The organism is Sphingobacteriales bacterium (assembly GCA_016706405.1).
Taxonomy (GTDB): Bacteria; Bacteroidota; Bacteroidia; order Chitinophagales; family UBA2359; genus BJ6.
On sequence record JADJJT010000001.1, the window covers coordinates 634,388 to 742,500 of the forward strand.

The 108,113-nt window shown below is 40.7% G+C and carries 76 protein-coding genes, 1 other RNA gene and 2 pseudogenes (1 of these 79 cut by a window edge); 51 read left to right on the top strand and 28 right to left on the bottom strand.

Features of this window, described 5'->3' with window-relative positions; all coding sequences use genetic code 11:
* Positions 1 to 155: 155 nt before the first annotated feature.
* Positions 156 to 1,313 carry a right-handed parallel beta-helix repeat-containing protein gene (locus tag IPI59_02545; protein MBK7526443.1) on the bottom strand — a complete coding sequence of 386 codons (1,158 nt, stop codon included), beginning with the start codon at positions 1,311 to 1,313 and terminating at the stop codon, positions 156 to 158.
* A gap of 433 nt (positions 1,314 to 1,746) precedes the next feature.
* Between IPI59_02545 and IPI59_02550 the strand changes: the two genes are divergently transcribed.
* The 7 genes from IPI59_02550 to IPI59_02580 all read left to right on the top strand — a co-directional run bounded on the left by IPI59_02550 (position 1,747) and on the right by IPI59_02580 (position 11,927).
* The gene (locus IPI59_02550; GenBank protein ID MBK7526444.1) at positions 1,747 to 2,244 is read left to right on the top strand and encodes a DUF1648 domain-containing protein; all 498 of its coding nucleotides are present in this window, start codon (positions 1,747 to 1,749) and stop codon (positions 2,242 to 2,244) included.
* 259 nt (positions 2,245 to 2,503) lie between these two features.
* The gene (locus IPI59_02555; GenBank protein ID MBK7526445.1) at positions 2,504 to 3,748 is read left to right on the top strand and encodes an autotransporter outer membrane beta-barrel domain-containing protein; all 1,245 of its coding nucleotides are present in this window, start codon (positions 2,504 to 2,506) and stop codon (positions 3,746 to 3,748) included.
* Between the two features lie 34 nt (positions 3,749 to 3,782).
* A complete protein-coding gene (locus IPI59_02560; GenBank protein MBK7526446.1) occupies positions 3,783 to 4,832 on the top strand; it encodes an imelysin in 1,050 nt (349 codons plus the stop codon).
* A gap of 4 nt (positions 4,833 to 4,836) precedes the next feature.
* On the top strand, positions 4,837 to 6,207 hold the full coding sequence (locus IPI59_02565) for a thiol oxidoreductase (protein ID MBK7526447.1): 1,371 nt from the start codon (positions 4,837 to 4,839) through the stop codon (positions 6,205 to 6,207).
* A gap of 119 nt (positions 6,208 to 6,326) precedes the next feature.
* The gene (locus IPI59_02570) at positions 6,327 to 7,058 is read left to right on the top strand and encodes an alpha/beta fold hydrolase (GenBank protein MBK7526448.1); all 732 of its coding nucleotides are present in this window, start codon (positions 6,327 to 6,329) and stop codon (positions 7,056 to 7,058) included.
* A 388-nt stretch (positions 7,059 to 7,446) separates the two neighbouring features.
* Positions 7,447 to 8,901, top strand: coding sequence for an aminotransferase class I/II-fold pyridoxal phosphate-dependent enzyme (locus IPI59_02575; protein MBK7526449.1), 1,455 nt, complete (start codon positions 7,447 to 7,449; stop codon positions 8,899 to 8,901).
* Positions 8,902 to 8,993: 92 nt separating this feature from the next.
* Positions 8,994 to 11,927, top strand: a complete 2,934-nt coding sequence (locus tag IPI59_02580; protein MBK7526450.1) for an immune inhibitor A — start codon at positions 8,994 to 8,996, stop codon at positions 11,925 to 11,927.
* Positions 11,928 to 12,161: 234 nt separating this feature from the next.
* On the opposite strand, the gene IPI59_02585 is transcribed toward IPI59_02580, so the two are convergent.
* A complete protein-coding gene (locus IPI59_02585; protein MBK7526451.1) occupies positions 12,162 to 12,725 on the bottom strand; it encodes a hypothetical protein in 564 nt (187 codons plus the stop codon).
* A gap of 356 nt (positions 12,726 to 13,081) precedes the next feature.
* Here IPI59_02585 and IPI59_02590 point away from each other — a divergent pair, with 356 nt between their 5' ends.
* From IPI59_02590 to IPI59_02665, 16 genes are all read left to right on the top strand, one after another.
* Positions 13,082 to 14,437, top strand: coding sequence for a polysaccharide deacetylase family protein (locus IPI59_02590; GenBank protein ID MBK7526452.1), 1,356 nt, complete (start codon positions 13,082 to 13,084; stop codon positions 14,435 to 14,437).
* 156 nt (positions 14,438 to 14,593) lie between these two features.
* Positions 14,594 to 16,897: a hypothetical protein gene (locus IPI59_02595; protein ID MBK7526453.1), complete on the top strand. Its 2,304-nt coding sequence runs from the start codon at positions 14,594 to 14,596 to the stop codon at positions 16,895 to 16,897.
* A gap of 107 nt (positions 16,898 to 17,004) precedes the next feature.
* A complete protein-coding gene (secG, locus tag IPI59_02600; protein ID MBK7526454.1) occupies positions 17,005 to 17,295 on the top strand; it encodes a preprotein translocase subunit SecG in 291 nt (96 codons plus the stop codon).
* A gap of 443 nt (positions 17,296 to 17,738) precedes the next feature.
* Complete coding sequence (locus IPI59_02605; protein ID MBK7526455.1) at positions 17,739 to 19,244, top strand: hypothetical protein; 1,506 nt, start codon at positions 17,739 to 17,741, stop codon at positions 19,242 to 19,244.
* Between the two features lie 126 nt (positions 19,245 to 19,370).
* Positions 19,371 to 20,543, top strand: coding sequence for a tRNA 2-thiouridine(34) synthase MnmA (gene mnmA / locus IPI59_02610; GenBank protein MBK7526456.1), 1,173 nt, complete (start codon positions 19,371 to 19,373; stop codon positions 20,541 to 20,543).
* Positions 20,544 to 20,647: 104 nt separating this feature from the next.
* A complete protein-coding gene (locus IPI59_02615) occupies positions 20,648 to 21,388 on the top strand; it encodes a hypothetical protein (protein ID MBK7526457.1) in 741 nt (246 codons plus the stop codon).
* 34 nt (positions 21,389 to 21,422) lie between these two features.
* Positions 21,423 to 21,866 (top strand): dUTP diphosphatase, encoded by a 444-nt coding sequence (dut, locus tag IPI59_02620; GenBank protein ID MBK7526458.1) that lies wholly within the window; start codon positions 21,423 to 21,425, stop codon positions 21,864 to 21,866.
* Positions 21,867 to 22,361: 495 nt separating this feature from the next.
* Positions 22,362 to 23,282, top strand: a complete 921-nt coding sequence (locus tag IPI59_02625) for a restriction endonuclease (protein MBK7526459.1) — start codon at positions 22,362 to 22,364, stop codon at positions 23,280 to 23,282.
* 272 nt (positions 23,283 to 23,554) lie between these two features.
* Positions 23,555 to 26,308, top strand: coding sequence for a glycoside hydrolase (locus IPI59_02630; GenBank protein ID MBK7526460.1), 2,754 nt, complete (start codon positions 23,555 to 23,557; stop codon positions 26,306 to 26,308).
* An 82-nt stretch (positions 26,309 to 26,390) separates the two neighbouring features.
* Positions 26,391 to 27,005, top strand: a complete 615-nt coding sequence (locus tag IPI59_02635) for a murein L,D-transpeptidase catalytic domain family protein (GenBank protein MBK7526461.1) — start codon at positions 26,391 to 26,393, stop codon at positions 27,003 to 27,005.
* Positions 27,006 to 27,282: 277 nt separating this feature from the next.
* Positions 27,283 to 27,711: a hypothetical protein gene (locus tag IPI59_02640; GenBank protein MBK7526462.1), complete on the top strand. Its 429-nt coding sequence runs from the start codon at positions 27,283 to 27,285 to the stop codon at positions 27,709 to 27,711.
* 153 nt (positions 27,712 to 27,864) lie between these two features.
* Complete coding sequence (locus IPI59_02645; protein ID MBK7526463.1) at positions 27,865 to 29,556, top strand: amino acid permease; 1,692 nt, start codon at positions 27,865 to 27,867, stop codon at positions 29,554 to 29,556.
* A gap of 261 nt (positions 29,557 to 29,817) precedes the next feature.
* Positions 29,818 to 30,147, top strand: coding sequence for a GNAT family N-acetyltransferase (locus tag IPI59_02650; GenBank protein ID MBK7526464.1), 330 nt, complete (start codon positions 29,818 to 29,820; stop codon positions 30,145 to 30,147).
* A gap of 137 nt (positions 30,148 to 30,284) precedes the next feature.
* Positions 30,285 to 30,662: a hypothetical protein gene (locus IPI59_02655; GenBank protein ID MBK7526465.1), complete on the top strand. Its 378-nt coding sequence runs from the start codon at positions 30,285 to 30,287 to the stop codon at positions 30,660 to 30,662.
* Positions 30,557 to 30,949 (top strand): transposase, encoded by a 393-nt coding sequence (locus IPI59_02660; GenBank protein ID MBK7526466.1) that lies wholly within the window; start codon positions 30,557 to 30,559, stop codon positions 30,947 to 30,949. Before IPI59_02655 ends, IPI59_02660 begins: the two co-directional genes overlap by 106 nt.
* A gap of 27 nt (positions 30,950 to 30,976) precedes the next feature.
* Entirely contained in the window at positions 30,977 to 31,189 is a 213-nt protein-coding gene (locus IPI59_02665) for a hypothetical protein (GenBank protein ID MBK7526467.1), read from the top strand.
* 80 nt (positions 31,190 to 31,269) lie between these two features.
* Here IPI59_02665 and IPI59_02670 read toward each other — a convergent pair whose 3' ends face one another.
* The 4 genes from IPI59_02670 to IPI59_02685 all read right to left on the bottom strand — a co-directional run bounded on the left by IPI59_02670 (position 31,270) and on the right by IPI59_02685 (position 37,021).
* Positions 31,270 to 32,445, bottom strand: coding sequence for a hypothetical protein (locus IPI59_02670; protein MBK7526468.1), 1,176 nt, complete (start codon positions 32,443 to 32,445; stop codon positions 31,270 to 31,272).
* A gap of 279 nt (positions 32,446 to 32,724) precedes the next feature.
* Positions 32,725 to 35,316 carry an adenosylcobalamin-dependent ribonucleoside-diphosphate reductase gene (locus tag IPI59_02675; GenBank protein ID MBK7526469.1) on the bottom strand — a complete coding sequence of 864 codons (2,592 nt, stop codon included), beginning with the start codon at positions 35,314 to 35,316 and terminating at the stop codon, positions 32,725 to 32,727.
* 602 nt (positions 35,317 to 35,918) lie between these two features.
* On the bottom strand, positions 35,919 to 36,848 hold the full coding sequence (locus IPI59_02680) for an ISAs1 family transposase (protein MBK7526470.1): 930 nt from the start codon (positions 36,846 to 36,848) through the stop codon (positions 35,919 to 35,921).
* A gap of 8 nt (positions 36,849 to 36,856) precedes the next feature.
* Positions 36,857 to 37,021 carry a transposase family protein gene (locus IPI59_02685; GenBank protein ID MBK7526471.1) on the bottom strand — a complete coding sequence of 55 codons (165 nt, stop codon included), beginning with the start codon at positions 37,019 to 37,021 and terminating at the stop codon, positions 36,857 to 36,859.
* A gap of 95 nt (positions 37,022 to 37,116) precedes the next feature.
* Here IPI59_02685 and IPI59_02690 point away from each other — a divergent pair, with 95 nt between their 5' ends.
* The 6 genes from IPI59_02690 to IPI59_02715 all read left to right on the top strand — a co-directional run bounded on the left by IPI59_02690 (position 37,117) and on the right by IPI59_02715 (position 41,245).
* Complete coding sequence (locus tag IPI59_02690) at positions 37,117 to 37,998, top strand: PD-(D/E)XK nuclease family transposase (protein MBK7526472.1); 882 nt, start codon at positions 37,117 to 37,119, stop codon at positions 37,996 to 37,998.
* Between the two features lie 302 nt (positions 37,999 to 38,300).
* Positions 38,301 to 38,633, top strand: a complete 333-nt coding sequence (locus IPI59_02695; protein MBK7526473.1) for a winged helix-turn-helix transcriptional regulator — start codon at positions 38,301 to 38,303, stop codon at positions 38,631 to 38,633.
* Between the two features lie 16 nt (positions 38,634 to 38,649).
* Positions 38,650 to 39,489 (top strand): arsenite methyltransferase, encoded by an 840-nt coding sequence (locus tag IPI59_02700; protein ID MBK7526474.1) that lies wholly within the window; start codon positions 38,650 to 38,652, stop codon positions 39,487 to 39,489.
* Positions 39,490 to 39,812: 323 nt separating this feature from the next.
* Positions 39,813 to 39,953 carry a hypothetical protein gene (locus tag IPI59_02705; GenBank protein ID MBK7526475.1) on the top strand — a complete coding sequence of 47 codons (141 nt, stop codon included), beginning with the start codon at positions 39,813 to 39,815 and terminating at the stop codon, positions 39,951 to 39,953.
* A gap of 3 nt (positions 39,954 to 39,956) precedes the next feature.
* Positions 39,957 to 40,736 (top strand): hypothetical protein, encoded by a 780-nt coding sequence (locus IPI59_02710; protein MBK7526476.1) that lies wholly within the window; start codon positions 39,957 to 39,959, stop codon positions 40,734 to 40,736.
* 80 nt (positions 40,737 to 40,816) lie between these two features.
* Entirely contained in the window at positions 40,817 to 41,245 is a 429-nt protein-coding gene (locus IPI59_02715) for a hypothetical protein (protein MBK7526477.1), read from the top strand.
* A gap of 458 nt (positions 41,246 to 41,703) precedes the next feature.
* Here the strand turns inward: IPI59_02715 and IPI59_02720 are convergent, their stop codons facing one another.
* Positions 41,704 to 42,603: a MerR family transcriptional regulator gene (locus tag IPI59_02720; GenBank protein ID MBK7526478.1), complete on the bottom strand. Its 900-nt coding sequence runs from the start codon at positions 42,601 to 42,603 to the stop codon at positions 41,704 to 41,706.
* Between the two features lie 265 nt (positions 42,604 to 42,868).
* Here IPI59_02720 and IPI59_02725 point away from each other — a divergent pair, with 265 nt between their 5' ends.
* Positions 42,869 to 46,387 (top strand): lamin tail domain-containing protein, encoded by a 3,519-nt coding sequence (locus tag IPI59_02725; protein ID MBK7526479.1) that lies wholly within the window; start codon positions 42,869 to 42,871, stop codon positions 46,385 to 46,387.
* Between the two features lie 12 nt (positions 46,388 to 46,399).
* On the opposite strand, the gene IPI59_02730 is transcribed toward IPI59_02725, so the two are convergent.
* Positions 46,400 to 47,242 carry an FkbM family methyltransferase gene (locus IPI59_02730; protein MBK7526480.1) on the bottom strand — a complete coding sequence of 281 codons (843 nt, stop codon included), beginning with the start codon at positions 47,240 to 47,242 and terminating at the stop codon, positions 46,400 to 46,402.
* Positions 47,243 to 47,375: 133 nt separating this feature from the next.
* Here IPI59_02730 and IPI59_02735 point away from each other — a divergent pair, with 133 nt between their 5' ends.
* Positions 47,376 to 48,056: a hypothetical protein gene (locus IPI59_02735; GenBank protein MBK7526481.1), complete on the top strand. Its 681-nt coding sequence runs from the start codon at positions 47,376 to 47,378 to the stop codon at positions 48,054 to 48,056.
* 167 nt (positions 48,057 to 48,223) lie between these two features.
* On the opposite strand, the gene IPI59_02740 is transcribed toward IPI59_02735, so the two are convergent.
* From IPI59_02740 to IPI59_02755, 4 genes and pseudogenes are all read right to left on the bottom strand, one after another.
* The gene (locus IPI59_02740; protein MBK7526482.1) at positions 48,224 to 49,030 is read right to left on the bottom strand and encodes a hypothetical protein; all 807 of its coding nucleotides are present in this window, start codon (positions 49,028 to 49,030) and stop codon (positions 48,224 to 48,226) included.
* Positions 49,031 to 49,249: 219 nt separating this feature from the next.
* Positions 49,250 to 49,744 (bottom strand): biotin/lipoyl-binding protein, encoded by a 495-nt coding sequence (locus IPI59_02745; GenBank protein MBK7526483.1) that lies wholly within the window; start codon positions 49,742 to 49,744, stop codon positions 49,250 to 49,252.
* Positions 49,745 to 50,071: 327 nt separating this feature from the next.
* Positions 50,072 to 50,998, bottom strand: a complete 927-nt coding sequence (locus IPI59_02750; protein MBK7526484.1) for a hypothetical protein — start codon at positions 50,996 to 50,998, stop codon at positions 50,072 to 50,074.
* Between the two features lie 201 nt (positions 50,999 to 51,199).
* A pseudogene (locus IPI59_02755) lies at positions 51,200 to 51,965 on the bottom strand (IS5 family transposase).
* Positions 51,966 to 52,321: 356 nt separating this feature from the next.
* Between IPI59_02755 and IPI59_02760 the strand changes: the two are divergent.
* From IPI59_02760 to IPI59_02770, 3 genes are all read left to right on the top strand, one after another.
* Positions 52,322 to 53,707, top strand: a complete 1,386-nt coding sequence (locus IPI59_02760; protein MBK7526485.1) for a tyrosine phenol-lyase — start codon at positions 52,322 to 52,324, stop codon at positions 53,705 to 53,707.
* Between the two features lie 291 nt (positions 53,708 to 53,998).
* Positions 53,999 to 54,544 carry a hypothetical protein gene (locus IPI59_02765; protein ID MBK7526486.1) on the top strand — a complete coding sequence of 182 codons (546 nt, stop codon included), beginning with the start codon at positions 53,999 to 54,001 and terminating at the stop codon, positions 54,542 to 54,544.
* A 269-nt stretch (positions 54,545 to 54,813) separates the two neighbouring features.
* On the top strand, positions 54,814 to 54,975 hold the full coding sequence (locus tag IPI59_02770; protein MBK7526487.1) for a hypothetical protein: 162 nt from the start codon (positions 54,814 to 54,816) through the stop codon (positions 54,973 to 54,975).
* A gap of 3 nt (positions 54,976 to 54,978) precedes the next feature.
* On the opposite strand, the pseudogene IPI59_02775 reads toward IPI59_02770, so the two are convergent.
* Positions 54,979 to 55,744: pseudogene (locus tag IPI59_02775) on the bottom strand (IS5 family transposase).
* A gap of 149 nt (positions 55,745 to 55,893) precedes the next feature.
* On the opposite strand from IPI59_02775, the gene IPI59_02780 reads away from it, so the two are divergent.
* The 10 genes from IPI59_02780 to IPI59_02825 all read left to right on the top strand — a co-directional run bounded on the left by IPI59_02780 (position 55,894) and on the right by IPI59_02825 (position 79,205).
* Positions 55,894 to 56,274, top strand: coding sequence for an N-acetyltransferase (locus tag IPI59_02780; protein ID MBK7526488.1), 381 nt, complete (start codon positions 55,894 to 55,896; stop codon positions 56,272 to 56,274).
* Between the two features lie 699 nt (positions 56,275 to 56,973).
* Entirely contained in the window at positions 56,974 to 70,485 is a 13,512-nt protein-coding gene (locus IPI59_02785; GenBank protein ID MBK7526489.1) for a choice-of-anchor L domain-containing protein, read from the top strand.
* 354 nt (positions 70,486 to 70,839) lie between these two features.
* Positions 70,840 to 71,538, top strand: a complete 699-nt coding sequence (locus tag IPI59_02790) for an META domain-containing protein (GenBank protein MBK7526490.1) — start codon at positions 70,840 to 70,842, stop codon at positions 71,536 to 71,538.
* A gap of 344 nt (positions 71,539 to 71,882) precedes the next feature.
* Positions 71,883 to 72,194 carry a hypothetical protein gene (locus IPI59_02795; protein ID MBK7526491.1) on the top strand — a complete coding sequence of 104 codons (312 nt, stop codon included), beginning with the start codon at positions 71,883 to 71,885 and terminating at the stop codon, positions 72,192 to 72,194.
* A 17-nt stretch (positions 72,195 to 72,211) separates the two neighbouring features.
* Complete coding sequence (locus IPI59_02800; GenBank protein MBK7526492.1) at positions 72,212 to 74,173, top strand: hypothetical protein; 1,962 nt, start codon at positions 72,212 to 72,214, stop codon at positions 74,171 to 74,173.
* Between the two features lie 523 nt (positions 74,174 to 74,696).
* Positions 74,697 to 76,790 carry a choice-of-anchor L domain-containing protein gene (locus IPI59_02805; protein MBK7526493.1) on the top strand — a complete coding sequence of 698 codons (2,094 nt, stop codon included), beginning with the start codon at positions 74,697 to 74,699 and terminating at the stop codon, positions 76,788 to 76,790.
* A gap of 104 nt (positions 76,791 to 76,894) precedes the next feature.
* A complete protein-coding gene (locus IPI59_02810; GenBank protein ID MBK7526494.1) occupies positions 76,895 to 77,410 on the top strand; it encodes a hypothetical protein in 516 nt (171 codons plus the stop codon).
* 48 nt (positions 77,411 to 77,458) lie between these two features.
* The gene (locus tag IPI59_02815; protein MBK7526495.1) at positions 77,459 to 77,809 is read left to right on the top strand and encodes a DUF4180 domain-containing protein; all 351 of its coding nucleotides are present in this window, start codon (positions 77,459 to 77,461) and stop codon (positions 77,807 to 77,809) included.
* Between the two features lie 126 nt (positions 77,810 to 77,935).
* The gene (locus IPI59_02820) at positions 77,936 to 78,685 is read left to right on the top strand and encodes a L,D-transpeptidase family protein (protein MBK7526496.1); all 750 of its coding nucleotides are present in this window, start codon (positions 77,936 to 77,938) and stop codon (positions 78,683 to 78,685) included.
* Complete coding sequence (locus IPI59_02825) at positions 78,663 to 79,205, top strand: hypothetical protein (GenBank protein ID MBK7526497.1); 543 nt, start codon at positions 78,663 to 78,665, stop codon at positions 79,203 to 79,205. Before IPI59_02820 ends, IPI59_02825 begins: the two co-directional genes overlap by 23 nt.
* A 61-nt stretch (positions 79,206 to 79,266) precedes the next feature.
* Here IPI59_02825 and IPI59_02830 read toward each other — a convergent pair whose 3' ends face one another.
* Positions 79,267 to 79,629 carry a hypothetical protein gene (locus tag IPI59_02830; protein ID MBK7526498.1) on the bottom strand — a complete coding sequence of 121 codons (363 nt, stop codon included), beginning with the start codon at positions 79,627 to 79,629 and terminating at the stop codon, positions 79,267 to 79,269.
* Positions 79,630 to 80,010: 381 nt separating this feature from the next.
* Here IPI59_02830 and IPI59_02835 point away from each other — a divergent pair, with 381 nt between their 5' ends.
* The 3 genes from IPI59_02835 to IPI59_02845 are packed head-to-tail and all read left to right on the top strand — an operon-like array spanning position 80,011 to position 83,177.
* Complete coding sequence (locus IPI59_02835; GenBank protein ID MBK7526499.1) at positions 80,011 to 81,099, top strand: glycosyltransferase family 4 protein; 1,089 nt, start codon at positions 80,011 to 80,013, stop codon at positions 81,097 to 81,099.
* A 54-nt stretch (positions 81,100 to 81,153) separates the two neighbouring features.
* Positions 81,154 to 82,083, top strand: coding sequence for a glycerophosphodiester phosphodiesterase (locus tag IPI59_02840; protein ID MBK7526500.1), 930 nt, complete (start codon positions 81,154 to 81,156; stop codon positions 82,081 to 82,083).
* Positions 82,084 to 82,103: 20 nt separating this feature from the next.
* Entirely contained in the window at positions 82,104 to 83,177 is a 1,074-nt protein-coding gene (locus IPI59_02845) for a glycosyltransferase family 9 protein (protein MBK7526501.1), read from the top strand.
* Position 83,178: 1 nt separating this feature from the next.
* Here the strand turns inward: IPI59_02845 and IPI59_02850 are convergent, their stop codons facing one another.
* From IPI59_02850 to IPI59_02860, 3 genes are all read right to left on the bottom strand, one after another.
* Complete coding sequence (locus IPI59_02850; GenBank protein MBK7526502.1) at positions 83,179 to 84,324, bottom strand: methionine aminotransferase; 1,146 nt, start codon at positions 84,322 to 84,324, stop codon at positions 83,179 to 83,181.
* Between the two features lie 82 nt (positions 84,325 to 84,406).
* The gene (locus tag IPI59_02855) at positions 84,407 to 86,425 is read right to left on the bottom strand and encodes a S8 family serine peptidase (GenBank protein ID MBK7526503.1); all 2,019 of its coding nucleotides are present in this window, start codon (positions 86,423 to 86,425) and stop codon (positions 84,407 to 84,409) included.
* A gap of 99 nt (positions 86,426 to 86,524) precedes the next feature.
* Complete coding sequence (locus IPI59_02860) at positions 86,525 to 87,163, bottom strand: MgtC/SapB family protein (GenBank protein ID MBK7526504.1); 639 nt, start codon at positions 87,161 to 87,163, stop codon at positions 86,525 to 86,527.
* Positions 87,164 to 87,523: 360 nt separating this feature from the next.
* On the opposite strand from IPI59_02860, the gene IPI59_02865 reads away from it, so the two are divergent.
* Entirely contained in the window at positions 87,524 to 89,344 is a 1,821-nt protein-coding gene (locus IPI59_02865) for a tetratricopeptide repeat protein (protein ID MBK7526505.1), read from the top strand.
* 143 nt (positions 89,345 to 89,487) lie between these two features.
* On the opposite strand, the gene rho is transcribed toward IPI59_02865, so the two are convergent.
* The 11 genes from rho to IPI59_02920 form a co-directional block, all read right to left on the bottom strand.
* Positions 89,488 to 91,533: a transcription termination factor Rho gene (gene rho, locus IPI59_02870; GenBank protein MBK7526506.1), complete on the bottom strand. Its 2,046-nt coding sequence runs from the start codon at positions 91,531 to 91,533 to the stop codon at positions 89,488 to 89,490.
* A gap of 946 nt (positions 91,534 to 92,479) precedes the next feature.
* Positions 92,480 to 92,886, bottom strand: an RNA gene (gene rnpB, locus IPI59_02875) — RNase P RNA component class A.
* A 375-nt stretch (positions 92,887 to 93,261) separates the two neighbouring features.
* Entirely contained in the window at positions 93,262 to 94,326 is a 1,065-nt protein-coding gene (locus IPI59_02880; protein ID MBK7526507.1) for a hypothetical protein, read from the bottom strand.
* 87 nt (positions 94,327 to 94,413) lie between these two features.
* Positions 94,414 to 95,184, bottom strand: a complete 771-nt coding sequence (locus IPI59_02885; protein MBK7526508.1) for a T9SS type A sorting domain-containing protein — start codon at positions 95,182 to 95,184, stop codon at positions 94,414 to 94,416.
* 244 nt (positions 95,185 to 95,428) lie between these two features.
* Positions 95,429 to 96,448 (bottom strand): NAD(P)-dependent oxidoreductase, encoded by a 1,020-nt coding sequence (locus tag IPI59_02890; GenBank protein ID MBK7526509.1) that lies wholly within the window; start codon positions 96,446 to 96,448, stop codon positions 95,429 to 95,431.
* Positions 96,449 to 97,637: 1,189 nt separating this feature from the next.
* A complete protein-coding gene (locus tag IPI59_02895) occupies positions 97,638 to 99,323 on the bottom strand; it encodes an amino acid permease (protein ID MBK7526510.1) in 1,686 nt (561 codons plus the stop codon).
* 193 nt (positions 99,324 to 99,516) lie between these two features.
* The gene (hflX, locus tag IPI59_02900) at positions 99,517 to 100,722 is read right to left on the bottom strand and encodes a GTPase HflX (GenBank protein MBK7526511.1); all 1,206 of its coding nucleotides are present in this window, start codon (positions 100,720 to 100,722) and stop codon (positions 99,517 to 99,519) included.
* A gap of 95 nt (positions 100,723 to 100,817) precedes the next feature.
* The gene (locus IPI59_02905; GenBank protein ID MBK7526512.1) at positions 100,818 to 101,342 is read right to left on the bottom strand and encodes a molybdopterin-binding protein; all 525 of its coding nucleotides are present in this window, start codon (positions 101,340 to 101,342) and stop codon (positions 100,818 to 100,820) included.
* An 88-nt stretch (positions 101,343 to 101,430) separates the two neighbouring features.
* Positions 101,431 to 102,810 (bottom strand): FAD-dependent monooxygenase, encoded by a 1,380-nt coding sequence (locus tag IPI59_02910; GenBank protein ID MBK7526513.1) that lies wholly within the window; start codon positions 102,808 to 102,810, stop codon positions 101,431 to 101,433.
* The gene (locus IPI59_02915) at positions 102,797 to 103,339 is read right to left on the bottom strand and encodes a 3-hydroxyanthranilate 3,4-dioxygenase (protein MBK7526514.1); all 543 of its coding nucleotides are present in this window, start codon (positions 103,337 to 103,339) and stop codon (positions 102,797 to 102,799) included. The genes IPI59_02910 and IPI59_02915 overlap by 14 nt, the downstream gene beginning before the upstream one ends.
* 361 nt (positions 103,340 to 103,700) lie before the next feature.
* Complete coding sequence (locus tag IPI59_02920; protein ID MBK7526515.1) at positions 103,701 to 104,828, bottom strand: sensor histidine kinase; 1,128 nt, start codon at positions 104,826 to 104,828, stop codon at positions 103,701 to 103,703.
* Positions 104,829 to 105,084: 256 nt separating this feature from the next.
* On the opposite strand from IPI59_02920, the gene IPI59_02925 reads away from it, so the two are divergent.
* From IPI59_02925 to IPI59_02935, 3 genes are all read left to right on the top strand, one after another.
* On the top strand, positions 105,085 to 106,335 hold the full coding sequence (locus tag IPI59_02925) for a PP2C family protein-serine/threonine phosphatase (GenBank protein ID MBK7526516.1): 1,251 nt from the start codon (positions 105,085 to 105,087) through the stop codon (positions 106,333 to 106,335).
* A gap of 632 nt (positions 106,336 to 106,967) precedes the next feature.
* Entirely contained in the window at positions 106,968 to 108,038 is a 1,071-nt protein-coding gene (locus IPI59_02930; GenBank protein ID MBK7526517.1) for a T9SS type A sorting domain-containing protein, read from the top strand.
* 61 nt (positions 108,039 to 108,099) lie between these two features.
* Positions 108,100 to 108,113: the 5' end (the start) of a T9SS type A sorting domain-containing protein gene (locus IPI59_02935; protein MBK7526518.1), read on the top strand. It continues 1,489 nt past the right edge of the window; the window shows 14 of its 1,503 coding nt (coding positions 1-14); the start codon lies at positions 108,100 to 108,102; its stop codon lies off the right edge, out of view.

A 108,113-nucleotide genomic window follows, 5' to 3' on the forward strand; every position in this document is an offset into this window, starting at 1 on the left:
CCTGACAAGTTGCTCCCCAGCAGAGCTTGTTTCCGTTTTTACAGACATGCAAAGAAATAAAATATTCAAGAATAATGTAAAAAAGTGAATAAAAAAACAGCATTAAAAATGTCCACTTGAACCAAGCGTCTAAAAAATAGCCTAATTTTTGTCCATTACTCCGTAAAAAAGAAATTTTTAGCGGTATCAACCTGATGAAGGGTGCCACTTATATTGTTAAAAATAGCTGTTGTTTGGCTGTTTACGTTGGCTGGAGGGGCATCTGTTCTTGGAAAAATAACTACATTGTTTTTAATTTCGTGGTCGTTTCTGTCAAAGGTATATAATGAAAACATGCTTCCGCCTTTTTCATAATCAATGTCTCTTAAACGTCCGGCGGTGTTGTTGTAGGCTTTAAATCTTCCGGAATGAACGGTTCCGGGGCCGTATGTATTCGTACTTGTTGTATCAAACATTTGAAATTCCATAAAACCATACTTTCTTGAGTTCCAAACAAAATTATTATATACCAGCAACTCTCCTACATCCTGGGCATCGGCGCGGTCAATGGAATAAGCCCTTCCCCGAATAAAATCGCCCTGATAATTTATACACCTGTTGTTGAATATTCTTCCTTCGCCTGACATAACAATAACGCCGTTATGAACAGTTCCGGCCAAATTGATATTGGTAAAGGTGTTATTGAATATATCAATGTCTCGGCCTAAACTTATCTCAATTGCGGTGCCCTGCGTACCCGTTGTGCTGTCTATAACACAGTTTTTAACTACCGAATTATAGGCGTTGGGTAATGCAATAGAATTATAATTACAGTTGTCAACTGCAATGCCATCAATAATTATACTATCTCTTCTGGTTGCCTCTGTTCCGTCATAATCGGGCAGACCCTTAAATATCATCTGCACATCCTGAATATTTCTGAACCGGAGGTTTTTTATTACATTTCCGTCACATTCTCCTTCAACATGCAAACCTCTATATTCGCCGTTGCGGAAAGTTATATTTTCAATATACAAATCTACATTATTATACAATAAACTGTACCCCAAACCTCCATTATAGTCTATAATCACATCGTCCGAGCCAATAATATATATTCTGCTGCTGTGATTTTTAATTAATAAATAGTCATAAATTCCGGGATTAAGAAAAATTGTGTCGTTAGTTGACAACCCATAGGTAAAAAACCCATCATCAACAACTAAACTACCAGAACCGTCTCCAACCCAAACACTTTTTGCTTTAGCAATATGGGTAACAAGTATTAATAAAATAGCAATTTGTAAGCTTTTGTAAAAAAATTCCCCCTTCATAATTAGCTGTTTAATTTAAGTTCAAGGCACAAAGCTACGGTTTTTTGCCCCTGCTCGTTTTAAAAATCGCGGTTTAGCACGCTTGGATATTAAAGTAAAACTTGCTAATTTTGTAGGAATAGTGAAAAATATTTGCCTTCGGGTACAAACTTGAAAATTAATGCCCCCTAAGCCCACCTAAACCATTTGCTATAAAGCTGTTTAAAAATTAGTTTATTGAACTAATTAGGAACTATGTGCCATTGAAGTAATTGCGAAACTAAGCCATCTATAAATATATTTTACCTTTTGTAGCCTGTTTTTACCTAAATAGTTTCTTAGTATAAAGTGTTTAAAATTGTCATGCCTTTTAAAGCTTAAACAAATTCTATGTGTCTATGTGGTTAATTATGTGGTTTAACTCTTAAACAACTTCTTTATAAAATTGAACAAGATGAGCGAACAACCGAAAATAAAATTAAAACTTACCACCACCGACAAGGCATTTGAAGTTTTAGGCTGGCTTTTTATTTTGGCAATTTGGGTTTTGACCCTTACAAACTATACAAACCTGCCCGACACTATTCCGACACATTTCAACGGGGCAGGGCAGGCAGACGGGTTTGGGCATAAAGCCATGATATTAATATTGCCCGTAATTGCTACTATTCTCTATGTTGGACTGACAGCACTAAACAAATTTCCGCACGCTTTTAACTATCCGACCACCATAACCAACGACAACGCACTAAAACAATACACTTACGCGACCCAATTGGTTAGGTATTTAAAACTTATGGTTGTTCTTGTTTTTGGTGGAATTGCCTTGCAAACAATCCGCTATGTAAACGGGCATACAAATGGGCTTGGAGTTTGGTTTTTGCCCTTAGCCTTAGCACTAATTTTTATACCCATATTATTTTTTGTTATAAAATCATATCAAACAAAATAGCGAGGCCAAAAAAGTACTGGCGCTAAGGTTTGTACTATACAGAAAAAACGAGATTACATGGCGGGCAGATTTGTATCAATGCAAAGCGATTTGCCCTATTTGGCATTTTTTTATTTCCGGATACTGCTGCTTACCTAAAAAATTGTTTAAAAATGGCCACTAAAACAACTAATTTATAATTAGTCTAAATAAAGTTTTATATTTGCGGCCAGAAAATCAATATGCTGCAATGATTAAAAAAGGTCTTATATTGTTATTTTTGTGTCCACTTGGTCTCTTAGCCCAAACAGACTCATTGCCCGGCAATAGCAATACTTTTTTAGAAAAACTATCTCGTTTTTCCTTGTCGGGGTATGGCGCAATGAATTACTACAATTACAACTGGCAAACCGACAGCGTAAAACGCAACGCCATAGACAACGAACGCTTTGTGCTGGAAATTGGCTATCGGTGGAACAACAAAATAAAACTTAACACAGAAATTGAATTTGAACACGGCGGCACAGGCGTAGAAGTTGAATTTGACCGCTTTGAAGAGTTTGGCGAATTTGAATACGAAGTGAGCAAAGGTGGCGAAGTATTAGTGGAACAAATGAACCTTGAGTTTGAACTGCGCCCAGCATTACAACTAAAAATAGGCCGGATAAAAGTACCCTTTGCCCTAATGTACAAACGCGACGAGCCTACCGACTACCTAACGGCAACGGCCTCGGAAATGGAAATGCAAATTTTACCCGAAAACTGGACCGAAAATGGCCTATTGCTAAAAGGAGGCTTTAAACAACAAAATAAATGGCAATACCATATAGCCCTTGTAAATGGATTAGACAATAGTGCATTTAGTTCGGCAAACTGGATTAAGCGCGGCAATCAAATGCGTTTTGAAATGGTAAATGCCCAAAATTTTGCCCTTTCCGGACGCTTGGATTACCGCCCAAACAACAATTTTTTAATTGGCATTTCGGGTTATGGCAGCCGAACCACCTCCGACAATCGCCCTAAACCCGATTTAAAAGTTAACACACCCATTGGCTTGGGCGAACTGCATATTCAATACACCAAAAAGCCCTTGGCAATTAATGGCATGGTGTTTTATGGTGCCATGGGCAACTCCGAAGCCCTGTCTAATAATAATCGAAATCTTTCGAACAATTTGAATGTAAAACGAACACCAGTAGCGGCAGCAGCTATTGGCGGCTTTGCCGAACTGGGTTTGACACTTATAGGTAAAGAGGGTTTGTGGGCTAAAAACTTTAAACAAAACTGCTTAATTTATGGGCGCTTTGACTACTACGACACCCAATTTACCACCGAAGGCTTAATTTTTAATAATCCACGTTGGGAAAGGCAGTCGTGGACATTTGGAACAGTCTATAAAATTATTGACGATGTTCAATTAAAAGCCCAATACACCATCCGGAAAGTAGGCGCACCCGCCCCTACCAGCATAAACGGCGGCAGGCTTGAACGAACATTTGTTGCAGGTTTTGCTTTTGAATTTTAAACTAAATAATATATATATAAATCACTTTAAAAAAATGAAAAAAAATTACCTTTTTGCCGTCTTCCTGTCAATCGTCTTCATTTCAAGTTGCAAAAAAGAGGATGTTGATACCAAAGAAGATTACAAAAATATACTTGAAAACCTGGGCAACGATATTATTTTAGACACGTATGCCGCCTTAGATGCTAAAACCATAGCATTGGTAACAACTTTAGCTGCTTTAGAAACAACACCATCGGAAGCTAACTTAGAAACCGCCCGCCAGGCATGGCGAGACGCTCGCGTTCCATGGGAACAGTCGGAAGGCTTTCTTTTTGGCCCTGTTGACCAGCAAGGAATTGACCCCGCCATAGATAGCTGGCCAGTTAACCAACCCGATTTAGATGCGGTTTTAGCCAGCGCAAGCCCTTTGACAAAAGCTTATATTGACGGATTAGACGGCACCCTAAAAGGGTTTCATACGATTGAATATTTGATTTTTGGCCTTGACAGTAAAAAGCAAATAAGCGATTTTACGCCGCGCCAATTTGAATATTTAAAGGCTTGTGCCCAAAGTTTGGCTGGTTCAACCGAACAACTTTATTATGCATGGAAACCCGACCAAAACAACTTTATTAGTAATGTAATCAATGCAGGGGAAACAAATAGCATTTACCCATCGCAAAAGGCAGCCTTAGAAGAGATTGTAAATGGCATGGTAACTATTGCCGACGAGGTGGCAAATGGCAAAATAAACGACCCCTTAAGCGAGCAAAACGCAAGTTTAGAGGAAAGTCGCTTTAGTAATAATTCTAAACAAGACTTTGCAGACAATATCCGGAGTATTAAAAACATCTATATTGGCATTTATAAAAATACAACCGGATTAGGAATTTCTAATATTATTGCCGCAAAAAATACTACCTTAGATGCGCAAGTTAAACAACAAATAGACGATGCTATTAAAGCCATTGAAGACATAGAAGGGACATTTACCTCGGCCATTTTTAACGCTATACCAAGTGTAGAAAATGCACAGCAAAAAGTGCGAAACTTACAACAAACACTTCAAAGCGAAGTTTTACCAACTATTTCAAATTTATAACAAAATGAAACAGTTTATTTTTATTTTATTGTTAATTTCAAGCGCCTTCAGTGGGTGCAAACCCGATGAAGATGTTTTAATAGAAGATGAAGATATTAATCTTGGCGGCCAAACAAGTATTTCGGGCTCCTATATACAAGCCTTCGAACAACCAGCAGCCAATTTGAGTACAGCTGAATTAGACCTTCACCGAAAGTCCGATAAAATTTTTGAATCTAGATTTGTAACAGCACCTAATTTAATTAACGGTGGTGTGGGACCTGTTTTTAACCAAAATGCTTGCGCAAACTGCCACACCGCAAATGGCCGCTCTCCCTTCCCTACCGACCCCAACGAGTTGCGCGGCTTATTATTTCGGTTAAGCATTGATGGCGTAGATGCGCATGGCGGGCCGCTTGCCGCACCAAATTATGGTGGACAACTACAAACAAAAGCCATTTATGGAACCCCCCCCGAGGCGCAAATAACCTGGCACGAAGAGCAGGAAATAAAAACATTTATTGACGGTGAACAAATAACCCTGTCTAAACCCGTTTTTTCTATTATCAATCCCTATGTGCCCATTCCCGGTGGTATGTTAATGTCGCCGCGGTTAGCACCGCCCGTAATAGGTTTAGGGCTGGTAGAGGCAATTAGTGAAAGTGATATTTTAGCTTTAGCCGACCCGAATGATGCAGATGGCAACGGCATATCGGGCAAGGCAAATTATGTTTGGGATGAAAAAAATCAAATTAAAACAATAGGAAGGTTTGGATGGAAGGCAGGGCAACCTAATTTATTACAACAAACAGCCGCCGCCGCAAATCAGGATATGGGTGTTACAAGCCCATATTATCCGGAAGAAAACTGTTCCGGACAAATTCAGGCCGACACCCTCTCTGATGACCCCGAAATTGATGCCAACACCTTAAAAATGGCGGCTTTTTATCCGCAATCATTAGGTGTGCCGCAAAGACGCAATACAACAGACCCCACCATAATTAACGGTAAGAACCTATTTATGCAGCTAAAATGCGACAACTGCCACCACCCCAAATATATTACAGGGCAACATCCGGAATATGCTTTTTTGAGCAATCAAAAAATTTATCCTTATTCCGATTTTTTATTGCACGATATGGGCGATGCCTTAGCCGATAACCGACCCGATTTTGAAGCTAACGGTAAAGAATGGCGGACACCACCACTTTGGGGGCTTGGGCTTACCAAAACCGTAGGGGGGCCAAATGCAAACTTTTTGCACGACGGACGCGCAAAAAACCTACAAGAAGCCATTATGTGGCATGGCGGAGAAGCAGAAAACAGCAAAGAAAGTTTTAGAAAACTGAACAAAGCCGAAAGAGAATCGGTTATTAATTTTTTAGAAAGTTTGTAATTTGCAGCAAGTTAGTGGGTACTGTTTTTTACGTTTTGCCTTATATAACAGCAAGCCGCGCGCGAATAATCTTAACAATATATATATAAAAATTATCACGCATAAACACATAAACAAACATGAACAACAACTCAAAGCCAAGGCATTATGTTTTTATTCCGGGCTCATTCCACGCCTCGTGGTGCTGGTATAAAATGCAACCCTTGTTAAATGAAAACGGCAACACCTCTGAAGCCATTGACTTGCCCGCACACGGACAAGACACAACGCCAATTAATAGTGTAACGCTTGATAGCTACGTTGATGCCGTTTGCAACGTGTTGGCTAAATACAACAAACCTGTTGTGCTTATTGGACATAGCAGGGCAGGTATTGTAATTTCGGCGGTAGCCGAGCGCATGCCCGACAAAATTGACCAATTAGTTTATCTCTGCGCTTTTCTTATCCCTAATGGCGAGCCGATGGTTGCAACAGCACTATCCGACTCGGCCTCGTTATTGGTGTCAAATTTAATTTTTAACGAGCCAGAGGGCTGGCATATTCCGAAAAATGAAATATATAAAGACGCATTTTATAACGACTGCTCAGCCGAAGATGTTTACTTGGCAGGCTCATTGCTTACCAAAGAGCCAAATGCGCCCGTTGGCACGCCGTTGAGCCTGTCGGACAGCAAATTTGGAAAAGTGAAAAAAGTTTATATCCACACAACGCTTGATAACACGATAACCTACCAGCTGCAAAAGAAAATGGTAGAACGCACTCGGGTTAACCAAACCTTTGAAATTAATGCAGGGCATTCGCCATTTTTTTCGCAACCTAAACAACTTGCAGCTATTTTGTTGAGCCTGTAATGAGCAAAAATTGCCAAAAAATTTGTATCTTGCAGCCATAACTAAAAATAATTTTTTCCGGATGTTTTAGCTGCTAATTAAGGCGGGTAAAAACTGAAAACTTGTCAATTTAATTTATCAGTGGTCAAATATTTTGCAAAAACCATACAATATTTTAACTAATTTTATTTTTGAGTATGAATAAGCAGAACATCATATCTTGGTTTAAACGGCTTGGGGTAGCCGGATTTTTATTTTTTCTGGTCAAAGGGTTAATATGGCTTGCTATTTTTTATGGCGCGGTAGAGTGGTTTAGGTAAAAAAACACTCGCACTTAATTAGCAAGTTGAGCGTGCCGTTTTTTGCCCACTCAAATTGCTTTAAACCAGTTTTTTACTTGTTAAGTATGATGAGCAACGAAGCAATAACGCTTAAATTAAACGAATTAAGTAAACTTAGCCGGCAACTTGACCCACCAGAGCCCGAGCGAGTAGAATTGATAAACAGTGTTGTAAACTACGCCAACCAGTTTATTGAAGGGCTTGGTACTGTTACGGCCTTCCGGAATAAAGATGCCAATTCGCTCGAAATAACCAACGAAAAACATCCCTTAAGCGAGCTGCTTAGTTTATACCAAAAACAAGTTGCCGAAACAGGTATTAATGCCGCATCGGGCAAACATTTGGGCTATATTCCGGGCGGTGGCGTGTTTAGTGCTGCCCTTGCCGATTTTATTGCCGCCGTTACCAACCCGTTTGCAAGCGTATATTTTGCCTCTCCGGGCGCAGCTACCCTCGAAAATGAGGTAGTCAACTGGTTAAAATCTGTTTTTTCGTTCCCTAAAAATGCCGTTGGCTGTTTGTCGTCAGGGGGCTCTATATCTACCCTTATTGCGTTTACCGCCGCCCGCGACAGGCATAAAATTAAAAATGAACGCATACCAAAAAGCGTTGTGTATTTAAGCGAGCAAGTTCATCACTCAACACAAAAAGCACTGCGCATAATAGGTTTAGAAGATATAATAATAAGATGTTTACCCTTAGATGACAGGCATCGGATAAAGGCCGATTTGTTAGAAACCCAAATAGAGAAAGATATTTTAGCCGGATTGTACCCGTTTTTAGTAGTGGCTACCGCCGGAACTACCGATACCGGCGCCGTTGACCCTTTGGAGGCAATAGCCGCAATAGCCCAAAAGTATAAAATATGGTTTCATGTGGATGCCGCCTATGGTGGTTTTTTTATTATGACCGCCACCAAAAAAGCCATTTTTAAAGGCATTGAAAAAGCCAACTCGCTAATTGTTGACCCGCACAAGGGTTTGTTTTTGCCCTACGGCGTAGGGGCCGTGTTGGTAAAAGACAGCGATGCGGTTTTACACTCAAACTACTATACGGCAAACTATATGCAAGATGTTGCCCATGATGAAGAAATGCTTAAAAGCCCGGCTAATCTTTCTCCGGAATTAACCAAACATTTCAGAGGGCTTAGGGTGTGGCTGCCGCTGCAATTACATGGCATTGAACCTTTTATAGCCTGCCTCGAGGAAAAACTATTGTTGGTAAAATATTTTAGAAACAAACTTAAAGCACTTGGTTTTTGCTTAGGTCCCGAGCCAGATTTGTCTGCAAGCTATTTTTGGTATCCTTTTGAAACAGAGGCCGATAAAAAAAACAAATTGCTAATGGACGAAATACATGCCGATGGTGCGGTGTTTTTAAGTTCTTCGATTATCAATAACCGCTTTGTTATTAGAATTGCTATATTGGCGTTTAGAACAAAAAAAGAAATTGTGGATGAAACGATAGAAATGATTAAACGTTGTTTAATAAAAGTTCATAAATTTGAGCAGAATTTATGTTGAGTGGCTGCTCAGGTACGCTCTATATTTAAAAAACCAATTTACTGTTTGCTTGCCTGTGTTTTTAACAGGAGCATCAAACTAATACTTGTTTTATGAAATTTATATGTTTTTGGTTTATTGCCCTTGCACTCATACTGCTAAACTCAAACTATGGCGCTACATTAAAAGCCCAAACAGTGGCTGCCCAAGCCCAAACAGTTGTAAAAGCACAGCCCCAGCAAAATAGTGCAAATGCCACTGCTATACCCTTACCCATACATAACCACAGCAATACTGTAGGCATATACAGCAAAGTGCTAATATACGTGCCCAACCAAACCGAAGACCTAAGCCGTTTAGCCCAGCTTGGTATAGACCTTATATGTGGCGCCGAGTACGATAAACAAAACAAAACAATAACGCTTGATATATCTGAACATGAATTATTGTTGGTTAAAGCATCCGGATTAAATTACAAAATTATAATTCCGGATTTATTAGACCACTACCACAAGCAACAAACGGCACCGCCAAACTCGGGCAATAATCAAAATTATAAAACACTCGAACCAACTGCCAGCGGTTGCAATGCGCCCCAATATTCAACGCCCGCCAATTTTGTTTATGGCTCAATGGGCGGCTTTTACACCTTAGATGAAATGTACGAGCAATTAGACGATATGAAAGCGCTTTACCCCAACCTTATTACCACTAAAGCAGCACTAAGCAAAACCAGCAACGAGGGGCGCACCCTTTACTTTGTAAAAATTAGCGACAACCCCGGCACTAACGAAACCGAGCCCGAAGTGCTATATACTGCCGTACACCATGCCCGCGAGCCTTTGTCGGCCACACAATTAATATTTTATATGTGGTACCTCCTCGAAAATTACAGTACCAATACAGACGTTAAAAACTTGGTTGATAATACCGAACTGTTTTTTGTGCCCTGCCTTAACCCCGATGGCTACCATTACAACTATAATAACAACCCGGGCGGCGGCGGCATGTGGCGCAAAAACCGACGCGACAACGGCGGTGGTACTTTTGGTGTTGATTTAAACCGAAACTATGGCTATCAATGGGGCTACGATAACAGTGGCTCATCGGGCAACCCCATTTCAGATACTTACCGCGGCACATCGGCCTTCTCAGAGCCCGAAACGCAAGCCATACGCGACCTGTGTAACAACAACGAGTTTAGAGTGGCGCTAAACCACCACACCTACGGAAATTATTTTATTTACCCGTATGGCTACGCCGCCAACGCCATTAGCCCCGATTATGATGCCCACCGCCGCCAATCAGAGCAAGTGGCATGGTTTAACCGCTTTAAGTTTGGAACCGGTAAAGAAACTGTAAACTATTATACCAACGGCGACAGCGACGACTGGATGTACGGCGAACAAACCACTAAACCCGTTATTTTTGCTTATACCCCCGAAACTGGCACATCGGCAATGGGCGGATTTTGGCCAACCCAAAACGATATTGTACCGCTTTGTAAAACCGATGTGCGCCTAAACAATATGGCGGCATTAATGGCCGGTAATTACGGCGTCTTGCACGACCTATCGAAGTTTGAAATTGCCAATAATTCCGGATTTTTTGAAATGCGCCTCGAAAGGCTTGGCCTTGAAAATAACCTGCCATTTACAGTTACCCTAACACCTCTATCAAACAATATTGAAATAATAAACAACCCTACCCAAACGGCCACACTTAATTTGTTAGAAACCAAACTGTTCAGTTTCCCGTTTTCATTAAAACCCACTACCCAGCCCGGCGAGCGGGTTCGCTACCGCGTACAACTACACAACGGCCTTTATAACTTGGTTGACGATACGACCACTTTAATTTATAAACCTACGGTTGTGTTTAAAGACACCGGCTCAATTGGCAGCTACCTTAACTGGACGGGCGGATGGTTTGTAACCGACGAAGCGGCTTATACCGGAACCTGGTGTATGACCGATAGCCCCGACCAAAACTATGCAAACAGTGCCAATAGTAATGCCATTTTTAGCACCACATTTGACCTTACTAATGCCGACCACGCTGCCTTAACCTTTTATGCCAAATGGAATTTAGAAGCATTTTATGACTATGTTCAAATTCAAATTAGTACCGACGGAGGCACTACCTATACCCCACTTTGTGGACGCTACACCAAACCCGGCAGCAAAAACCAGCAACAAGGCCAAGCCCTTTACGATGCTGACCAAAATTTTTGGGTTAAAGAGCAAATTAATTTAGATGACTACGCGGGGCTTAGTAATTTAAAAATAAGATTTAAATTGGTAAGCGATGCAAACGATGTGGCCGACGGATTTTATTTTGATGATATTTCTATTTTAGCTTATCCTAAAGAGTCGGTATTGGTTGGCACAACGGTATTGCTTGAGGGGCCGTACAATAATATTTCGAAGCAATTAGGCAATACTTTGCGCACTAAGGGCTTAACGCCACTAACGCAGCCATTTAATATAAGCCCATTTAATTATGCAGGCACCGAAGGGGTAAATAATATAAGCAATATTCCAGCCGATGTGTGTGACTGGGTATTAGTTGAACTGCGCGATGCTGACGATGCGTATAATGTAGTTGCGCAACAAGCCGGATGGCTGCTAAAAACGGGCAAGGTTCGCGGGTTAAATCATCCGGATGGGCTTTTGTTTAACAATATCAATTATGGTGAATCGTATTATATTGTAGTAAGATCGCGCAACCACTTACCTGTTATATCGGCACAACCTGTTAGCACCACCAACCCAACGCCCTACGATTTTACTAATAACGTAAATAAAGCCATGGGCGTAAACCAACTTAAAAATATGGGCGATGGCAAATATGCCATGTTTGCCGGCGACATAAATGCCGACGGGGTAATTACCGTAACTGATTTTAATATATACGTTTTGCAGGCTTCGTTTATTAACCAATATGCACGCGCCGACTGTAACTACGACAGCAACGTAACAGTTGCCGACTTTAACCTATACAAGCCCAATAGCAGTAAAATAGCCGCTGGGCCGGTTATGTATTAATTAATCAATTTAAAATGGCATTTTGCCTGTTTGCCTTGCTGTGTTTTGGTTTTTTGCAAGTTTGTTAGGCATATAAAAAAGCCAAACAATATTATTAAGAGAGCAAATTAAGTAAGGGAAACAAACTTAACCAGGCAGATCGTTTTGTATTGTTTGGCTTTGATTTTGTTTAAATCTAACCAAGTATCCATCCGGAGAGGAGAGGTATTGTTTTTTCTGTAATTTAGGGCAAACTTATTTTTTGGGTATTTCCTGAACTTTATATATCGCATCAAAAAGCGCTTTATATTTTTCGCCACGCGCCATGCCGTCAATACCCGCTTGTACATGCTCGGTAGTAAAAGTTGCTTCGTTGAAAGTGTCGCCATTTGAATTTACGTATTTTAGTTGGCGCGTCAGGTAATAAGTGCGGATGCGTTTAACACTTAGGTCGTACATATCGCGGGTGGCATCTTGGTTATAACTGCATTTAATTAGGTTGCCGGCATCGTCAAACAAAAAGTCTGTGTAAATTACCCTCGAAGCATAATTAATGCTCGAAATAATTTTTTTAAGTACTACCCGGCCATTGTCTATTGCATAATAAAAATAAATATCTTCGCTGTATATACCTCCGGCAATTGGAGACTTGGTGCGGTTAATTTGCAAATTATTGGTAAGCAAACGGTTTTCAGATATAGCCAAGTTTAAATCGTCGCTAAATTTATCAACCGAGGCGTAATCAAAACCTTGAGCAAAAGAGGTGTTAATGGCCGTTAAAAATAAAATAAATACAAAAAAAAGTTTTTTTGAAAACATGATTAAATATAATTTTTATGGGTATGAAAGTACAAAATTAAGTTTTTTTTTTAAACGAAGTAATAGCAAAACTTGTTATGCCATTGACTTTTTTTGCTTGTAAAAGTTTATTTGTCTATTTAAAAATGTAGGTAGCAGGGCAATTAAATACATTTAAAAATTTTATTCAAACAATTGGTTTGAATAAAATAATTTAGATACATAGTTTTGTTGCAATGTTTTGTTTATATTTGTTGTTTCGTGCGTGTATTTATTAATTGAAACCTGTATTTAAGTTACAAACGGTACAACCAACCAAAGTAAAACAATATTCGTATTAAAAAAAACAATAAGTTTAGTTAGTTTAATTAATTTAAATGTTACTTGTATATACACCAAAAATTACCAATCGTGTTAAGTATGTATTTAAACACATTTTAACGCATTTTTTGGGCATAGAAATTACCCTAACTACCGACCAAAACGCCTTTGCTGCCAGCACCCTACCTAAACTAAACTACAGCAATAAACCCATTGCCGACGAGTTGTTTTTTTATGCCGCACCTTTGCTTTTTGAACGCGGTATTAAACCTCAAACCTTTAAAATTGAACGATACCGCGATACTGTTATTTTTTATATCGCCAAAAACAGCTCTGATTTACCATTTGACCTGTTTGCCGCCACGTTTTATTTAATTACACGTTACGAAGAGTACTTGCCACATAAAACCGACCAGCATGGCCGATACCCTGCCGAAGAAAGTCTTGCTTACCACGAGCAATTTTTACACCAACCCGTTATTGACATTTGGGCGCATTGGCTTTGGGCAATTTTGCTGCGTTATTATCCACAACTACCTGTAACCAAGCGCGGATACCGCTTTATACCAACTTACGATATTGACCTTGCCTATGCCTATGCTAACAAGGGCCTATTGCGCTCAATTGGCGGCTATCTGCAAGATGCCCGCCTGCTAAATTACCAAGCTATACTTGAGCGCACCAAAGTATTGCTAAGGCTAAAAACCGACCCATTTGATACTTTTAACTGGCAGTTCGAACTTCAAAAAAAATATCGGTTTAAGCCAGTTTATTTTATTTTGCTTTGCGAGTATGCGCAGTTCGATAAAAATATTTCGTTCGAGAACCTGCAATTTCAAGAACTGATTTGCCGGATTGCCGACTTTAGCGAGGTAGGCATACATCCCTCTTATAACTCAAACAAAGATGTACGAATTTTGCAAGCCGAAACAACTAATTTAGAATTTGTTTTGCGCAAAGAAATTAAACGAAGCCGGCAACATTACATTAAACTACACTTGCCAAATACCTACCAAAATTTAATTGAACTGGCCATAAATAAAGATTATACAATGGGTTATCCACAAAAACCGGGCTTTAGGGCCAGTACTTGTAGCTCGTTCTTTTTTTACGACCTAACCCTTGAAATGGAAACAAAACTGAAAATTTTTCCGTTTACCGTTATGGATGTAACCCTGCAACAATACCAACAACTAAAACCCGACCAAGCATTTGCCGCAGTTTTGCCATTAATAGAACAAGTGAAAGCTGTAAATGGTATTTTTAGTACCATTTGGCATAACCACACCCTAAGCAACCGAAACGAATGGCAAGGCTGGCGCGATGTTTACGAAGCCATTGTAAAAGAAGCCACACCCGAAAACAAAGTTAAAACCATTGATATGCCAATACAACTCTTAAACCTGACTTGAAAAACAACCTTAAAGCAAAGCAAACCCTACTTCATTACAAAAATAACATTCCGTATCATCCGGATAAAAAAAATAAACAAAAATCATACACAAGCAATGCCAATTTCTACCTAATTTGGCAGGCTAAAAGATACATTAAATTTTGCCCAAGTACTCATGGATAAACAACAACTGTTGGAGACGATTACCAACTTGAATCAAGTTGATAAAATATCACTTGAAGAATTACAGCATTTAGCAAGCTCGTACCCGTATTTTCAAACCGCACATCTACTGCTTGCCTACAAAACACAAAAAATAATGCACGCCGAACACAGCAGCGTGTTAAGCCGTGCCGCCACAGTAGTACAAAACCGCGAAATACTTTTTAGGCTCTTGCACCCCACTTTGCTTAATTCTAATACTATTTCTGACCTTGAGAATAAACCATTCGAACCACCGATCTTAGACGAACATGAAGATGCAACTATTGCCATCTCGCCGGTTATTATACCCACTACCCCAAATTTTATTCCGGATGAAGAATTGCCTTTAACCGCTTTACATCTTCACGCTTCGGCAAGCACTGAACAAACCGCCGAACAACTCGAACAGGAAATAGAGGTTTTAGTACAAAAATTTGGCGCTAATCCGCCCGCAACCATTACTTTAAATGATGACGAACCCGAAGTTAAGAGCAATGATTTAATGGTGCAAACAGAAAACAATAATCAAAGCAGCAACACTACAGAACCAACACCAATTATTCCCGAATTAAATAATGACTCGAGTTTGGAATTTATCAATACTATAAACGATGATGATGTTGACGAAAACTTAAATATCGCTGATATTGCTAAACAGGCACTCACCGAATTGCAAGCAGTGTTATCAAATAATATTAATCATCGGAATATTGAGGAGGTTAGCACCGACACAGAAGAAGCGGAAGAAAATACCGATTTCGTAGCTCTCCACACCGAAGCCATTTCAAAAGAAGCTTTGGCCGAGTTGCAGGTCGAATTATCAAACAATAAAACCGAAGAAGAAGAAGAACAAGTTCAGTTGGCAAACGAAGTTAATCCTCCGGATATTGAGGAAGAAAATACCGATTCCGTAGCCCTCCACACCGAAGCCATTTCAAAAGAAGCTTTGGCCGAGTTGCAGGTCGAATTATCAAACAATAAAACCGAAGAAGAAGAAGAAGAACAAGTTCAGTTGGCAAACGAAGTTAATCCTCCGGATATTGAGGAAGAGAACACCGATTCCGTAGCCCTCCACACCGAAGCCATTTCAAAAGAAGCTTTGGCCGAGTTGCAGGTCGAATTATCAAACAATCCAACCGAAGAAGAAGAAGAACAAGTTCAGTCGGCAAACGAAGTTAATCCTCCGGATATTGAGGAAGAGAACACCGATTCCGTAGCCCTCCACACCGAAGCCATTTCAAAAGAAGCTTTGGCCGAGTTGCAGGTCGAATTATCAAACAATCAAACCGAAGAAGAAGAAGAACAAGTTCAGTCGGCAAACGAAGTTAATCCTCCGGATATTGAGGAAGAGAACACCGATTCCGTAGCCCTCCACACCGAAGCCATTTCAAAAGAGGCTTTGGCCGAGTTGCAGGTCGAATTATCAAACAATCAAACCGAAGAAGAAGAACAAGTTCAGTCGGCAAACGAAGTTAATCCTCCGGATATTGAAGAGGAAAACACCGATTCCGTAGCCCTCCACACCGAAGCCATTTCAAAAGAAGCTTTGGCCGAGTTGCAGGTCGAATTATCAAATAATCAAACCGAAGAAGAAGAAGAAGAAGAACAAGTTCAGTTGGCAAACGAAGTTAATCCTCCGGATATTGAAGAGGAAAACACCGATTCCGTAGCCCTCCACACCGAAGCCATTTCAAAAGAAGCTTTGGCCGAGTTGCAGGTCGAATTATCAAATAATCAAACCGAAGAAGAAGAAGAAGAAGAACAAGTTCAGTTGGCAAACGAAGTTAATCCTCCGGATATTGAGGAAGAGAACACCGATTCCGTAGCCCTCCATACCGAAGCCATTTCAAAAGAAGCTTTGGCCGAGTTGCAGGCATATTTGCTTAATACAACCGAAAACGAATCGGCGAATTTACCTGTTGAGCCGGTTCCTAATAATGAGGCCATTGAGGCAGCGGCGCAAAAAAGTTTAGAAGAAGACCCAGACTTGTTATTAGCATTACAACAAAAAATTGCAAATTACAAACAAGTTTTGCATATGCAGGCAAACCCAGTTAAAACTGATGAGCCTAATTCTATAGAAAACGAAGAAAATATGGAAGAAGCGGATTTGTCGCCCACAGGAATTGTTACCGAAAGGCTGGCAAAAGTTTATGCCCGGCAAGGCTATTACGATGAGGCAATCAAAATTTATAAACAATTAATTTTGAAATTTCCAGAAAAAAGACGTTACTTTGCAGTCCGAATTGAAGAATTACGCAATAAATTGGTATAGTTTTAGCAGATAACTGCTAAAACATGCTTAATTTTGCTATTTAATTAGCTAATTTGCTTGATAATTTATTTTTTTTATGTGCTATTAGATAAAATTTAATTTATAATATGTATATTTTTATTACCTTAATTATTGTCGTTATTGCCGTACTGATTATGCTTATTATTTTGGTGCAAAACCCCAAAGGTGGCGGCTTAGGTGCTGGGTTTACAGGTGGGGCATCGCAAGTTATGGGCGGCGTTAAACAAACCACCGACTTTTTAGAAAAAGCCACTTGGACGCTTGCCATTGCATTATTTGTGTTGAGTATTTTTAGTAACGCTTTTTTGCCAAGCGAACGCCCCATAAATAACCAGGGCACCGAAACCAAAATTGAAAACCTTCTTGACGAAGAATAAAGTCAATAAAAAAAGAAAGCAATTAATTACAAACAACTGATAATAGAACTTGCAATCTAACCAAGCCAATTGTTTGTTAATTTTCGACAACCCCTGCGTGGATTACCCAATATTTATGGGTAGCTTCACAGGGGTTTTTTATTTTGTTTTTTAATAATTGCTTGCAGTGGAATACAATTTGTTTTAATATTTTAGCGTTCATAAAACATGGTCTCAGTTATACACGTTTATATAAAACAAAATAAAAAATATATTTATTATTGTGTAATGGCGCTTAATAATAGTTGTTTTCTTAAACGAAGTTAATGTTTAAACATCTAACCTAAAATCTGTGTTTTATATAAAATCAATCCCAAAAATAAAAACATCAAGTATTGAGGTTCTTTTTAAGATAAAACTAAGGAATTGCTATTGCTATAGTATTCTATTTTGTTAATTTAATTATGAAGAAAAATACCACTACCGCGTCCTATTGTAATATTGCCTTGTTGCTACGCTGCCTCTTTATTGCCGGATGGTTTGCTGGCATTACCGGTTTTGCGCAAAAATTTGAAGATTTTAGAGCATTTACCGAAGGCCAACAAGATGTTACCTGTGTGCAATACACCTTAGACGGTAAACGTTTTGCTAGCGGCAACGCAATTGGCACTGTATTAGTGCGCGATGCCGAAAAAGGCAATATTTTAAACCTTTTGCGCGGCTTAACAGGCCGGGTAAATGCCGTTGCATTCGACCCCAACAGCCGCTACGTTTCAGGAAGCGACAGTTTTGGCAACACTATTGTTTGGGATTTAGCCAGTAGCAAAGAGTTGTTTAATGCCAGCAAATTGCCCGAGTTGGCAGAACTGAAAAATGCCAGTTTTGCTTTTTTCGACAACTCCGGAAAAAAACTTTTTTTTGGCGGCAATTCTAAAAAACTATATGTGGTAAATTTTATTCAAAACCCCAATTCCGTTAAAATTGTACAGCAATTTAAACATCCTATACAAACAGCAGCAGCAAGTAGCAAAGGCGAGCATATTGCCTTAGCTACCGACACTAGCATTGCAGTTTTTAATACTAATACCGAACAATTAATAAAAAATATACAGGGGTGCAGTCGCCATATTCACGACATTAAATTTCCTCCCGGCGATACCCTCATATCTACAACCTGCTCGGCAGAATCAAACAGTTTTCATATATGGAGCGTTAAAACAGGGCAAAAAACACGCAAACTGTTTAACTTACAGCCCGGACACCGTGCCGACAAAATTGAATACTCGCGCGATGGCAAGTATGCACTAGTTCTAAGCCACTCGGCGCAAACAGTATTATACGACATCGCACGCGACACCATTATTCAAATATTAACCGGACACCGCGAAGAAGTACTAAATGCAAACTTCTCGCCCGATAGCAAAGCTATTTTAAGCGCCGGGGCCGATGACCAAATTAAAATGTACAAATGGAAACAAATATTTGAAAACGACAACCTCCCCGATGCCTCAACCACACGTTACGTTCCGGAAATAGACACCTTAAAACTTCTTTACGACGCCCGGGGCGTTCCCACAAAAATAGGTAAGCGAATTTTAACCGGATCACAAAAAGCAACAGTCGAAGGCAACAAAGTTACCATTATGGTTTGGGACTCGGAATATGAAGACAACGACACAATTTCGTTGTATTTTAATGGCAAATGGGTATTAAAAAAATACGCACTGCGTACCGATAAAAAAGTATTGCACCTCGAAATGAGTGCCGACAAGGAAAATAAACTAATTATGTATGCCCATAATTTGGGCAAACGCCCACCCAATACCGCCGCAATTAGCGTTTTTGATGGAAAAAAAGAACGTTTAATAAATTTAAGTTCTAATATGCAACTGTCTGATAGTATTCAGTTTGTTCGCAGCCATTCCGGAAATAAAAACGCAAATCTTCCACCCATCGAAGACGGCAGGTAAAAAAACAACTCCTCCGGATTGTTGAATAAAATTCCGGATGATATAATTCAAGACCTTCCTGCCAAATAAAATTGCCTTAAATTTTGTACCTTTGTTGGCCAATACGTAATTAAGCAGCACAAAAATATGAGTAAAAATGGCAGAGTATTAGTGGCCATGAGCGGAGGCATTGATAGTACTGTAACAGCGGCAATGTTGCACCAGCAAGGCTATGAAGTAGTAGGTATTACCATGAAAACCTGGGACTATGCAACTGCGGGCGGCTCAAAAAAAGAAACCGGATGTTGTAGCTTAGACTCAATTAACGATGCCCGCCAGGTAGCGGTCGATATGGGATTTCATCATTTTATTATTGATATTCGGGAGGAGTTTGGCGACTGGGTTATTGACAATTTTGTACAAGAATATCTTGCCGGACGCACCCCCAACCCTTGTATTTTGTGCAATACACACATAAAATGGGCTGCTTTACTGCGCCGTGCCAACTCGTTAAACTGCGAGTTTATTGCCACCGGCCACTATGCCCAACTGCGCAAACACACCAACGGCCGCTTTGTTGTTTCGCGCGGCTTAGATACCCACAAAGACCAAAGCTATGTGTTATGGGGGCTGCCGCAAGAAAGCCTTGCCCGAACCATGTTTCCGGTGGGCAATTACCACAAAAGCCAAATACGCCAAATGGCCCGCGATTGGGGCTACGAAAACTTAGCACAAAAAGCCGAAAGCTACGAAATTTGCTTCATTCCCGATAACGACTACCGCGGGTTTTTAAAACGCCGCGTCAACGGACTAACCGAGCAGGTGGCCGGGGGCAATTTTGTAAACCGACAAGGCAAAATTTTAGGCCAACACCAAGGCTACCCCTTTTATACCATTGGCCAACGCAAAGGCTTAGGTTTAGCTTTTGGCACACCCATGTATGTTGCCCAAATAATTCCGCACACAAATACCGTTGTTTTAGGCGAATGGAATGAAATGCAACGCAACGGAATGACTGTTTATAACGTCAATATGATGAAATACCAGTCTTTGCCAAACGATGGCATGCATTTAAATGGCCAAATACGCGCACATCATCAAGCAGCACCGTGCTGGGTAAATCAATTTTATACCGAGAACGCCACCTTGAACGAAAACGAAAATAACCAACAACAAAAACAACCAGAACAGCTCCACTTAAATTGCCTTTTCGATGTGCAGGTCGATGCCATCACGCCCGGCCAAAGCGCCGTTTTTTATGAAGACAACGATGTAGTATGCGGCGGACATATTCAAAATAGTTTTGACGTTAGCGAATAGCCATAACAATTGCTTTAAAAATGCCAATAAATATTCAACATAATTTAATATCAATTATTTATACACCAACCCAATATTCTTTTTAAATAAAAAATAACTAATACATGCGGAGCATTTTAAATATCGCCGCTTTAATGATAATCATCGGCGTATTACTATTTATATCGGCCTGTAAAGATGAATTTTTAAATACCAACATAGATTTTGGTTTTGAATACTTTCCTTTAACATCCGGATTTTGGGCTGAGTACCGTGTGGACTCTACTATTTACAGCAGTTTTCTTCCGGATGGAAAAGCAAATCGCACCAGCTATTTACGTGAAGAAGTTGCCGACACATTTACTGATAATACCGGACGCTTGGCCTATACTATTAAACGCTTTAGCCGTACCAACGACACATTGCCTTGGCAAAATTTAACCCCAGTAGTATGGTACGCTGTGCGCGATAGCAATCAAGCCGAACGGATGGAAGGGGAGTTGCGCTTTATTAAACTCATTTTTCCAATCACCGAAAATACTACTTGGAATGGGAATGCCTATTTAGATGTAGAAAACGACAACCTAACCAGCTATAAAAACTGGAAATATACCTGTAAAAATATAAATACACCTAAAACAATAGGCGGCAATTCTTTCGCACAAACCACCACCATCCTCGAAACAGACCAAGAAAACTTAATAGATAAAGTATATAGTTTGGCCGTTTATGCCAAAAATATAGGTAAAGTTTATCGCGAACAATGGGTATTAAACACCGAAACTATTGATGCAACCACCACATGGCCCGACCGTGCAAAAACAGGTTTTATTGTAAAGGAAACCATTTTAAATTACAAAAAATAATAGCTAACTTATAATAAATACACTCGCTTTGAATATGTCAACTTTGTTATCAGTTCCTATTATTAACAACAGCAACAACCCTTTACCCAACTATGCCACCCATGGTGCGGCAGGCATGGACATAAGAGCATTTTTAGCCGAGCCGATGATTTTGCCTCCGTTAGAGCGAGGCTTAGTGCCCACAGGCTTACACGTAGCCCTGCCACAAGGCTACGAAATGCAATTGCGTATGCGCAGCGGATGGGCACTAAAGGGCTTAATTATGCCAAATGCACCCGCCACTATCGATGCCGATTACAGGGGCGAAATTAGAATATTAGTAGCCAATATATCAAATGAAACGCTTACAATACAACCCGGTGAGCGTATGGCACAAATGGTTATAGCCAAACACGAAACGGTTGTTTGGCAGCCTACCACTCAACTCAGCGAAACGACACGCGGTGAGGGTGGCTTTGGCAGTACTGGTAAAGAGTAAAAAAAAGAAAATGCCGCTTTTTCTTTTTTTGTACGACTTTAAACTTAAAACACATCGCTTTAAATATTGCTGTTAGGGCGATGCGTTTTTAAACGAATACTGTAATTTTCCGGATGCATTTATTCCGGATTGATTATTTCGGCGTTATCGCTATCTTACCAAAGTAATATTGCCTTTGTATTCAAGCAGCCGCTGGTGTACGACTGATAATAGCAGACCATAATTCGCTTCGATTATTCAATATTTTGACTCATGATATATTCAAAACAAGATTAAAATCCTGTTTTTGAATTTTTCGCGTTTTTAGGGCTCATTTTAAGGCTAAATGTACCCCCTTTTTGCCTTAAAGATTTAGGAAGCAAAAAAACAAGCCCCCAAATCGCCTCAATTTGAAATTTATAACTTAAATTTGTCAAAAATTAACAGTTTTAAGGCAGGCTGGGGTTTGTAAGACGACACCGAAACAAAAAATCAAACAAAGTTTAAAGTGAAAATATGATACCAGACTACCAATCATTAATGCTTCCAATACTCAAACTTGTTGCGGACGGACAAGAACATAAATACAGGGACTTGATTGAAAGTTTGGCTGTTGAATTTCAAGTATCAGACAATGAAAGAAAAGAACTCTTGGCAAGTGGCAACCAAGCAATTTTTGACAACAGAGTTGGCTGGGCTAAAACATATCTCAAAAAGGCAGGACTACTTGACTCACCAAAACGAGCGACTTTTATAATTACCGACCTTGGCAGGCAGACTTTAGCGAAAAATCCTGACCGAGTTGACGCAAAATATTTAAGACAATTTCCTGCATTTTTAGAGTTTCAAAACGCTTCGAGAAACAACAACGAGACAGAAGAAGATGAAACAACCTTAATTGAAAACAATGAACAGACACCTGAAGAGAGTTTGGACAAGGCCTATCAACGAATAAGAAAATCATTGGCTTCTGAATTACTTAACAAAGTTGTTGATCTCTCACCTGCTTTTTTCGAGCGACTTGTAGTTGAACTTTTAGTAAAAATGGGTTATGGTGGTTCAATTAAGGACGCAGGAAAAGCAATGGGCAAAAGCGGTGATGAAGGAATTGACGGAACAATAAAAGAAGATAAACTCGGACTTGACATTATCTATATCCAAGCTAAACGCTGGAAACCAGGAAATGTAGTTGGACGACCAGAACTTCAAAAATTTGTTGGCGCACTTGCCGGACAAGGGGCTAAAAAGGGAATTTTCATCACGACATCAAACTTTACTAAGGAAGCATTGGAATACACACCGAGAAATGAAACAAAAATTGTTCTCATAGACGGTGAACAGTTGGCTCAACTAATGATTGACTACAATCTTGGATGTGCGACACAACAGACTTATGAACTTAAAAAAATTGACAGCGACTATTTTGGAGAAGAATAAAACATAGGGAAACACAGAAAACCGACCAGCTAACATCGCCCCCGCCTAACCCAAACTCCTTTTGATTGGTTTTTTTGGGGGGCTAAACTGCCCGCCGCGGCTACATTTGCCGCGTTTTAAACGAGTTTAATTTGAATTTTTAAGGTCTTGTGCTTAACCAATTTATGCTTATCTTTGGCGATAGACTCAGATTATAAACCAAAACACTAAGTTTTTAACTTACACAGTTATTGAAATACTGCCGAAATTTTTTACCCCCTAAGCTTACTTCTATGCGCGTTTATTTTTTTTTATTTTGCCTGTTATCTACGGACTACTTTGCCCAACTCGCTGCGCAACAAAAACATATTTATATAGCCAACGACGATCATACCGATTATTTGTGGAGTGCTGATGTGGCAACCTACGAACAAGCATTTTTAGATGTGCTTGACTATTATCTTGACCTCAACGATGCCACCGCAGGCAATGCAGCCCCTTACCAAAACAGATATAATTGTGATGCCGCTTTTTGGCTCTATACTTACAAAAAGAACAAAACGCCTGCCGATTTTCAACGCTTGATAGACCAAATACAATCGGGGCATATCGGGGTGCCGCTTAATATGATGGTGTCCACCTATGGCGGGCAATCGGCAGAATCCATTATCAGAGGGATGTATTGGCAGGGGAAAATAGAACGCGAATATAATATAGACCTCAACATCGCTATTTCTATGGAAAACCAAACCCAACCGCTTGGGCTAAGTTCTTTGTGGGCAGGCTCGGGGGCCAATTATTCGTGGAAAGGCGTTTGCGGATGCTCTTCGCCCGTAAACTATTCTGAACTCCAAAACCGAACCCACGAAATTTATTGGTATAAAGGTCCCGATAGTACGGGCGTATTGATGAAATGGTATTCTATTCTTTATAATCAAAGTCTTGGTGGTTATGCCGAAGCCTGGTTTCCAAATTCCGCTACTGACTATTGCGCCCTTAAATGCAATACCGCCGAATATCCATATTGGGTGGCTGGGGGTTTTGGACGAGGCTGGGATAACCTCACCACCTACGACAATACTTTTCCAACGGTGGCGCAAAATAACAGCAATGCTACGCAACAGGTGTACGTATCAAACGAAGTTGATTTTTTTGAGCATTTCAATAGCTTGTATGGCAACAATCTTCCAACTGAATGCCTTACCTACGGTAACGATTGGGATACCGATTGCGCCTCTTTGGCAGAAGTAACTGCAAATGTAAAGCGATTGGTTGAAAAACTTAGAACTGCCGAGGTAATGGCAACTTTGGTAGCCACGCAAGACCCATCTGCCTATCCGGATATTGATGAAATGCGCGAAAAATGTTGGGTAGCTTTGGGGCAATACTGGGAGCACAATTTTGGCATGGGCGGCTGCTGTGCAGATGACGAGCGGGCAAACTGGCAAAGAGGTTTGGCTAATGATGTATCTGATTATGTAAACCAACTATACGCTCAATCTTTATCATCGCTTGGTTCGCGAATTCAAAAAACGGGAACTAATTTGCGCTTTTTTGTGCTAAACCCTCTGAACTGGACTCGAACCGATATGGCCGATTTTGATTACTCGGGCAGTGCCAATATTAAAGTTGTAGAGGTGCAATCCGGACAAGAAATCCCTTTTCAGTTAGTAACAGTTAATGGAGTTAATAAACTTCGCATTTTAGCCGAAAATATTCCTTCCGTTGGCTATAAAACATACGAAATTCAAACAGGTACGGGTACGAGTTTCCCAAATGCCGTTACCACAACGGGCAATATCATGGAAAACGATTTTTACCGGATAACTGTTACTAATTCCGGAGTTATTACCTCATTACAAGACAAACTAAACAGCAATACCGAATATTGTTTGCCCACAAACAGTAAATATATCAACGATTTGGGTTCGGGCAACAGCAATACCGGAACGCTTACCCTAATAAACAATGGAGCAGTATCGGCAACTTTTCAGTGCAGTTCGTCAAACCCACTACAACATACAACACTGATAACTTTATATAAAGGCATTAATAGAATTGATTTACAGAACACTATCAATGCAAATTTTGGAGACGACATCCGCACTTACTCTTTTTCGTTTAACCTGTCTAACCCAACCACCTACCACGAAGAATTAGGTGCTATTTTGAAAGTAAAAAACGTTTCATCCGGAGGACATTATGCCACAAATGCTAAAAGGCACACCTGGCAAACGCTCAACCATTTTGCCGATATTGGCATTTCCGGACGCGGGATAACCCTATCTAATGCCGACGCAGGATTTATGAAAATTGGCAGCAGCACAACTGACTTTTTAGACGAGAACTCTTCTCAAATAAACGTACTTGCAGGAGGACGGATGGCCGGCTCGGGTCCGGGTATTTATAATCAACATGGCGATACTCAGTTTTTAAATCGCTTTGCCCTGCACGTCCACAACAACGATTTTAATCAGGCTGCCGCCATGAAATGGGCTTTGGAACATCAAAATCCGTTTATATCCGGAGAAGTGGGCGAAGGAACATCTTATCCGGAGGCTATATTTTCCTACCTGTCTGTTTCTGACCCTAATATTGTTTTATGGACGCTAAAACCATCGGAAGAAGGCGTGGAAGATGGCGGCATTATTGCGCGTTTATGGAACTTGTCAACTTCGCCTTCGGTGTGTACAGTAGATTTTACCCGCTTTGCAAACAGCGCTATGCAAACTACGCATATTGAAACAGATTTGTCGCCTGCCGAAGTTGTCAATGGCAATTTATTTGCCAATATTGGGCAACAACAAATGCAAACCTACCGTATTTATCCCGGATGTACCGAAACCCTACAGATTGAAGGAGAGGCTGTAGTTTGCGCAGGTAGCGATATTTATACTTATGCCATTTCGCCCTTACCATATACAACATACAATTGGCAGGTAAGCAGCGGAGGAGAGATAATACAGGGGCAGGAAACAAATTCTATAACCGTTAAATGGAACGCTGGCTCTTTGGGCACCGTAACCGTAGAGACAATAACGCCTTAAATTACTTTCGTTTGAAATTTATGCTGTATATTTGTTAAAAGTTAATAGTTTTTATCCGGATTATCGTTACAACTAATTTTCAATGAACCCAAATTATATTAGGGCTGTACTTTTTCTGTTTATAATTTTAATAAGCTGCCATGAAAAGGTCAAAGAAACACCGAAGGCCGATATTAAAAAAACAAAACATAAGGCCGAAATGGCACTTAACTATTGTAAATCGGCAGGATTAAACACCGACATATGTGTTTTAATTGATATGAGCGTACACTCTGGGCTTAAACGGTTTTTTGTTTGGGACTTTAAAAAAAATGCAATCGCATTGAGTTGTTTAGTAAGTCATGGCTGTGGAGACAATCCATGGGGAAGAGACTTCTCAAAGGAAAGTCCAAAATTTAGCAATGATAATGGAAGCCATCTTTCCTCTTTGGGTAAATACAAAATTGGAGAAAGGGGGTATAGCAATTGGGGAATAAATGCAAAATACCTTTTACATGGTTTAGAAAAAACCAATAAAGCGGCTTTGCAACGCGAAATTGTATTTCATTCATGGGAGGTTATTTCGGATATTGAAACGTATCCAAACGGAACACCAGAAGGATGGGGCTGCCCCGCTATTTCTAACAACCATTTTAGACAAGTTGATTCATTTTTAAAGTCAAGTACTAAACCTGTTTTAATGTGGATTTACCTGTAAGGAAAAGGCTTAGATGCCGAAATAGATAAAAGGAAAACTATTCATCCGGATTTTATTAACCCTCCAAAAAAAATAAGTTCCTAAATTGCCCTATTTGAAACTGATCTTGTATATTTGTCGAAAATTAACAAGTTATTAACTGGGTTGCCGTTTACCTTCTGGGTTTAGATAAATTTTGACCCTCCCCTAATTGTACATACCTTTGTAGTAGCAAACATTGTACAAGGTAAAGGCCGGCCGTTGCTAATCAGTAGAAAACAATCAAAAATTATAAAATATGACCGAAGTAGTTTACGATAAAAAATTATGGTTTAGAGTTGACCATTGCGAAAGCCTTCACTTCATTGTAGGAAATGCGCATACTTTTCGTGGTAGAATCCGGGGTTGGTGTCCTAAAAAACAGCGCACTTTTCTTTTATCAAAATCAGAAATTTCGCAATGTTCAACTGAAGCCGAATACTGGATAAAGGGGTTCTTACGCGGGAATGAGCCAAATCCACCGGATGGCGGAAAGGAAGGAACTGGCGCTTTTGGCACAGAAAAATTTAATAAATGGCTAAAAAAATATAAAGAATGGGAAAGCGCAACTGACTTGTTTCAGGAAACTAGCTATTGGAGTATTTATAAAAGAGTATGCTCCAAATGCAAAAGAAAAATGATGCCGTCAGAAATAGAAGAAATATGTATTGATTGTAGAAACAAATAATGTAATAACTGTTAAAAAGTAAAAAATCATTGCCAACACAACGATATTTATAACAGAAATTCCCATAATGTACTAGAAGCACAGTATTTAATTTTTAAAAATGTTGTGATATTCTAAAAGTATTTTTAAGTTTGCGCCTTAATATATAATTTTATGGGATTATTCGCAAAGAAAAACTTAGCTCAATTAATAGCCGAAGCTAGTGAATCTGAAAAAGGCCTCAAAAAAACCCTCTCGGCAGGTGCCTTAATTTCTTTAGGCATCGGAGCCATTATCGGTGCCGGATTGTTTTCTATTACCGGCATGGCTGCTGCTAATTATGCCGGCCCCGGAATTATGCTTTCCTTTATTATTGCAGCAATTGGCTGTGGCTTTGCCGGCTTGTGTTATGCCGAGTTCGCCTCCATGATTCCAGTTGCGGGTAGTGCCTATACTTATTCGTATGCCACCATGGGCGAATTTATCGCATGGATTATTGGCTGGGATTTGGTGTTGGAATATGCTGTGGGTGCCGCCACCGTTGCCTCGAGCTGGAGCGGCTACCTGTCTAAACTTTTAACGAGTTATGGCTTGTCGTTCCCACATGAACTAATGATGACACCTTTTGATTCGGCAACACTTGCAGACGGCTCGGTTGTTCATGGACTCGTAAATCTTCCGGCAGTATTTATCGTTACAGTGATGTCTTTGGTTTTGATTAAAGGCACTTCAGAATCGGCTTTTGTAAATACAATAATAGTAATTTTAAAAATAACCATTGTACTTATTTTTATTATAATGGGTTTTAAATTTGTGAACCCCGATAACCTTCAACCATTAATTCCGGAAAACAAAGGCTCTTTTGGCGAGTTTGGTATATCCGGAATTATACGTGCGGCGGCGGTTGTTTTCTTTGCCTATATTGGCTTTGATGCCGTTTCAACAGCAGCGCAAGAAGCCAAAGATCCAAAAAAGGCAATGCCCATTGGAATTATGGGTTCGTTGCTTATTTGTACCGTCCTGTATATTGCCTTTGCGTACGTAATGGTAGGGGTGGCACATTACACCAAATTTGGAGGAGAAGGCGGCGGAAGCCACTTAGCACCTGTTGCAATAGCTATCGAACAAATGGGCTACCCCGATGCTTCTGGAAAAATAGTTCCGGCTTACCCATGGTTAAATACTTCTATTATTATTGCCATTCTTTTAGGTTATGCCTCTGTTATTTTGGTGATGTTATTGGGGCAAAGTCGGGTGTTTTATTCTATGAGTAAAGATGGATTATTGCCAAAAATATTTTCTGCCGTTCATCCCAAATTTAGAACTCCGTCAAAATCGAACCTGTTTTTTATGGTTTTTGTGAGCCTTTTTGCCGCTTTTGTTCCCGGAAGAGTTGTAGGAGAGATGACCAGTATCGGCACTTTGTTTGCATTTATTTTAGTATGTATTGGTGTGTTGGTATTAAGAAGAACCCAACCGAATGCCCCAAGAGCATTTAAAACTCCGTTGGTGCCTTATGTTCCGATTTTAGGCGTATTGGTTTGTTTCGGTATGATGGCTTTCCTTCCTTTCGACACCTGGATTCGATTAATCGTTTGGATGATTATTGGCATGGATGTTTATTTGGCCTTTGGCATTAAACATAGCGTTTTAAATAAAAAAAGCAATAAAAATAAAAGTGCTTGGACTGTATCTATAACAGGTTTGGTGTTAACAGTGGCCTTGATAGGCATTGCCATTGCACACCATTTTAATTCAGATGGCAAAGATACCGGACTTTATTATTTTTCAATGCTATTTGCTGGTTTGCACTTGATTTACTATATGCTTAAATTAAGAAATTTGAAAATAACCGGAGCCAATTAAATGCAGAGAGAAATAGGCAATACAAAAACAACTTGTATTTTTAAATACATATAAATTTCTGCCCTTTTTACAACGCTACCGAACCGCCATGCTACTTGACTAATTTGAATTTGTACCGACAAAATGAATTTAAAACCCATAACAATTAACGAAGATAAATCAAATAAACTTTATACCTCGGCAGTTTGTCAACAAGTTCTAAGCATATATGATGATTTTTACTCCAAAATTGGTTTCAATATTCCTTGAATCGGTTACTTTGTGCTTAAAGAAAACCAAATTCTTGGCTCTTGTAGTTTCGTAGGGCCTCCACAAAATGGAAAAGTTGAAATTGCATATTGGACTTTTAAAGAATTTGAAAGGCAAGGCGTTGCCTCATTTGCCTGTAAAAAACTTGTCTCAATTGCTAAGCAAACAGACCCAAATTTAGAAATAACGGCTAAAACAGCACTAGAACATAACGCTTCTACAAAAATTTTGGCCAATAATAATTTTGTGTTTACTCAAATTGTACAAGACGAAGAAATTGGGGATGCTTGGCTTTGGATACATGAAAATCCGGATGAGCAAATACGACCGTTCCCGCGCTAAAATTTTAGTTAGAAAACGTGAATTCGGAGCTAAGCTATAAAAAATAGGGGGATTAGTATAGTTGATAGGAATAAAAACAGGAGCATAGTTATCTTTGTAGTGTCCAAAACTGCAAACAAATACTACCCCCTGTTTTTATGAAGTCCAAAGATACAAAATTTGATGTGTCCATGTTATTTGAATTATTTTTTTTTGTAGATAATGCCTGTTTGCTGATGCAACAATGGGTTGCTCAGCATTGGCTTAGCGAAGGTAAAACAATGCCACGGCCTCGTAGTGTGCCCAAAATTTCGGAAAGTGAGATACTTACGATTCTGATTTTCTACCACTATTCGGGCTATAAATGTTTTGAATATTACTATAAAGCATTGGTTTTGAATGACTTAAAGACCTATTTTCCTACTGCCCCATCCTACAACTATTTTATAGAGTTAATAGAACGGGTTGCTCTTCCTATGGCGATTTTAGCCAAATTAACCTGCCAGCAAGCAGAAAAACAGGAATTTATTACATAGATGCCAAAGCGCTACCTGTTTGTGACATGCTGCGAGCCAAGCAACATAAAGTTTTTGCTCAAACCGCCTCGAAAGGAAAATCTTCTATGGGGTGGTTTTTCGGCTTTAAGCTCCACCTGATAGTCAATCACAAAGGACAAATCGTGGACTTTGCTTTGACTACAGGACAGGTGGCAGACAATAGTAAAGACCTCTTAAACAAGCTATTAGAGAAAATATCAGGCACATTGTTTGGCGATATAGGCTATTTGACTACCTTATGGAACAACTTTTTGAAAAAGGACTAAAAATAATTACCCAAGGTCAAAAAGAATATGAAAAACAGACTAATGTCTTTAGAAGAAAGGCTCTTATTGAAAAAAAGACCTATGATTGAAGCCATTAATGATATTTTGACCTCGGCTTTTGACTTAGAACATACCAGACACAGAAAACCACAGAATGCTTTTGTCCATATAGTCGCTAGCTTGGTAGCCTATCAGTTTTACCCCAATAAACCTCAAGTAGATCTTGCTAAAATTTACTAAGTAAATCTCCGAACTCACGTTTAGAAAATGAAAGTTTTGCGCGCAGAAATCCCTCTAAAATAGCGTGTAAATGTTAGGAGCTAAAATGAATATTTAATCCGGATTAAGGCGTTGTTCATTTCGCTTCTGAAATGTTTGTTTTTTAACCACAAGCTTTGAAGGAACAACGCGGCTTCCCAACGGTCATTAATTGAATAAGTTACATCAGGGAATAAATACATGGCGTTCATTTCAAAAAAATAGAGAGCTGAAAATCCTCCGGATAGCACCGGGTTTGAAATGCTTTTTAGTTGCAAAAACGCAGCATGCCGCGACAAGCTCAATTGCTTGGCAGAGAGCGTAATATTGTCAAATAAAATATTTCCAATTGCAGGAAGCGGCGCGTCTGCCCCTTTATTAAAGAAAAGGTATGACGTATTCATATAAACCTTGCCGTCAATGGTGTAATCAAATTCTACCGCAGCATTGAATACGGCAGCAGAGTCGTTTAGCTTATTCTGGGGATGAAAATAAGTACCTTCGCCCTTAAAGCCAATATTGCCAATATTACCTGCCCAACCCAATCCGGCGGCTATATCTTTTTGGTACCAACTGGCTAAAAACTGGAAATCGTAATTAAATTTATTCGTTTTAAACATAAAGGCATATACATCATCATCTTTATAATTTCCTACTTTGGCGGCCAGTTCAATAGAGGACATGTCTCCGATATTGTATTTTATTAAAGCAGCATCCGCTCCGGGTCTTTCTTCATAATCAAAATCCACATAAGAATAAGTGTTAAAAATATCATTGGGATTCCAGACGAGGTTGATGCCCCAGTTTATTCGCTGCCTACCGAGAATGAGTTCGAGTTTGTCGTTCGAATATTTAGCCCATAACCGTTCAACAGCGGTAACCATTTTTGCCGGCCGGGTATTAAAGGGTAAAAAAGTGGCATCAACTAATCCACTGTCTTTGTCTAAAACATTGGCAGGGTAATTGCCTAATTTTACAGATTCACCGTAAATTATACGGCTGCGCACATCCAAAGCCACTGTAAACCGCCTGTTTGGTTGCCATCTTGAATTGAGGCGGTTGTGCAGCAAGCTCCACTGTACTGATTCGTTGTTGGGAAGAAAAGTAATTCCATTTAAACTCTTTAGATAGCCGTTAAGTGTATAGGTTTTTATTTTTTCAGGAGCAATAGTATCTGGCTGGGCATAAGCACAAACAAAATAAAACAGCGCCATGATAAATAATACTGTACGTTTCATTTACTTACATTATGATTTGGGTAAGACCGAAGGTGGGGTGTTTTAACAAGCATGTTGATTTGAAAAACTACTGCCCGGCACTCCGATGGGTATAAAAATTTTAGGTAAGTTCTTCGTCATCACTGCCTTTGAAGATACTCTTTGATGGGGCAACTCTTTACACTGAAAGCCACTTGCTGCCGTAACCTCCTTGTTTTTTTTGAGGTAACAACCACTCGCCTTCCTTCCATTACAATTTGCAGCAGCGCAAGGCTTAAATTTTTTGTTGCGCTATCTAATCTATCCGCATTTGCTGTGGCCGCAACTTTTGCATTTCAAACATCCCTCTTCATAAATCAAACCGTCTGCGTCTTTACAACTTGGGCATGATTTATCGGTTGCTTTGGTTCCGTCCGGAATAAATTGTTTTAAAGTTCTGAGCACTCCATTTTTCCAAGTATTCATGTGATCTGAATAAAGATTGAGATCTTCAATTAATTCTATCACACTCAACATTGGCATTCCGTGGCGCAATACACCCGAAATCAATTTTGCATAGTTCCAATATTCTTGATTGAATGACCGGGATAAGCCTTCTATTGTTACCCGGTAACCGTCTTTGTCCATGTATTGAAAATCATAACGAGATGCGCCCGAATCTTCGCGGTTTTTAATTACCCAACCGTCTTTTACGTAAGCAGGCAAATAAAAGGAGTCTTCGGCTTTTCCGGTAAAAATTTCGTAAGGGCGGCCGTTCAGCATACCTACCACTCCAATCCATTTTTCGTTTTCGTTATTAAAGCGAACTACTTTGGCCATAAGGCGTTCTGGGCGCACTGGGGCTTTGGTTTCTACAATTTCGTCTGAACCACCCTGCTTTGTTTTTTTAGTGTCAACCAAAACACCCGAGCGGCTTCCGTCGCGGTAAACGGTAATTCCTTTTAATCCTTTTTTCCAAGCTTCAAGATAAATATCGCCTACTTCGCGCAGGGTAACGTCAGAGGGCAAATTGATGGTGCTGCTTATGCTGTGTGTTACATATTTTTGTACAACTGCCTGAATTTCGATGCGCTTGATCCAGTCAATTTCGTTAGCAGTAGAGCCGTAATATGGGCTTGCTTCTTCGTTTTTTTCGTTGTTAATTTTCATCCAGTCTTTAAGTTTTGGATGATATACGGTAAATTCTTCCCACTTATCTCCCATGTCGTCAACAAAACTAATTTTTGTGTTGGGCGAGTTTGGGTTTACCTTTCTGCGGCGGGTATAACTTAGTAAAAACACCGGCTCAATGCCCGATGAGGTGCGCGCAAGCATGCTTAACGTACCGGTTGGGGCAACGGTAGAAATACTGATGTTTCGGCGGCCATGGCGCATCATGCGTTGATATAGCTCCGGAAATTCTTTTTCCATCATTTGTACAAATTCAGATTGGGCTTCAATATCCGGATCAAAGTCGGCAAATTTTCCGCGTTCAATAGCCATATCAACCGAACTGTCAAACTCGGCCTCTAATTTTTTAGCCATAATTTTGTCAATGGTTTCTATGGCGGTGTCAGAATCGTATTTCAAGCCAAGGGCTGCCAGTGTATCTCCAAGTGCGGTAAAACCGAGGCCGGTGCGGCGTCCGCGTTTACCATAGTCATAAAGCAGTTGCCAGGTTTGTCGTTCCACTTCTTTTATAAAATCCGGCTCCGGATCTGCATCAATTTTATTCATAATCCGTTCGATGGATTCCAGTTCCAAATCCACTAAATCATCTTGCAGGCGTTGCGCTTCGTAGGTATAACAATAGAACTTATCAAAATTAAATTTTGCCTGTTTAGAGAATGGGGCTTCAACAAATGAATACAAGTTGATGGCAATCAAACGGCAACTGTCGCCGCCTTGCATAGCAATTTCAGAGCAAGGATTGGTAGATGTATTTTTAAATTCAGGATACAACGAAGAGGTGCTGTAATAGTGTTGCCTATCCCAAAAAATCAATCCCGGTTCGGCGGTATTGTGTGCACAAGCAATAATGGTGCTCCATAATTTACGGGCACGAATGGTTTTGGTAATTTTAGGTTCGGCGCTGTCAATAGGCCAGCGGTGTGTGTAATCGGTATCTTCAGAGACAGCTTTCATAAATTCGTCGCTAAGGCGTACCGAAATATTGGCACCGGTTACTTTTTTAAGATCTTGTTTGATGGTGATGAAATTTTCTATATCCGGATGTGCAATATCCATGGTAAGCATCAAGGCACCACGGCGCCCGTTTTGGGCAACTTCGCGGGTTGTGTTGCTAAAGCGTTCCATAAAACTAACTGCGCCACTGGTGGTGCCGGCGGCGTTGCTCACCATCATTCCGGCAGGTCGAAGAGTACTCAAATCAACGCCAACGCCACAGCGTCTTTTAAAGAGTTGTGTCAATTGCTGGTCGGTGTACATTACCCCGCCGTAGCTATCGTAAATATTTGGCAAAACAACACAATTACTTAAACTGGCAATCATGTGTGGATTGCCGAGAGCACTCATTACACTGCCTTGTGGAATAACGTATTTAAAATCTTTGAAAAGTTGAACGATATTGCTTTCAAGCAGATGTTCCCTCTGTTGGCCATATTCAGACCTTAATTTTGCACTGCCGTTTAAATTCATGCTATGCCTGTACTTCTCTTCAATACGTGCAAATTCTATCGCCATCCTGCGATGCATATCGTCAGGCGTTTTTTCAAGCAGTTCGCCCTTTTCATTTCGCATGGCGTATTTGTTTAGCCAAGTAGTTGCGGCAAGGTCATCATTCTCAAAATAGGCAAGACAAGCCTCTAATGCTTCTTCGTATTTTACCGGTTCAAAAACTTTGGTGGGTTTGACAGGCTTTGATGTTTTGATATTTTTTGCAATGAAGGCCATAAATTATAAATGTGTTATTTTTTATGTGAGCAATGAATTTCGTTTAATTATTCAAATATATTTAATTAACTAATGTTATAAGCTCCTATTTTAATAATAGCCTAGTACGAAAAAGCAAAATGGGGCAAAGTATTATTTTTGTTGAAGGGTTAAATCACCAAAAAAACTTTGCTCCATAATAGTTGAAACCATAATTAGCGCAATATTAAGCAAAATGTATGGACTTAGCAAGTAAAAACAATCTTTTTATATTTGGATATAGTATTATTATTTTTTAGGCTTGGTGGTTGTTACAGTTTTTGTAATATGGTTCGTTATGGCAAGTTCATACTTGAGCAAACAATACTGGAATTGAGCAAACAACCAAATAAAACCTAAGAAACCGGCAAAAGAAAAAAATGCTGGCACTAACGCAGAGTTAGTCAATTTTTTCAAATTAAATTTAGCGTGGTTTAACCCTAAAATACGGTATTGTGGTAAGATTAGCATATTGTAGCAGGTTAAAAATTAAAATCTGGAATTTAAAACTTGCAAACATCTAAATATTACCATTTATTAAAAAAAAACATAGTGCGACTTAAAAAAATGCCAGGTTAAACGCATTAAAATAGTGGTTGGATTAATTTGAGGAGATACATATCGTTCCAAGCGGCGATGTGTCTTCGTTTTTTAATACTGTTTTTGTCGTCATTTTGGGTTAAGATTTGTAGGGCTATTTTTCTGAGAGTAGCAAAGTTTTCAGCAGCATATTTGGTTCTGCTACGATTATGGTCTTCATTAAAGACAACATCGAGCATCCAGTGTAGGTTGTTTTCAATACCCCAGTGGTTTCGGCAAATTGTCAAAGCGTTTTGTGGACTTATATCGAGACTGGTGAGGTAATAGCGAACTTCCTGAGTAGTTTTTTCGGGTTGGTTTTTCAAAGTTCGCTCGGCAATAATACGAATAATTGATTGGCAATCCTTGAATTTTGCAGCCGAATCGACAAAAAACAATTGATTTAGCACCGTACAGGTGCGTTTTTCGATGCGTCCGCCGTTGTACTCCACTTTTTCGAAACTTGGCAGTTGAGCAGCTAATGATGAAAATCGGCTGACGGTTTCTTCAAACAAAACACCTTGGTTCTTTTTCAGTGCCAGTACATAATCTGCCTTTTTATTACGGATTTGCTCGGCTATATGGGGCTGACAAGCAATGGCATCTATACTAACTATGCTGCCTGCCAGTTCGAGAGCATCCAAAAGTTCGGGGATTGCCGTCTTTTCGTTGCTCTTTGCTGCCACCTTTTGCTGCCCCAACACCAAACGCTGCTCACACGCCCAAGCAGTTACAATGCATATACCGCTTTTTTTTGACCCTGAACGGTCGGTTCCGCATAAAACCTTGCCATCAATACAGACCTGTTTGTCGGCTAAAAAACCTAAAAGTTCCTTCGACCAACGATATAAACTTGACGAAAACGCATCTTTGTCTAAGTGCTGAAATACTCGGTTGAAAGTGTCGTGAGAGGGAATGCCGTTGGGTAATTCCATAAATGTCTTTAAAAAAGACAATTTTGACGACCATACTCGGCTATTTCCTCAAAATCCTCCGCACCACTTACCACTGCACATAAACTAATAAGCAATATCTCAGGCAGGCTATACAACTTCTTGCGGTTTATACGAAAATCCTTTACTTCGGCGAAAAATTTAATTGTTTCCATGCCGCAAAAATAATTCCTATCTGGCTTTCTTTTATTTTTAATGCGTTTAACCTGAAAAAATGCTGTAACTTTGCAATTGATTGAAATTTTTTTGTATGAGAGAGTTTAAAGAAAAATATATAAATCCTTTTACCGATTATGGTTTTAAAAGACTTTTTGGAGAAGAACCAAACAAGGATTTATTATTAGACTTTTTGAATGAACTATTAAAAGAAAAAGAAGGAACAATAACGCAACTATCATACCTGCCAAACGAAAAATTACCTATTTCGGTTGGAGACAGGCGGGCAGTTTTTGACATTTATTGCACCAATGAAAAAGGCGAGCAGTTTATTGTTGAAATGCAAAAAGCAGAGCAGAAATTTTTTAAAGACAGAACGATTTTTTATTCCACTTTTCCAATTCAGGAGCAAGCCCGTCATAAAGACAGATTTTGGGACTTTGAACTAAAAGCAGTTTACACCATAGGCATTTTAGACTTTGTGTTTGAAGAAAGCGAACCAAATAAATATCGCCACGATGTAAAATTGACAGAACAGGAAACACATAAGGTGTTTTACGAAAAATTGAATTATATTTATTTGGAAATGCCAAAGTTTGAAAAGACAGAAAAAGAACTCGAAACACATTTTGATAAATGGATGTTTGTCTTGAAAAATTTGCCTAAACTTGATAGAGTTCCTGCCAAGTTAAAAGAAAAAATCTTTTTAAAACTATTTGAAACGGCAGAAATTGCTAAATTAAAACCAGAAGAATACAAGCAATACGAGGCAAGTATAAACGCATATAGAGATATATTTAATATCCAAAACAGGGCATTTGAAAAAGGAGAGATAAAAGGAAAAATTGAAGGAAAAATTGAAGGAAAAATTGAAATTGCAAAAGAAATGATTACGAATAAAGAGCCTATTGAGAAAATAATGAAATATACAGGCTTAACAGAGAAAGAAATAAACAAATTAAAAACTAACAAATAATAACCATGGTATAGTACGTCCGGATTTTTAGCGATTTTTTCCTCAAACGCCGTTCCTCCGGATTTATTTAGGACAAAAAAATACCTCAAATCGCTTCAGTTTGAAACCGAAAACCTAAACTTGCCTAAAATTAAAGAATTTTTAAACTGGCCACCAGCCCGCAATTCGCCCATTGAATAGCTTCCGCATCAACTAAATTAGGTGTTTTATATCAATTTGATTTTATTTGATAAAAAAATATTAAATAAAATATTTGGCCGGCAAAAATATTCATCGTAATATTGCAATATTAAATTAAAAAAATGGGAGCAACAAAAACAAAAAACTTTACCGACAAACAAAATGCTATGGCAACAATTGCAAAAGCCCTTGGACACCCTGCAAGAATTGCCATCGTAGAATATTTAATAAAGGTTGATACCTGTATTTGCGGCGATATTGTAAACGAACTGCCTTTGGCCCAGCCAACAGTTTCGCAGCACCTTAAAGAACTCAAAAACGCAGGACTAATTAAAGGAGAAGTTGAGGGCAACGCTATTTGCTATTGCATTGATAAACAAGTTATTGAAAAACTGCAAAACTATTTCGGAAACATTTTAGCCAAACTTTCAAACAAAAATAATAACTGTTGTTAATTAAAATATATTCAAAATGAAAAATTCTGAACAAATTAAAGAAATGGTAAAGCAAAAATACAGCGAAATTGCTTTGCAAGACAAAGAAGCTAACGAGGCATCTTGTTGCGGCGCGGGTTGCCGCTCAACCGAAGTTTACAATATTATGAGCGATGACTATTCTACCTTAAAGGGCTACAATCCGGAGGCAGATTTAGGCTTAGGCTGCGGCTTGCCAACTCAATTTGCCAACATAAAAAAGGGCAATACCGTGGTTGATTTGGGTAGCGGCGCGGGTAACGATTGCTTTGTTGCAAGAAATGAAACGGGCGAAGATGGCCGAGTAATTGGTATTGACTTTACACCGGCAATGCTGGAAAAAGCAAGGAATAACGCCCTGAAATTAGGATACACAAATGTTGAATTCAGGCAGGGCGATATTGAAAATATTCCCGTATCGGCAAATATTGCCGATGTAGTTGTAAGCAACTGCGTTTTAAATCTTGTGCCAAACAAAGACGGCGTATTTAAAGAAATTTTCCGGATATTAAAACCCGGCGGACATTTTAGCATCTCAGACGTTGTTTTAGTTGGCAATCTTCCCAAAACATTAAATCAAGATGCCGAAATGTATGCAGGTTGTGTTGCCGGCGCAATTCAAAAGCAAGATTATTTAGCCCTCATCAAAACAAACGGTTTTTCAAACATTACCATTCAGAAAGAAAAACAAATCAATATTCCGGATGATATTTTGAGGAATTATTTAAACGAGGAAGAGCTAACAAATTATAAAGCCGGAGATGTGGGAATATTTAGCATCACAGTTTATGCCGAAAAACCCAAAACCTGTGGCTGTGGCACAAAGTGCTGCAATTAAACCACCTTTACAAAATAGCACAAGTAATAAATAGTACATTGCGTTAAAAATAGACAAAATTAAATGAAAAAAATTATAAAACGCGAACTAGAAGTAGCTTTGTCTAAACATTCTCAACCAATATGGTTTAGAATTTTAAAATATATTGTACTTGGCCTTCTCATATACACGTTGTGGGGAACAAATATCCTTTGGATTGTTTTAGCTGTATTGCTGGCCATTTCGTTGTCGTTACATTTTTGGTACCGGTACAAAACAAATGGTTGGACCAAGGATTACGGAATGTGGAAGTACCACCGTAAACAAAACAAAGAACAACTGCCATGAAAAAAAGGATCATGGTTCTTTGCACCGCAAACAGCTGCCGCAGTCAAATGGCCGAAGCTTATTTGCGGCACTTCGCCAAATTTCCGGATATTTATTCCCTAGTATCAAAATTTGCCTCTGTCCACACAAAAAAGTAAAAGATGACCGAACAAGAAACAGCAAATATCTATCAAACTTATCTCAAGTTGTTTGAGCAACAAAAATTTGTAAAAGACGACTTAGATTATTCGATTTTAGAACGACATAAACCAAACTTGCAAAGGTTGACAGACTTTGGCAACTCGACTATAAGTATTTTTGACGCCTACAAAAAAGAACACGCCTTTTACTCCTCTAATCTGGGCATTAACTTAGGTTACGGTTCGCAAGAAGTTGAAAGTAGCGGCGCACATTTTTTAGACACAAAAATTCATCCCGAAGATTTTGTTTTGTTAATGCAAAATGCCTTTTCGGTTTTCAAATTGTTCTTCAGTTTTTCAATAGATGAGAAATTAAATCACAAGTTGGTTAGCGAATACCGGATATTAAATGCTGTTGGCAAATATGTTCGAATTATTGAACAACAGCAGGTGTTAGAGTTAGATAATAGCGGTAATCTATGGCTTGCATTAAGCATTTTGGACGTTTCTCCTAATCAAAAAAACATGAACGAAGGGTTGAAAAGCGAGTTGTTGAATTTTAGAACAGGAAGCATTATTCCTTTCCTTGAGCCAAAAGAAGCAATTAGCATTACGCTAACCAAAAGGGAAACAGAAGTGCTTAAATTGGTTAAAGATGGGTTGTTAAGTAAAGAAATTTCGGATAAACTTGCCATTAGCTTACATACTGTAAACACCCACCGGCAAAGGGTTTTAGAAAAATTAAGTGTAAACAATTCTATGGAGGCTGTAATGCTGGCTTCAAAATTAAGATTGATTTAGCGGCCTCCTCCTAATACTGATAAATCAGTTCTAAGGGTTATTACTATTTGGCAACGGCTTCCTTGTTCAATTCGCTTTATATGGGTGGCGATAAGGTGTGGCGAAATACGCGATACAACCGCAATTTTGCTTTAAACTTTTTGGTCGGCAAAGAGTGGTTGTTAGGCAAAAATCAAAACAAAATTTTAAGTTTAAATGCTCGTTTAAGTTATCAGGGTGGCGACCATTATTCGCCCATAAACACAACCCATTCAGTTGCTACCCAAGCGGTGGTTTTTAACGAAACAAAAGCATTTTCACAACAATATCCGGCGGCATTTACAAGCCATTTTACGGCAAGCTACAAACTCAATAAAAAGAAAACGGCACACGAATTTGCACTCAAAATCATCAACCTTACCCAGTATAAAGAGTATTTGGGGTTTCGCTACAACTACCAAACTCAAACGGTGGACACAGCGCGCGAAGCAGTTTTTATACCGAACCTAAGTTACAAGATTGAGTTTTAAAATACGCCGGGCGTTAAGATTGCCCGAAACGAAGCTAATAAAACATCGCTTGGATATTAATATGCAGTTCAATGGCCGTTTTTCTATTCAAATTTAATGAAAAAAACGCTGCACCGCCCCAAATTTCCGGAGGTTAGACAATATTAAACACACCCCATATTAGAAAAAACCTGCTAATTTTATAGGTATCCGGAAAAATTGTTTAGTTGACCGAACTTTTATCATAAAAAGCAAGGCTAATTGACTTGTTATGATTTTTTTCTTGATAATGAACGAGTAAACTTGCGAATGTAAGGTTGTGAAGTGAACCTGCGAAGCAGACGGAGCAAAAAAAATCAAACGTTTTACGGTTTTTCCGTTGGCAAACCTTGAATCAAATTACAAATTAAAATGGTCAATATGAAGGCTGAACCTACTACAAAGATGAAGAAATAGGCCGCAAATCTGAACGCTCCGCACTAAAAGGAATAAGTCGGGATATTATTGGCAATATGGCTGCTTAGGTCTGAAACGGTGTTTAGAATGGCGACATTTGCTTTTTCCATTTCAATTTCTTTAATTCGGCATCCGGCAAATAAAAATTGATGGTCAGGTAAAAGTTCAACCAAATTGTAGATATAGTTTTTTACCTGCTGACACGAGCGGGCAGCCGTTACAACACCAAAAATGTAATCAATGTTTTTTATTTGTGTTACGGCTATTACATCGTTAATTGGCACGTTGGCACCTAAATAAGTTACAATTTGGTTGTGGGCTTTTAATAAATAATGCGCCACTAACAGCGCTATTTCGTGTTGTTCGCCTTCGGGCAAAAACAATAAATAATTTTTTGTGTTGGCAGTAGGAGTAATTTTTAGGGCATCAATAGCCACTATAATTTTTTGCCGAATTAAATTTGATATAAAATGTTCTTGTGCCGGATGAATACTGCCAGTCGTCCACATAATACCAATGCGGGTTAAAAACGGGTAAAGTACACGTTCAACAGTATCTAATAAGCCAAATTGGGCAATACATTTTTCTATAATCACCTCAAAACCCGCCTCGTCTAATTCAATCATTGCGGTAGTAATTTGGTTAATATGGTACTCTTGGCATATTTGAGGGTCGTTTTCTAAGCTATTAACTATTAGGCAAAGTTGGGCCTCGGTTAAGTGCGCAATGCGGCCAATACGGTAGCCTTTATTAATTAACAGTGCCACCCGCAAAACCCTTTTAAGGTCTTCGTCACTGTAATAGCGTATATTAGTATTAGTGCGGTTTGGGCTTAGCAAGTGGTAGCGTTGCTCCCATATACGAAGCGTGTGCGCTTTAATATTACAAAGCCGCTCAAGTTCTCGAATAGAATAGCTACCCATAAATATAAATAAATTGCAAGTGTAAGTTAAGCTAAAAATTAAACCAAACCGTAGTAAAAAAAGTATTAATTATATGTAAACGCACTAAAAATAAAATTGTTCAAAATAACTGTTGTCGGTTTGTTGCCTTAAAACAGGTGCTAATCTTTACGGTGTATTTGCGTATATTTGCCGGGCAAGCAGCTCGGCGAAAACAACCCACACACAATGATTGTACCTTAGAAGCTGCTATTTTATTAATTAATTTTATCTCAAACAAAAGGCAATGATATTTTTGCGTGTTACCGCTCGTTTTTTTACTGTACTGTTATTGGTATGGCTGTTTTGTTGTTGTTGGCTTTTTAATGCCCTGCCCTTATATGCACAACAACCCGACCCCGATTGTGCCACCCTGCCACCCAGCGCCTATACTGTTTGCGATAATTTTACCGGCACCATCGGTTCAAACTGGGCTGGCGACCTTGCCAATTTTACCCTTACTGCCGACCAATTACAAACCAACGGACCCGGAGTAACCGGCACCGAGTTAGCAATTACACATCCGGCAACAGGTTTGTTAGGTGCCACAACGTGGTCGTTTTGGGCGAACCCAAAATTAGCCACCTCTTCAGGCAATTTTATAGATGTATATTTGGTTGCTGACACCTCTAATTTATTGGGCACCGGCAGCGGCTATGTGGTGCGTATTGGCGGCACCCCCGACGAAATTAGTTTGTTTAGAAAAGATGCAGGTAAGTTTACTGCCATTATTGATGGCCTTGATGGCTTGTTGGCAAGTAATAGCGACAACCCCGTCCGGATAAAAGTAAACCGCAGCGCCGCCGGCTTGTGGACATTAGAGCGCGACTACGGCATCTCGGGAAATTATACCACCGAAGGCAGTATTACCGACCTTACCTACACTACTTGTAGCTATTTTGGCATTTACGTTAAATACTCATCGGCAAACAACACCAAATACTTTTTAGACGACGTGTTTATGAGTGCCCTTGAGCAAGACACTGCCCCACCGCAACTACTAAACGCCCAAGCACAAAACGCCAACTTAGTACTTGCCAATTTTAACGAACCGCTCGAGGCAAACTCTGCCCAAAATTTAGCCAACTGGAATGGTTTTGCCAGCGCCGCATTACTAAATCCGGACAACGCCTTGCAAGTACAGCTTACGCCCGCCACTCCACTTACAAACGGCAACTACACCCTTACCGCCACCAATATAAGCGACCTCAAGGGCAATATTGCCGCCGCGCAAAGCGTCAGTTTTACCTATTTTGCCCCCTTGGCACAAAGTATAATTATTACCGAAATTATGGCCGACCCCGACCCACCCGTTGCACTGCCAAACTTCGAGTACATAGAAATTTACAACACTACCGATGCCGATATTCCGTTAAACACCCTGCGCTTTGCCGACCAATACCCCATTACAACCGGAGGCTTTTTACCCAATGTACTGCTTTTGCCAAAACAATACGCCATAATTTGTAAAACCGGCGATGCCGCAACCGCTTTAGCGCAATATGGAATTGTAGCCGCTATACCCGATTTTCCATCTATAAACAATACCGGCGAAAGCCTTTACCTTACCGACCTAAGCGGCAACAACCTAATAGACCAAGCTAATTTTACGGATAAATGGTATAACGATACTAATAAAGACGATGGCGGCTATGCCATTGAACGCATCAAAGAAAAAGTGTATTGCGAGTCGGCGCTAAATTGGGCAGCCTCTTTAAATGATGCCGGAGGCACACCCGGAGCAGCTAATAGCGTAGCCAATTTAAATCCGGATGAAACAGCACCCTCCGTTATTAGTATCAATGTAGTCGGTGGGGGCAATATTGAACTGGTTTTTTCCGAAACGCTTTCTAACCTCAATGTTGCCGACAATGCTAATTACACCCTAAGCCAAGACCTGACCGTTACAAACGTAAGCTATAACAACGCCAGTAATACAGCCATTTTGTACCTAAACACCCCACCTCAAACAGGTAATATTTACACCTTAACGATAGGTTATGCCCGCGACTGTTTTGGCAACGAGGCCAACAATTTAGCAGTGCAATTAGCCGTTCCTCAGCCGGCTGCCCCTTTTGACGTGCTTATAAGCGAAATTTACGTGGATTTGACTACACCTTACAATGTACCCGAATTAGATTTGCCGGCATCGGCTTACCTTGAACTTTATAACCGCAGCACCAAACCTATTAACTTACAAGGCTGGATATTGCGCGATGCCATAGATACTACTTATTTGCCCGCCTATTTATTGTTGCCAAATGCTTACGTGCTGGTTTGTTCGGCCTCAAAAACCGGATTATTTACTCAGCGAGGGCTTCCGGTAATTGGATTAAGCCCAGCTATAACTTTTAATGTTGATGGAGATGATATTTTATTGCAAGATGCCAACGGCCAACTAATACATAATGTTTCTTACAATAAATCGTTTTATCATGATGCTGTTAGGCAAGAAGGCGGGTGGAGCTTGGAGTTGATTGACCCGAATAATCCTTGTGCCGGAGCTGATAATTGGACAGCCTCGACTGCTGTTATTGGCGGAACTCCGGGCGAAAAAAATGCTACTTCTGGGGTAAATCCGGATGAAAAAATACCCGTTTTGTTGCGCGCCGAAGCCATCAACAACAAAACCGTTCAGCTTATTTTTAACGAACCCCTCGACCGCATGGCTGCTGCGCAACCCACTATTTACACCATAGATGGCGGCATTGGTCAGCCAAAAACAGTGCAAATGCCCGCTACAGACGCATTTTCGGTAATTTTAACCTTAAACATGCCCTTACAAACAGAACAAAACTACTTAGTAACCGTATTTACTGCCACCGATTGCGCCGGCAACCAAGCCCAGCAACAAACCGCAAAATTAGCGCTTACCCAACTTGCCCAACCCGGCGACATAGTTATTAACGAGCTATTGTTTAACCCATTGCCCTACGGCAGCGATTATGTAGAGCTTTACAACACCACTTCAAACAAGGCTATCCAATTGGCCGACTGGTATATTGCCAACGCCGATGTAGCACTAAACCCCGACTCGTTGATAGATGTAACACCACTTACTAAACTGCGTTATACTTTGTATCCTGAGGAGTATGTGCTGCTGGCAGTTAATATTGAAAATATAAAAACCAAATTTGGGCTATGTAAACCAAATTTAGGGGGTAATTTTATTGAAACAGCTTTGCCCATTTTTGACGATGCCGAAGGCGTAGTAGCAATTACCGATTTATTTGGCACCGTTGTTTTAGATAAAATACATTATAACGACAACTGGCAAAGCCCACTAATTACCAACCCGCAAGGCGTAGCGCTTGAACGTATTGATGTTTTTGCAACCACACAAGATGCAAATAACTGGCAGTCGGCGGCGGCGGGGGCATGTAATGGCACGCCGGGTTATGCCAACTCGCAACAACAGCCCAATGATGGCAACAACACTCCCGCCGATGAACCGCTAACCATCAGCCCTGCCGCTTTTAGCCCCAATAACGACGGTTATAATGACTATGCCCAAATTACCCTTGTTTTAGATGAGCCGGGCTATACAGGCAATGTTTACCTTTTTGACACGCGCGGGCGTACCGTGCGCCACTTAGCCCGAAACGAACAACTTAGTCCGAACAATTTTATTAAATGGGATGGCAGCACCGATGCCGGCACCAAAGCACCAACCGGAATTTATATTGTATATGCCGAGGTTTTTAAGCCAAATGGCACGGTGCGGCACTATAAAAAATCGGTAGTGGTGGCCGACTATGCAAAATAGCTGCTTATTTGCTTATGTTTTGTTTTCACCCGCCGGAAGGCCGTACCAGTCAAAATGTTTCCAGCGCAACATGTCGCTGGGGCTTGCAAGTTTAATCACTTTGGCGTTTATGTCAAATCCGGAAAAATAAAACAGTTCGTAGCCATGTTGATGCATGGTTTCCCACATTTGGCTGCGCTGGGCTTTGTTTAGTTTCGAAAAGCACTCGGCAATAATTACGGGTTTGTAATTGTTTATTAAATTGGATATTGCCGATATGATTTGGAGGTCGTAGCCCTCGGCATCTATTTTTATAAGTGCTAACTGCGGCAATTTATCCGGATGATTTTTTTGCAAAAATGCCGTTAGCTCTACAGCTTGTACGGTTTGCCCTAAATCGAAGGCGCCATGTTGCCCATCGTTTTTTGCCGAAATTCCGCCATTATTAAACGAATTTTCGGACGAATGGTAGTAAAACTCGCCACTTTGCTCGGCAACAGCATAGGGGTAGGCCATTATATTGGTTAGGTTAGGGTTTAAGGAGGCATTAATTTTTAAAACCTCAAAAACAAGCGGGTTGGGGTCGAAGGCCAATACTAATCCTTGTTTGCCAGCCACTAATGCCATGGGTACGGTAGTGTCGCCGGTGTGTGCACCTATATCAATAGCCATTTGACCGGGCTTTATAAATTGGGCAAAAAATTGCAGCTGGTTGGCATGTATGATTTTGGGTTTTTCGTGGGGGTTATTCCATTGGGCAAATTCCACCCCTTGGTCTTGGTTGGGCAAATTAAATTGCACTATTGTATGACCATATTGAACCATTTTAGGGGTAATACCCAGCAGGCGCATGGCTTTTTTAATAAAATGTATCATGTTGTCAGTTTGGGCAATACTATTGCGGTATTGTTCATCTATTTAGCGGCTACAAAGGTAATAAAATCGTGGTGGTTGTGTTTGTAAAGCTTTTGGTTGTTTTTACTTAATTTTGCTGCTTAACTTGTGTTTTATGTCGCGCCACACAATAGACCGTTACCGTTTTTTTGCTTTATTTGGGGCATTAGCTGCCGCCATAGGCTGCCTTGCCGATGTGTTGTTACTTTATAACCCACAAGGCGGTTACGAATTGGGCTTTGACGAGGTTTTGCGGCGCATAAACAATCCTTTTAGGTCTATGCTGGGAGGGCTGTTGGGGGTGTTTGTTTTGCCGTTTATGTTGTTGGGCTGTTGGGCTTTGCGGCAGGTTTTGGCAACCACACATCGTAAAACTGCTAATTTTGTTTTTGCCACAGCGGTTTATACGCTTTGCGTAGGCGTGGCGTGGCATGGCATGGCCGGCATTGCTGCCCCCGCCTTAAACCTTGAAAGCAATGGTAATAATATAGCTGCTGCGGCAGATTTTGCCCAACACGTATTGTTTTTATTGCAACCCGTTGGGGTTGTGTTGGTAGTTCTTTTTGGAGCCATATCGGCAAGTATGGCCGCAGTTATTTATGGCGGAAAAACTCCTTTTAGCAACAAATTAGCTTTTATAAACCCGTTTGTTATTTATATATTGTGTTTTGTGGCTTATGTGCTACATGCTAAAATTGGCGGGGCTTTGCTGGTTGCCGGCTTTAATTTGTCGTTATTCATTTGGTTTTTACTGACTTACCAAGCCTTACAACAAAGTGCCAATAGCAATGGTTAATTAATTAGATGGTTTTTTGCTTTAAAGAGGTTAAAATTCGGCAAAATAAATTCCGGATGTTTAGCTGCCTTGTATATAAACGAAGCAAGTAAGCATCCGGATTATGATAATTGTAAATTTTAACTGCCTTTCTTCTTACAAAAGAAAGAACGACAATAAAAAATTGGTTAGTTGGGGCAAATTATGTCTGCCAAAGTCCAGTCCCAGCAATGCCAGTTAGTATCGTTAAATGTAGCGGGCGATTTTATCCGGCCATTGGCCGAGAGGGTATTCCACTCAATATTAGCCATATTATTGTCGTTTTTAGTGAAAATAGTGTAGAAGGCGTTGTATTGGGTGTCGGCGGTTAATCCGGCATGAATATAGGAGTCTTTTCCGGGGTCGCCTGGAATAAGGTTGCTAAATTTGATATTGCCAATTTTGTCGTTTTCTTTTGTCCATTCAATACCAATATAGGGTATATTAGAAACAGGGTCTTTCATTAGCGTCCAACTTCCGTTTTTACCATCTTTGGCCGATGTGCCTGTAAACCAAACTAAATCGCTGTATTCGCCTTGTTTGCTTATTAGCATTTTCCATTCAATGGTTGTTCCGTTATCAATGGCTTGTAGGTTGGCTAAATGTATTACATTATTTACATTAACAGCATAAGCCCAGTTCCATGCACCATCTTTATAAAATGGGGTATGGTTAAACGACTCGGCAAAGGCTGCAACAGGCAGTACTAAATTTATGGCTAAAATGGTATTCCAAATACCTACCCCTGCGGCTGCATAAAAGTGCGAAAGTCCTTGAGTTTCGTCGGTTTTGCCGCTAGGAAATTTATCAAAATTGGGTAAAGCCATTGTTTCTTTAGGGGGTAGTTGCGGGGCATTGCCCGATGGCTCGTCTTTTTTAGTACAGCCGGCTATGGCAACTACGGCTATAAAAGCCATAAAAAACAGCTTTAATACGGAGGGTGTTAATTTGCTCATGTTTTTTTTAAAGTATTATGGTTAAAGATTAATTAATAGATTGGAAGGCACATCCGCAATTACGTATATTAGACGTTTTGAATTGCCAAAAAATACAAGCGCAGTTACATTTTTATTTTTAACAATTAATTTTAAGATAATGTTTGGTGCATCTGTTGTTTAAGTTGCCGGATTTATTTCTAATTTTTCCGGAAGAAAAGGTGGTAATACTTAGGTAATTTATTGCATATTAATTAAAACGGCTCCCTTTTCGACTGCTTGCCCTTGTTGCACCAATATTTGGGCAACCGTACCATTTGCAGGGGCCTTTATAACATTTTCCATTTTCATAGCTTCTAAAACTAACAAAGTGTCGCCTTTAAGGACGGCTTGGCCGGGTGTTGCCTCAATTTTTAGCACCAATCCGGGCATGGGGGCTTTTATGGTGTCAATTTTGTTCTGGGTAGCGTTTTTAATACCCATTTTTGCCAGCAGTGCATCTAATTTAGTTTGCAGGCTAACGGAATAAATATGGTTATTAATACGCAATTTGGCTGTTTTTTGGGCCTGGTTTAGCTCGGCTACCTCAATATTGTACGATTTGCCATTTATCAATAAATGGTAGCGCGCGTTAGGGGTTATGGTTGCCAAATCCCAGTTTGAGGGCAATAAATCGGCATCGGCAAATTCAAATTGCCACTCATCATTAACGGTTGTAGTGTATGAAGCAGGCATGAAATATCTGCGGCTTGGGCAAGGGGGTTAATGTTTTAACTTGTAACTGCCTACAAAGGTACATTAGTTTTTGTTGGCGGGCATTTATATTTTATTTTGGTGGACTATTTTGTTGTTTTTTTAGACCTGTTTGCTTAAACGAAGCCTTATATTTTTTGTTTTGGAAGACCTTTGGTTGGCAACAAAACAAATAAAATTCCGGATGTTCAACTGTTTGCGTTTAAACAAAGCAATTAAGCATCCGGAACTATAACAATACAGCGTTCTAAGCTGTCTTCTTAACTAATTGTCAATAAATAAAATTAGTTAGTTGGTTCGTTGGTTTTCTTATTCGGGGCAAATAATGTCAACAGTAGCCCAGTCCCAACAGTGCCAGCTGGCATTGCCAAATGCGCCAGGCGATTTTATGCGGCCACCACTACCGTTTGTATCCCACTCAATATTACCCAAATTATTATCGGCTTTACTAAAAATAGTGTAAAAAGCGTTGTATTGTGGGTCATTTATTAATCCGGCATGAATGTAGGAGCCTTTTGCACCGTCGCCCTCAACAAGGTTGGTAAACTTGATGTTGCCAACTTTGTCGCTTTCTTTTGTCCATTCAATACCAAGATAGGGGGCATTTACGCCGGGGCCTTGCATTATCGTCCAGTTGCCGTTGTTGCCATCTTTGTCTGATGTGCCTGTAAACCAAACATAATTGCTAAACTCGCCTTGTTTGCTTACTAACATTTTCCAATCAATGGTTGTTCCGTTATCAACGGCTTGCAGATTGGCTAAATAAAATACGTTGTTTACATTAACAAAATAAACCCAGTGCCATTTGCCATCCAAAAAAAACGGGGTATATTTGAACGACTCGGCAAAGGCCGCAACGGGTAGTGCTACATTAACGGTTAAAATAGTGTTCCAAAAACCCACTGCTGTGGCTGCAACAAAGTGCGCAATTCCTTGCGCTCCGCCGGCTTTACCAGATTGGCCAGAAACGGGTAATACCATTGTTTCTTTAGGTGGTAAAATAGGGGCGTTGCTTGCTTGCTGGTCGGCTGGGTTGTTGGTGTCGCCGGTTGGTTTGTTGGTAGCAGTTGTTGGCTGGTAATTGTTGCTTGCAAACGAGGTAGCATCGTCTGTTAGTTTGCCAGCAACGCTTATTGGTTGGTCTATGTCGTCTTGTTTGGTACAACTGGTAATAGCAACCATAGCTACAAAAGCCATAAAAAACAGCTTTAATACGTTGATGATTAATTTACTCATGTTTTTAAAAAAATAATAGTGAAAGATTAATTAACTGCTATGCGCATAGTTTCTCCATTTGACGATGTGAGTTGCTCCAAATCGCAAAAAAACTTTTATTTTTCCGGAATTAAGACTGCCTAATCTGAAATTTATTGAAACTTGTAGCCAAATTGAGAGTATCTTTGCATCCGACAAATATTCTTAGAGCCTGTCTAAATTTTATTTTCTAATTCTATTAAGCATCAATTTTATCATGGCAAGTTGGATCATTGTCTGGCTCGTTTCGGTTTGGAACTCAAAGTCTTTACTCAATCTTCGATAGCTTTCGAGCCATGCAAAAGTTCTTTCAACAATCCATCTTTTGGCAATACTTCGAATTTCGAGGCTGTATTCGATCTACTTACAACCTCAACCACCCACCCAAACGTTTTGCGGGTATTTTCAATTAACTCGCCTCTATACCCGCCATCAGCTACTATCTTTACCAATCTGCAAAACCTGCCTCTGAGGTCAGCTATAACCATTGGGGCTGATTTACTGTCATGCTCATTTGCCGCATGAACCACAACCGCTAAAAGTAGTCCCATTGTATCTACAATAATATGCCGCTTTCTGCCTTTAACTTTTTACCCCCGTCAATCCCTCTGCACAAGCCTCCGACGCTTGTTGTCTTTACGCTCTGGCTATCAATTATACCAACACTTGGCGATGAAGCCCTGCCTGCTTGCTTTCGAGTCTTATCCCTGAGTATTTCATGGATGAGTTCTATCGTCCCATCCTTCTTCCACTTGGTAAAATAGTAGTAAACAAGCTTCCATGACGGAAAATGGAACGGCAGCATGCGCCATTGACAGCCAGTTTTAAGCAAATAGAACAGCGCATTAAAAATTTCTCTTAAACTGTGTTTTCGTTTCCGTTTGTCGTCTAAAATGCCTAATATTGCACTCCATTGACTATCGGTGAGACTGCTTGGGTAGGTTTTCATTTTACTTTATGTGTTTGATTTTCATAAAGCTATGAATTATTATTTAAACGTCAAACTGATAGTCTTTTATTCACATCTCTTTTAATAACTTTTTTCCTATCAATTTTTAGGACTGGCATGCCAATTTTTAATTTTTAGACAGTCTCTTAATCACTAAGCTCCGGAAAAATAAATTAAAGTGCCAATATTTTACTTGTAAAATCAATTTTTTAAAAATACTTATTTTAACTTTGCAGGTAGGACTTTACATTTCTTAAAATTATCTAATATGTTGGTTAAAATTAAAACTTTATGCTTTGTAATTTATGCTCACATTAATCCTTTCCGTTACCAAGTATTATTAAAACATATAGAGCATGACACAAAAAATTAAACATTCATGGGCCGAGCCATACAAAATGAAAATGGTGGAGTTACTAAAAATGACTTCGCGCCCGCAACGATTAAAAGCAATCAAAGATGCCGGCTTCAATACTTTTCTGTTGAACTCTGAAGACGTTTATATTGACTTACTTACCGACAGTGGTACCTCGGCCATGAGCGACCGTCAATGGGCGGGTATGATGCTGGGCGACGAGGCGTATGCAGGCAGCCGAAATTTTTTCCACCTCGAAAAAGTTATCCAGAAATGCTATGGCTACAAATATATTATTCCTACCCACCAAGGAAGAGGTGCAGAGAATATTCTCTCAAAAATACTGATTAAAGAGGGCGACATCGTTCCGGGTAATATGTATTTTACTACCACACGCCTACACCAAGAATTAGCCGGAGGCACTTTTGCCGATGTTATTATTGACGAGGCGCACGACTCAGAAAATCTGCACCCATTTAAAGGCAATATAGATTTAAAAAAATTAGATGCACTTGTTAAAAAACATGGGGCCAAACGAATTCCGTATGTGTGCATTGCAACAAATGTAAACATGGCAGGCGGGCAGCCCATTAGTATGGAAAATCTTAAAGAGGTTCGCTCGTACACGAATAAACACGGCATTAAAATTATTCACGACATGACCCGCGTAGCCGAGAACGCCTACTTTATTCAGCAACGCGAAAAAGGCTACGAGAAAAAAACCATCCGCGAAATAGTTTTTGAAATTTGCTCTTATACAGATGGTGCCACCATGAGCGCAAAAAAGGATGCCTTAGTAAATATTGGCGGCTTTTTGGCCATTAATGACTGGGATGCTTTTGAAGAGGCAAGAAATTTGGTAGTAGTGTACGAAGGCTTGCACACCTATGGCGGTTTGGCCGGCCGAGACATGGAAGCGATGGCCATTGGCATTGAAGAAAGCTTGAGCGACAACCATATACGAGCACGTGTGGGGCAAATTGAATACCTTGGGCATAAAATGATGGAATATGGTATTCCAATTGTAAAACCTATTGGTGGACATGGAATTTTTGTTGATGCCAAACAATTTCTTCCACATATTACGCAAGATGAGTATCCGGCACAAACATTAGCCGCCGAAATTTATATTGACTCGGGCGTGCGCACTATGGAACGCGGAATTGTATCGGCCGGAAGAAAGCCAAACGGCGAAAACTATTACCCAAAATTAGAACTAGTTCGTTTTACCATTCCCCGCCGGGTTTACACGCAGGCACACATGGATGTAATTGCCGAGTCTGCTTACAATGTGTACAGAAGGCGGAAAAGCATCAAAGGATTGAAAATGATTTACGAACCTAAATATTTGCGCTTTTTCCAGGCCAAATTTGAAAGACTGAAATAAAAGATTGGAGCTAAAATATAAAAACTTAAAAATAAGGTAAATATATAGTTTTGGATTGTAGTACTTTTGTTCCGGAAATAAACAATTTCAATTTGTTTATTCATTGAACTATGCGATGAAAAGATAAAAAGCACAGCCGTAAAATAAAAAAGGATTAAGCGCCGACTAAACTTTTTAAATAATATTGCTAACGAAGACGGAATAAGTTAAATTTCCGGATAGCGGCAGTATTTGCGCTTTCCATGTTTGTTTTACAATTTCATATTTCATAATCACTCAAACTATTTTCCCATGAAAAAAGTACAATTTATTTTTTCGTTTTTTTTGCTTTTAACAATTATGCTTGCCTTTTCTTCTTGTAATAAAGACGACAACACTAACCCTGTATTAAAAACAGCAGATTTTAAGGCAAGTGTAACCGGCGACTATGCCCAAACCATTGACCAGGCCATTCCGCCGGGTTCTACAACTCATTCTGTTCTTGGTTCTTTCAGTTCTCTTGGAGGGCTGAGTCTATATTGTGCCGAAGGTACTACATGGTCTATCAATTTATTGGCAAAAACTGCTACCAGCATTTCAAACGGAACTTATACAATAGTTGCCCCTGACGGTTTTGGGGTATATAATCACACTGCCTCGGGGTCGCCAACTGGTTTTTACGCAATTTCGGGGTCGCTTACTATAACCGATACCGAATCGACTGCGCCGCTTGGCAAAAGTACCGACCGCTATGTTTCGGGAAATTTTACTGGCGTATTCACGTCTGGTGACCAACCACCTAAAACGGTTACTATATCTGGCAGTTTTGAAGATGTTTATATAGTTCACGACTTATAAAAATTGCTATTTTATTGGTGCGCTCTAACCGAAGCAAAAAGGTTAGGGCGCATTAAATTGGGTGCAAAATTAATGTTTGATGAAGTTTGCTTGTTTGCATAGCAATCAAGACGGCAAATTTATTATCAGTACGCGCTGTTTTGGGTAGTAAATATCCGGAATTAAAAGAATGACCGCACATTAAACATACAACCACCTTAAGATGACGTAAATTAAAACTTAGTAATTTGTGCGCCATCAGTACAAAATAATGTGCTTAAAAAAACAAAATGACAAAAAAAATATTGCTGCGGCAAGAAACAACAGCCGATTTTGACGAGGTTTTTGAGCTTAACCGAGCAGCATTTGGGCAAGATAACGAAGCAAAATTGGTAGTTGCTTTAAGGGGCAATCCGGATGTTTTTGTTCCGGAACTTTCAGAGCCTGTCTAAATTTTATTTTCTAATTCTATTAAGCATCAATTTTATCATGGCAAGTTGGATCATTGTCTGGCTCGTTTCGGTTTGGAACTCAAAGTCTTTACTCAATCTTCGATAGCTTTCGAGCCATGCAAAAGTTCTTTCAACAATCCATCTTTTTGGCAATACTTCGAATTTCGAGGCTGTATTCGATCTACTTACAACCTCAACCACCCACCCAAACGTTTTGCGGGTATTTTCAATTAACTCGCCTCTATACCCGCCATCAGCTACTATCTTTACCAATCTGCAAAACCTGCCTCTGAGGTCAGCTATAACCATTGGGGCTGATTTACTGTCATGCTCATTTGCCGCATGAACCACAACCGCTAAAAAGTAGTCCTATTGTATCGACAACAATATGCCGCTTTCTCCCTTTAACTTGTTTACCCCCGTCCATCCCTCCGCAAAAGCCTCCGACGCTCGGTGCCTTTACCCTCTGGCTATCAATTATACCAACACTTGGCGATGAAGCCCTGCCTGCTTGCTTTCGAGTCTTATCCTGAGTATTTCATGGATGAGTTCTATCGTCCCATCCTTCTTCCACTTGGTAAAATAGTAGTAAACAAGCTTCCATGACGGAAAATGGAACGGCAGCATGCGCCATTGAGCCAGTTTTAAGCAAATAGAACAGCGCATTAAAAATTTCTCTTAAACTGTGTTTTCGTTTCCGTTTGTCGTCTAAAATGCCTAATATTGCACTCCATTGACTATCGGTGAGACTGCTTGGGTAGGTTTTCATTTTACTTTATGTGTTTGATTTTCATAAAGCTATGAATTATTATTTAAACGTCAAACTGATAGTCTTTTATTCACATCTCTTTTAATAACTTTTTTCCTATCAATTTTTAGGACTGGCATGCCAATTTTTAATTTTTAGACAGTCTCTCAATTGTTGCAACCCAAAACAATAAAATTGTAGGGCATATCTTATTGACCAAAATATTGATAAAAGACAGCAACGGAAACCTATTTGAGAGTTTAGGACTTGCCCCAATGGCGGTAAGCCCTGAGTGCCAAAAAAGTGGAATTGGCGGGCAACTTGTAAAAAAAGGGCTTGAACTGGCAAAGCGCTTAAAATTTAAGTCGGTAGTGGTGTTGGGGCACGAACATTATTATCCAAAATTTGGATTTGAACCCGCCAACAAATGGAATATTAAAGCGCCGTTCGATGTGCCGTCAAACTTTTTTATGGCCATTGAATTAGAAAAAGACGGGCTTAAAAATGTAGCAGGAACGGTAATTTACCCAAAAGAATTTGAAATGGTGTAATAAAGCCCGCCCTAAAGACAAGCTTATTTCTTTGCCAACACCATTTGGGGGTACTACCAATATTGAATCCCCCAAACAACCCGAAACGTTATTAAGTTTTTTTCAAGCAACCCAACTACTTATAATATCGTATTTACTAAGTGGATTTGGGTTGCAATTTTATGTGTATTATTTTATATTAAATAAAATTAATATTATTTGTAAATAATAATTTATCCGGATGATTTGTTGACTATTTTTAGCAATATGTTTTGCCAAAACCAACCATTTTTTAACAGGATTTTTACCTTATGTCTTCAACTTTACCAATTATTGTTAAAACATTTACAAATTGTAAGTTGAAGTTTATAAAATTAATTCTACCTTTAGCGCAAAATCGCACCTATATAACTGCATTTATCTAATATTCCGTACTCAACACACAGCCATTTAACAATAGTTTATATTAATTGATTTCTATGGCGTAAAATTTACATTATTCAATTGTAATTTAGAGGAAATTTTTAAACAAGCGGCTAATTTGTATTAGTAAGCTTTTACTCGTACATTAAGCAAATCAAGTAATATAATGTAAATTTGTGAATTAAAAAAAAGAGAACTGTGTGTTGGTTTGGGTTTTATTAGTATTTAAGTGATAGCTACTCCATAGAGATTGTATTTGTAAGTTTATTTTATTGAACGCTTATATACAATATCGCTATGGTAAAAAATATTACCCATGCCCTAATAACTATCACCCTACTTTTAATAGTTATTTCTCAACAAAAACTTAAGGCACAGCTAACTGCAAGTTCTAGTACCTACTCCACTTCGCAATTAGTGCAAACCATACTGCTAAACGGTTCTGACTGTGTTACGGCAACAAATATAACTTATACCGGAGCCACCGCCGCACGCGGGTACTTTACCGGAGGCAGTGCGCCAATAGGTATTGCAAGTGGTGTAATTTTGGCTTCGGGCAATTGCAGCAATGCCAACGGGCCTAACAACAACGAAGGTACTGGCACAGATTTAGGGCTTGGCGGTGACGCCGACCTTGACCTGCTACAAACCAGCTCGTACCCCACCTACGATGCCGCTATTCTTTCTTTTGATTTTGTACCCACGCAAGACGTAGCTACTTTTAACTACGTTTTTGGCTCTGAAGAATATTGCGAGTGGGCACCAAGTAGTTTTAGCGATGTATTTGGCTTTTTTATCTCCGGACCCGGCATATCCGGGCCCTATTCCGGAGGTGCAGTAAACATCGCCTTATTGCCCGATGGCACTACTGCCGTTTCAATTAACAATGTAAATCAAAATACAAACACCTCCTATTTTGTAGGCAACGCAGGTTCGTGTCCAAGCAATGCAGGGCTAAACGTAGAGTACGACGGCGTTACCGTTGTGCTAACGGCTACAACACCCACTTTAACGCCCTGCCAAACCTACCATATTAAATTAGCCATATCCGACTGCTCAGACCATATACTTGACTCGGGTGTATTTTTAGAAGAAGGCAGTTTCGATGCAGGTACGGGTTTTGATGTAAATGCAGGTGTAAACGGCAATACCAGTATCAACCTTATGTACGAAGGCTGCGATGACGGCTTTTTTACCTTTCTCCGCGAAGATTCCTCCGATTTAAGCCAACCTTTAACAATAACCGGTATAACTATTTCGGGTACGGCAACCCCCGGAACCGACTGCAACACTATACCCACCTCCATTACCATACCCGCCGGGCAAAGCTCGTACACCCTTTTTATAGATGCCTATTTAGACGGCTTAACCGAAGGTATTGAATCAATTACCTTAACTATTCCATCGGGCTGCCCGTGTAACCCCACCACTATTACAAAAACCTTGCTAATAAAAGACGCAACAGAATTAGACATTACCTTAACAGCAACACCAAATCCCGTTTGCCCCGGCGATACCGTTACCCTTACTGCCACCGTAACGGGTGGTGCCGGCATAGCTACCGATAAAGTGCTTTCGTGGAGTACAGGTGCCGGCAACGTAAACCCACTTGTAGTGTACCCCAATACCACTACCACCTACACCGTAACCGTAACCGACCTTTGCGATAATACTGCTACGGCTTCTGTTACCGTAGATGTAAATGACGACCCCACTCCGGTAAACATCATTGACCCCGGACCCATGTGTAAAAACGATGCCCCCATTGACCTCGATGCCGATGTTCCGGGCGGTACATGGTCGGGGTCGGGTATCATTGATGCCAATACCGGAATGTTTGACCCCAACGTGGCAACCTCCCCATATACCGTAACTTACACGTATTTTAACGACTGCGACATAGAGTCAGAAGACGATTTAACCCTTGTCATATATAATTTACCCACCGCCAATTTTGCGGGCAATAATACCATTTGTGATGCTCCCGGCGCTACATCTTCACTTACTATTAATCTAACCGGAACTGCTCCATGGACACTAACTTATACTAAACCCGATGGCACAACTGCAACCATAACCATAGCAACCTCGCCATACGTGCTTGTAGTGGATGCCCCCGGCACTTATACCATCAACACCGTAACTGATGCCAACCCTTGTACCAATACCAGCAACAGTACCGGCGTAATTACGCTGACTGATATTACCGTTACCGTTACAAGTACCGACCCACTTTGTAATAATGGCAGCACCGGGCAGGCAACTGCAAACCCAAGCAACGGCACCTCGCCCTATACTTATGTGTGGTCAACGGGTGGCACCACGCAAACAATTAGCGGCTTATCGGCAGGCACATACACGGTAACCGTAACCGATTATAAAGGCTGCACCGAAACCGGCACTGTAACCCTAACCAATCCGCCTGTACCCGAAACACCAGACGTTGATGATATAGAAGCCTGCCAAGGCGATGTTTTAAGCAATATAGACGCAAACTTACCCTATTCAGGCACCGCGCAGTGGTTTGAAAATGATCCATCCGGAGGAGCATCGGCCATTTTTACCGGCAATTCATTTGACCCCAATCCCTACGTTGATACCGATACGCCAGGAACTTATGATTTTTGGGTCATAGGTCAAAACTCCAATAACTGCTACAGCCTTGCCGATGTATTTACAATAACCATTATACCCGCCCCCACCGTACAGACAAATGATGCTGAAATATGTATTGGCGAGTCAATTCCTATTACCAACCTAAATGGCGGCGGTAGCGGTACGTATGATTGGTTCACAGCTCCGCCACCAGGCGGCAGCCCCGTAACAGGCAACGTAAGCCCCACCTCAACAACTACTTATTATGCGGTGTTTACCGATTCCGGAACTGGCTGCACGGCGGTTGGAGATGCAACAATTACGGTAAATCAACTACCCACCCCTTCAATAAACGTTCCCGGATTGTTATGTAACGGCGGCACAATAAATTTAACAGCTTCGGGCGGTGTAACCTATATATGGTCAACCGGCGAAACAACCAACCCTATTACCGTTAATGCCCCCGGCACCTACAGCGTAACCGTAACCGATGCAAACGGATGCCAAAACGAAACAACCGCCGATGTTGAATTAGACGACATAGACGCTACCATTTCTAAAACAGATATTTTATGCCCCGGCGGAACCGGCAGTGCTACAGTTACTACCACCGGCGGCACATCGCCAATTACTTATACCTGGAACCCCAACGTAAGCAGCACCAACACAGCATTCGGATTGCCTGCAGGCACCTACAACGTAACGGTAACAGACTTATACGGCTGTACAGTCGAGCTAAGCGCCGATGTACTCGACTTGTCTATACCAATCGATATGAATCCAACAGCGGAAGATGTGCTTTGTAATGGCGATGCAACTGGCTCCATTAATTTAAATTTAACCGGAGGCGTAACACCTGTAACAATTGTATGGTCTGGACCCACCTCAATACCAAACAACGAGCAAAACCCAACCAATTTATTAGCCGGAGTTTATACCGCCTTAGCAATTGATGCAAATGGCTGCCAAGAATCTGTTGTTATTGTAATCAACCAGCCCCCTCCATTAATTGTAACCACCTCAAGCACCCCCGCCTTATGCTTTGGCGAAGATGGCACGGCAACAGTATCGGTTTCGGGCGGCACTCCCGGATACAGTTATTTGTGGTCAAACGGTGCTACAACCGCCGTAATTACTGCCCCCGCCGGCGCTTATAACGTAACGGTAACAGATGCCAATAACTGCACCGAAACCGGCAACGTTGTTATAAACCAACCCTCGTTACTTCAAATATTACCCCCAACAACTGTTCCCGAAAATTGCGACCAAGCAAACGGTAGCATTTCAACAGGTGCTGTGGGCGGCACACCCGGCTATACCTACACATGGAACCCGAGCGTAAGCTCCGGACCAAATGCATCGGGTTTGTCTGCCGGAACGTATAGTATCACTGTTACAGACATGAACGGCTGCTCAGACTCAACCACAGCAGTAATAGACGAAATACCTGGCCCCGACCTCATAGAAACCTTTGTTACCGATGCAATTTGCAACGAGGCAAATGGGCAAATTCAAGTCAATGTAAGCGGCGGCACCCCCCCATATACCTATACATGGTCTATACCGGGGCAAACCGGCCCTGTTGCCTTTGGGTTGGCAGCAGGTGTTTATAGTGTTACCGTAACCGATATGTACGGCTGCCCCATAGAAGCCATTGCCACCATCAATAACTTAGGTGCCCCCGTTATTGACAGTATTGACGTAACCCCCGATATTTGTGGAAAAGGCATTGGCGCATTTACCGTTTATGCAAGTGGCGGCACTCCACCGCTAACTTACACCTTTAACGCCAGCAACCCAGACGGCGACAATACCGTAGAAAATCTATTCACCGGAACTTACACTATACAAATAACAGATGCAATGGGTTGCATAGTAGCTGAGGTTGTTACCATTGACGAAATTCCAGGACCAACTATTATTGGTGTTTTAACGAACGGCGCACACTGTGGGCAACCCGACGGTAATGCAACCGTAACGGTAGTAGGCGGCACCCCGCCATACACCTACACATGGTCAAACGACCCAAGCGAAACCACCAATACCTCTACCAATATTCTTCCGGGCAATTATGGCGTTATGGTTACAGATGCCAATGGCTGTATTGCAACTATGCCATTTACAATAATAGATTATCCGGCACCAAAAATTTCTGTTCAAACAAGTGCTAATTTCTGCGACCAAAACAACGGAACGGCAACCGTTATATTCGACCCCTCCGGAAATACCGACCCAACAACAATAGATATTAACTGGTCGCACGACCCAACCCTCGATAGTCCATTTGCTTCCGGATTAGACGATGGCTTTTATTCGGTAACTGTTACCGATACCTGGGGCTGTGGCGATACTGCCGACTTTGAAATTGTTGCCGTTCCACCGCCCGATATTACCGCAGTAGTGCTTACAAACGACATGTGTACACAAAATGATGGAAAAATAGAAATCACAGTCGAAGGGGGACTATTCCCATACACCTATACATGGTCGCCAATTTCGGCCTTTGGCAATGTATTATCCGGAATAACCGCAGGCGTGTATAGCGTTACCGTAACTGACGCTGCCGGATGTACCGTAACCGCAACCTACGAAATTTTTGACTCACCAAAACCCGAAATCACCGTAACAACCACTGATGCTCACTGCGGGCAAAGTGATGGCTCAATTCAAGTGTCAGTAACAGGCGGCACTGCCCCACTTACCTTTAAATGGTCGCACGACCCAACCCTTAACGCTGCCGATGCCATTAACTTAAAATCGGGTTTATATGCTGTAACTGTTACAGATGCCAACGGCTGCAAAGACCAAACAATCATCACTTTAAACGATATACCAGGCCCAACTGTATCCCTACAAAGCAGCACAAACACCACCTGTAGCGAAGCCAATGGCGCACTTAGTGTTACTGCTTCGGGTGGCACGCCCCCCTACTCCTATGCGTGGGCTGATGATGCAACAATTACTACACCCGACCGCAATAATTTAATGGCAGGAAGCTATACTGTTACGGTTACCGATGCTTTTGGCTGCCAAGTTGTTGCTACCTATACCCTAACCGACACCCCGCCCCCAACTGCCAGTGTAACCACTAATCAATCGAGTTGTGGGCAAAGCGACGGCTCGGCGACGGCTTCGGGCGCAGGCGGCAAAACACCATATACCTACGTTTGGTCAACAGGGGCAACGGGCAACACCTTGTCGGGTGTACCTGCAGGCTCGTACAGCGTAACCGTTACAGATGCCAATGGCTGCGAAGCAGTTGCAACTGCCGACATATCTGACCAGGATGCTCCCACATTAAGCATTGTAAGCACCACTAATTCTACCTGCGGCAATGCAAATGGAACTGCTGAAGTGGCAGCTACTGGCGGTGCTGCACCTTTAACAATTAATTGGTCTAATGGCAATACGGGCAATACTGCATCCGGATTATTAGCCGGCACTTACAGTGTAACCGTAACCGATGCCAATGGCTGCAAAGATGTGGTTTCTATTACGATAGATGATATTCCCGGACCTACTTTAGCCGTTACCGAAACAATTAATGCCAACTGTGGGCAAAGCAATGGTTCTGGAACCGTTACCGCAACAGGCGGCACTGGCGCACTTACCTACACATGGTCGCCAAATGTATCCTCCGGAAATCAGGCTGTTAATATCCCTGCGGGCAATTATGCAGTTACCGTTACCGATGCCAATGGCTGCACAGCCTCTGCTAATTTTACCATTAATGACTTGCCAGGGCCAACTCTAAACTTGGTTAGCACCGCCGATGCCGGCTGCGCCACTGCCGATGGCAGCGCAACCGTAAACGGACAAGGAGGCACCCCCCCATTAACCTATACATGGAGCCACGATACTACCCTAAACAGCACAACAGCCAGCAATATTGCTTCGGGCAGTTATAGCGTAACCGTAACCGACAGCAAAGGCTGTAAAGCCGAACTTAGCCTTACCATTGGCACATTGCCCCCGCCAACCATAGACGGTATAGCCGTAACCCCCGCAACCTGCGGCAACAACAACGGCACCGCAAACGTAACTTATTCGGGCGGCAATCCCCCTTATACCTTATCATGGTCGCAAGATGCCGCACTTAACAGTACCACCGCATCCGGATTAGCCGAAGGTTCGTACAGCGTAACACTGACAGACGGTAAAGGCTGTGTAGTTTCGGCCAATTTTACAATAGAACAACAATTAGGTCCACAAATTAGCTTAGTGGCAAAAACCGACCCAACTTGCTCGCTTAACAACGGAACAATAGAAGTAACAACCACCGGGGGCACAGGAGCAATAACATTAAGTTGGTTGCCAAATACCACCGAAACCCAATCAAAAGCAACAGATTTGGCTCCGGGCAATTACGTTATAACAGCTACCGATGTCAATGGATGCAAGTCTTCTATTAATGTAGCGTTAATCGACTTAAAGGGACCAACGGCAACCTTTACAACAACAGATGCCCATTGTGGCAAAGCCGATGGCAGTATAAATGTACAGGTGTCTGGCGGCACAGCACCGCTTACCTATAATTGGTCTGATGCGGCATTAAGCGGCACAAATATAGTCTCAATATTGGCAGGGGCATACAGCTTAACTATTACAGACGCAAATGGCTGCACCTTTAACCTTGACATGACTGTAAACGACATTCCCGGACCCACTATTTCCGCCGGCCCAACCACCCAAGCTAATTGCGGTCTAAGCGACGGCTCGGCAAGTGTTATAGCATCGGGAGGAACAGGAGGATTAACTTATACATGGTTGCCTAATGTATCTAACAGCGATTTGGCTAATAATGTTCCATCGGGTTTATACCAGGTAACCGTTACCGACCAGGCCGGATGTACTGCAACCGTTGAGGTTGAAGTAACCGATAAAGATGCTCCAAGTATTGTACTGATTAATACCACTCCCGAAATATGCGGTCAGTTAAATGGTAGTATTACCGTTGATGCATCGGGTGGCTCAGGTGGCTTTGTTTACTCATGGTCGCACGATGCGGGTTTAGACAGCCCAACGGCTACTAACTTAGCTTCCGGAACATACAGCGTAACGGTTACCGACAGCAAAGGCTGTAAAGATGCACTAAGCGCAACAATAGACGTTGTTGCCGGACCATCGGTAGTTTTAAATGGCACAATACCCGATAACTGCGGGCAAGGTATTGGAAGCATTAATATAAGTGCTTCAGGCGGCACCGGAATTTATACCTACGCATGGAGCCATGACGCTGCCCTTAACAGCCCCGATGCCAATAATTTAACATCGGGCAGCTATACCGTTACCATTACCGACTCAAACAATTGCCAGACAACCCTTACCGCAGATGTAGGCTTAATAGACGGGCCATTATTGGCAATTCTTGATGTGCAGCCAGCCCACTGTTTCCAAAGCGATGGTTCGGCACAGGTTGAGGCAACGGGCGGCATTACCCCATATTCTTATACCTGGTCGCATGATGGTTCGTTAAACAGCCCATTAGCAAATGGCTTAATGACGGGGGCATACACTGTTACCCTTACCGATGCTGCTGGTTGCATAGCCGTTGTTGACTTAGCGGTTGATAATTTAGATGGGCCTACACTTGCCTTGGTTGATTTAGTAAACGAAACCTGTACAGCCCAAAATGGCAAAATAGAGGTAGAGGCATTTGGAGGAAACGGGCCACTCACCTTTAACTGGTCGCCAGTGCCCAACAGTGGCACAACCTTAAATAATATTGGTGCCGGAACTTATACCGCTACCGTTACCGACGATTTTGGTTGCATGGAATCGGCAAGTTTTGATGTGTTCGATACACCTGGGCCAACCTTGAGTTTGGTAAAAACCACCGATGCACACTGTGGAAATCCAGATGGTTTAATGAAAGTAAGCGCTACGGGAGGTAAAGCTCCGCTTAAATTCGCATGGTCGCACGATGCAAACCTAAATGCCAGCGATGCCTTAAATATTAAATCCGGAAACTATACCGTAACTGTTACCGATGCCAACGGCTGCACTGCTGTTTTATCCGGAATTATAAACGATATACCGGGTCCAATTATCAGCCTTGTAAACATAGTAAACGAAACATGCAGCAATAAAAACGGATCTATTGAAATAAGCGTCAGCGGTGGCACATCTCCGTACAACTATCAATGGTCAGATGATTTGTTGATAAACAGCCCAAACCGAATCGGATTAAAAGCCGGAAGCTATACCGTAACCGTAACCGATGCCGGCGGCTGTATTACAAGTGCAAGTTACAGTATAGCCGATGCCCCCGCCCCGGTTGTTTCAATAACAACCACACAATCGAGTTGTGGACAAGCTGATGGAACAGCGAACGCTTCGGTAAGTGGGGGTGCATCGCCCTATACCTATAACTGGTCGAGTGGGGGAAGTTCAGCAAACCTATCCGGATTAAAAGCTGGCTCTTACCAAGTTACCGTAACCGATGCCAATGGTTGCCAAACAATCGGCAATGCCTCTATAAGCGATTTGAACGCGCCCATTCTAACAGTTATCAGCATAAATGCAACGACCTGCGGCAATTCTAATGGATCGGCAGAGGTGAATGCAACAGGTGGAACCGGCACTCTGACTATTGTTTGGAGTAATGGAACACAAGGCAACAACTTAAATAATGTAGCCGCAGGAACTTATAATGTAGAAGTTACCGATGCCAACGGTTGTAAAGCTGCAGCAAGTGTAACCATAGATGATATTGCCGGCCCCGATTTAACACTAACCGGATTAAGTAAAGCTGCCTGCGGACAAGCTAACGGTTCGGCTACCCTTACCGCCACCGGAGGAACATCTCCATTTACTTATGATTGGCTACCAAATGTCAGCGCTACAAATTCCTCAAATTCTCTGGCAAAAGGCGATTATAGCGTTACCATAACCGATGCCAATAGTTGCACCGATATTGTTAATTTTACGATAGAAGAAGATAACCCACCTGTACTTACTCCAACAGGTACAACCCCCGCCGGATGTGCCACCGCCGACGGCTCGGCAAGTGTTGATGTAAGCGGCGGCACCCCTCCATTAACCCTGTCGTGGTCGCACGATGCTATGCTAAACAGCACTACTGCCAATAATATTGCCGCCGGCGACTATACCGTTACCGTTACAGACAGCAAAGGTTGTACGGCTACTGTTACCCAAACAGTTGGTGTATTAGATGCGCCTGTTATTGATGGTGTAGCAGTAACTCCGGCAATCTGCGGCAACGACAATGGCACAGCTATCGTAACTTATTCGGGTGGAACTGCGCCATTTACGTTAAGTTGGTCGCAAGATGCGGGCTTAAACGCCACTACTGCCTCCGGATTAGCCGAAGGCGCTTATAGCGTAACACTAACCGATGGTAAAGGTTGTATTGTTACTGCCAACTTTAATATCGAGCAGCAATTAGGGCCACAAATAAGTTTAGTAAACAAAACCGACCCTACTTGCTCGGTCAATAATGGAGCAATAGAAATTGCCGTAACCGGTGGCACTGGCACCGTAAACTTAGCTTGGTTGCCAAATGTTAGTGCTACAACTACTGCTAATAATATTGCCCCCGGCACCTACCTTATTACCGCTACCGATGCTAATAATTGCACGGCTACAATATCTGTTACGATTACAGACCAACCCGGACCAACTGCTACATTTAGCGCCACTGATGCACATTGTGGCAATGCCGATGGCAGTATAACAATAACCACAACAGGAGGAACTGCTCCTTTGAACTACACATGGTCAGATGCGAAACTTGCTGGAAATAACCCAATAGATGTATTGGCAGGCAATTACACCGTAACCGTATCAGATGCGAATAATTGCCAAACAGTGCTTAACGTGGTTATTAACGATATTGCCGGCCCAACCATTGCAATAGACAATACCACACCAGCGAGTTGCGGACAAAGTGACGGCTCGGCAAGTGTTGATGTAAGCGGCGGCACCCCTCCATTAACCCTGTCGTGGTCGCACGATGCTATGCTAAACAGCACTACTGCCAATAATATTGCCGCCGGCGACTATACCGTAACCGTTACAGACAGCAAGGGTTGTACTGCCTCGGTAACTCTAACCGTTGGCATGTTAGATGCGCCTGTTATTGATGGTGTAGCAGTAACTCCGGCAATCTGCGGCAACGACAATGGCACAGCTATCGTAACTTATTCGGGTGGAACTGCGCCATTTACGTTGAGTTGGTCGCAAGATGCGGGCTTAAACGCCACTACTGCCTCCGGATTAGCCGAAGGCGCCTATAGCGTAACGCTAACCGATGCTAAAGGTTGTATTGTTACTGCCAACTTTAATATCGAGCAGCAATTAGGGCCACAAATAAGTTTAGTAAACAAAACCGACCCTACTTGCTCGGTCAATAATGGAGCAATAGAAATTGCTGTAACCGGTGGCACTGGCACCGTAAACTTAGCTTGGTTGCCAAATGTTAGTGCTACAACTACTGCTAATAATATTGCCCCCGGCACCTACCTTATTACCGCTACTGATGCTAATAATTGCACGGCTACAATATCTGTTACGATTACAGACCAACCCGGACCAACTGCTACATTTAGCGCCACTGATGCACATTGTGGCAAGGCCGATGGCAGTATAACAATAACCACAACAGGAGGAACTGCTCCTTTGAGCTACACATGGTCAGATGCGAAACTTGCTGGAAATAATCCAATAAATGTATTAGCAGGCAATTACACCGTAACCGTATCAGATGCGAATAATTGCCAAACAGTGCTTAACGTGGTTATTAACGATATTGCCGGCCCAACAGTTGCAATAGACAATACTACACTGGCGAGTTGCGGACAAAGTGACGGCTCGGCGAAAGTACTTGCCTCGGGTGGCACGGGCGCGCTTACCTATACCTGGACACCCAATGTTTCTACAACAGATGAAGCACTAAATATTCCATCGGGGGTTTACGTTGTAAAAGTAACAGACCAAGCTGGGTGCACAGCCGAAATAACCTTAGAAGTTACCGACAAAGATGCGCCTACCGTTTCTGTTATAAGTACAAGTCCCGATATTTGCAACCAACTGTTGGGAAGTATAACTGTTGAGGCAACCGGCGGCGCGGGTGGCTTTACATATTCTTGGAGCCAAGATGCAACGCTTAACAGTACAACGGCAAACGGTTTAGCCCAAGGCACTTATTTTGTTACCGTAACCGATAGCAAAGGCTGTAAAGATGCCGTAAGTGCCAACGTAGGCTTTGTTGAAGGCCCAAATATTGTATGGGGTGCTACAAGCGACGATTATTGCGCACAAGGCTTAGGAACAATGAATGCCGTTGCTAATGGCGGAACAGGTGCTTACACCTATGGCTGGTCGCACGATGCACTTTTGAATAATCCGGATGCTGCCAATTTGTTAGCAGGCACTTACAATGTTACTGTTACCGATGCCAATGGCTGTACTGCCGCAATATCCGGAAGTATTAACGATATACCGGGCCCAAGTCTCGCCCCCGAAAAAATTACCCCTGCTACCTGCAATCAAAGCGATGGCGATGCCAGTGTTATAGCCACGGGGGGCAACGGCAGTTTAACCTACTCGTGGAGCCATGACCTAAGCCTAAACAGCAATTATGCCAACAATTTAGCACAGGGTGTTTATACCGTAACCGTAACCGACAGCAAAGGCTGTTGGGCAACAACTACCGTAAATGTTCCGAACGCATCGGGTCCCTCGCTCGACAATATAACGGCAACACCTGCCACCTGCGGCACAAACGAAGGTACGGCAACTGTAACAGTAACCGGCGGCACGCTACCGCTAACCTATATATGGAACACCACCCCTGCGCAAACAACAGCTACCGCTACAGGGCTGGCACCCGGAACCTACACGGTAAGCGCAACAGATGCCACAGGTTGCCAACTTATTGCAACCGTTATTGTTGAAGGCATAACACCTGACTTTACTTTAACCTGCGGCATGATAACTGAAACCAGTATAGAATTTAAGTGGACTGCTGTTTCGGGCGCAATAGATTTTCAGGTTTCAATAGATGGTGCGCCGGCCTTTACCTTGCCCGCCACAACCCTTAACTACATCGTATCGGGGTTGGCAGTTAATACTACCGTTTCGTGCACCGTAACCGCTACCATGCCAAGCACCTGCGAAGCAGGCAATACACATACCGTTGAATGTACTACCAACCCTTGCCCACCGCTAACGCTCGATATTACCGGATGGAAAGCCGAATACTGCAATACCGATGAGGTGGCACAGTTTGTAGGCTTACCCGCAGGCGGTACTTTTAGTGGGCCGGGCGTTAGCCCATCCGGATTATTTGACCCGGCAATGGCAGGTCCCGGAACGCATACTATTGTTTACGATTATATCAGTCCGTTAAATTGTCCTTACGGCACCTCAATTACGCTTACCGTTTACGAAACACCTACTGCTATGTTTGCCGATGTACCAATTATTTGCTTGGGCGATGTTGTTTCTTTTGAATTTACAGGCACTGCTGCTGCCGATGCTACTTATAACTGGAATATTGCAGGGCAAAATTACACCGGACAAGGCCCCCACAACGTAACCCCTAACGAAGCAGGAACACTTCCGGTAAGCCTGACAGTTGATGTGCATGGTTGTTCCAACTCGTATGATGCTACCTTTAGCGTATCGGATGCAAGTGTTAAAACCATAAACGATACTACTATTTACTACGGCGAACAAGTTATACTAAACACCGTAGGCGCATCTGTTTTAGAGGGTGAACTAAGTTTTGAGTGGGATAATGACTTAGAAACCCCCAAACATCCGCTAATACCACTTTCAGAAAGTATTGCCGGAAGTACAGAGCAAAGCCCTGTTATTACGCCAAGTGCAACAGGTGTTTACTATGTTTTGATGGAAGACGAATACGGTTGTAAAGCGGCTGATACCGTTAAAATTACCGTGCTGCTTACCAATACCGTAATTGTTCCAAATGCTTTTTCGCCAAACAACGATGGCCTAAATGATATATTCCACTTAAACGGATACAATATAGATAAAGTAGATTTGTTTATTTACGACCGTTGGGGGAATAAAAAATTTGAAGCCTTGCAAATTCCATACACCGATGGCTGGGATGGTTATTACAAGGGGGGTCATTGCCCATTAGCTGTTTATGTTTATCATGCAGTTGTGTATTTTTATGATGGCACAACCGAAAAACGCAAGGGCAATGTTACTTTAATCAGGTAGCTTTAAATTGGTTTGCCAACATAAAAAAGCGCAGTACTGACTAGGAGTGGTATTGCGCTTTTTTATATTTGGTGGCTTAATGGACATTTTTTAGGCTAAAAACCTCCGAAAGCATTACTATTATGGTAGTGTCTAAAAAAGTGTGTAAAGTTGAGGTCGTGTTTAACAAATTTGCCAATAGTTATGCCCAATCAAACTTAGCTTTTAAACTTAATAGTTGTTTAAATGTTTCATTACACAGGCAATGCCGCCAAACAAATATAATTTAAAAATAAACATTATGAAAAAAAAATTATAGGATTGTTTCTCGCTGTTTTGATGGTGAGTTGTTCTGTGCAAAAAAACAAACTTGACATGGCAAAAAATTTAACCGGAAATTGGGAACTACAAACACTGAATGGCAAAGCCGTTCAACAGGCCGAGCCCTTGAGTATTGCATTTTCAACAGATAATGAGGTTTATGGCTTTGCCGGCTGCAATAGACTATTGGGTAAGTATAAAATGAGCAGTAAAGGCCAAATTGATTTGAGCCAGTTGGGTGCTACACGTATGGCTTGCCCCGAAAGCCAAATGAAAATAGAGGATGAGTACTTAGAAGCGTTAAAAAATGCCCGATTTACCCAAATTCAAAACAAAATACTTACCTTAAAGGATAAAAACAAAAAAACATTGGCAACATTTAAAAACACCAACGAAGCCGAAATAGTAAACAAATATTGGAAGCTTGTTGAGTTAGATGGGCAAAAAGTTTCGATGAAAGAAAATCAGGAAAGAGAACAATATTTTATGCTAAAAAGCGACGGCACAGTCTCCGGATTTGCAGGATGCAACTATTTTAACGGCACTTACACTCTGAAAGAAGGAATGCGGTTAAAATTTGAGGAGAATATGGCCCTAACCATGAAAGCATGTCCGGATATTGAGGAAAACGAAACCGAATTTTTAAAAGTTTTTACCCTCGCCGACAATTACACAATAGCCAACGACAAACTTTCTTTGAACGTAGGAAGACGTGCACCTTTGGCAGTTTTTAAGGCCATCTATTTTAACTAATTTAATTATATTTGTTTCTTCCGGAGGATAGGGGTATTTGAGCTGTTATTTTTGACGGTTTATTCCGGACTGAAATTTTAGCTACTAAGCCTGTCAAGTTGTACAATTATCTTCCGGAGAGATAGTTGGCCTACACCATTTTTGTCGAAAAATTGCAGGGCAAAATAGTTTGCCCTAAGCACATTATATTTTTGTACCTTTGTTTGAGTTGCCGCAACAAGAGCTAAAGTCAGAGTTGGCTCAGTATGGGGCGTGCAAACTTAACGTCCGGCCCTCTGAAATCCGCTCGGCGTAAAATTCTATGAATACCAAGGCACAATTAATTACCAAATAATTATACCCGTATGCTTATAGAAAGAAATGAATTCCGAATTAAATTTGGCAAAATGAAAGATGCCAAAGCAGTATGGCTCGAAATAATCAAGCAATCGAAGCCTGATGATAGCGAGGTCAAAATTAGGTTGCTGACAGACCTAACCGGACCTGCCTATACATTAGTTTTGGAGATAGAACTGAAAGACTTTGAACAACTTGGCTTACAAATGCAAAAATGTGTGCTGAAGTCTAACAGCCGGGTTACCGAGCTATACCGGCAATTTGCCGAAATATGCGAAAGCTCAGAACGTATTTTGTATAATGTCGAATACCATGACTGAGTATAAACCAAATTTTTTTGCGCTGTGAAATGGCAATTCCGGAAAAAACTTTTACCGGATTTACTACTCGATTCAAGTTAAACCCATTCAACAATGTATGTATTTTGCCTACATACGCGGGCAGGTTTGGCACAGCATTTTATCTTCAAACATATATCACATTTTTTATAACCATGCGACTAATAGGGCTTGTTGTTTTATTGTTTTGTTATTCGTATTGGATATTACCTGCGTGCTTATGGGGTATTGAAGACTTACGCTTGGTAAACGCCTTTCATGCCGACCAAATAGGGTATGTAGGTGTTTTAAAAACATGCTTAACTAATAATACATTTTATTTTCATGCGGTTTACCACGGGCATTTGTATTTTAATACCTGCTTAGTGCTTTTAAATACATGGGCGTTGTTTACCCAATTGCCACTAACCGACACACAAATTTTAATAGTGCTTCGTGTGGTGCCCTTTATTTATTCGATTAGTTGCTTGTTGTTTATTTATTATATGGCAAAAACTTATTGGAAGGGTGTATTGGCATATACTGTGGCTGTTGCCTATTATTCTTTAGCTCCAAAGGTATTATTTACTTTAAATACTATTGCCTACCCTGATACCATGTTGTTATTTTGGTTGTTAGTTTCGATGCACTTTGTTATTAAATTTGCAACATCTAACCTTCCTATAACCAACAACAAATTTATGCTATCTTTTTTTGCTTCGATTGCAGCAGCAGCTATGGCTTTTGCGGCAAAATATAGTGGTTTATTGATGTTTGGTTTTGTGCAGTTGTGGTTTTTATTGATTGTGTTTTGGAACTACAAGATAGCTGACGATGGAAAATTGACTTCAGTAAGGTTATTTAGGGCTTGGATAACTATGCTTTTAGCTTTTTGTTTAATTTGGGCAAGCGCTGATGGTAATTATTGGGCAAGCAAATTATTTAGTAGCGATGGTTTTATTGAAAACCCAAATATTAATCGTTACATTGTTTTAACTCAGTATTTGACTGCAACCATGGCTGGTTTTTTTCTTGTTATATTATTTATGGTCAAAGGTAGAACAACGAGAGGCAAACAAATAATTGTTGCCGCCAATGGTTTGTTTTTGGGTTGGGTGGTTTTTTCCGGATTATTTTTATTAGCTAGCCCATACACTTTAAAAGGTTTACAATTTGTAAATGGGTTGGTTTTACAACAATCCATAACAAACTCCGGATGGTTTACCGACCCAAATTTAACACCAAGCGGTTGGTATTGGTTACATTTATTAACCAGTAATCAATTATTGGGTGTAATAGGCAGTATATTTTTGTTGTTGGCAACGATTAAAACATTGTTTATATATTACAAAAATCGGCAAATAACCCCACAGGTAGTTATTGTAACTTGGATTTTGGGCGTTTTGGGCTATTTTATAGTTTCTATTCGCATGTACGAAGCGCGATATATAGCAATTATTTTGCCATTTGCTGCCTTATTAATAGGATATTTGTTTGACGCTAATGCCAACAGGCAATTTACATATTTCAAAAACCAATGGTCAAACTTAGGATTATACGTTTTTTTGACGGTTTTTTTAGTAGTAGAAATTATAAATATGCAAACCCAAGTGCAAATGTTTTTAGCCCGCACTACCGAAAGCCCAATTGTGAAAATAGGACAGTTTTTAGCGCAAAATTTCGATGCCGATTGCCGTATTTATGGCGACGGAAACGCCTATATCCCTGCTAAATTTCTACACTATAAAAAAGAAAACCACGGCAATTTTAATCAAATGCTTCAATTTAATCCGGATATAGTTTTGCTAAACCATCAACGTTATCGGTATTTTAGCAAAGCTAGCGATAGTACACAACTACATATAATACCTGCTCAAGCCTTTTTAGCAGTTCATAATTTTTACCAACATATAACCAATTCAACCAATTTTAAGTCAATTTATAAAATCAATGAATTAGAATTATACGAAAAAATTAAATAAAATAATAAATAAATACGCTCTTTGCCTACGTCTATAGGTGGCCAAAAAAAGAAGGGAAAATGCTGTATTATTTGTGCCTATGCCCCCAAACAAACGAAATAATTGATACCCCAACTACCTGAAAAAGATTTCTCGTTTTATCCGAACTTTTTAGCTCAAAATTGAATTTTCTTATTAGAGAGGATAGCTAAATAAACAACTATAAAATGATTTAAAAATCCAATTTTACGGGTAGCTATATAATACGGATTAGATAGAGACGATTTTGATGTTTTTCGAACAGAAGGGTATTAGTTTTGTCATTTATCCGGAAAATAAAATGGTTTTTATGTTCAAATAATAATGGTGTTCACCTTTTTAGGAAAAAGGGTGAGATGGCTGGTTTTTTATCAAACTGAAAACGAAACGATTTTTTTTTAATTGCTTTTTTACCTCAATTTTTATTTGTAATTTTAATGTAAATTTCAAGTTTATCTCATTTTATTAACCAAGTTTTTTTTCTAACCATAAACCTAACTATCCAATGAAATTACTAAAACAATTTTCGCAACTTACCGTTGCACTTTTACTACTTTTAGTTGTTTTTACCTTCCCAAGTTGTGATAAAGACGACCCTATTCCTACAACATTAGGCGATTTAGATGCGACCCCAGGCGAAATGGTAGTCAATACGCCTACCGTTGTTACCACCCATATTCACGTTCCGCCCGGAGTAGCTGTGGCGAACAATATTTTAAAATTGGCAAAAACCGATGCATCCGGAAACACTACTGAAGTTGGCGAATTGCTCGATAATGGCAACTTAGCCAACGGCGACGAAATTAAAGGCGACAATATATATACCGCCAAAGTAACAATTACCGAGTCAACTTCAGGCGAAATAACCTTAAAAGCAACCGGCGAAATTACCAATTCTAAAGGCGATAACGAAGCTGTCGAGTCGAAACAAACTAAAATAAAAGTGTATAGCGACATCAAAGGAGAAGATATGAAAGCTCTGCTTGATATACAAAACAATATGGCAGACGAGTTAACCAATTATCTTGGCGGCAGTCAAAACAACGCAGAAAGCGCTATTAACCAACTGCTTAGCTGGATTCAAAGCCAACCCGAAGTAGAATCGGCAACCTTAACCAACGGAGGCGATATTGAAATTAAATACAAATCGGGCTTAATGGGCGGTGCAATCATTTCTTTAGAAGACGAAAACGGCTATGTTGATACCCGCGGCGGTATTTCCGGATATTCAAAACTGGCACAAACAAGCAGCGATAGGGGCTCTACAGCCAAAATTCCGGTTTCGCAACAAACGCGGGGTAAAAACTACGTTGGCAACGGCACTTTTTCGGGCAAAACTATGGAAGACTTTGACCCAAATACCATCGGCAATCGCAATGTGTTTATATATGCGCCCTACGAAGCTTCGTGGCAAAACAATGAGCGCCCGCACATTATCAACATTTTAGACAGCCTTGACTGTGGTGGTTTTCAGGTTACAGCCTACACCAACCAAGAAGCCGATGTAGCTAAAATAGCCGAAATGACGAGTTATGGAATGGTGGTTTTATCTACCCACGGTTCAGGAGGTGGTAAAGCCGTTTTAACTGGCGAAATTGCCGACACAACTGCTGCCGCCTACCAAACTTATAAAGCTATGCTTCAAGGAGATAGCCCTAAAATGGGCATTTCGATGAATATTACCATCAGCAAACAGGGCAATGCTATTAACAGGAAAAACGTCTATAAACTATATGCATCCTACATTTCGGGCTTAGCCGGCACCTTCCCCCAAAGTGTTATTTTGGCTAATTTTTGCGGCAGCGACCAAACCCCTCCGCTGCGCGATGCCTTTATTGGCAAAGGAGCAAAAACTTATTTTGGCTATACCGAAAGTGTAAATGGCGGCTTTTGCGTAACGGTTGCCAAAGACGTGTTTACCACGTTGGCCAAAAACAATAAAACTACCAGCGAAGTAAGTAAAATAGGCGCTACAGACCCTGTTACACCTTTTGCTACCTTCAGAATACAAGGCTCGGGCACTATGAAATTTGCAACCGAGTTGGTAAACAGCAATTTTGAGAAGGGAATGTTAGGCTGGACAAAATCGGGCGACGGAAGGGCAATCAGTCAACTGGGTTATCTCGACTCTCCCGAAGGCAGCTATATGGGCATTATTTCTACCGGATTGGGTTATACTGTCAGCTCAGGGCGCATTTCGCAATCATTTATTGTGCCTGCTAATGCATCCGAACTTACCCTGAAATGGAATTTCTTCTCAGAAGAATTTTTGGAATACATCGGCTCATCTTATCAAGACTGGTTTGAAGTGATTATTGTAACCAAAGAGTTTGGCGAACACGTATTAATCAGTAAATCTGTAGATGGAGTAGCAGCAGAATATGGCGCTGCATATCCGGATATACCCGGCAACTTAACCAGCGTTTCTCCGGATATTGTATTTGACCAGGGCGGCGTTTATATGACCGGATGGGAAACCTCTACTTTCGACATCAGTAATTACAAAGGCAAATGTGTATCCTTGGTTTTGCGCTGTAGCGATGTGGGCGACAGCATCTTCGATACCGCCGTATTGATTGATGAAATTGCGGTTAAATAAACTGCAAATGTAACAATAAGCTCATTTTATAGTCCATAGGGTGGTATAAATGCCATCCTATGGATTTTTACAAATTTTATTTTAATTTTTAAAACCTTCAAACCATGATAACTCGCCTTGTTTTAAGCCTGATAATAATTAGCATGTGTAGTTTTTGCATTAATTCAAAGCCTTCGCCCAAAACCATATCGAAAAACCCTCAATTAATGGAAAACAAATCTGAAAAAACGATAATTCGCGCAATTCGCTATCAGAACGGAAATGCTAAAGGTGTGGTTTTTGACCAAAAACAGGCAGAAAATCTTATTTCGATTGCCCTTAAATTGTTAGAAACTGCCGAACCCATGCGTGTTCATTTAGAGGAAGAAGAAATGAAATCGTTGAAAAATACAGCATCCGGATTTGAAATTTTCTTCTCTCCTGCGCTCGAAACAACGCCCAATACTGCGCGGTTAAGTAAAATGCTCTTTTTATTGGAGGGTAATTTTTCAAACCAGCCCAAATCGCCCAATGCCCTTTTCTTTGTAGCCTTAGACGACGACAACCAATACATTCAATCGCCGTATGCAGCCCAAAACATGGCCGAATTAGTTAAATCATTAGACAATATGCTTAAATAACCGATTGCTATAACATATTTAACGTAGTACAGAAGTGCAACGAGTTAAATGAAAGTTGAAACCCACCACCTAAACAACCTAAAAATTGCCGAACTTATTTCGGAAGAAATAATTATAAAATCTGTTGAAGATGGATTACAACTGCTTGGAAATTTATATTACCAAGGTTTCGACAAAATTATCATCTATAAGCAGAATATAACCCCTGCCTTTTTTGACTTAAAAACCAAAATTGCCGGCGAGCTACTTCAAAAATTTACCCAGTATAAAATGCCCTTAGCTATTGTTGGCAATTTTACAAAATATGAAAGCAAAAGTTTAAACGATTTTATTTATGAAACCAACAAAGGCAGGCAAATTAATTTTGTTCGCACACTTCCGGAGGCAATAAAAATATAATCAAACAACTTATCCGGAGCATTAAAATAAAATGCCCTAATTTTGCAGCAACGCTTTCAGCAAGGCAATATCATGGCAAATAAATTATACTGCTACCTATTTAAAAACGGGCCGAATTGGCTGTTCGTGTTGCCATTTTTGTTTTTGGTAAGTCAGGCCACGGGCAATAATTTTTTATCGCAGCAACTTGCGTACAGTAGGGTACAGGCAGCACAAACCAACACCGATGCCTATTGGCAAAACATTTTTGCCCAAAAAGGCTTAGTTTACCCCCCTAAAAATTTATTTATACGGGTGCTAAAAGCCGAAAAACGCCTTGAACTATGGGTAAATAATGAGACGGATGGTAACACCGCGCAGCCTTATGCGCTGCTACAAAATTATCCTATATGTAAATTAAGTGAGCCATTAGGCCCAAAACGCAAAAAAGGCGACAGTATTACCCCCGAAGGGTTTTATTACATAAACCAGTTTAATGCCTTTAGTAAATATCATTTGTCGTTAGGTATTAATTACCCCAACAACTTAGATAAGCTCCAAAAAACAGCACCCTCGGCAGGTGGCGATATTATGATTCATGGCAGCTGTGCCTCATTAGGTTGCATGGCTATGACCGACAAAAAAATAGAAGCCATTTATTGGTTAGCTGCCCAAGTACATGCCCAGGGAAACCGCATTCCGGTACATATTTTTCCGTGCCGGATGAGCAGTTTTAAAACTAATATCTTACAAAATATTTATCAAAACCAACCCGAACTATTGGCTTTTTGGCAAAATCTAAGTGCCGGATATAAATATTTTGAAACCCACCACTTATTGCCCAAAATTACAATTGAAACAGAAACCAAGCAATATGTCGTCGCAATGCCGCAGTAAAAAGCCATTTATACCCATATTTTGGGGGCTGTTAGCTTTTTTTGGCTGCTGGCTGCTGTACTGGCAAGCTTGCGGTATTTATAATAACCCGTTTGGGCAGGGATATGGCGATATAAAAAATAATACCGACTCTTTGACCGATAGTGCTGCTGAAGACTCGTTGCTTTTTTCCGGAACAGATGAAAACGATACCGCCGCAATGGCAAACGCAGTATCTAATTCAAATATAAAACCTAAAGGGTTTAAAGGGCAGGTACGCTATTTTTTTGCCTGTTTAAAAGCCAATAATATCAACGAAGCTAGCAAATACAGCACCGAGTATGGCTTGCAAAGTTTGCTTGCCTTAGACCTAACCGAAATAAATAGCTATAAATTATCGGGGTTTGAAACGATTGGAAATGTTGGAAAAGTATCGGCTACCTTAAACAACAAAACCACCGATACTACACTGTTATTTGTTTTTCGATTAGAAAACAACGACTACTGGAAATACTTAGGGCCAAGCACCTGGACGTGGTAATAAATACACCTCAGATTTGACCTATAAAATCTAAAATATTAATGCCTGCCGCAGGTTTGTTTTACTCTAATTTTTGTTGCTCGTTGTAATTGAGGTTAAGTTCGCTGGCAATTTTACCCACCGTAGGAAATTGTAAGGACATTAGCACAAACACAACAGCAAAAAAATACAAAAACAAGGTGTTTTTAGTGAGCAAATAAGCGATAATATTTAAAAAGCCCGGCGACTCTAACAATGCTAACCTAAAAATGAAGGCCGTCCTCCAATTAGCCAATTTGTCTTCAAGCGGTGCGTTGCGGTCTATTTTGCGGATGCGCTGTGCAGGCACTACCCAAGCGGCCATAACACTAAAAGCAGTAAAAGCGGGCACCAAATAGGTAAATAAATGGGTTGTTTGAGGTGCAATGCCGGCTTCTATTGGCATAAAAAAAACAATAACCGCAAAAAGAGCTAACCCCAATAAAATGGCAATAAATATAAATTTAATATTAATTGTACTATAATTGTTCACAGATAAAATTATAACTTAAGTTCTTAGTTTGATTTTAGGAAATGCACAGGCAAATATACCGATAATTTAAAAGCAAATAATTTGGAATGCTTTAAATTTTCTAAAATCGCCTCTGGCGCTGCTTTTTATCCGGATATTGCCTTTGATTAGCTCAAAACTTCAAACATCAGGCAAAAGCACTTGCAAACTGGTCAAATAAATAAAAGCCAAATACTAAGTTTGCCATTTTACCCGTACCTTGCAAGGGTAAAAATAAACGCAAATTAATATTGTTAAACCAACTAACTAAGTGTTATGCACTTGGCATTTGTAGTTCGAGGGCTTATTTTAGGGGGCGTTTCGCGGTTTATAACCAATGTGTTAGCCCAAATAGCCCAAATACCAACCGTGCAATTAACCATTATTGGCGATGGACAAAATTACAACGCACCCAGCAATGCCAACCATGTTTTGGCCAACAAGTATATACATAAATTACAATTCGATTATTGGCATAGCTATCAGTTGCTAAAAAAAATACAACCTCAGGCGGCAATTTACCCAAGCAATGTAATTCCTTTAAACCATTTTGGGCTGCCGCATAAAAAACTAAACGTAATGCATGACTTGGGCTATTTCGAGCCAAAAATTAACGCCTATCCATTTTTAGACACCCTTTTTATGCGTACTTTTATGCCAATTTCGTGCAAAAAAGCTAATACCGTTTTAGCAGTATCTGAATTTACAAAGCAAGATATTGTGCACCGTTTTGGCCTAAATCCTGATAAAATTGTAGTGATTAACGAAGGTGTTGAGCCAATTTTCCGGATAAAACCAAATCCGGAAACACTTCAAATTATACAACAAAAGTATCAAATACACCACCCATTTTGGTTTTATGCAGGCTCAATAAGTCCACGCAAAAATTTACTGCGCCTTTTACAAGCATTTCAAAGCATTATGCACCAAATCCCGCACCACTTATATATTACCGGCCTTATTGGTTGGGACATAAAACCCGTAATGGATTTAATAGAACAGCTTAAACACCGCGTTCATTTGTTAGGCCATATACCCGAAACTGAGCTTCCAGGCTTTTACCATTTAGCCCATGCCTATTTGTACCCATCTTTATACGAAGGTTTTGGTTTGCCAATTTTAGAAGCCCAGGCTGCCAACTGCCCTGTAATAACAGCAAACACAACCGCTTGCGCAACAACCGCCGGCAACAACAGTGCTTTGTTGGTAAATCCACTTTCGACTGCCGAAATAGCGCAGGCAATGCTACAATTAGCTAACAACGAGCAATTACGCCAGCAGCTAATTTTATCCGGCCAAGCCAATTTGGCTAAATATAGTTGGTTTACTACTGCCCAAACAATGGTAAATGCGGCTGCAAACTAATACCTTTATTTAAAATTCAGTCTTAAAATACTTTTTCATTTTCAAAAATAAAGAATGCACTTATTAAGTTGGTTCGCCAAATTTTTGCCGCTGCGCTGGTTTGAAAATAAATATTTAACACGTGCTACGGCAACCGCCGCTACGCAGCCCTTTTTTATACAAGGGCACAGAGGCGCACGCGGTTTACTGCCCGAAAACACCCTGCCCGGCTTTATCTATGCGTTACAAGCAGGCGTAAACTGGCTCGAATTAGATGTGGTAATTAGTGCCGACAAGGAGGTGGTAGTATCGCACGAGGCGTGGATGGCGTACCATTTTAGCTCGCATCCGGATGGGCGCCGCGTAACTCCTCGCGAATCAAAGCGCCTCAACTTGTACAAAATGACGTACCAGCAAATTTCTCAATTCGATGTGGGGCAACGCGGCCACCTCGATTTTAGCCATCAAAAGCCCTACCCCGCGCGCAAACCGTTACTTAGGCAAGTATTGGCAACCTGCGATGCTTGGTGCTTACAAAACAACCGCCCTTTGCCGCACTACAATATCGAAATAAAATCGAGCCCGGCTACCGAGGGCAAATACCACCCACCGCCCACCGAGTTTGCCCGCTTAGTGGCACAAATAATTGCCCAAAGCGAGGCTGCCCCACGCTGCTTAGTGCAATCCTTTGATTTTAGCGTTTTAATTGCCCTCAACAAAATAAACCCTCACCAGCGCTTGGGCTTGTTGTTTACTTATCCGCAAAAACTATGGAAAACCTTAACTCAATTGCCATTTAAACCCTACTCGGTAGCCATTTATTACCCTTTTATTGTAAAAACCATGGTGCAAAACTTGCAAAAACGCGCTATTTTATGCTTTGCATGGACGGTAAACAATCCCCGAACGGCAAAACATTTAAGGCAAATGGGCGTAAATAGCCTCATCACCGATTATCCGGATAAAATACAAGAAGCCTGCCACTTAATAAAACACAATAAATAAAGCCGCCTACCTTAACTACAATGACAATATCATCCGGCAACAGTTTGCAGTTCTTAATTATTCAAACGGCATTTATTGGCGATGCTATTTTGGCAACCTCAGCCCTTGAAACATTGCATTATTACTACCCTAATGCTTGTATTGATATTTTAGTGAGGCAAGGGAACGAAACTTTGTTTGCCGGCCACCCATTTTTGCGCGAGGTAGTGGTTTGGCAAAAAAAACAGCAAAAAATCCGGAATTTAGGGCGACTAATTTTAAAAATCCGGAAAAAACGATATCACGCTGTTATCAATTTTCAACGCTACGCGGGTACGGGTTTAATAACTGCTTTATCGGGGGCAAAAATCAAAGCTGGTTATAATAAAAATCCGCTTTCGGGGTGGTTTACTAATGTTTACCCCCATAAAATTGACCTCAAACCACCTCATAATAACAACCAACCTCAACTGCACGAAATTGACCGTTATGCCCAAGTGCTTGCCTGCGTGTTGCCACCTGTAAACAGTAACCACGACAATAATGGTGCTGCCGCCCCTCGCTTTTTGCCGCGCCTTTACCCTTCGACTGCCGATTATCAGGCAGTTTTGCCCTATACCCAAGCACAGCCCTATGTTTGTATAGCCCCTGCCTCGGTATGGTTTACCAAACAGCTGCCCACCTCAAAATGGATAAGTTTATTGCAGGTAATGCCTAAAAATTATGCGGTTTATTTATTGGGTGCTAATGCCGATATTGCCCTTTGCGAACAAATTGTAGCAGCGGCCAAGCGCGAGAAAGTACAGGTTTTGGCCGGTAAGTTTAGCTTTTTGCAGTCGGCGGCTTTAATGCAGCACGCCACCATGAATTTTGTAAACGACTCGGCGCCTATGCACTTAGCATCGGCAGTTAATGCGCCCGTTACGGCAGTTTATTGCTCCACATCGCCACATTTTGGATTTGGGCCTTTAAGCAACAAGGCGCGTGTTGTTGAGGTGGAGCAGCCTTTATCTTGCCGTCCTTGTGGTATTCGTGGCTATAATGCCTGCCCAAAAGGTAATTTTGCTTGTGGGTTTGGCATTGAAATAGCACAGCTATTAAGTAGTTTGCCTTAAATTACAATTTGCGGAGTAAGTCGGCAGCTTTTTGAAGCGTTTCGTCTTTTTTGGCAAAACAAAATCGCAGATAGGTTTGCTTTTTCGATGCTTCGCTACTGTAAAATGCCGAAACCGGAATAGCTGCTACGCCTGTTTTTTGTGTTAGGGCAATGGCAAAATCTGTATCGGGCTGCTGCGTTATGGCTTGGTAGTTTAATAATTGAAAATAACTGCCTTGTGTGGGTATGCCTGTAAATTTAGTATTTTGCATTAACTGCCAAAATAAATTGCGCTTTTGCTCGTAAAATGGCTGTACATTTTGGTAACTGGCAGCATTGGCTAAATAATGGGCTATGGCATATTGTAAGGGCGTATTTACCGAAAAAACTAAAAATTGATGTACCCGTCTGAACTCGGTAGTTAGTGCTGGCGCAGCTACACAGTACCCAATTTTCCAGCCGGTGGCATGTAAAAGTTTTCCAAACGAGTAAATGGCGTAAGTACGCTCTTTAAGTTCGGGGTGTGCTAATAGGGTTTGGTGTTTTTGGTCGTCAAAAGTTAAGTGCTCATATACCTCGTCGGCTAAAATAATAATATTGGTGTTGCGCACCAAATTGGCTAATTCGTTTACATCGGTTTGGTTTAGTATGCTGCCGGTGGGGTTGTGCGGATTGTTGATAATAATCATCCGGGTTTTATGGGTAATTTTTGCCCGCACTTCATCCCAAGGTATCTTAAAAAAAGGTGCTAATAATGGTATTGCAATGGGTGTGGCACCTTGTAAGGTTATGGTTGGCGCATAACAATCGTAGGCGGGTTCAAAAATAATAACCTCGTCGGCGGGGTGTACGGCGGCGGTAATTGCGGTATAAATAGCTTGTGTGCCGCCGGCAGTAATAGTAATTTCGTTGTCGGGGTCGAGAGCAGAGCCGTAAAGCGCGTTAAATTTTTGGGCTATGCGTTCTCTAAGCAAAGGCAAGCCGGGCATGGGCGCATACTGGTTAAACCCTTGCCGCATGTATTGGTAAGTAAGGGCGGTTAGCTCGGGGTCGCAGTCAAAATCAGGAAACCCTTGCGATAAATTAATAGCATTATATTCGGCAGCCATTTTTGACATAACGGTAAAAATAGTAGTGCCTACTTGTGGTAATTTTGAGGGAAACATGTTTGGTTTACTTACAAATTAATGTTTTTTTATCCGGATAGTTTAAGGAAAACAAAATCATAGCAAGGCGGCCATTTCTTTTTTACTGAACCATTATTTTGCCACTCGAAATAGGTGTGCCTACCTCAGACAGCAATACTACAAAATAAAGGCCGCTAAGCGACGGCGCTGCTATGTTTATTGCGGTTTTTGAGGTTGCATTGTTGTTGTTGTTGTTGTTGTTTGGCGATGACAAGCGCTGATGGTGCACAATTTGACCTAATACATTATAAACACATAAATTTAGATTGTTGATTTGCAGGTTTTCATCAGGTAATACTATCCGGATATTTTGCCCTACGCCACTCACCGATGGCATAATTACCAAGTTAGATAAGTTGTTTTTTATAGCAATATCATTATCAACTCCTTTTGTTATTGAGGCGTAGGCTACTGCATTTAGCGCATTGATGCGGCCATAGCCCAATTCTTTGCTCCATGTACCGTAAGTAGCTGTTGAGTCGTAGGCGTAGCCGCCCACTTTGTCGGCGTGGGTGCAAAGCAGGCCATACGCTTGTTTAAACGACAAACTTGGGTTAACAGATAAAATGAGTGCCATTACACCTGCTGCATTAGGGCAAGCCGATGAGGTGCCGTTAAAGGTGTAGGTGTAGTTGCCGCTTTCGTAGCCATAGCTGCCAGAGGGGTCGCAAGTGGCAATTTTAACACCTGGCGCGCTAATATCCAAACCGGCACCCCAATTACCTTCCCACCAATCCTCGCCATCGCACGACTGCGGGTGCTTGCGCTCGTCGCACATGCTCGAAGAGTTTACGGCAATAGCCTCGGTTACTATATCCATGGGCCATTGTGGTAAATCGCCCACATTGCCACTCGAAAAAAAAGTGGGCAAACCCAAGCCGTTACGGCCTGCTGTTATGGCTTGTGCTATGGACTCTTCAACTAATTGGGGGCCGCCGTTTCCGGGCAATAAATTTTTTAAAAATGGGGGTAATCCCCACGAGTTACTTAATACATCGGCCTGGGCGGTTAGGCTTGCCCAGCCAAAGGCATCGGCCATATATTCGCTGGTAGAGTAGGGCAGTTTGCCAAATCCGGGAATTTCAATGGTATCAACGTAAAAAAATATCCGGATAGGAATAATTTTGCAGTTAGGGGCTATGCCGGCTACGCCTTCGTTGTTGTCGGCTTTGGCAGCAATAATACCTGCGCAGGCCGTGCCATGCGCATCCGATTCTTTTTCGATACTGGGGTAGCCTTTGGTGCCGCCGCCGGTAGCATCGTATCCGGGCAGTAGATTGCCAACCAAATCAATATGGTTAGTATCTACCCCCGAGTCTAAAACGGCTACTTTAATATTGGGATCTCCCATAGTGTAAAACCAAGCATCTTCAATGTCCATATCGGCATCGGGGGTGCCGTTGTATTGCAAGGCCGAGCCGTCGTTTTTGTGTGCCCATTGGTATTTGTAAAGCGGGTCGTTTACCTTGTGTACATCGAGGGTAAGCAGGTAATTAGGTTCAGCCCAGGTTATATTGGGCTGGCGACTTATATAAGCAGCTACTGTTTGGGCATTAAAAGCGTGTTTGCGCAGTTTTGCGGTGTAAACATTGGGCAAATATTGATGGGGTACAATAGCTAAAACATCGGGATGTTGCTGTATGGATGTTAAATTAGGTTTGGCATTGGCATTTGTAGTTAATATCCGGAAAAAAACCTGATTGAGTAGGCCGACTTCGCCTCCTGAGCTGGCATCGCGCAGTATTTCGTTTACGCCAATAATTTTTTCGTTTTGAATAAGCGTTTCGGCAGTTTGTAATGTTTGTGCCTGCGTTAGTTGCGGGTTTAATTTTACAACCACAATGCCGGTATGTTGCAAATAGGTGTGGTTTTGTACTGGTAAAAGCCCGTTTACCTCGCATAATATTTGCTTTTGTTGTGCAAGCGATGTGCCTAAGGCAAACTGTACCGCCAGTTTATAGGGGTTAATTTGGATTTTGGCATTGTTATGGCTATTTGTTGGTTGTGCCGCTAAATTTAAATTTAAAAATGGGCAATTTGCAAACGCAACAATAATAAAAGCAAGTAAAAATGAGCGCATTAGGTAGGTATTTATAGCTGCTGACTAACAGTTGGTAAACGGTAATAATTTATTTGCAAGATAGGGCTTATTTCAGAATAGGTTAGGATAAATTTTGTTTTAAAATACAAACTCCTCAATACGGGCATCATCAAGGGCTGCTCGTATAAAAACATCGTGGTGGGCGTGGCGGCCACTAACCTGTGCTTTGCCAATTAATAAACCGCCCTTTTTGGCTACCTCCCATTTTATTACAATTAACGAGTTTTTTTCAAATAAAGCTTTGTACTCGAACAATAAATCTGAGCCGGCGCGGGTGGCAATGGTATAACGGTGGGTTTCATTTTCAAGGTCAATCACCTGTTCGAGCTTGTTAAGTATAAACAACACAGCAACTACAACTAAAAAGCCTATTAAGGCCAAACTAATATAATTTGCACCAATACACATGCCCAAGGCTGCCGACGCCCAAATAATAGCTGCCGTAGTAAGGCCCGATATTCGGTTTTCTTCTTTAAAAATAGCACCTGCGCCCAAAAAGCCTATGCCGGTAACAATATTGGCGGCAATACGGTCGGGCGAGGAACTGCCAATTTTTAAAGATAAAATGGTGAACAAACAAGCAGCAAAACAAATTAAAATAATTGTTCTAAATCCGGCAGATTTGTTATGGTATTCGCGCTCTGAGCCAATGACTGCGCCTACAAAAACGGCAATTAAAAGTTTGGCAATATCTGGCCAATTAAGGGTTAAGTCCATAAAAATTGAGAAAAGTGACTGCTAAGCTTTATTGTTAAGTTTAATTTTTTCCGGATAATATTTGGCAAAGGTAAACATCCGGATTTATATTACAAAGTGTGTTTTTATTGCCCTATCTTCCTACTAATTTCAAGTATTTTTTCGTTTTCACAAAAACTAACATTTGCCGCTTTTTGTTAGTGGGCGGACGTTTGAAGGCTATTGACTATTGCTTGGCATAGTTTTAGCAGTACACCTGCATACTAAACAACGGCAGTTAAGCGTAATTTTGTAGGTTATTTGTGGTCTGCCATTTTAACAAACACCTTGTTTTTTAAAATTTAAAAGACATTTGCATTTTATTTAATTATAATGATATATATGAAGCAGTTTTTGTTGCTTTTTTTCTCCGGATGTGTTCTGTTTGCCCTTGCTACCAATTTTGCCACAGCACAGCAAACCGAAGAGCAGCGTTTGGCGCACCAGTACTATACCAACGGCGAGTATGAGAAAGCGGTTATTTTGTTTGAAAAATTAGAAGCTGATGGCAAAACAAATTTAATTTATAGCAACTATTTTAAAACATTATTGGCCTTAAAAGAGTACGCCAAAGCCGAAGCCTTAGTGCGCAGCCAACTTAAAAACCGCAAAAACGATGTGTTATTGCTTATAGATTTAGGCTTGCTGTACAAAGCACAGGGCGAAACGGCTAAAGCCAACGAGCAATTTAAAAAAGCCCTCGAAACAAAAGATGTAAACATGTTAAACTTGTTGGCGCGTACTTATACCGATAATGCCGAATACGATTTTGCCATTGAAGCCCACCAAAAAATTAATCAAATTGACCCCCAAAGAGGGGCTAACTATGGCTACCAATTAGCGGGTTTATACCAAAAAAAGGGCGACGACGAAAAAATGATAGCCACTTATTTAGAGTTTGCTGCTGTTTCGGAAAATAATTTACAACAGGTTAAAAATGTTTTTCAAGAGTTGTTAGATAAACCCGAAACTGCCGATGAATTGCAAAAACAACTGTATGCACATATTCAAAAAGACCCCGAAAATATTGATTATCCGGATTTATTATCGTGGGTATTTATTCAACAGAAAGATTTTGAATCGGCATTAATACAGGTAAAAGCCTTAGATAAACGGCTAAACGAAAATGGCACTCGCCTGTTAGACCTTGCCCGCTTAGCACTAATTGAACGCGAATACGATGCCGCCATTGAGGCTTACGAAGTAGTGGTGGCAAAAGGTGCCAATAATACCATGTATAGCATTGCGCGCAGTGCTTTGTTAAATGCCCGGATGCGCAAAATTAAAGAAACAAACACCTATACCCAACAGGATATTGATACCTTGGTTGCACAATATACCGCCTATTTAGATGAAACGGGCAAAAATGGCAATACCATTACCACCCTTCGCGAACTGGCACAGCTTAAAGCGTTTTACCAAAACGATTTGCCCTCGGCCATTGCCCTGCTCGAAAGTGTAGTTGAAATGCCTAACCTTAACCAAAGTGCCAAAGCCCGCGTAAAACTTGACCTTGGCGACTATTTTTTAATGAAAAACGAAGTTTGGGAGGCTACTTTGCTATACTCGCAAGTTGATAAAGCCCTAAAAGACGATGTGCTGGGCGAAGAAGCGCGTTTTAGAAATGCCAAACTAAGCTATTATATTGGCGATTTTGAATGGGCGCAGTCGCAATTAGATGTGTTAAAAGCTTCAACATCAGAGTTAATTAGCAACGATGCCATTGACTTATCGGTATTTATAACCGACAATTACGGCTTAGACACCACCACTGTTCCGATGGAAATGTTTGCCCGTGCCGATTTATTGCTGCTTCAAAACCAAACCCTTGCTGCAACAAAAACCCTCGATTCTATTAATGCGGCCTTTCCTAACCACGTTCTTGACGATGATATTTTATTTAAACGAGGTCAAATAGCACTAAAAAAACAAGATTTTAAAACGGCAGCGACTTATTTTGAAACCGTAGCCGAAAAATATAAAACCGAAATTTTGGCCGATAATGCCGTTTTTGCCTTAGCCGAGTTGTACGAACTTAACCTTAACGACAAAGATAAAGCGCGGGCACTATATCAAAGTATCATTACCGATTTTGCAGGCAGTTTGTTTATTGTAGAAGCGCGTAAACGCTTCCGGAAACTGCGCGGCGACGATATAAACTAATACTAATACTAATACATAACAACGCTGTTAAGAAGCTAATCCTAACTATCCGGAAGTGAAGTAGTATTTAGTTCTAAAGTTTTTTACAAATGAGCCTAAAAATCGGCAAAACAAGAAGTTGTAAGGGTTAATCCCGTATTTGCCTATCCGTTCATCGAAATTAAAAACTCTTCGTTCGAGCGGGTTCCGCGCATGTGGTCAAGTAAAAAATTCATGGCTTCTTCGTCGGTCATATCGGCCAGGTGGTTGCGCAATATAAACATGCGTTGTAGGGTTTCGCGGTCAAGCAGCAGGTCGTCTCGGCGGGTTGAGGAGGCTACTACATCAACAGCCGGATAAATGCGTTTGTTTGCCAAGCGGCGGTCGAGCACTAATTCCATATTGCCGGTTCCTTTAAATTCTTCAAAAATTACCTCGTCCATCCGCGAGCCGGTTTCAATAAGTGCGGTGGCCAAAATGGTTAGCGAGCCTCCATTTTCGATATTGCGGGCTGCACCAAAAAACTTTTTGGGTTTATGCAGTGCATTGGCCTCAACACCACCCGACAGTACTTTGCCCGAAGCGGGTGCAACGGTGTTGTGAGCGCGCGCAAGGCGGGTTATTGAGTCGAGCAAAATTACAACGTCGTGGCCAGCCTCGACTAAACGTTTTGCCTTTTGTAGTACCAAGCCCGATACTTTTACGTGTTGATCGGCAGGCTCATCAAAGGTAGATGCAATAACTTCGGCCTTTACGCTTCGTTGCATATCGGTAACCTCTTCGGGGCGTTCGTCAATCAATAAAATAATGAGGTAAACTTCGGGGTGGTTGCGAGCAATGGCGTTGGCAATATCTTTTAGCAACCAGGTTTTACCAGCTTTTGGAGGCGCAACTATAAGTCCGCGCTGACCTTTGCCAATAGGCGTAAATAGGTCAATTATGCGCGTGCTGTAATTGTTATGGTCGGTAAATAGGCTTAATTTTTCATCCGGAAAAAGTGGAGTAAGGTAATCAAAGGGTACGCGGTCGCGCATTTGGTCGGCGGGTCGGCCACCAATAGTAAGTGGCTGTATAAAAGCAAAATATTTTTCGCCCTCTTTGGGTGCGCGTATCAGGCCGGTTATGCTGTCGCCGGGTTTTAGCCCGAAGGCTTTAATTTGCGAAGGGGCTACATAAATATCATCCGGCGAGTTTAGGTAATTGTAGTCTGCCGAGCGCAAAAATCCAAAACCATCTGCCATTAATTCCAATACACCTTCGCCTTGAATAATCGCATCGGCCTCAAGGTTAAATTCGTCTTCGACGGGTGTAACGGCAATATTATTGTTATTAGTGTTGTTATTGTTTGGGCGGTTCCTTTCGCGGTGTCGGTCTCTATCTCTATCTCTATCTCTATCTCTATCGCGGTCTCTGTCTTTATCGCGGTCTCTGTCTTTATCGCGGTCTCTGTCTTTATCGCGGTCGCGGTCGGCTTCGCGGCGCTCTGTATTGTTATTGTTGTTATTATTGGGTTTGTTTTGGTTGGTTGGCTGGTTTAATATGCCTTGAGTTTGGTTGTTATTGCTGCTTTTTTGAATATTATTTTGTTTCGCCTCTTCGTTATTACTATCGCTATTGGTGTTGTTTTTTTTATGAAGCGTTTTTGGTTTATGGCGTTCAAAATTTTGAGGTGCCATTTTTGCCTCAGTCTCTAACTCTTCAATTGCTTCTTTTAAAGTATTAGCCGTTTTTGATGCTTCGCCGGCATCTTGATTTGGCTTTTTAATTATACGTTCGCGCAGTTTTTTACCTTTATCTTTTTGTTCCTTAATGCCATCGTTGTTGCTGTTGTTAACGTAGTTAGTAGTTTCGTCCTTGGGTGGGGCATCTTTGGCGATTGGGTTTGTAGGGGGCAAGGGGGTGTCAGCGGCGTTTATAATATTGTCTATATTGCTATTGTTTAATAAATTAGCCGGTTTTTTTATAATTCGTTTTGTTTTCCCTGTTTGGAGCGAAGTTTCGGGCTGTGTGTCGGTTGTCGAAGGTGGTGGTGGCGAAAGTATAGCAGTATTTTGGTTAATTATTGTGCCAGTTGCCGTTTGATGATCTAATATTTTAAAAATCAGAGCCTGTTTGTTTAACTTGCGGTAGTTTGAAACATTTAAGTTTTCAGCTACATCGCGCAGCTCGTTTACTAGCATTTCATTTAGTTGCAAAATGTCGTATTGCATAATTTAATTTTTGGTGGTTTGCTCTTGTGGACGCAATATATTTAATTACTTAATCAATCAAATCAATTAATTAAAGCATTAAAGTCGTTGAGAGGCAGAGCGGGGAATTAAGGGGGTGGATTCAATAATATTTATAGTCAAAAATGACAACAAGTTGTTTGCTGAAATTAAAATATAAAAATATTTGACTTGATTTTACTTGCTAAAATATTTGGTTTTTTAGGGTTGAATTAAGTTTCGGTTGCAACGTAATTTTTTTAAAAAGGAGCATAAAACTTGCTAAACTTAACTCCGGATAAAAAATAGTGCATAACAAACAATCAAACAAATAAACAAGGTTGTAATTTAGTCAAAACAACATGTTATAAAAGTAAAAACTACAAAGCGATAGGGAAATAAAAAAGAATGGAAATTAGTAAGAAAGACTAAGGTTTGCTACATGCTAAAAGTACAAGTCAAAACTTTTATTTTTAGCATAAACATGGAAATAAGATTGCCGACAACTATTTTGTAAAATAAATGTATAGCTGTTTTTGTTAAAAACAGAAACAACAAGCTACCAGCGTTTTGGCAGAATAGTAATAATAAAATGGCATGTTGGATAATTAATAAAACACAGGGCTGAGGATACTTTCTAAAATAAGTAGAACCAACCTAAAATAATCACCTAACTAATCAAATAAACAATATAAAATTACTTGTTTAGAGAAACAGCAATAGTGTACTTAAACTTGGGTGTAAAGATAAGGTGGTTTTATATTTTTTACAAAAAAATTTTAGCGTGTGGATAAGTTTGCCCAGTTTTAGACCTGTTTTGTTGTAAAAGCAGTTAATTATTGCAGTTAAAAGACAAATTGCTTGCTTATTTACAGCCATTTAACAACATGGGTCGGGTTTGTTTTTTTCCGGAAAAAGAATATAAAATCCGGATGAAGGAAGGAACGAAAAAAGTTACAGGCCTATAAGCCGGATTCTGTACGCCATTGCGCAAATGGGCTTCTGCCATCTATCTACGGTATAACTCGCGCTATACCTCTAACGACCTACCCCCCGGCCTTGTACGAGCAGCACTTATAGCCTGCAAAATGCAAGCTAAAGCCGGTGTATTTGGTCTTTCAACCCGCAAGGTTTACCCCAACAACAAATTACCCTGCTGTTGCACAGTTATTTAAGCTGTGTTTTCACCCTTACCAAAGCGGTTTTTAAGGCCGCTAAGGCGGTTATTTTCTGTGGCACTTGCTGTAGCTAAGGCATTGCTGCCCTGCCCCCACCCGTTAGGTGGTGCGGTGCTCTGCGTTGTCCAGACTTTCCTCGTTGGGGCAACAGCCCCCCCGCGACAGAACAACCTGTAACTTATTGCGCAGAGCAAAATTACGGCAAATATTGCAAACTAAGGCTTTAAAATTGTCCTTATTTGTTGTGGATTTATTTTGTTGCTATTGCCAATTTCCATCCGGGCAGTGCCATTAAACCAATGGGCTTTTGTATTTTTAAACCTGCTTTTTGTTGCCACGAGTTGATTGCTTCTAAAGGCAATGATTTACAAATTTCTATTTCTTTAAGAGAAAGTTATGGAACAATTTAACCCCGGAGGCTAATTTTTATCCGGAAAACGAGGATGTACTTTGCCTCGAGCCAATAAATCTTTAAGCTAAAACGATGGTTTTGAGGCGAAAGGAGCAAAAAATTTATCCGGAATTAAGGAGGCAGGTGTTAATTGGGCAATGATTACATTGTTGCCGCGCCGACACCTTTCTTTAAATCTTTATTTGCGTAGAAACGGAATGTTAGCCCAAGCGTGGTTTGGTGCTGCGAACCGACTTGGGTATAAAAATCGGAGGTATTTAGGTATTGATAAACGGGAAAATCGGAGGTGGCAAAGAGCGTGAATTTTCCCTGTGTGTAGCTGACTTGGGGCGTGATATAAACTTTTTTGTAGCCGGTGGCTTCGGGAAAATAATTTGACGGTTTGCCGAACAGCAAAATATTATTGTTAATTTTCATTCGACTAACATGTTCGTAACGCGCCTGTAATATAACCCCAAGATGGTTAAAAAAAGATTTTCCGGCAAAAAGCGCAACGCTTGCGTAATCGCCCAATTTTTCTCCGTTTGCATTATATCCCTTTTTTATGTAAAATGCGTTGGCAAAAAGTTTGAAATTTTGCCTCACCCAGCCGCGATAAAGAAAAGTGTAGAAAATAATATCGTGCGCGCCCGATGATAACTGAACGGCAGTTGGTTTGACCACATAAAATGTTTTGCCCGAAAACGGCTCGACACTTCCAATAGAATCATTGTAGCTGCCTAATGGAATTTTGAAGCCTGTTCCGATGGTAATTTCGTTGTGAATATTGCCGTGTGCTTTGTTCAAAACATCGTAACGCGGAAAAAGTATGAGGTCGCCAATACCGTTTGATTTATAGGTGGTAGCAGGGTTTTCATTCAAGCCAACTTCTTCTTTCTTAAAATAATACCCATTCTCTACCGATAGGGTGAAGTTTTTTGTGATACCGTAACCAATTTTAAAATACTGATAACTGCTGTTATAACTGTCAAAGGTTCTTACTGAGTCGGGGGCTAATTTATCGTTTTGGTAAAATTTATTTGCATTAATGAACTGTAAATTTGTGCTTAGCTCAAACTGCCCTTCCTGCAAAACGCCTGTAGATGCCCCCCCCGAAATTGAACAGCCACTACTGCCTGCGCAGCACTGTGCAAAGCCGTTGTAGGTAAAAATAAAATTTAAAGCAGCAACAAATAGAATTGTTTTGAGTAGGAAATACTTTTTCATATAAATGAGTTTGAATATTAAAAAAAAACAGGCAGCTACTTGCGCTTACCTGCTATTTTGGGTTTTACAATTAAAATAGGTGTTTATTTAATTTGCCTTTACAAAATTGATGAACTGGTTTGCAGTGCCATCAGAAAATTTAACCAGGTACATTCCGGATGAAACTGCATCGAGGTTAATTTTAATTTTGTTTTCTCCGGCATCTAATTTTCCGGAATAAATTGTTTGGATAAATTTTCCCTCGATATTAAAAAGTTCGAGCGCAATATCAGAAGTTTTAGTGAGGCTAAATTTTACTTCGGCAAAATTACCCGAGGGGTTAGGGAAAACGCTTAGCGTACTTGCGTTGCTATTTACGTCATTTATATTTGTGGCAGTGAGCGCGGTATTAATTGCCTTTTGCAAGTCGGTTGCATCTACGCTGTTGTTGGCATTGTAAAAAACAGTATGATTTGCCCCGCCCACAACAACAATTTTAGGCATGCCGGTTGTGCCGTAATCTTTCATGTTGATATCCTTGTTTGAAAACCGAATGGTGTTTGTAAGCCCGTTTGTATTTGCCCAACTGTTGATAGAGGCGCAAGCAGTGTTGGCATAATCATCGCACAAATACATGTAAACAGTATTAGGGTAGTTCTGTGCATAGCTTTGCACTACATTGTAAGTAGTAAATGAGGGGCCTACACAAGGCGGGCAGGGCATTACCCAACAAAGCACTACTACTTTGCCCGCATCTAATTCGGTAAAAAGGTTATGCGAGTTGCCACTGCAATCATCAACAGTAAAATCAGTTGCGGTTTGCGCCATGCCCATATAGGAAATGGCAACTAAAATTAAGGCCAATAGCGTTTTTTTCATTTTAAATTATTTTATATGTAATAAATAATATGGAGGATTTTAGAATATTTTTTTTTATGATCACAATAAAAATTGCCAGCTATTATTCCCCGGATATTGAAGCAATTTAAGGTAAACACTAAAAGAGCCTTCAGAAATAAATGCTAACTACCAACAAAATTACGACTAATTTCTCTGAAAATTGATATTATTGCAAAGGCACTAATTTTATCCGGAAAAAAAATAGCTAAATAATTGTTTCAAATTAGTTGTTAAAAAAGCGGTTCATTAATTTGGTATCCTTATTTTTATAGGCTAAGTAAGGCTCCGATTTTTTAAGCAAATTATTTTTAATACTGCGCCTGAAAATGCTTGTTAAAAAGTATATTAATTTGTTTGTTTGTTTGGCCATATTATTAAAATAATCATCGATGGTTCCGTTTCTGAAATGTAGTATTTTTTCTAAAATTTCACCGTCTTGATAATAGCCACAATGAAAGTTTTTGCTGGCAAAGGCAAACTTTGGGAAATCGGCTTTTCCTAATCCGGAAATTTCAAAGGAACGATTTAAAAAATCGGCATAACTGATTCTGTAATTTTCGCCGCCGCCTAAATTAAATATCTTTTTTGAAATCAAATCGGCCTTTTCAATTGCATTTACAAAAGCCAATGCAGTGTCGTGGGGTGTTGCAATTTCTAAACTCGTATCCAACGGCATGTGAAACATAAGTTTAGATATTTTATGATTGCCCATGATGGCGGCAAGCCTAAAAATTGACCAGTTCAGTTTTGAATTAATAATAATTTTTTCTGCTTCTATCTTTGATATAGCATATTCATCGCCTTCGCTTGCCTGAAGCTTGTCGTTTACGGTTATATCCGGAGTTTTTACCCTGTCGCCGTAAACAGATATAGAGGAGCTATACAGGAAAAAACAGTTTGGCGAAAACACTTCAAGATTTCGAACTAAATTTTCTGTTCCCTGTGTATTTATTTTGTAGGCCAGTTCAGGATGTTCGTCAGCGGCAGGTGGAATTAATGCCGCCAGATGAATTACAAAATCTTTGTCGGTACTAATTTTTTTAACATCTTCAAAATTAGAAATATCGCCGTAAACCACCTCAATTTTATCCTTGTATTTCGAGTATATTTTTTCTGTTTTTGGGATTTTAATATCAAAAACGGTAAGGTTAAAGTTTTCGCTTTTGTTGTAAAGTTGTTTTAAAACTTCAAGACCCACCGTTCCTGAACTGCCGGTAATTAGCACATTTTGTTTTTTATTCATGTAGTTTTATTAAAGTTTAAATTTTCCGGATGAATGTAGAGTGCATTAAAAGCATTTCGCTGCTTAAGCGGCACCTAACTGTTACCGATTTACCGGCTACTGTCATCTGCACGTTGTAGGCAAGGGGTTTGTTCTTTTATAAGTTTTATCACCAATTTTTATCGCCTGAAAGAATGGTTACAAAATAAACTCAGGCAGGCTCTTTAATTGAAAGATTGACAATTTGCGTTTGAGTAGCGGTTTTAGAGTAGATTGTTTTTCTGGCAATATCGGCAATAGTTATGCGAGTGGTTTAAAAAATATTTCCTAAGTCAATTGAAAAATTGCCATTTCTCCTTAAAAAAGGGGGTTAATTTAAGGCAAATATACATTGTTTGTGTAATTTTTGCAAGTGATGTTTTTTAGAAAACTAAAATTAACAGGCAAAACGTTTTTGAACCGACAAGTTTTGGTTTTTTTGAAAAATAAGATAGTTGGCAGTTGTCCTAAATTTGTTGAGGTAAGGCTGCTGCGGTTCGTTGTTTGTTATCGTATCCATTTCGCTTTGCTTTGTCGTTTAATTTTATCCGGAACAACTTTAGCTTTTTGTTCTCGGGCATTTATTTACAATTTTGTTTGCAATTTTTTAATTTTTTTTAAAAAACCGCCTAACAAAACAAGTGCTTTAGCGTACTTACAAATGAGTTTCCAATGCAGTTTTCTCAATCACTCACTTAACTTATTAGTTTAGTTACAAATGTTATGCGGTATTTTATTTCCAAATCAGTTTTTAAATAACGATAAATACCATCTGAAAAAAAGGCGATGAGGCATAAAATACCGCAATTTGAAAGTACGGCATTGTATCGTTTTATTTATCCGGAAAAGAGAATATATAATCCGGATTAAAATACTCTAAAAGGCAACTCCTCTGCCATATTCAACCAAACGGGTAAAAACAAGGCTAACCAACCCTTGCTCTCAATACACCACCCACACACATTTTTAAAGGTTTTGAAAAGGAAAGAAGATTGCTCTTTCCTTTATTTTTTATTGCTGTGCTACACTACACTTTTCTTTAGCTGAGGTGTTATGTGCTATAATAACAATCATGGCATTGCCTCCTGCAAAGTCTCTATATTCCCCAAAATTTGTGCTGGGGAGTATGGGGGCTTATTTTGCATTTTTTGCCGTTGTATGGTTAAATTGTTTAGCCTTTTGTATTTAGCTTGCTGTGGTGCCGGCTATAGGCAAAATATATCACCAAACCCAAGGCTAACCATGCTAAAAACCAAAGCCAATTAATAAGCGTCATGCCGGTTAAAAGGTACGAGCAGGTTATAACGCCCAAAACAGGTATAAGCGAGTAGTTTTTGCGATAGCTTAAAACGGCAATAATTACACTAAACAGCATAAAAACAAGCATGGGCAAATTGGTTGCCAACTGTGTTGTATCAAACAAACTAATTAAGTATTGCCTTGTGCTGCTAAAAATTAATAAAATAGTCAAAATACTGCATAGAATTACCGTTACCAACCATTTGCCGTTAATATAAGGTAGGGCAAAACCTCCTTCTTGTTTGGCTTTTAGGGCATCGCGTTTGGGCAATAACAAAACCCCGCCACACACTAAAATAAAAGCAAAAATAGTGGCAATACTTGTAAAATCAAGTACAAACTGCTCGTCTGTAAATAAAATGGGCACGCCCACCACTAATCCGGTAATAATGGTTGCAAACGAGGGCGTTTTGTATTTAGGATGTATTTTTTGAAATGGTTTAGGCAGTAATCCATCTCTGCTCATGCTTAACCAAATGCGCGGCTGCCCCAACTGAAAAACTAACAGCACCGTTGTAATGGCAATAACCGCACCTACCGAAACCAAATAAACCATCCATTTAACACCTTTAAGGGCAAACACCTCGGCTAAGGGGTCGGTAACGCCTAACGAGGTGTAAACCACCATGCCCGTTATAACCAAAGCAAGAACTACGTAAACAATAGTGCAAATTACTAACGAGTTTAAAATGCCGCGCGGCAAATCGCGCTCCGGATTTTTGCTTTCATCGGCAAGGGTCGAGACGGCATCGAAGCCAATATAGGCAAAAAATACCGACGAAACGCCCGCCATTACCCCTCCAAAGCCGTTAGGCAAAAAGGGTGTCCAGTTGTCAATATCAATATAAAACGCGCCTACCAAAATAACAATTACCAAAATAGCCAGTTTTAATATTACCATAGCGTTGCCAACATTGCGCGATTCTTTAACGCCAATATAGACTAAAGCGGTAACTAATAGGTTAATACAAAGCGCCGGAAGGTCGAAAATGATGCGCAAACTGCCCAGCATGGGGGCGGTTTGCCAAGCGGTAAGTGCTTCGCCGGGGGCATTTCCGGATGCTGCCGCCAAACTTGCCGACTTGTAATTACACGTAAGCCATTCGGGCAGGTGTAGCCCCACCGAGTCGAGCAGGTTTGTAAAATAACCACTCCAAGCAAATGCCACATAAATATTGCCAATGGCGTACTCCATTAGCAGCGCCCAGCCAATAATCCAGGCAAACAGTTCGCCAAACGAGGCATACGCATACGTATAGGCGCTACCCGATACGGGCACCCGCGAGGCAAACTCGGCATAACATAAAGCAGTAAAACCGCAGGCAATGCCACAAATAATAAAAAGCAGCACCACACCCGGCCCACCGCTGGCACAAGCCGAGCCCATAGAGCTAAAACTGCCCGCGCCAATAATAGCGGCAATACCCATAAAAGTAAGGTCGCGCACACCTAACGACCTCGAAAGCCCTTCAAAGTGTTCATCGGGGTTTTCAGACCCTTGCGCTACATCTCGTTGGATGTTTTCTAATGATTTTTTCCGGAAAAGGTAGTTGCTCATGGTAATATAAGTGGAAAGATTTAAGGAGTAGGTTCAATGAAATTAAAACAAGACAGTCATTCTAATAAAGGCGGCAAGTTAATGCGTTTTGTTTAAACTTATGCCGGAATACTGCCTTATTTTTGTAAAAACTCCATGAAAATGCACTAAATCAAGCCAGTTATATTGGTTTTATCAGTACTTGCGCTTGCAATTAATACATTGTTGTTTTGTACGGATACCGAATGGCGTATTGTTGTTGAATTATTTGCACTAATTTTTCGCGCAGGTCGTCAATACCTTCGCGCGCAGTGGCCGATATTAGGGCGCAATGCCCATCCGGATACCGGCTTTGCAACATTTGCCACAAGTCGTTCATTATTTCGGTGCGCTCGTGGTCTTTTAAAAATTCATCTAAATACGTGTCGCGGTACAAATCAATTTTATTAAACACAATTAGGGTGGGTTTTTCTTCGTTTTTGGTAACCTCGCGCAGCGTTTGGTTTACAACGGTTATGTGTTCTTCAAACTGTGGGTGTGCAATATCGACCACATGAATTAAAATATCGGCTTCGCGCACTTCATCTAAGGTCGATTTAAAACTTTCGATAAGGGCGTGCGGCAGTTTGCGTATAAACCCAACCGTATCGGACAATAAAAAAGGCGTTTGTTGCAATACTACTTTCCGGACGGTAGTGTCTAAGGTGGCAAACAGTTTGTTTTCAACAAAAACCTCCGATTTGCTAAGCAGGGTCATTAGTGTAGATTTGCCCACATTGGTATAACCTACCAACGATACCCGAATTAACTCGCCGCGTTGTTTGCGCATGGTTATATTTTGCTTGTCAATATCAATGAGGCGACGCTTTAACATGGCAATTTTTTCTTTCACAATACGGCGGTCAGTTTCAATTTCTTGCTCGCCGGGGCCGCGCATACCTACGCCTCCTCGCTGGCGCTCCAAGTGGGTCCAAAGGCCTTTTAAACGAGGCAGTAAATATTGCATTTGTGCCAACTCGACTTGCGTTTTGGCTTGGGCAGTTTGGGCGCGCCGGGCAAAAATATCGAGAATTAAAAAACTGCGGTCCATTACCTTTACTTTCAGTTCTTTTTCTAAAATAGCCTGTTGTTTAGGGCTAAGGTCGTCGTCAAAAATTACTAAATCAATTTGAGCGGCGTTTACATAGTCGGCAATTTCGGCCAGTTTGCCTTTGCCAACAAAAGTTCGGGTATCGGGGCGCAACATTTTTTGGGTAAACCGTTTTTTAACTACGGCCCCGGCGGTTTCGGTTAAAAATGCTAATTCGTCTAAGTACTCGTGTAGTTGTGTTTCGGTTTGTTGCTGGTGTATTAAGCCCACCAATACCGCTGTTTCGATGCGGTTATCGGCTGTTGGGGTTGAGTTTGTGTTATCTTTCAAAATAAATACGGTTCAGAGATAAGGATGTAAATTTGGATGATTTCAGTTTTATACTGCTGAAATGAATCCGGATGTAGTGTTATAAATAATTTTAGTTAGTCGGTTTTATTAACTTTTATTGTAGATAGCCCTTTAATGTAGCGCCTTCCTATTTTTAAATCTGATGCCGATACCGCCAGTATTCTTTCGTCAGTTTCAGCAAGTTTTTTGCCTTCTTTTTCGGTAATTATAAAAATTTGGTCGCCAATTTCGGTATTAAATATTTCGTTCCACGAAAATACAACTTTGTAGCCGTCTGTTGCTACCAAACAAAGATAGTATTCATTAAGTTCCTTTGGCTTTTCCACGGCAAACTCAATTTTATCCAATAGATTTTTTAGCGGAAACCCCCTTAATTGCTTGGCTACTCCTTTAAACTCGCCATTATGGTTTACTATTTCTAAGTCTTTTATTGGCTGGGTAGGGAATTGTTCCAAATCTTTTAACGAAAATTTAAGCACTGTTTTAACCATGCCTTCAATTTTTAACTCGTCCGAAGGTGGTATGATGCGCTGTGCGCAAACTACATTTGTTAAAGCAAATAAGGATATTATTAGTATGTTTACAGCAATTTTTTTCATGTCATTTTAATCAATTTGAATAAACATTTTCCGGATTATTATAATTTTTATCCGGAGTTTTAGCTTTGTTATAAGGCCCCATTCAACCTTATTTGCCCATAAAATTATGGATAATCTCGTCAATAGTGGCTTCGTTGGTTTGGGGTGTAAGGTGGTGGGTTTTAATTAATTTGTTTATCATGGCCTCTTGCGCCTTGCCTTTTTCGAGGGCGGTTGTATAGGCTATATCGGTAAACGACACCATGGTATAGAGCGGAAAATAAGATTGGGGGTATAAAAAATTAATGCGCCTTTCAATTTTTTGCAGCAATAAAAAGTCGGGGTCGGCTACTTTGTCGCGCATAACAATATAGTTTTGCTTTGACAGGTCTTGCATGGCATCGCCGTTTGGCTTGCGCAGGTTTTGGTAATGGTCAAAAATATGTGGCCAATCGTTAGTATTTACACCATTTTCATTACTACTGTATTGTTGCATTAATTGCCACATGATACTGCAGTCTTCAAAACCGCAGTTCATGCCTTGCCCAAAAAACGGAACGGTGGCATGTGCGGCATCGCCCATTAGGGCTACTTTGCCGTGTGTCCATGGGTAGCACCTAATAATAGCTAATGACGACAGCGGATGGTCTTCCCAGGCATCGGCAACTTGTGGCATTAGGCGGTAAAAATCCGGAAAAACGGCTTCAAAAAATGCCTCTACTTTTGCTTTATCAGTTAAATTGTTAAAACAGTATTGGTGCCCTTCAAAAGGCATAAACAAAGTACAGGTAAACGAGCCGTCAAAATTGGGCAGGGCAATAAGCATAAAACGTTCGCGCGGCCAAATATGCAGGGTTTCTTTGGCTAATGGATACGAGCCATCGGGGTTTGCCGGAAGTAATATCTCGCGGTAGCCATCCGGAATATAGGTTTGCGAGTAGTTAAACTGATCTAATTTTTGTAGCCCGTTATACCGAACTGCCGAAAAAGCGCCGTCTGTGGCAAAAATAAGGTCGTCTTGGTGGGTAATTAATTGCCCTGTTTGGGTGTTTTTAAAGGTTAACAAGCCTTGTTGGGTATCGGCGTTAATGCACTCGTGGTTAAAATGAATGGCTGCGTGGGTGCTATCTTCGGCAATATCCATTAATTTGGCGTTTATAGCACCCCTTGCAACCGAGTAAATAGCTTGGTTGTTGTTGCCATAAGGCTGGTAAGTGGTGGTGCCGTTTACGTGGTGCATGGTGCGCCCGTACATAGGAATGGCAATTTTGCGAATTTCGTCGCCTATACCAACTTGGTCAAGGGCTTTCCAGCCCCTAAACGAGGTGGCCAAATTAATAGATTTACCTGCCGAGGTTGTGGCTTTGCGCATATCGGGGCGGCGCTCAAAAATACTAACTTTGTAGCCCGCATTTTTAAGGTAAACTGCCCATAGCGAGCCTACTAAACCCGCGCCTACAATGGTGGCTGTTTTATTAGATACTGGCATTTGTTGGGGGCGTTTCTTTTAGTTTAGGCACTTCCATTATGGCACCACAATGTTTGCACGTGCGAAGTTCCTGGCTGTCGTAAAAGTTTTTTAGCAATACAGCTAACTGACCAACAATATCTTTACAATGAAACGTAGCTTTGTACAGCTCGCGGTCGCAGTTTTCGCAGTACCAGGTGCAGGCATCTAACTCGTCTTCAGCCCTAAGTCGTTCTACAACCAAGCCAACTGTGTTGGGGTATCGTTGTGGCGAGTGCTCAACGCGGGGCGGCAGCAAAAAAATTTCGCCTTCTTTAATATCTATAACACGGGTTTTGCCGTTTTCGCGGATGGGCAATTGCATATCGCCTTCTAACATATAGTAAAACTCTTCGCCAACGTTAAAATGAAAATCTTTTCGGGCATTGGGGCCGCCTACAACCATAATCATAAAGTCGGTATCTTTATAAACAATTTGATTGCCTACGGGTGGTTTAAGTAAATGGCGATTTTCGTCAATCCATTTTTTAAAATTAATAGGAGGAAGCATAATAAGTAAGATTGTGTTTTTTGATGTTAATTAATAAGGATGTAGTTGAGGGTTGTTTTATATCCGGATTAAAAAAAAAAGGGGGGAACAGTTTTAGAAAGGCAAGACAGCGGTATATCTTAAATCATCCGGATAATAAAATAGATTAGGTTGTATTATGGTCAATGTGTTTAGCGAGGCAAATAAATATCCGGAATTAAATAAATAAAAAAAACATAAATTGACAAACTCATTTTAATTTTACTTGCCTTGCAATATGTTTAATTGGGCGGGTAAAATTACAAAATAGCCTCTAAATAAGGTTAATTGCCGGTTTTGTTTGCTTAAAAAAGATACTTTATTGTTTGGTTGTTTTGATTTGTTAACGCCATTTTCGGGCAATTTTTAAGGTAAACCCAAAAGTACTGCCTACGTTGGGTTTGCTGCGCACGTGCATATGCTCGTTATGTGTTTCGATGATGTGTTTGCAAATGGCCAGCCCTAAACCCGACCCGCCGCTTTCTCTTGACCGGCTTTTATCTATGCGGTAAAAACGTTCAAACAGGCGCGGCAAATGCTTGGCCTCAATGCCTATGCCATTGTCGGTAACTTCAATTAGGGCGTACTTGTTCATATTATACAATCCAATAGTAGTTGTGCCGTTTTGTTTGCCGTATTTAATTGAGTTTATCACCAAATTATTAAGTACTTGCGAAATTTTGTCGCGGTCGGCTTCAATCCGCATATTTCGGTCGCTACCCTCTTTGATTTTAAGGGTAATATGTTGTTTTTTGGCTAATTCTTCGTTGAGTTCAATTACTTCCTGTACTAAATCGCCAATTTTAAAGGGTGCTATATTCAACTGTAGTTCGCCTGCCTCAATTTTTGAAATTAATACCAGCTCGTTTACAATTAAACTCAAGCGGTCTGTATTTTCGGCGGCTTTGCGCAGGTAGCGGTTGCAAATACTGGGGTCGTTAATGCCGCCGTCCATTAAAGTTTCAAGGTAGCCCTGAATATTAAAAATAGGTGTTTTTAATTCGTGCGATACATTTCCCAAAAACTCACGTCTGTAAATTTCCATTTTTTTTAGCTGTTCAATTTCCTGCCGGTTTTCGGTATCCCAGTCTATTACGGCGGCTTCTACGTTGTCTAAAACATTGGTGTTCATTTCAAGGTTAGGTTCGGCTAACTGTATTTTGGCATCGCGTTTTAGGCGATAAATATTTTTATAAATCAGTTTAACACGTCGGTAAATAAAGTTTTCAAGGGCATAATAAAATAGGTAATAAGCTATAATACTAAAAAGCAAAACAAGCCCCACCAAGTACGGAAGAAAATAATTTACCGAATAAATGACAAAAACGCGCAAAATTAGCATGGCCAATATCCCCCCAAAAAAAGCACCAATACCCACCAATAAAGCTGTTACCCGAGCTAAATCGCTGGGTTTTACATTTTTAAGTTGTGCTTCGTAATATGCTACAACTTGCTGTAAGGTTTTTAACATAGTTTATTTATTACGGGTATTTGTTTTGGTTTTTTAGGAGCGATTATTTTCTGTAATAGGATGCTAAATATTGATTACTTATTTTTGTTCTAAAAATGCAAATGCAAAGTTAAGATTAAACTTTACTCAAAAATGCAAAAATGCTTTCCTAACTTTGAGCCGATTTTTTACTATCAACCCCCAACAGTTAATTATACTATTATATTTAGCGCAGGTATAGCTGAAAATATAATTTTGCTTGAACATTAAAAACAATATGGCTACTATTGCCCCACCCGATACCGCCCGGATGTTGCTTTTGCTAAAGCTTAGAATAGATACGTTGTTAGACGTAACAAAAGCCATTAATCAAAACAACTCAACAGCCGAGCTGTTTAAAATCTACGAATTTGTGTTGCGGGCTCAAATGAGCGTGGCAAGTATGGCCATTTTTTATTTCGACGGGCAATGGAAATTTACAGGCGGGTATGGATTTGACAATAACAATAATGACAGCACCGACGTCGCCGAAACAATACCCTTTTCAGATTATTTACTACAATTTACCCACATAACACCACTTGACCCCCCTACTAAACCCGCCTGCTATGCCTCGTTTGAAGTTGCCGTGCCAGTTTACCATAAAGACAAGCCCTTAGCGTTTGTACTGCTGGGTAAATTTGCCAGCCATGTAAAAGAGTCGCTATATACCGAACATTACGACTTTATACAGGCTGTAACCAATATAATAATTGTAGCTATTGAAAATAAACGCCTTTTTAAGCAACGCATAGAGCAAGAGCGCTTGCTAAAAGAATTAGAAGTAGCCGGACAAGTCCAAAACCTCATTATCCCCAAACAGCTTCCAAGCAATAAGCGGGTTGATATGCAAGGCATTTACCAACCACACCACAATATTGGCGGCGACTTTTACGACTATATTCCGCTTAATAACCACGAATTTATGGTTTGTATGGCCGACATTTCCGGAAAAGGAATTGGTGCAGCTATGCTAATGGCGCATGCGCAAGCCATTGTACGCACATTAGCACTCGAAAATCCGGATTTAAAAGTCCTTATCCGTAAATTAAATAAACGCCTGCTCGAAACCACAAACGGCGACCATTTTATAACCTTTTTCATTGCCAACTGCAACTTAAAACAACGAACGCTAACCTATGTAAATGCAGGGCATAACCCTCAAATTTTAGCGCAAGACAACAAAATTACCTGGCTAAATAATGGCTGCACCCTGCTTGGTGCTTTTAGCAACCTCAAAGAAATTGTTGTAACAACCGAACAGCTAAAACCCAACGCCCTAATTTTAACCTATACAGATGGTATTACCGACCTCGAAAACGAAGCAGGGCAACGCTTCGAAACAGAAAGGCTATTGGCGTTTACAACTCAAAACGCCCACCAAAAAGCAGACGATTTTAACCTTCAGCTACTGCAAACCCTAAAACAATATAAAGGGCGGCAAAACTTTACCGACGATGTATCTGTATTAACTTTTAGGGTACACTAAACGCACAATTAAACAGCCACCAGAAAAAATTTTGATGCTTTGGGCGTTCCCCTTCGGGTCGGGCTATACGGTGCTGCGCTTCGCTTCGGTGCTGCGCACTGCGCCTTATCAGGCGACACACCTACTATCCCTAACGCAAAGTAGTGTGGGGAGTTTTTCCCCTTCTTTGAGGAACTTAGAGGGAGTTGTCTCATAAATCCTTTAAACCTTGTAACCGCTGAATTGAGCCTGCCGAAGTATCATAGTTAAGACAATTTACTACAAACCAATAACTCATATATTGTAATGATAAATATTTATGAGTGCGGGCAAAAAAAATATCCGGAAAAAGGTTTGAATATTAAAAAATTGTGTTAGCTTTGGGCGTACATCTTATGTCGTTTTTTTAACTTTAAATTTTTTAATCGTATGAAAGAATTTAATTTAGCTACCAAGCTACCAAGCTAATTTACTAAAAGGGGTAAAGTTAGCGATTATGGTGGTATTATTAGCTGTTAATTTGCGATGGCGGGGGCAATATTCATGGCAATACATTTAACTATTTCGATGTAGGCACACAAACCGAAGACGATAACCCCGCCTTAGCCATTAAATGTAATAATTACGAAGACATAGCTTGCGGGCAAATGGCTATGCTAATTAACCCAGATTCGCCCGATGGGGTTATAGCCGACCAAGGCACCGGATGCGATAATGGACAAACATCGGGAAATCTATTTAGCTTTGGCTACCCCATTAATTGTGGTAGCTATGCTTACCCCTATTTATTGCAACCGCATATTAATAGCCAAATTGCCATAAAATACTATGCCAATGGCGAACCCCTAAGCACCGTACCTATGCTAAATGCCGAACTAAACCCCAACTTGCCCCCCGGATACCCATATGTAGAAAATTGCTTTAATCAGGAGACTGACCCAAATGCTTGCCCGCCCATACCCGCCAACCCCGACCCCGATATTGGTTTTAAACTGCAAAACAATACAGCGGGTTCGGTAGCTACTTATATACAAAACAACTGGTCGGGTGTTGCCCTACAACAACAGGTAAATACAGGTTTGCACTATTATTGGCAACAAAACTTACCCGATTCGGCATGGGTATTTATACAAGCCATAAACACGCCCTTTGCCTACAAAATTGTTGCCGCCACTGCCATTAATCGGCATTTAGCCGAGCAAGCCGCCACAGCTATTGCCCAAATGAATACCCCCGATACCTTGTTGTTCAACCTCTTATACCAAGTAATAAATAGCGGCAGAGAACTTAACGATTTAAATAGTCAAGAACTAAGCCAATTGCAGCAAATAGCTACAACCTATACCGATAGGCCCCTTGGCAGTATAGCCGAATCGGCTTTAACACTTGCCATCGATACAACCTATTTGCGCATACCCGAAACCCTACCTGCTTTAAGCGAAAAGCAACCATACAACCAACAAATTCAACCCACTAATATCGTTAACGTGGCACCCAACCCCGCCAGCAATTTTACCCAACTAACCGCCATACCTGCCGAGTATGGCAAGGGCAGTTTGCAGGTTTTTAATGTATTAGGCAACCAAGTTATAAATACGCGCTTGGGTAATTTGCCAACAGCAACCATAAATACAGCATTGCTGGCTAATGGTTTGTATTGGGTTAAACTAACCACGCCCAATGGGTATAAGCACCAGATTGTAAAAATGGTAGTACAACATTAATTTATTACTAACCCGCACCACAAAGCCCAATGCTTTGTGGTGCTTTAATTTACTAAGAACTATGTATAAATACTT

Coding starts and splice junctions, on each gene's coding strand:
- IPI59_02930 (MBK7526517.1), top strand. CDS start 106,968: ATGCTAATTAACCCAGATTCGCCCGATGGGGTTATAGCCGACCAAGGC.
- IPI59_02885 (MBK7526508.1), bottom strand. CDS start 95,184: ATGAAAAAAACGCTATTGGCCTTAATTTTAGTTGCCATTTCCTATATG.
- IPI59_02715 (MBK7526477.1), top strand. CDS start 40,817: ATGGGTGGCGATAAGGTGTGGCGAAATACGCGATACAACCGCAATTTT.
- IPI59_02710 (MBK7526476.1), top strand. CDS start 39,957: ATGACCGAACAAGAAACAGCAAATATCTATCAAACTTATCTCAAGTTG.
- IPI59_02865 (MBK7526505.1), top strand. CDS start 87,524: ATGAAGCAGTTTTTGTTGCTTTTTTTCTCCGGATGTGTTCTGTTTGCC.
- IPI59_02685 (MBK7526471.1), bottom strand. CDS start 37,021: ATGGAAACAATTAAATTTTTCGCCGAAGTAAAGGATTTTCGTATAAAC.
- IPI59_02550 (MBK7526444.1), top strand. CDS start 1,747: ATGAGCGAACAACCGAAAATAAAATTAAAACTTACCACCACCGACAAG.
- IPI59_02810 (MBK7526494.1), top strand. CDS start 76,895: ATGATAACTCGCCTTGTTTTAAGCCTGATAATAATTAGCATGTGTAGT.
- IPI59_02760 (MBK7526485.1), top strand. CDS start 52,322: ATGACACAAAAAATTAAACATTCATGGGCCGAGCCATACAAAATGAAA.
- IPI59_02895 (MBK7526510.1), bottom strand. CDS start 99,323: ATGAGCAACTACCTTTTCCGGAAAAAATCATTAGAAAACATCCAACGA.
- IPI59_02635 (MBK7526461.1), top strand. CDS start 26,391: ATGAACCCAAATTATATTAGGGCTGTACTTTTTCTGTTTATAATTTTA.
- IPI59_02805 (MBK7526493.1), top strand. CDS start 74,697: ATGAAATTACTAAAACAATTTTCGCAACTTACCGTTGCACTTTTACTA.
- IPI59_02765 (MBK7526486.1), top strand. CDS start 53,999: ATGAAAAAAGTACAATTTATTTTTTCGTTTTTTTTGCTTTTAACAATT.
- IPI59_02915 (MBK7526514.1), bottom strand. CDS start 103,339: ATGCTTCCTCCTATTAATTTTAAAAAATGGATTGACGAAAATCGCCAT.
- IPI59_02665 (MBK7526467.1), top strand. CDS start 30,977: ATGAAAAACAGACTAATGTCTTTAGAAGAAAGGCTCTTATTGAAAAAA.
- IPI59_02795 (MBK7526491.1), top strand. CDS start 71,883: ATGCTTATAGAAAGAAATGAATTCCGAATTAAATTTGGCAAAATGAAA.
- IPI59_02735 (MBK7526481.1), top strand. CDS start 47,376: ATGTCGCGCCACACAATAGACCGTTACCGTTTTTTTGCTTTATTTGGG.
- IPI59_02670 (MBK7526468.1), bottom strand. CDS start 32,445: ATGAAACGTACAGTATTATTTATCATGGCGCTGTTTTATTTTGTTTGT.
- IPI59_02750 (MBK7526484.1), bottom strand. CDS start 50,998: ATGAGTAAATTAATCATCAACGTATTAAAGCTGTTTTTTATGGCTTTT.
- IPI59_02675 (MBK7526469.1), bottom strand. CDS start 35,316: ATGGCCTTCATTGCAAAAAATATCAAAACATCAAAGCCTGTCAAACCC.
- IPI59_02580 (MBK7526450.1), top strand. CDS start 8,994: ATGAAATTTATATGTTTTTGGTTTATTGCCCTTGCACTCATACTGCTA.
- IPI59_02700 (MBK7526474.1), top strand. CDS start 38,650: ATGAAAAATTCTGAACAAATTAAAGAAATGGTAAAGCAAAAATACAGC.
- IPI59_02790 (MBK7526490.1), top strand. CDS start 70,840: ATGGCAAAAAATTTAACCGGAAATTGGGAACTACAAACACTGAATGGC.
- IPI59_02880 (MBK7526507.1), bottom strand. CDS start 94,326: ATGAAAAAGTATTTCCTACTCAAAACAATTCTATTTGTTGCTGCTTTA.
- IPI59_02825 (MBK7526497.1), top strand. CDS start 78,663: ATGTCGTCGCAATGCCGCAGTAAAAAGCCATTTATACCCATATTTTGG.
- IPI59_02560 (MBK7526446.1), top strand. CDS start 3,783: ATGAAAAAAAATTACCTTTTTGCCGTCTTCCTGTCAATCGTCTTCATT.
- IPI59_02920 (MBK7526515.1), bottom strand. CDS start 104,828: ATGTTAAAAACCTTACAGCAAGTTGTAGCATATTACGAAGCACAACTT.
- IPI59_02855 (MBK7526503.1), bottom strand. CDS start 86,425: ATGCGCTCATTTTTACTTGCTTTTATTATTGTTGCGTTTGCAAATTGC.
- IPI59_02585 (MBK7526451.1), bottom strand. CDS start 12,725: ATGTTTTCAAAAAAACTTTTTTTTGTATTTATTTTATTTTTAACGGCC.
- IPI59_02910 (MBK7526513.1), bottom strand. CDS start 102,810: ATGCCAGTATCTAATAAAACAGCCACCATTGTAGGCGCGGGTTTAGTA.
- IPI59_02925 (MBK7526516.1), top strand. CDS start 105,085: ATGGCTACTATTGCCCCACCCGATACCGCCCGGATGTTGCTTTTGCTA.
- secG (MBK7526454.1), top strand. CDS start 17,005: ATGTATATTTTTATTACCTTAATTATTGTCGTTATTGCCGTACTGATT.
- IPI59_02830 (MBK7526498.1), bottom strand. CDS start 79,629: ATGCCAATAGAAGCCGGCATTGCACCTCAAACAACCCATTTATTTACC.
- IPI59_02570 (MBK7526448.1), top strand. CDS start 6,327: ATGAACAACAACTCAAAGCCAAGGCATTATGTTTTTATTCCGGGCTCA.
- rho (MBK7526506.1), bottom strand. CDS start 91,533: ATGCAATACGACATTTTGCAACTAAATGAAATGCTAGTAAACGAGCTG.
- IPI59_02565 (MBK7526447.1), top strand. CDS start 4,837: ATGAAACAGTTTATTTTTATTTTATTGTTAATTTCAAGCGCCTTCAGT.
- IPI59_02890 (MBK7526509.1), bottom strand. CDS start 96,448: ATGAATAAAAAACAAAATGTGCTAATTACCGGCAGTTCAGGAACGGTG.
- IPI59_02545 (MBK7526443.1), bottom strand. CDS start 1,313: ATGAAGGGGGAATTTTTTTACAAAAGCTTACAAATTGCTATTTTATTA.
- IPI59_02590 (MBK7526452.1), top strand. CDS start 13,082: ATGTTACTTGTATATACACCAAAAATTACCAATCGTGTTAAGTATGTA.
- IPI59_02595 (MBK7526453.1), top strand. CDS start 14,594: ATGGATAAACAACAACTGTTGGAGACGATTACCAACTTGAATCAAGTT.
- IPI59_02740 (MBK7526482.1), bottom strand. CDS start 49,030: ATGAGCAAATTAACACCCTCCGTATTAAAGCTGTTTTTTATGGCTTTT.
- IPI59_02730 (MBK7526480.1), bottom strand. CDS start 47,242: ATGATACATTTTATTAAAAAAGCCATGCGCCTGCTGGGTATTACCCCT.
- IPI59_02680 (MBK7526470.1), bottom strand. CDS start 36,848: ATGGAATTACCCAACGGCATTCCCTCTCACGACACTTTCAACCGAGTA.
- dut (MBK7526458.1), top strand. CDS start 21,423: ATGTCAACTTTGTTATCAGTTCCTATTATTAACAACAGCAACAACCCT.
- IPI59_02785 (MBK7526489.1), top strand. CDS start 56,974: ATGGTAAAAAATATTACCCATGCCCTAATAACTATCACCCTACTTTTA.
- IPI59_02835 (MBK7526499.1), top strand. CDS start 80,011: ATGCACTTGGCATTTGTAGTTCGAGGGCTTATTTTAGGGGGCGTTTCG.
- IPI59_02860 (MBK7526504.1), bottom strand. CDS start 87,163: ATGGACTTAACCCTTAATTGGCCAGATATTGCCAAACTTTTAATTGCC.
- IPI59_02905 (MBK7526512.1), bottom strand. CDS start 101,342: ATGAAAAAAATTGCTGTAAACATACTAATAATATCCTTATTTGCTTTA.
- IPI59_02645 (MBK7526463.1), top strand. CDS start 27,865: ATGGGATTATTCGCAAAGAAAAACTTAGCTCAATTAATAGCCGAAGCT.
- IPI59_02625 (MBK7526459.1), top strand. CDS start 22,362: ATGATACCAGACTACCAATCATTAATGCTTCCAATACTCAAACTTGTT.
- IPI59_02770 (MBK7526487.1), top strand. CDS start 54,814: ATGACAAAAAAAATATTGCTGCGGCAAGAAACAACAGCCGATTTTGAC.
- IPI59_02845 (MBK7526501.1), top strand. CDS start 82,104: ATGACAATATCATCCGGCAACAGTTTGCAGTTCTTAATTATTCAAACG.
- IPI59_02605 (MBK7526455.1), top strand. CDS start 17,739: ATGAAGAAAAATACCACTACCGCGTCCTATTGTAATATTGCCTTGTTG.
- IPI59_02690 (MBK7526472.1), top strand. CDS start 37,117: ATGAGAGAGTTTAAAGAAAAATATATAAATCCTTTTACCGATTATGGT.
- mnmA (MBK7526456.1), top strand. CDS start 19,371: ATGAGTAAAAATGGCAGAGTATTAGTGGCCATGAGCGGAGGCATTGAT.
- IPI59_02720 (MBK7526478.1), bottom strand. CDS start 42,603: ATGGGTAGCTATTCTATTCGAGAACTTGAGCGGCTTTGTAATATTAAA.
- IPI59_02725 (MBK7526479.1), top strand. CDS start 42,869: ATGATATTTTTGCGTGTTACCGCTCGTTTTTTTACTGTACTGTTATTG.
- IPI59_02840 (MBK7526500.1), top strand. CDS start 81,154: ATGCACTTATTAAGTTGGTTCGCCAAATTTTTGCCGCTGCGCTGGTTT.
- IPI59_02655 (MBK7526465.1), top strand. CDS start 30,285: ATGAAGTCCAAAGATACAAAATTTGATGTGTCCATGTTATTTGAATTA.
- IPI59_02640 (MBK7526462.1), top strand. CDS start 27,283: ATGACCGAAGTAGTTTACGATAAAAAATTATGGTTTAGAGTTGACCAT.
- IPI59_02815 (MBK7526495.1), top strand. CDS start 77,459: ATGAAAGTTGAAACCCACCACCTAAACAACCTAAAAATTGCCGAACTT.
- IPI59_02615 (MBK7526457.1), top strand. CDS start 20,648: ATGCGGAGCATTTTAAATATCGCCGCTTTAATGATAATCATCGGCGTA.
- IPI59_02705 (MBK7526475.1), top strand. CDS start 39,813: ATGAAAAAAAGGATCATGGTTCTTTGCACCGCAAACAGCTGCCGCAGT.
- IPI59_02695 (MBK7526473.1), top strand. CDS start 38,301: ATGGGAGCAACAAAAACAAAAAACTTTACCGACAAACAAAATGCTATG.
- IPI59_02745 (MBK7526483.1), bottom strand. CDS start 49,744: ATGCCTGCTTCATACACTACAACCGTTAATGATGAGTGGCAATTTGAA.
- IPI59_02630 (MBK7526460.1), top strand. CDS start 23,555: ATGCGCGTTTATTTTTTTTTATTTTGCCTGTTATCTACGGACTACTTT.
- IPI59_02850 (MBK7526502.1), bottom strand. CDS start 84,324: ATGTTTCCCTCAAAATTACCACAAGTAGGCACTACTATTTTTACCGTT.
- IPI59_02575 (MBK7526449.1), top strand. CDS start 7,447: ATGAGCAACGAAGCAATAACGCTTAAATTAAACGAATTAAGTAAACTT.